Annotated in this window: 99 protein-coding genes and 1 riboswitch (2 of these 100 only partly in view); of the genes, 17 read left to right on the forward strand and 82 right to left on the reverse strand. The window is 40.1% G+C overall.

Annotated features, from left to right (window positions below):
• The 6 genes from infC to ACZ47N_RS02795 all read right to left on the reverse strand — a co-directional run.
• Window positions 1–481: the 5' portion of a translation initiation factor IF-3 gene (infC, locus tag ACZ47N_RS02770; protein ID WP_464888407.1), read on the reverse strand. 50 nt of this gene lie to the left of the window's left edge; the window shows 481 of its 531 coding nt (coding positions 1–481); it begins with the start codon at window positions 479–481; its stop codon lies beyond the left edge, outside the window.
• A 234-nt stretch (window positions 482–715) separates the two neighbouring features.
• Window positions 716–2,644, reverse strand: a complete 1,929-nt coding sequence (gene thrS / locus ACZ47N_RS02775; RefSeq protein WP_464887618.1) for a threonine--tRNA ligase — start codon at window positions 2,642–2,644, stop codon at window positions 716–718.
• A 313-nt stretch (window positions 2,645–2,957) separates the two neighbouring features.
• On the reverse strand, window positions 2,958–3,563 hold the full coding sequence (locus ACZ47N_RS02780; RefSeq protein WP_464887619.1) for a DUF445 domain-containing protein: 606 nt from the start codon (window positions 3,561–3,563) through the stop codon (window positions 2,958–2,960).
• A gap of 80 nt (window positions 3,564–3,643) precedes the next feature.
• Window positions 3,644–4,789 (reverse strand): sensor domain-containing diguanylate cyclase, encoded by a 1,146-nt coding sequence (locus ACZ47N_RS02785; RefSeq protein ID WP_464887620.1) that lies wholly within the window; start codon window positions 4,787–4,789, stop codon window positions 3,644–3,646.
• Between the two features lie 96 nt (window positions 4,790–4,885).
• Window positions 4,886–5,764 carry a glycine betaine ABC transporter substrate-binding protein gene (locus tag ACZ47N_RS02790; protein ID WP_464887621.1) on the reverse strand — a complete coding sequence of 293 codons (879 nt, stop codon included), beginning with the start codon at window positions 5,762–5,764 and terminating at the stop codon, window positions 4,886–4,888.
• 286 nt (window positions 5,765–6,050) lie between these two features.
• Window positions 6,051–7,805, reverse strand: coding sequence for a sensor domain-containing diguanylate cyclase (locus ACZ47N_RS02795; protein WP_464887622.1), 1,755 nt, complete (start codon window positions 7,803–7,805; stop codon window positions 6,051–6,053).
• A 242-nt stretch (window positions 7,806–8,047) separates the two neighbouring features.
• Here ACZ47N_RS02795 and ACZ47N_RS02800 point away from each other — a divergent pair, with 242 nt between their 5' ends.
• Window positions 8,048–9,274 carry a DUF4317 domain-containing protein gene (locus tag ACZ47N_RS02800; protein WP_464887623.1) on the forward strand — a complete coding sequence of 409 codons (1,227 nt, stop codon included), beginning with the start codon at window positions 8,048–8,050 and terminating at the stop codon, window positions 9,272–9,274.
• Between the two features lie 411 nt (window positions 9,275–9,685).
• Here the strand turns inward: ACZ47N_RS02800 and ACZ47N_RS02805 are convergent, their stop codons facing one another.
• Window positions 9,686–11,002 carry an MATE family efflux transporter gene (locus ACZ47N_RS02805; RefSeq protein ID WP_464887624.1) on the reverse strand — a complete coding sequence of 439 codons (1,317 nt, stop codon included), beginning with the start codon at window positions 11,000–11,002 and terminating at the stop codon, window positions 9,686–9,688.
• A gap of 83 nt (window positions 11,003–11,085) precedes the next feature.
• On the opposite strand from ACZ47N_RS02805, the gene ACZ47N_RS02810 reads away from it, so the two are divergent.
• The 4 genes from ACZ47N_RS02810 to cobT all read left to right on the forward strand — a co-directional run bounded on the left by ACZ47N_RS02810 (window position 11,086) and on the right by cobT (window position 16,996).
• Complete coding sequence (locus ACZ47N_RS02810; protein WP_464887625.1) at window positions 11,086–11,898, forward strand: MerR family transcriptional regulator; 813 nt, start codon at window positions 11,086–11,088, stop codon at window positions 11,896–11,898.
• Between the two features lie 230 nt (window positions 11,899–12,128).
• Complete coding sequence (locus tag ACZ47N_RS02815; RefSeq protein WP_464887626.1) at window positions 12,129–13,715, forward strand: DUF342 domain-containing protein; 1,587 nt, start codon at window positions 12,129–12,131, stop codon at window positions 13,713–13,715.
• A gap of 14 nt (window positions 13,716–13,729) precedes the next feature.
• The gene (locus ACZ47N_RS02820; RefSeq protein WP_464887627.1) at window positions 13,730–15,544 is read left to right on the forward strand and encodes a hypothetical protein; all 1,815 of its coding nucleotides are present in this window, start codon (window positions 13,730–13,732) and stop codon (window positions 15,542–15,544) included.
• Between the two features lie 76 nt (window positions 15,545–15,620).
• Window positions 15,621–15,826: riboswitch (cobalamin riboswitch) on the forward strand.
• 117 nt (window positions 15,827–15,943) lie between these two features.
• Window positions 15,944–16,996, forward strand: coding sequence for a nicotinate-nucleotide--dimethylbenzimidazole phosphoribosyltransferase (gene cobT, locus ACZ47N_RS02825; protein ID WP_464887628.1), 1,053 nt, complete (start codon window positions 15,944–15,946; stop codon window positions 16,994–16,996).
• 144 nt (window positions 16,997–17,140) lie between these two features.
• Here cobT and ACZ47N_RS02830 read toward each other — a convergent pair whose 3' ends face one another.
• From ACZ47N_RS02830 to ACZ47N_RS02840, 3 genes are all read right to left on the reverse strand, one after another.
• Complete coding sequence (locus ACZ47N_RS02830; protein WP_464887629.1) at window positions 17,141–18,682, reverse strand: hypothetical protein; 1,542 nt, start codon at window positions 18,680–18,682, stop codon at window positions 17,141–17,143.
• A 138-nt stretch (window positions 18,683–18,820) separates the two neighbouring features.
• The gene (locus ACZ47N_RS02835; RefSeq protein WP_464887630.1) at window positions 18,821–20,638 is read right to left on the reverse strand and encodes a 5'-nucleotidase C-terminal domain-containing protein; all 1,818 of its coding nucleotides are present in this window, start codon (window positions 20,636–20,638) and stop codon (window positions 18,821–18,823) included.
• Between the two features lie 124 nt (window positions 20,639–20,762).
• Entirely contained in the window at window positions 20,763–20,984 is a 222-nt protein-coding gene (locus ACZ47N_RS02840; protein WP_464887631.1) for a YdbC family protein, read from the reverse strand.
• Window positions 20,985–21,157: 173 nt separating this feature from the next.
• Between ACZ47N_RS02840 and ACZ47N_RS02845 the strand changes: the two genes are divergently transcribed.
• Window positions 21,158–22,303 carry a GGDEF domain-containing protein gene (locus ACZ47N_RS02845; RefSeq protein ID WP_464887632.1) on the forward strand — a complete coding sequence of 382 codons (1,146 nt, stop codon included), beginning with the start codon at window positions 21,158–21,160 and terminating at the stop codon, window positions 22,301–22,303.
• Window positions 22,304–22,362: 59 nt separating this feature from the next.
• On the opposite strand, the gene ACZ47N_RS02850 is transcribed toward ACZ47N_RS02845, so the two are convergent.
• On the reverse strand, window positions 22,363–23,076 hold the full coding sequence (locus ACZ47N_RS02850) for a M48 family metallopeptidase (RefSeq protein WP_464887633.1): 714 nt from the start codon (window positions 23,074–23,076) through the stop codon (window positions 22,363–22,365).
• A gap of 222 nt (window positions 23,077–23,298) precedes the next feature.
• On the opposite strand from ACZ47N_RS02850, the gene ACZ47N_RS02855 reads away from it, so the two are divergent.
• Entirely contained in the window at window positions 23,299–23,565 is a 267-nt protein-coding gene (locus ACZ47N_RS02855) for a YciI family protein (protein WP_464887634.1), read from the forward strand.
• Window positions 23,566–23,590: 25 nt separating this feature from the next.
• Here the strand turns inward: ACZ47N_RS02855 and ACZ47N_RS02860 are convergent, their stop codons facing one another.
• The 17 genes from ACZ47N_RS02860 to yfcC all read right to left on the reverse strand — a co-directional run bounded on the left by ACZ47N_RS02860 (window position 23,591) and on the right by yfcC (window position 42,066).
• Complete coding sequence (locus tag ACZ47N_RS02860; protein WP_464887635.1) at window positions 23,591–24,469, reverse strand: pirin family protein; 879 nt, start codon at window positions 24,467–24,469, stop codon at window positions 23,591–23,593.
• A 40-nt stretch (window positions 24,470–24,509) separates the two neighbouring features.
• A complete protein-coding gene (locus ACZ47N_RS02865; protein ID WP_464887636.1) occupies window positions 24,510–25,082 on the reverse strand; it encodes a nitroreductase family protein in 573 nt (190 codons plus the stop codon).
• A 380-nt stretch (window positions 25,083–25,462) separates the two neighbouring features.
• Entirely contained in the window at window positions 25,463–27,388 is a 1,926-nt protein-coding gene (locus tag ACZ47N_RS02870; protein WP_464887637.1) for a flavocytochrome c, read from the reverse strand.
• A 185-nt stretch (window positions 27,389–27,573) separates the two neighbouring features.
• Window positions 27,574–28,398 (reverse strand): MerR family transcriptional regulator, encoded by an 825-nt coding sequence (locus ACZ47N_RS02875; RefSeq protein WP_464887638.1) that lies wholly within the window; start codon window positions 28,396–28,398, stop codon window positions 27,574–27,576.
• 60 nt (window positions 28,399–28,458) lie between these two features.
• A complete protein-coding gene (locus ACZ47N_RS02880; protein ID WP_464887639.1) occupies window positions 28,459–28,974 on the reverse strand; it encodes a Gx transporter family protein in 516 nt (171 codons plus the stop codon).
• A gap of 1 nt (window position 28,975) precedes the next feature.
• Entirely contained in the window at window positions 28,976–29,344 is a 369-nt protein-coding gene (locus ACZ47N_RS02885; protein ID WP_464887640.1) for a NusG domain II-containing protein, read from the reverse strand.
• Between the two features lie 165 nt (window positions 29,345–29,509).
• Window positions 29,510–30,598 (reverse strand): dipeptide epimerase, encoded by a 1,089-nt coding sequence (locus ACZ47N_RS02890; protein WP_464887641.1) that lies wholly within the window; start codon window positions 30,596–30,598, stop codon window positions 29,510–29,512.
• 20 nt (window positions 30,599–30,618) lie between these two features.
• Window positions 30,619–31,401, reverse strand: a complete 783-nt coding sequence (locus ACZ47N_RS02895) for a serine hydrolase (protein WP_464887642.1) — start codon at window positions 31,399–31,401, stop codon at window positions 30,619–30,621.
• Complete coding sequence (locus tag ACZ47N_RS02900) at window positions 31,398–32,594, reverse strand: M20 metallopeptidase family protein (RefSeq protein WP_464887643.1); 1,197 nt, start codon at window positions 32,592–32,594, stop codon at window positions 31,398–31,400. Before ACZ47N_RS02900 ends, ACZ47N_RS02895 begins: the two co-directional genes overlap by 4 nt.
• Window positions 32,587–33,525 (reverse strand): S66 peptidase family protein, encoded by a 939-nt coding sequence (locus ACZ47N_RS02905; RefSeq protein WP_464887644.1) that lies wholly within the window; start codon window positions 33,523–33,525, stop codon window positions 32,587–32,589. Before ACZ47N_RS02905 ends, ACZ47N_RS02900 begins: the two co-directional genes overlap by 8 nt.
• Before the next feature lie 79 nt (window positions 33,526–33,604).
• Entirely contained in the window at window positions 33,605–34,138 is a 534-nt protein-coding gene (locus ACZ47N_RS02910; protein ID WP_464887645.1) for a spore maturation protein, read from the reverse strand.
• A gap of 17 nt (window positions 34,139–34,155) precedes the next feature.
• Complete coding sequence (locus tag ACZ47N_RS02915; RefSeq protein ID WP_464887646.1) at window positions 34,156–34,779, reverse strand: nucleoside recognition domain-containing protein; 624 nt, start codon at window positions 34,777–34,779, stop codon at window positions 34,156–34,158.
• Between the two features lie 150 nt (window positions 34,780–34,929).
• On the reverse strand, window positions 34,930–36,219 hold the full coding sequence (lysA, locus tag ACZ47N_RS02920; protein WP_464887647.1) for a diaminopimelate decarboxylase: 1,290 nt from the start codon (window positions 36,217–36,219) through the stop codon (window positions 34,930–34,932).
• Between the two features lie 349 nt (window positions 36,220–36,568).
• A complete protein-coding gene (locus ACZ47N_RS02925) occupies window positions 36,569–38,413 on the reverse strand; it encodes a sigma-54 interaction domain-containing protein (protein WP_464887648.1) in 1,845 nt (614 codons plus the stop codon).
• 103 nt (window positions 38,414–38,516) lie between these two features.
• A complete protein-coding gene (locus tag ACZ47N_RS02930) occupies window positions 38,517–39,164 on the reverse strand; it encodes an HAD family hydrolase (RefSeq protein WP_464887649.1) in 648 nt (215 codons plus the stop codon).
• 174 nt (window positions 39,165–39,338) lie between these two features.
• The gene (gene iadA / locus ACZ47N_RS02935) at window positions 39,339–40,508 is read right to left on the reverse strand and encodes a beta-aspartyl-peptidase (RefSeq protein ID WP_464887650.1); all 1,170 of its coding nucleotides are present in this window, start codon (window positions 40,506–40,508) and stop codon (window positions 39,339–39,341) included.
• 10 nt (window positions 40,509–40,518) lie between these two features.
• Window positions 40,519–42,066 (reverse strand): putative basic amino acid antiporter YfcC, encoded by a 1,548-nt coding sequence (gene yfcC / locus ACZ47N_RS02940; RefSeq protein ID WP_464887651.1) that lies wholly within the window; start codon window positions 42,064–42,066, stop codon window positions 40,519–40,521.
• A 483-nt stretch (window positions 42,067–42,549) separates the two neighbouring features.
• On the opposite strand from yfcC, the gene ACZ47N_RS02945 reads away from it, so the two are divergent.
• A complete protein-coding gene (locus tag ACZ47N_RS02945) occupies window positions 42,550–43,449 on the forward strand; it encodes a patatin-like phospholipase family protein (RefSeq protein ID WP_464887652.1) in 900 nt (299 codons plus the stop codon).
• A 55-nt stretch (window positions 43,450–43,504) separates the two neighbouring features.
• Here the strand turns inward: ACZ47N_RS02945 and ACZ47N_RS02950 are convergent, their stop codons facing one another.
• The gene (locus tag ACZ47N_RS02950; RefSeq protein WP_464887653.1) at window positions 43,505–44,659 is read right to left on the reverse strand and encodes a leucine-rich repeat domain-containing protein; all 1,155 of its coding nucleotides are present in this window, start codon (window positions 44,657–44,659) and stop codon (window positions 43,505–43,507) included.
• Between the two features lie 124 nt (window positions 44,660–44,783).
• Between ACZ47N_RS02950 and ACZ47N_RS02955 the strand changes: the two genes are divergently transcribed.
• On the forward strand, window positions 44,784–45,698 hold the full coding sequence (locus ACZ47N_RS02955) for an alpha/beta fold hydrolase (RefSeq protein ID WP_464887654.1): 915 nt from the start codon (window positions 44,784–44,786) through the stop codon (window positions 45,696–45,698).
• Here ACZ47N_RS02955 and ACZ47N_RS02960 read toward each other — a convergent pair.
• From ACZ47N_RS02960 to ACZ47N_RS03145, 38 genes are all read right to left on the reverse strand, one after another.
• The gene (locus ACZ47N_RS02960; RefSeq protein WP_464887655.1) at window positions 45,670–47,490 is read right to left on the reverse strand and encodes a glycosyl hydrolase family 18 protein; all 1,821 of its coding nucleotides are present in this window, start codon (window positions 47,488–47,490) and stop codon (window positions 45,670–45,672) included. The two genes, ACZ47N_RS02955 and ACZ47N_RS02960, sit on opposite strands and share 29 nt — an antisense overlap.
• Window positions 47,491–47,508: 18 nt before the next feature.
• Window positions 47,509–47,934 carry a pyridoxamine 5'-phosphate oxidase family protein gene (locus ACZ47N_RS02965; RefSeq protein WP_464887656.1) on the reverse strand — a complete coding sequence of 142 codons (426 nt, stop codon included), beginning with the start codon at window positions 47,932–47,934 and terminating at the stop codon, window positions 47,509–47,511.
• 177 nt (window positions 47,935–48,111) lie between these two features.
• Window positions 48,112–48,822, reverse strand: coding sequence for a DNA alkylation repair protein (locus ACZ47N_RS02970; protein WP_464887657.1), 711 nt, complete (start codon window positions 48,820–48,822; stop codon window positions 48,112–48,114).
• Between the two features lie 158 nt (window positions 48,823–48,980).
• Window positions 48,981–51,218 (reverse strand): DNA topoisomerase III, encoded by a 2,238-nt coding sequence (locus tag ACZ47N_RS02975; protein ID WP_464887658.1) that lies wholly within the window; start codon window positions 51,216–51,218, stop codon window positions 48,981–48,983.
• A gap of 38 nt (window positions 51,219–51,256) precedes the next feature.
• Window positions 51,257–51,784 carry a phosphatase PAP2 family protein gene (locus ACZ47N_RS02980; RefSeq protein ID WP_464887659.1) on the reverse strand — a complete coding sequence of 176 codons (528 nt, stop codon included), beginning with the start codon at window positions 51,782–51,784 and terminating at the stop codon, window positions 51,257–51,259.
• An 80-nt stretch (window positions 51,785–51,864) separates the two neighbouring features.
• Window positions 51,865–53,232, reverse strand: coding sequence for a sigma-54-dependent transcriptional regulator (locus tag ACZ47N_RS02985; protein ID WP_464887660.1), 1,368 nt, complete (start codon window positions 53,230–53,232; stop codon window positions 51,865–51,867).
• Between the two features lies 1 nt (window position 53,233).
• Window positions 53,234–55,234, reverse strand: a complete 2,001-nt coding sequence (locus ACZ47N_RS02990) for a transporter substrate-binding domain-containing protein (protein ID WP_464887661.1) — start codon at window positions 55,232–55,234, stop codon at window positions 53,234–53,236.
• Between the two features lie 155 nt (window positions 55,235–55,389).
• Window positions 55,390–57,351, reverse strand: a complete 1,962-nt coding sequence (locus ACZ47N_RS02995) for a TRAP transporter permease (RefSeq protein ID WP_464887662.1) — start codon at window positions 57,349–57,351, stop codon at window positions 55,390–55,392.
• 73 nt (window positions 57,352–57,424) lie between these two features.
• Window positions 57,425–58,456: a TAXI family TRAP transporter solute-binding subunit gene (locus ACZ47N_RS03000; RefSeq protein ID WP_464887663.1), complete on the reverse strand. Its 1,032-nt coding sequence runs from the start codon at window positions 58,454–58,456 to the stop codon at window positions 57,425–57,427.
• A gap of 177 nt (window positions 58,457–58,633) precedes the next feature.
• A complete protein-coding gene (locus tag ACZ47N_RS03005) occupies window positions 58,634–59,260 on the reverse strand; it encodes a response regulator transcription factor (protein ID WP_464887664.1) in 627 nt (208 codons plus the stop codon).
• Window positions 59,257–60,348: a sensor histidine kinase gene (locus ACZ47N_RS03010; protein WP_464887665.1), complete on the reverse strand. Its 1,092-nt coding sequence runs from the start codon at window positions 60,346–60,348 to the stop codon at window positions 59,257–59,259. The genes ACZ47N_RS03005 and ACZ47N_RS03010 overlap by 4 nt, the downstream gene beginning before the upstream one ends.
• An 81-nt stretch (window positions 60,349–60,429) precedes the next feature.
• The gene (locus ACZ47N_RS03015; RefSeq protein WP_464887666.1) at window positions 60,430–61,542 is read right to left on the reverse strand and encodes an ABC transporter permease; all 1,113 of its coding nucleotides are present in this window, start codon (window positions 61,540–61,542) and stop codon (window positions 60,430–60,432) included.
• Entirely contained in the window at window positions 61,539–62,669 is a 1,131-nt protein-coding gene (locus ACZ47N_RS03020; protein WP_464887667.1) for an ABC transporter permease, read from the reverse strand. The genes ACZ47N_RS03015 and ACZ47N_RS03020 overlap by 4 nt, the downstream gene beginning before the upstream one ends.
• 58 nt (window positions 62,670–62,727) lie before the next feature.
• Window positions 62,728–63,666 (reverse strand): ABC transporter ATP-binding protein, encoded by a 939-nt coding sequence (locus ACZ47N_RS03025; protein WP_464887668.1) that lies wholly within the window; start codon window positions 63,664–63,666, stop codon window positions 62,728–62,730.
• 13 nt (window positions 63,667–63,679) lie between these two features.
• Window positions 63,680–64,888, reverse strand: a complete 1,209-nt coding sequence (locus ACZ47N_RS03030; protein ID WP_464887669.1) for a DUF418 domain-containing protein — start codon at window positions 64,886–64,888, stop codon at window positions 63,680–63,682.
• Window positions 64,889–65,084: 196 nt separating this feature from the next.
• Window positions 65,085–66,086 carry an asparaginase gene (locus tag ACZ47N_RS03035; RefSeq protein ID WP_464887670.1) on the reverse strand — a complete coding sequence of 334 codons (1,002 nt, stop codon included), beginning with the start codon at window positions 66,084–66,086 and terminating at the stop codon, window positions 65,085–65,087.
• Between the two features lie 114 nt (window positions 66,087–66,200).
• Entirely contained in the window at window positions 66,201–67,595 is a 1,395-nt protein-coding gene (gene nhaC, locus ACZ47N_RS03040; RefSeq protein WP_464887671.1) for a Na+/H+ antiporter NhaC, read from the reverse strand.
• A gap of 287 nt (window positions 67,596–67,882) precedes the next feature.
• Complete coding sequence (locus tag ACZ47N_RS03045; RefSeq protein ID WP_464887672.1) at window positions 67,883–69,241, reverse strand: sigma-54-dependent transcriptional regulator; 1,359 nt, start codon at window positions 69,239–69,241, stop codon at window positions 67,883–67,885.
• Window positions 69,242–69,244: 3 nt separating this feature from the next.
• Window positions 69,245–71,260 (reverse strand): ATP-binding protein, encoded by a 2,016-nt coding sequence (locus ACZ47N_RS03050; protein ID WP_464887673.1) that lies wholly within the window; start codon window positions 71,258–71,260, stop codon window positions 69,245–69,247.
• A 329-nt stretch (window positions 71,261–71,589) separates the two neighbouring features.
• Complete coding sequence (locus ACZ47N_RS03055) at window positions 71,590–71,742, reverse strand: hypothetical protein (RefSeq protein ID WP_464887674.1); 153 nt, start codon at window positions 71,740–71,742, stop codon at window positions 71,590–71,592.
• A gap of 131 nt (window positions 71,743–71,873) precedes the next feature.
• Entirely contained in the window at window positions 71,874–72,119 is a 246-nt protein-coding gene (locus ACZ47N_RS03060) for a hypothetical protein (RefSeq protein WP_464887675.1), read from the reverse strand.
• 57 nt (window positions 72,120–72,176) lie between these two features.
• Complete coding sequence (locus ACZ47N_RS03065; RefSeq protein ID WP_464887676.1) at window positions 72,177–72,455, reverse strand: hypothetical protein; 279 nt, start codon at window positions 72,453–72,455, stop codon at window positions 72,177–72,179.
• Between the two features lie 92 nt (window positions 72,456–72,547).
• Window positions 72,548–74,140, reverse strand: coding sequence for a methyl-accepting chemotaxis protein (locus ACZ47N_RS03070; RefSeq protein ID WP_464887677.1), 1,593 nt, complete (start codon window positions 74,138–74,140; stop codon window positions 72,548–72,550).
• 107 nt (window positions 74,141–74,247) lie between these two features.
• Window positions 74,248–75,798 (reverse strand): PAS domain-containing sensor histidine kinase, encoded by a 1,551-nt coding sequence (locus ACZ47N_RS03075; protein ID WP_464887678.1) that lies wholly within the window; start codon window positions 75,796–75,798, stop codon window positions 74,248–74,250.
• A gap of 146 nt (window positions 75,799–75,944) precedes the next feature.
• Window positions 75,945–77,177 (reverse strand): aminotransferase-like domain-containing protein, encoded by a 1,233-nt coding sequence (locus ACZ47N_RS03080; RefSeq protein ID WP_464887679.1) that lies wholly within the window; start codon window positions 77,175–77,177, stop codon window positions 75,945–75,947.
• 138 nt (window positions 77,178–77,315) lie between these two features.
• Window positions 77,316–77,696 (reverse strand): HIT family protein, encoded by a 381-nt coding sequence (locus tag ACZ47N_RS03085; protein WP_464887680.1) that lies wholly within the window; start codon window positions 77,694–77,696, stop codon window positions 77,316–77,318.
• An 84-nt stretch (window positions 77,697–77,780) separates the two neighbouring features.
• Window positions 77,781–78,545 (reverse strand): alpha/beta fold hydrolase, encoded by a 765-nt coding sequence (locus ACZ47N_RS03090; protein ID WP_464887681.1) that lies wholly within the window; start codon window positions 78,543–78,545, stop codon window positions 77,781–77,783.
• Between the two features lie 173 nt (window positions 78,546–78,718).
• A complete protein-coding gene (gene lpdA / locus ACZ47N_RS03095; protein ID WP_464887682.1) occupies window positions 78,719–80,101 on the reverse strand; it encodes a dihydrolipoyl dehydrogenase in 1,383 nt (460 codons plus the stop codon).
• A 15-nt stretch (window positions 80,102–80,116) separates the two neighbouring features.
• Window positions 80,117–81,313: a dihydrolipoamide acetyltransferase family protein gene (locus ACZ47N_RS03100; RefSeq protein ID WP_464887683.1), complete on the reverse strand. Its 1,197-nt coding sequence runs from the start codon at window positions 81,311–81,313 to the stop codon at window positions 80,117–80,119.
• Window positions 81,304–82,314, reverse strand: a complete 1,011-nt coding sequence (locus tag ACZ47N_RS03105) for an ATP-NAD kinase family protein (protein WP_464887684.1) — start codon at window positions 82,312–82,314, stop codon at window positions 81,304–81,306. Before ACZ47N_RS03105 ends, ACZ47N_RS03100 begins: the two co-directional genes overlap by 10 nt.
• Window positions 82,315–82,378: 64 nt before the next feature.
• Complete coding sequence (locus ACZ47N_RS03110; protein ID WP_464887685.1) at window positions 82,379–83,350, reverse strand: alpha-ketoacid dehydrogenase subunit beta; 972 nt, start codon at window positions 83,348–83,350, stop codon at window positions 82,379–82,381.
• A complete protein-coding gene (locus ACZ47N_RS03115) occupies window positions 83,350–84,333 on the reverse strand; it encodes a thiamine pyrophosphate-dependent dehydrogenase E1 component subunit alpha (RefSeq protein WP_464887686.1) in 984 nt (327 codons plus the stop codon). The genes ACZ47N_RS03110 and ACZ47N_RS03115 overlap by 1 nt, the downstream gene beginning before the upstream one ends.
• A 20-nt stretch (window positions 84,334–84,353) precedes the next feature.
• Window positions 84,354–84,716 carry a Lin0512 family protein gene (locus ACZ47N_RS03120; RefSeq protein WP_464887687.1) on the reverse strand — a complete coding sequence of 121 codons (363 nt, stop codon included), beginning with the start codon at window positions 84,714–84,716 and terminating at the stop codon, window positions 84,354–84,356.
• A gap of 328 nt (window positions 84,717–85,044) precedes the next feature.
• Window positions 85,045–87,027, reverse strand: a complete 1,983-nt coding sequence (locus ACZ47N_RS03125) for a sigma-54-dependent Fis family transcriptional regulator (RefSeq protein WP_464887688.1) — start codon at window positions 87,025–87,027, stop codon at window positions 85,045–85,047.
• 44 nt (window positions 87,028–87,071) lie between these two features.
• On the reverse strand, window positions 87,072–87,704 hold the full coding sequence (locus tag ACZ47N_RS03130; protein ID WP_464887689.1) for a PocR ligand-binding domain-containing protein: 633 nt from the start codon (window positions 87,702–87,704) through the stop codon (window positions 87,072–87,074).
• A 96-nt stretch (window positions 87,705–87,800) separates the two neighbouring features.
• A complete protein-coding gene (locus ACZ47N_RS03135) occupies window positions 87,801–88,274 on the reverse strand; it encodes a CBS domain-containing protein (RefSeq protein ID WP_464887690.1) in 474 nt (157 codons plus the stop codon).
• Window positions 88,275–88,353: 79 nt separating this feature from the next.
• The gene (locus ACZ47N_RS03140) at window positions 88,354–88,566 is read right to left on the reverse strand and encodes a MoaD/ThiS family protein (protein WP_464887691.1); all 213 of its coding nucleotides are present in this window, start codon (window positions 88,564–88,566) and stop codon (window positions 88,354–88,356) included.
• Window positions 88,567–88,581: 15 nt separating this feature from the next.
• Window positions 88,582–90,288, reverse strand: coding sequence for an aldehyde ferredoxin oxidoreductase C-terminal domain-containing protein (locus tag ACZ47N_RS03145; RefSeq protein WP_464887692.1), 1,707 nt, complete (start codon window positions 90,286–90,288; stop codon window positions 88,582–88,584).
• A 490-nt stretch (window positions 90,289–90,778) separates the two neighbouring features.
• Here ACZ47N_RS03145 and ACZ47N_RS03150 point away from each other — a divergent pair, with 490 nt between their 5' ends.
• Window positions 90,779–91,120 carry a hypothetical protein gene (locus ACZ47N_RS03150; RefSeq protein WP_464887693.1) on the forward strand — a complete coding sequence of 114 codons (342 nt, stop codon included), beginning with the start codon at window positions 90,779–90,781 and terminating at the stop codon, window positions 91,118–91,120.
• Window positions 91,121–91,231: 111 nt separating this feature from the next.
• A complete protein-coding gene (locus tag ACZ47N_RS03155; protein WP_464887694.1) occupies window positions 91,232–92,467 on the forward strand; it encodes a cation:proton antiporter in 1,236 nt (411 codons plus the stop codon).
• A gap of 147 nt (window positions 92,468–92,614) precedes the next feature.
• Here ACZ47N_RS03155 and ACZ47N_RS03160 read toward each other — a convergent pair whose 3' ends face one another.
• From ACZ47N_RS03160 to ACZ47N_RS03200, 9 genes are read right to left on the reverse strand one after another with little or no spacing between them, the layout of a single operon-like run.
• Window positions 92,615–93,436: an FAD/NAD(P)-binding protein gene (locus ACZ47N_RS03160; protein ID WP_464887695.1), complete on the reverse strand. Its 822-nt coding sequence runs from the start codon at window positions 93,434–93,436 to the stop codon at window positions 92,615–92,617.
• Window positions 93,426–94,472 (reverse strand): 4Fe-4S dicluster domain-containing protein, encoded by a 1,047-nt coding sequence (locus ACZ47N_RS03165; protein WP_464887696.1) that lies wholly within the window; start codon window positions 94,470–94,472, stop codon window positions 93,426–93,428. Before ACZ47N_RS03165 ends, ACZ47N_RS03160 begins: the two co-directional genes overlap by 11 nt.
• Window positions 94,469–95,362: a 4Fe-4S dicluster domain-containing protein gene (locus ACZ47N_RS03170; RefSeq protein ID WP_464887697.1), complete on the reverse strand. Its 894-nt coding sequence runs from the start codon at window positions 95,360–95,362 to the stop codon at window positions 94,469–94,471. Before ACZ47N_RS03170 ends, ACZ47N_RS03165 begins: the two co-directional genes overlap by 4 nt.
• Window positions 95,350–95,784: a hydrogenase iron-sulfur subunit gene (locus ACZ47N_RS03175; RefSeq protein ID WP_464887698.1), complete on the reverse strand. Its 435-nt coding sequence runs from the start codon at window positions 95,782–95,784 to the stop codon at window positions 95,350–95,352. Before ACZ47N_RS03175 ends, ACZ47N_RS03170 begins: the two co-directional genes overlap by 13 nt.
• Complete coding sequence (locus ACZ47N_RS03180) at window positions 95,781–97,757, reverse strand: 4Fe-4S binding protein (RefSeq protein WP_464887699.1); 1,977 nt, start codon at window positions 97,755–97,757, stop codon at window positions 95,781–95,783. Before ACZ47N_RS03180 ends, ACZ47N_RS03175 begins: the two co-directional genes overlap by 4 nt.
• Before the next feature lie 26 nt (window positions 97,758–97,783).
• Window positions 97,784–98,173, reverse strand: coding sequence for a 4Fe-4S dicluster domain-containing protein (locus ACZ47N_RS03185; RefSeq protein ID WP_464887700.1), 390 nt, complete (start codon window positions 98,171–98,173; stop codon window positions 97,784–97,786).
• Entirely contained in the window at window positions 98,133–98,990 is an 858-nt protein-coding gene (locus ACZ47N_RS03190; protein ID WP_464887701.1) for a CoB--CoM heterodisulfide reductase iron-sulfur subunit B family protein, read from the reverse strand. The genes ACZ47N_RS03185 and ACZ47N_RS03190 overlap by 41 nt, the downstream gene beginning before the upstream one ends.
• 34 nt (window positions 98,991–99,024) lie before the next feature.
• Window positions 99,025–100,644 carry an FAD-binding protein gene (locus ACZ47N_RS03195; RefSeq protein WP_464887702.1) on the reverse strand — a complete coding sequence of 540 codons (1,620 nt, stop codon included), beginning with the start codon at window positions 100,642–100,644 and terminating at the stop codon, window positions 99,025–99,027.
• Window positions 100,645–100,658: 14 nt separating this feature from the next.
• Window positions 100,659–101,366 (reverse strand): 4Fe-4S dicluster domain-containing protein, encoded by a 708-nt coding sequence (locus ACZ47N_RS03200; RefSeq protein WP_464887703.1) that lies wholly within the window; start codon window positions 101,364–101,366, stop codon window positions 100,659–100,661.
• 509 nt (window positions 101,367–101,875) lie between these two features.
• Between ACZ47N_RS03200 and ACZ47N_RS03205 the strand changes: the two genes are divergently transcribed.
• Entirely contained in the window at window positions 101,876–102,535 is a 660-nt protein-coding gene (locus ACZ47N_RS03205; protein WP_464887704.1) for a GntR family transcriptional regulator, read from the forward strand.
• 90 nt (window positions 102,536–102,625) lie between these two features.
• On the opposite strand, the gene ACZ47N_RS03210 is transcribed toward ACZ47N_RS03205, so the two are convergent.
• The 5 genes from ACZ47N_RS03210 to ACZ47N_RS03230 all read right to left on the reverse strand — a co-directional run bounded on the left by ACZ47N_RS03210 (window position 102,626) and on the right by ACZ47N_RS03230 (window position 107,940).
• Window positions 102,626–104,116, reverse strand: a complete 1,491-nt coding sequence (locus ACZ47N_RS03210; RefSeq protein ID WP_464887705.1) for an acetyl-CoA hydrolase/transferase family protein — start codon at window positions 104,114–104,116, stop codon at window positions 102,626–102,628.
• Window positions 104,117–104,349: 233 nt separating this feature from the next.
• Window positions 104,350–104,679, reverse strand: a complete 330-nt coding sequence (locus tag ACZ47N_RS03215; RefSeq protein ID WP_464887706.1) for a DUF3870 domain-containing protein — start codon at window positions 104,677–104,679, stop codon at window positions 104,350–104,352.
• A 57-nt stretch (window positions 104,680–104,736) separates the two neighbouring features.
• Window positions 104,737–106,296: a sodium:solute symporter family transporter gene (locus ACZ47N_RS03220; protein WP_464887707.1), complete on the reverse strand. Its 1,560-nt coding sequence runs from the start codon at window positions 106,294–106,296 to the stop codon at window positions 104,737–104,739.
• Window positions 106,297–106,424: 128 nt separating this feature from the next.
• A complete protein-coding gene (locus ACZ47N_RS03225; RefSeq protein WP_464887708.1) occupies window positions 106,425–107,261 on the reverse strand; it encodes a deoxyribonuclease IV in 837 nt (278 codons plus the stop codon).
• Between the two features lie 82 nt (window positions 107,262–107,343).
• Window positions 107,344–107,940 carry a DJ-1/PfpI family protein gene (locus tag ACZ47N_RS03230; protein ID WP_464887709.1) on the reverse strand — a complete coding sequence of 199 codons (597 nt, stop codon included), beginning with the start codon at window positions 107,938–107,940 and terminating at the stop codon, window positions 107,344–107,346.
• A gap of 228 nt (window positions 107,941–108,168) precedes the next feature.
• Between ACZ47N_RS03230 and ACZ47N_RS03235 the strand changes: the two genes are divergently transcribed.
• From ACZ47N_RS03235 to cuyB, 4 genes are all read left to right on the forward strand, one after another.
• Window positions 108,169–109,443 carry an ATP-binding protein gene (locus ACZ47N_RS03235; protein WP_464887710.1) on the forward strand — a complete coding sequence of 425 codons (1,275 nt, stop codon included), beginning with the start codon at window positions 108,169–108,171 and terminating at the stop codon, window positions 109,441–109,443.
• Window positions 109,443–110,336, forward strand: a complete 894-nt coding sequence (locus tag ACZ47N_RS03240; RefSeq protein ID WP_464887711.1) for a DNA-binding domain-containing protein — start codon at window positions 109,443–109,445, stop codon at window positions 110,334–110,336. The genes ACZ47N_RS03235 and ACZ47N_RS03240 overlap by 1 nt, the downstream gene beginning before the upstream one ends.
• A gap of 136 nt (window positions 110,337–110,472) precedes the next feature.
• Window positions 110,473–111,705 carry a dicarboxylate/amino acid:cation symporter gene (locus ACZ47N_RS03245; RefSeq protein ID WP_464887712.1) on the forward strand — a complete coding sequence of 411 codons (1,233 nt, stop codon included), beginning with the start codon at window positions 110,473–110,475 and terminating at the stop codon, window positions 111,703–111,705.
• 117 nt (window positions 111,706–111,822) lie between these two features.
• Complete coding sequence (gene cuyB / locus ACZ47N_RS03250) at window positions 111,823–112,524, forward strand: cysteate racemase (RefSeq protein ID WP_464887713.1); 702 nt, start codon at window positions 111,823–111,825, stop codon at window positions 112,522–112,524.
• Between the two features lie 3 nt (window positions 112,525–112,527).
• Here cuyB and ACZ47N_RS03255 read toward each other — a convergent pair whose 3' ends face one another.
• On the reverse strand, window positions 112,528–114,273 hold the full coding sequence (locus ACZ47N_RS03255) for an ABC transporter ATP-binding protein (RefSeq protein WP_464887714.1): 1,746 nt from the start codon (window positions 114,271–114,273) through the stop codon (window positions 112,528–112,530).
• Between the two features lie 203 nt (window positions 114,274–114,476).
• Here ACZ47N_RS03255 and ACZ47N_RS03260 point away from each other — a divergent pair, with 203 nt between their 5' ends.
• Window positions 114,477–115,343: the 5' portion of a DUF4349 domain-containing protein gene (locus ACZ47N_RS03260; RefSeq protein ID WP_464887715.1), read on the forward strand. Its footprint extends 120 nt past the window's final position; only the first 867 of its 987 coding nucleotides appear in the window; its start codon is at window positions 114,477–114,479; its stop codon lies beyond the right edge, outside the window.

The following is a 115,343-nucleotide window of genomic DNA, read 5'->3' on the forward strand; positions in this document are numbered from 1 at the left end:
TCGCTGACTTTTCTACAATTACGTATTCATCCATCATATCCTTGAACTCATCCATAACTTTGCGGCCTAATCCAATATTGCTTAACTGACGGCCTCTAAAACGAAGTGTCACTTTCACTTTATCTCCGTTTTTAATAAACTTAATGGCTTGATTTGCTTTAACCTGCATATCATGTTCTTCGATGTTCGGACTAAGACGAATTTCTTTTACGTTAATCACTTTTTGATTTTTCTTAGCTTCTTTTTCCTTCTTGGCTTGCTCGTATTTGTACTTACCATAGTCCATAATTCGACATACTGGCGGTTTTGCTTGGGGCGCAACTTTAACAAGATCAAGATTTTTTTCATCCGCCATTATTTGCGCGTCTTTCGTTGAAACAATTCCCATCTGTTCGCCTTCTGAATCAATCAGCCTTACTTCTTTCTCTCTGATTTCTTCATTGATTTGAAGTTCTTTAATCGTAATGGCACCTCCCTGAATACTTTGTGGATAACAGAATTAGAACGATTCATTTATAGCAGATATTTGCCACATATAAAAGCGGATGGGGTATCCCATCCGCTTCATAGACATTCATGCATAATCCATCAAGATACTATCCTCTTGATCATCATGCCATCTATTAACCCTGTCGAGCACTGCTGCAGGGTGAGAAACGGATCGTTCTACTTTGTTTAGAATAACAGTCTACCATCCAAAGGAACAATTGTCAAGCTATTCCATTTCAATAGATAATTCTTTTCTGCTAATCTTATCTTTTAATTGGGATAAAAACACCTCTGGCTTCATGGCTCCTATTTCTCCACCATCTCTAAGCCTTAAGTTCACTGTATGACTCTCTATTTCACGATCACCAATAATCAACATATATGGAATTTTTTGCAATTGTGCTTCCCTGATTTTATAACCGATTTTTTCATTTCGATCATCTAGCTCTACACGGATGCCTTCTTGTGATAATTCATCACGCAGTTTTTCTGCATAGGCCATCTGTTTATCAGAGATTGGCATGATACGAGCTTGCACCGGGGATAACCACAGAGGAAATTTCCCTGCAAAATGTTCAATCAAAATCCCTATAAATCGTTCAATGCTACCAAAAATAACGCGATGAATCATAATAGGTCGATGTTTTTCCCCGTCTGAACCAATATAGTTCAGGTCAAATCGTTGGGGCATTTGAAAGTCAAGTTGGATGGTTCCACATTGCCACGTACGACCAAGACAATCTTCTAAATGAAAATCAATTTTAGGGCCATAAAAAGCGCCGTCTCCTTCATTGATTTTATATGGTATCTCCCGCTCCTCCAAGGCATCTTGAAGGGCTGAAATGGCCATATTCCATTCTTCGTCGGTTCCCATGGATTTCTCTGGTTTTGTGGATAATTCAACATGATATTTAAAGCCAAACATCTTATAAACATGATCTACAAAATCAATAACCCCAATAATTTCGTCTTTTATCTGCTCAGGAAGCATAAAAATATGAGCATCATCCTGGGTGAAGCAACGAACTCTCATTAATCCGTGCAAGGCTCCAGACATTTCATGGCGATGCACCAGGCCTAGTTCCCCCATCCGAATAGGAAAATCTCTATAGCTATACATCTTTCGTCTATATACCAGCACAGCACCTGGACAATTCATGGGTTTTACCGCATAATTCATTTCATCGATTTTTGTAAAATACATGTTTTCCTGATAATGATCCCAGTGACCAGATTGATGCCATAAGTTTTCATTTAAAATAATAGGTGTCTTTATTTCATCGTATCCTCTAGCAACATGAGCTTGTCGCCAAAAATGCTCTAATTCGTTCCGTATTACCATCCCTTTTGGATGAAAAAACGGGAAACCCGGACCTTCATCCAGTAAAGTAAATAAGTCCATTTCTTTTCCTATTTTACGATGGTCTCTTTTTTTTGCTTCTTCAATACGTTCCAAATATTCCGTTAGCTCTTTTTTCTTTTCAAAAGCAGTGCCATAAATGCGCTGAAGCATTTTATTTTCTTCACTGCCTCTCCAATAGGCCCCAGCCACGCTTAACAATTTAATCGCCTTAACTCTTCCAGTAGAAGGTGCATGAGGTCCAGCACAAAGATCTGCAAATTCCCCTTGTTTATAAAATGAAATAATCTCGTCTTCTGGTAATTCTTGAATTAACTCTGCTTTATATGGCTCCCCCGCATTTTTGACATATTCAATAGCCTCATCCCGAGGTAATTCAAAGCGTTCTACTGGTAGATCTTCTTTTACAATTTTTTGCATTTCTTTTTCGATTTTTTCCAGATCTTCTGGCCCAAAGGTATGTGCCGTATCAAAATCATAATAAAAACCATCCTTAATAGCAGGTCCTATGGCCAAGGCTGTACCAGGGTAAAGCCTTTTTACCGCCTGAGCTAAAATATGAGACCCTGTATGCCGCAGAAACACCTTTCCATTTTCATCTTCAAATTTCACCAAATTTAATTCCGTATCTTCTTCCAGGGGATACATATAATCCACTGGTTCTCCGTGAATTTCGCCGCCTATGGCTGCTCTAGCAAGCCCTTTACTGATATTCTCCGCCACTTCCAACACGGTTGTCCCTTTGGGAAACTCTTTAACCGTGCCATCTTTTAAGGTTACTTTAATCGTTTCCATATTTCTCCTCCTGTCTTTCATTCTATTCAACAAAAACACAAAAAAATCCCTTTCTCCCATGATATTCAGGGCGAAAAAGGATTCCGCGGTTCCACCTGATTAAAACAGCTTTGCTGCTCCACTCATTCAGACGATATCGGGGTCACCGGCTTCTTTAGGAAGCTGCTGGCGAATGGTTTTCAGATGAGCTTACACAGAAACACTTCCAGCCATGGTGTTTCTTCTCTGACTTGCAGTTCTCAACCTACTCTTTTCGCTTCAAGGCATTTTCACATTTATCTATTGCCATTATACCGATATTCCTAGGGCTATGTCAAGAAAACAGTGTTAAAAACCAAGCCTGAAAAAAACCTATTATCATTCCTAAAATACCGCCCAACCCTTCTATATGTCGCAATTCTTTTCGAGCCACGTTAACAATCAAGTTTTCCAAATGTTCCATCGGGTATTCGATAATTTTTTCTTCTACTATATGGGCCAACTTCAACTTCTGACCTTGATCGTCTACCAAGTGCTCAATCATATCTGTAATAATTCGATCCCCTTCTTTGTCCAATAAGTCACTGACAAAAGTCCCCACTGGCTTTCGCATAGCTCGACGAATCATTCCCGGCATTCTTTCTAAAATCATATCATTAAGGTAAATCTTCAGAAATATTTTCAAATCTTCACGTTGCTCTGATTTTCCAAAGGTCTGAAGAATATCCGCCATGGACACTAATTCTTTTTCGATTTGTCGCCCCACATTTTTAGCAATTTCTTTTTTGCGACGAGGAATCACCCCCTGGATTTCAAACCCTAAAACAGGAATTCGAATGGGAAGGTAGGGCTTAAACAAGAGTCGTATGGCCAATATATTTGTAGTCCATCCAATCAATCCACCCACTGCAACTACTAAAACCCAGTACATCATACTCATAACTTCACCTCTACTTTCAGCCTTTATGCCAAGGGCTTCCTATATATCCATCCCTAATAACGTCTATTTCTTATGTCTATTCAACTTTTCCTGCTACTTTTACGGTTTTTTTCAATCACCTGTTGCCTCATTTTCTTTTTATCCTGTCTTTTCTTCTTATACATTCGATTTTCTGCACGCGTAAATGCTTGGTCAATAGGCTCTTCTAGATTGGTTTTAATAGCATATCCTAAAGAAATACTTAGATGTATCCCTTCAAAGATAGATTGATTGCATCCAGTTTCGATTCTTTTGATAATCTGTTGAGCATTTTCTTCGTCAGAGTTTGGCAAAATAATTCCAAACTCATCGCCACCCCACCTTGCAACTACATCTTCTTGACGCACGGCATTTTGCATAATCCTTGCCATTTCGATTAAAAGCTGATCGCCAGCGTAATGACCCATGCTGTCATTTATTTTTTTCAGATTATTAGCATCACCCAAAATAATTGTCAGCGGCATTTTTCTTTCTACATTTAATCGATTTACCTCTTCCTCAAAATACCTCCGATTATATAACCCTGTTAGAGCATCGTGATAACTAAGATATAAAATCCGCTCCTCTTTTTCCTGTCGCTTTCGAGTCTCTTCCCACCATATCCGATAATAAGTATACCAAGATGCCACTAAAACCAATAATCCCACCGCAACGACTAGTAAAAGCCATGTGGTTGTCCGATTCATAAAGGCCAATTGCTTATCCACATGGGTATGCATGATCCCTACTAAACGATCTTTAGATTCCTCCAACTCCAACTGGCTTTTGGTGTAATTCCAACCAGATAACAATCGAAAAGCTTCTTCCCTGTAGCCTCTCCCAATCAAGTGAAAACTTCTGTCTTCAATGGCTCCTATAGAACCTAATAATCTTTGCATTAAAAGCAATTCATTGGCCGCTTCTTGGGAATCAATATACGTGGGAATTCGTTCTAAGACTTGACTTAATTCAGCCTGATCTTCTTCATGCTGCTTTCGCCACGTTAAATCCCCAGTTGCTGCCGCCATATTAGCCGCCATTTCCAGACTTTTGGTATATAAGAATACTTCTCCTGCCGCTTTTTCCATGGCGAGGTTTTCGCTTTCAAATACGTTAATCATTCGATAAGAGTAAGTAAGATTCCATACCAAAATAACAATGAGTGTGATGGTCACTGTTACGGAAATTGCAAACCATTTTTTTGCCAATATGCTTTTTGCCCAAGATCCTTCTACGGTATTGCTAGATTGCTCCCTATCAATAATAAATCTTCCTCCTTCCTTATGACCTTAGGATCCAGGAAGTTATAGCCACTCTTTAATCATTTCTGCATTTTCCTTGATCCATCTATCCGCTGCTGCTTCCGGAGACAATCCATCTGCATTTATCCAAAACATTACCTGTTCCATATGCTCCGGTTCCCAATAAAATCGATCTAGAAATCTATATACCTCAGGCATATCTTCCTCTAGCCCTTTTCGCACAATCGTATGAATTCTTTCTCCCTCTCCATATGCATTAAACGGATCTTCCAGATACTTCAGGTTCCATTTTTCAAATTTCCAGTGAGGCGTCCATCCAGTAATCACAATCCATTCTTTATCCTCAATAGCATTTCCAAGTGCTTCTGTCATTGTTCTATCGCTACCAGAAATGAGCTGGAACTCATCGAGGCCATATTGATCCATCATTGCTTCTGATGAAGTCATCAACCCTGCGGCTGGATCAATGCCTATTATTCTATATTCAAATCTGTCTCCGTAATCTACCAGCTCTTCAATGGAATCAATAGTAACGTATTCCGGTACAACCAATCCTGTAATGGCATGATCTAAATTGGGTCCAAGATCTTCGATGCGACTTCGATGTTCCTCTAAATAATGTTGATGAAGTGATGGTAACCATGCAGCCACCATTGCATCCTGGTCACCTACCGCAACAGATTCCCACATGGCCACGGCGGAAACAGCCAATAATTCACATGTATAGCCTAACTTTTCTTCTATGACGGCTTTTACCACATGAGCACTGGCCTCTTCCGAAACCCAATCCACATAAACAATTTTAACCACTTCATTCTTTTTCAACTGGTCTTCTGTATGGTTTTCAGGCTTCTCCGATGCACAACCGACCAAAACTATGATTCCTATCATGGATAGTGCCAATAACTTTTTCAATAACATCTACATTCCTCATTTAATTTAGTTCTTTTTTCCTATATTAACCCAATCAATAAGAAAACTCAAGAAATCAAACGCAAGGTCAGCCTATTGATAGTAGAACATTGTTAATCCTTTTTAAATAGGAATATTGGTTTGAGTGTCAAAAGGTAGCTTCCCGGGCAAGACCCACAGCATGTAGAGACAGGAACCTTCTATTCAACCATATATTGTTTGCCAGCAAAGTTTGCCGGGCTTTTGACACCACAACCAATATTCATTGTATCCAAATTACCCATTCCCCACTTTCCTAATGATTTCTATTGGATACCACAATTCGATTTCTCCCTTGTTCTTTTGCGGTATATAAGGCTTTATCTGCCCGATTTACCCAAGCTTCCACCTTTTCTTCCTCCTCTAATTCTGCTACTCCAATGCTTACAGTAACGCTTGGTATATCTGGAGCGATTTCGCTAAAATCAACGCTTTCAAAAGAAGCCCTAATTCTTTCAGCAATTTGCCATGCCTTCGTTGCATTTGTCTCAAAAAATATCACAGCAAATTCTTCACCGCCAATCCGACATGCATAGTCCCCTTCTCTCACACTTTTCTTCATGACTTTCGCTAGTGTTTGAAGCACTTGATCCCCTTTGGGATGACCGTAGGCATCATTAAACTTTTTAAACTGATCAATATCCAGATACAAAAGAGAAATAGATTTCATTCTTTTACTGGGATTTTCTTTGATTTCTAAAAGAACATCATCAAAGCAACGCCGATTATAAAGACTCGTTAAGCTATCCGTAAGACTAATTTGAGTAAGCTCAGTTGCACGTTGATCCGCCTGTTCACCATGTTTTCTTAGTATTCGAATTCGATCCGCCAAAGCAAAAGATAGCAATAATGCCTCCATTCCTGCAGAAGCAGTGACGGCATGAGAAGTCAATAGGCTATGCTCTAAAACCCCAACTCCCCTCAGCACATAGGCAATGACCGTGCTGAAAAGAACCGCCGTTGCCATTATATAATATTTGGAGATCAGTTGGCCTTTCCGATATGCAATCACTGCCGTCGTCATGACTAAGAAAGGAAGGATTGCTCCTAAGACATAGGCCAACCAGTTAGCATAATACTGATTTCCAGATAAGACTAATACGATTCCCATTCCACAAATGCCAAAACATCCATAGGCCGGATACTTGGCTTTTGGAACAAAACGAGGCACATCAATAAAAGACCACGCAAACATCAATGCAAAAATCACTGCTATAAAAGTAGCTGCAAGGGTATGTATTTCGATAAATTCTCCCCACTCAAAACGTATAATTTTAAGAACTCCGGTTACGCTGACCTGATAAAGGGTCATAAACAAGATATACCCAACATACAGAATATAGACCTTATCCTTTAATGCAAAGAATAGCACCAAATTATAGAGCATCATCGCCAGCATCATACCGTAAATCAAAGAAAGAACCAATATCAATTGAAGCTGAATTCCAGAAAAATAGTTTCGTTCCACAACAATCATGGAAAAATTGTTGGAATACATACTCTCTACCCTGATATAGAAAGGCCTTTCCGAATCAAGGTTTTCCGGAAGTTGAAAAACCGGAAAAACAAACCCTACTTCATCCTGTACACCAGCATGATAAAATCCGCCTAAGTATCTAATGTAGTCCTCTTCTTCATTGATCACCGGTATGTATAACTCGATTCTTTCTATTCCCGAATAATCCAAGTAAAGTAAATGTTCTCTCCAAAGGAGCTCCGCATTGTTGGTTTCTAATTCATTTAATTGAAAACGAATCCAATGTGTCTCTTTTGTTAATCCAAACTGAAACACGTCTTTATCATGGTTTTCGAATGATTCATCATAATCAGATGCTAGCAACTGCTGGAATGTTATGTTTCCATGAGGATCCTTCAACACTTGAGAAATACTTCCTAGTGTCAAAGACTCTTTACTGGAAACAGCATCCTCTATACCCCCCACAAAAATCATCGCCTGTGATGCGACAATCAAAATGAAAACCCATATGATCCATACAACTCTTTTTTTCATAAGCAGTCCCTCATTTTTCTTTTTGATTCCTATGTTCTGGTTAATTGAGTATGCTATAATGTTGTGATGTCCACTAGAAAGGAAGCATCTCCCATATTATCTGTTATCCTGTTCTTCATTGATAGTACCCTTTCTATACAAAAATATCTATACAGAAACCCAAAATACTTACTGATGAGATGCATGCAACCCATCACGCCTCCCACTTCTCGACTGTAAAAAAATAAAAAAGGAGTATTGAAATGCGAAAACAAGATGTTCTAGAACTCAAAAAAAGATTTAAAAAAGATGACTGCACCTTTACAAAAGTTTGTGGTTGCTACGTCAACAGCGAAAAAAATAAAATTCTCCAGTTCAGAGAAAGCTTTCTGAATTTAGAAGAAGATGATGCCTTTAAATACATGGAGATCCTTCGAAAAGTTTTATCCGGAACCATTGATAATCATTTGCTGGAACTTCATTTCCCTTTAGACGAAAATCTAGAAAACACCAAACAAACCTTTTTTTATGAATTGAAACAGAGTCAGCTTAAAGACGATGCGTTATTAGAGACTTTTTACCAATCAATTATCGATCACTTTCCGCACCAAGGAAATTACCTGATTCTAGCTTTTCATGACGCCTATGACGTCATCACCAAAACCACAGATCGATCAAAACTTGATGAATCAGAAGAGGTGTATGAATATATTTTATGTGCCATCTGCCCCGTCTCCTTAAGCAAGCCTGGCCTTCGTTATTTTGAGGAAGAACAAAAAATCAAAGCCCGTGTCAGAGACTGGGTTGTAGAGCCTCCTACCTTAGGCTTTATTTTCCCAGCTTTTATTCATCGAAGCGCTGATATTAACGGAATTATGTATTATACTAAAAACCCTAAAAACCCTCACCCTGCCATAATGGAAGACGTTTTAGGATGCATTCCAAAGCAAACAGCAGCCCTTCAGAAAGAATCCTTTCAAATGATCGTCAAGGATTCCATGGGTCCAGATGAAGAAGCTGGTGAACAAGCTCTTTTAGAAATTCATAGCACTTTGGAAACTATGGTAGAAGAGCATATCGCATTGTTTGACAACGGCGAAGAAGAACCCTTACGTGTGTCGGAAACCGAAGTAAAACAGCTGCTAGCTGATAGCCAGCTACCAGAACAAGCAATTTCTAAAATCGAAGCTTCCTACCAACAGTGTTTTGACGAAGACTTTCCTATAGCTCATAATCTTATTGATTCTAAGATTACTAAAGCCACCGAACAACGAAAAAAAGAATTGCGACTTCAAAAGCAAGTGGATGCCTTACAGGATAAATTGGAAAAAACAGCACAGCCACCTTCTGAAAAAGAAGTGATTTTACAGGTGAATCCTGAAAAAGAATCTCATATCACTACTCAAGAAATAAACGGCCATCGTTGTCTGGTAATTCCATTGGAAGACAACGAACATGCCACTGTCAATGGTCAGCAATACCCTTTATAAAAACAAATTCCTTTGACGTCTCTTTAGGGTTAGGGGAAGCAACGTCAAAACCTTCAAAAACGTGTCTACAGAATGTTTGCCCACAACCATAAGAGCTCCTACTATTACTTATGTCAAAATAAAAAGAGGAGTACATCCTATCCCTGTACTCCCCTTTTTTATTTACTTATGTTTGCAGCATAGGTGTCTTGATCATTCTACACCATATTCTCCATCCCTGATTTTTCATCAAAAACGGATCTCATATCCTTCATATATAGCCGAAAACCATAGATGACAAAGAGCTATGCCCAGAAGAGAACCTCAAGTTCCTTTGCTGTACCGTAAAACCTTCATTTTCTAGATAACGGTCTTTTTCTTCTGAAAAACAAGATATAAAAAGGACTCAGAGTCTCCACACTCTCCTTTTAATTATTGATATTGAAGAATTCCTACACGCTTAACTCTGAGAACCATTACGAGGGCTACAACAAGGGTTATGGCTTCATAGACTACAGGAGCCATCCATATGGCATTACTCCCCCATCCCATGGTCATAACTGTAAGCGTCACTCCCACTAATACATACCCTCTTAAAAAAGATATGACAGACGCTTTTTTAGAGAATCTTAAAGCTGTAAACAATCCTGAAATAAACACGTTAAATCCAGAAAGTAAAAAACCAAACCCAAACCATTTTAAGGCCGAAATAGATAATTGAAAGGATTGTTCGTGTTCTGGACTAATAAACAGCCTTACAACATATTCATTCATCCGTTGAGAAATAAAAAAGAATAGCAAGGAAAACCCAAGAACAGTCTTCAAGGATAAACCAATGATACTTCGAATACTGTCCTGATCATTTTTCCCATTAAAATAACTAACTAAAGGCTGCATTCCTTGATTGATACCGATCATAGTCATCATGACTAAATTATTAAGGTACATTAAAACTCCAAAAGCCGCAATGCCGTGAGGTCCAATCCAACGAATAATAAAAAAGTTAAAAATAAAAGTAGTAAACCCTATGGACAGTTCTGTCAAGGACTCTGGAAACCCTACGCGCAAAATAGCTTGAATATCTGACCACTGCAATACCGGCTTAACAAAACGCAACTGTCCTTTTTTTCTTAGAAAATGAATCAAAAATGCCATGCAAGATAAAAACTGTGCAAGCCCTGTTGCATAAGCAGCCCCTTTTATTCCCATGCCAAAGCGAATAACCAATAAATAATCAAATACAATATTGATAACTGCCGCTAAAGTAACATAGGTAATGGATAAAGAAGGAAATCCATCGGCTTTCACCAATACTTCTAATGTATAGGCTACCATAAAAAAAGTACTGAAGGAAATTACAATTCCAAGATAATCTTTTACATATCCATAAGTCTCTTCTGTTGCTCCAAGAAAAGTTACCAAAGGATCTAAGAAAAACAGAGACAAACTGGTGATGAGAACTCCTATGCTTGCTACCATAAAAATGGTCATGCTAAACAAATGATTTCCTTTTTCTGTATTTCCTTGCCCCATATAATAGGTAATCCACGTTGATGCTCCTACGGCAATCAGTAAAGCCACTGCAAATACAGTGTTCACAAAAGGCATCGCTAGGTTAACCGCTGCTAATGCTTTGTCTCCTACACCTCTTCCAACAAACATCCCATCTACCATAGTGTAGATTGAAAAAAACCACATCGCACTCACAGATGGTACCAAATACTTAAAAAACTGTTTTTTTACTGACATTTTTCGCTTCCTCTCAAAATATGATAAACTATTGTATAGACTCATCATAAACCTTAGTACTATACTAAGGTCAAGGAGGAATTATGAAAAAAGAATATTCAATCGGAGAAATATGCTCCTTATACCAACTGGGAGCAGACTCACTGAGGTACTATGAAAAAAAAGGACTGTTACACCCAGCCCGGAAATCCAATGGTTATCGACTTTATACCCTAAAGGATATTTGGAAGCTTAATATCATTAAAGACTTAAGAAAACTGGATTTTTCAATTCCACAAATTAAAGAATATCTTGAAAACAGAACATTGCACCACACTATTTCAATGTTGGAAAAAGAAATTAATATTATCGAAGAAAAAATTAAACCTCTAGAATTATTGCAACAAAAGCTTAACCAAAAACTAAGCGACCTCAAAGCACTGCAGCATTATGAAGATGAAAGGAATGTATCCTATCGAAAAATAGGTGACCGAAAGATCATCCTAATAGACGGTGTCCTCCCACAGGACGAAGCCGTAGATTTAGCCTTTCGAGAATTAGAAAAAACAGATGAAGAAGCACTCTCCTTAGTTGGAAATCTAGATATGGGTGTTTTTATCGACGAAAAAGGATTTCAGGCCCAAGATTATACCAGTTACCACACCGCTTTCTTTTTTGTTCAAGATCAAACAAAACCTTGGCATCGTATCATTAAAGGCGGAACCTTCGCTTGTCTTACTTATCGAGGCAGCTATTCTAAAAGTCAGCAAATGTTTGAAAAAGTAGTCACAGATCTCCATTCGAAAAATTATCATATTATAGGAAAAGCCATGGAGATTTATCGCCTTGATATTCACACCACTGCTAAGGAAGAAGAGTTTCTAACAGAAATACAAATCCCCGTCTCCTGTAATTAATAAAGGATCCCTCTATTCTTGTCTCCCTAAGGATCCTTCCGTTTTTTTCATCTCCTTCAAGGTATCACTAGGACTCTGTATGTATTTTTGAGTTTAAACCTGCAAAATTGTCGAAATCTTCTTGGCATTCCTTTGGAAGTCCGATACAATAAACAAGGATTCTTCGGTTCGTCTTTCTCAGTCCTTCCTACAATGATCCGAAATTTTTTAAAAAAAGAGGTGCTTTCCACGTGAAAAAAGTGTATGAAGACCAGATTCTACAGCTTGCCGTAGACGAAACCAGTCAACAATTATACTTAACCGTCTTAGACAAAGAAGCGAAAATGGCTTACTTCGAAACCGTTACAAAGGCTAATCCGCGGGTAAAAGTAAGTAACTTCAGAGGATTAAAGGAAGCCTTTGATGCTCCAGGGCATCCATTATTAATAGGCGATTTTAAGCCATTAATTGAATTGACAGTCTCCAAGGATGAAATGAAAGCACATATGACGCTCAATCTAACCTCTGAGCAGCATCAAACAGCCAACCAAGAAGAAATCACAACAGAAGCTTTTCGGATTTTAACAGAGAAAGACATTCAAACAAACATTCAAAAAGAAGCAATTGAATCACTCCCACCGATGGAGAGTATCCCCATTGCATATGGTATCGATCCAACTCCAGGAGAGGACGCAAAAGTTCGTTATTATGAACTAGGGGAAAAAAAACCGCAAGTGAAAAAAGACGGCAATGTAGATCATTACGAAATCCACCTTTTAGATTGCGTCCAAAAAGGCGAATGGATTGGAGAAAAAATCCATGCAACAGAAGGAACTCCTGGAAAAACTATTTTTGGTAAAACAATCCCAGCAAAAAAAGGAAGGGATTTCCCCTTAAAATACGAGAAAAAAACAATTGAATCCATTGAACAAGAAGGCGTAACAGAACTTAGATCAAAAATCGAAGGAGCAGTTCGATTTCGCCATGGCAAAATCACCGTCGAAGATCACTTGTATATTTCAGGAGATGTGAATTACAAAACAGGCAATATTCGTTTTAATGGCCATGTCACTATTGATGGAACCATTGAAGACAAGTTTCAAGTTATCGCTCAAAAAGATATTTTAGTAAAAGGTGACCTAGGCGTTGGAGCTGTTGAACTCATTCATTCAGAAACCGGTGATATCGCTATATTGGGTGGTATTAACGGCAAGGGAGTTGCGACTATTAAAGCTGGCCGTAATGTCTATGCAAAATTCGTTCGCGAAGCTTCTGTTTATGCAGGCGATGATATTCATGTAGGCTTATATGCCATCGACAGTCACTTAAAAGCTAATTTTATTACTTCTCTAGATAACGGACGTATTATTGGTGGAACCATCGATGCCAAACACCGGGTAATGGCTGGTTCTATCGGAAATCGCTACGAAAAAGAAACTCAAATCAAAGTATCTGGCTTTAGTAGAAAAAAAGTAACCGAAGAACTAACAGCCATAAAATCTAAGTTTAGTGATACCCTGGTCAAAGGAAACCGCTTAAAAAGACAGTTGGAAGTTTTCGAAATCAATCAAGAAACCTTGGACAAAAAAGCCTTGGATACTTATGATGCATTGATGTTTCGCTACGATCAGTTGATTGATGAAATCAATGAAATAAATGCAGAGCTAAAGCGTCTAGAAAACATGCTTCGTACCCGAGGTGAAGGCGAGGTGATGATTCTTGATAACGCACACCCGAACACCATGTTAGAGATCAAGAATCTTCAAAAGAAAGTCAAATCCTTAATAAATGGCTCGATTTTTGTTAAAGATAACGAAATACACTTTAAATCTGAGTAAATGGGAGGGATTTTTTGATTCGGAACGAGGCTAATAAAGAAATAGAGACACAGCAATTTGGAAAGAAATGGATTGATTGCGTTGCTTTTTTCACACAAGTACTAACTGAAGAACAAATCTACACCTACGGGTATCAGTTTCTTCATGATATATCTGAATGGACCACCTCCGCTATTTTTGTTAAGCAGGATCATGAATACATCTGCAAAAGTCAAATAGGTGCATTCCCTGAGATCCCAAACCATGTTGCTACGGAAAAGTTAAAACAATGGCCTGTTTTACAGGGCAGGGTCCTTTATCATCCTTACATTAATTTTTTAAGTCCAGAATTTTGCCAAAAGAACCATGTACAATTAACAATTCCAATGATTGTTAAAGATGAATTAAAAGCCTTTGTGATTGTTACCTCCTCTCATGAAGCCTCATGCAATTTTTGGTCTGAGGTGGAAATAGAGTCCTTAAAGGATTTAGTAAATATGTCTCTAACTATGGCCACAGAACGGTCTAAGTTAAATCAAAGCCAAGAGGAACTAAATCAGCAAATTTTCAGCATGACTATGGCTGCCCAGTGCAGTCGTATGATTATGGCAGAAACCAACTTAGAACACTTGTATCGCCTGTGTATCGATGTTGTCCGGGAAATCACCACGAGCCGAGCCACTGGTTTTGGGCTCTACGATTCTACTGAAAAATCCATGAAAATAAAGAGTTTTCTTTCTTTAGATCACCAAGCATGCCATGCCTGCTCTTTTTCCGTGCATTCTGAATCAATACCTGGAGATCAGCGAATTTTTCATATAGATAAAGATCGAAAACTGCTAGAAAAAATATTTGTAAACCCTGAAGACCTCAAAGCATTAAATGTTGTCTATTTGTTTTTATTAGCTGATGAAACACTCTTAGGCTTTTTGAGTATTGGCGAGGCTGCTTCTGACAAAGAGTATGACGCCAGAACTTTAGAACAAATCGAAAGCGTTACAAAAGGAATCTATATCGCTATCCAAAACGCACTTCACATTCAAACCATCCACCTCCAAAAAGAGGAAATTGCCTCTCAATTAGATGCCATTAAACGTTTCAACCGCATGATGAAAAATGTTAACTCTTGCAATAGTCTAGATGAGTTGATAGAAATCACTTTACAAACCTTAGAATTTGGGTTCGGAATCAGCAAAGCCCTCTTTGTCCTAGGAAATCAACACCACCATAGCATTTGCAACGCTGGATATTCCCAGGAATCTACCCTTCAGTTATCAAGGCTATTTTGGGAGCGAAATCACAATGAATTTTTCTTTCAACAAGGAGAAGATGCTGCCAACCCTTATGTGCTTGTCTCTGACCAAACCCAACATAATGGTTTGATTATCGCCCCTATTGAAGTCGATTTAATATCTTCTGATGCTTCGCCACTGGGTTTTTTAGTCATCACTGGATTACCAGGAGCTGTCGATGAACAAACACTCCTAATTATTCAAACCTTCGCTAATACTATAGCCCCTATTTGCAAACACTTAAAGGAAAAATCAGATGACCAAACCCGCAAAACCGAAGATCAAGCAGTTGTTTTTTGGGAAATAATGGAAAATCATTTTTCAAACCAAGCAAATGATTTAACAACCCTTCAAATTTTCTATAAAAAATGGTTCAAAAAACCTTTTGATTCTATTGATCACCCTTTGTTACATGAATATCCTGAAGCCTTTTTCTTCGATAACTTAATCGTAGTAATAGAACGTGCTCCCGACACAGTATCTAGGCAAGATTTTGATGGCCACTTTTATCCCCGTTCCGCAGAAGAAGCAACTCAAATACTTCGTGGTGTTTTTTAGAAATATGATCGGTTTTCTAAATAATGGTAGTCAGGGTTGACATCCAGGCGTAGGTGAGGTACATTATTTCTATGTAATTTCATTCATCTTACCTGGTGCCTCTGTATCATTGGAGGATAATAGGGAATGGAGTGAAAAACTCCAACGGTCCCGCCACTGTAACCGAGGAATTAATCCGTATTAGCCCACTGCTTTCATAGGCCTGTGCCTTCAGAAAAGCGGGAAGGGACGGAAGCGTAAAGATCCGGAAGTCAGGAGACCTGCCAGATAAGCCATTTACCCACCATAGGGATTTTTATGTGGATCATGGTAACATCCTCAGCATTTTTGTGCTGAGGTTTTTTTATATTTAAATAGAATCACCCCTACCAAAACCAATTAATCAGGAGGAATGAATTAATGGAGACCTTACAAAACACAATTGCACACATTACAGATCTCGATTCAACATCTATGAAAGAATGCCAAGAAAAACTGGATAATTTAACCAAGCCACCAGGGAGTCTTGGCGTACTTGAAAAATTAGCTGTTCAATTAGCCGGCATCAGCGGAAATTCAGAACCTACCCTTGGCCCTAAAACCATTGTAGTGATGGCTGGAGATCATGGCGTTGTAGCCGAAGGAATAAGCGCCTTTCCACAAGAAGTAACTCCTCAAATGGTCGTAAATTTTTTGAACCAAGGAGCCGCTATTAACGTATTATGCAACCATGCTGGTGCAAATGTCTTGGTAGTAGATGTTGGGATCAATGCCCACCTTGAACATCCTGGGCTAATCTCTAAAAAAGTAATGATGGGCACCGAAAACATTGCCAAAGGACCAGCTATGAGCCGTGATCAAGCTATAAAAGCACTAGAAGTAGGCATCCACATCGCTGGTGAAGAAGTTGCAAAAGGCACCACCATCTTAGGAACCGGTGAGATGGGCATCGGAAATACAACTCCTAGCAGTGCTATTTTAGCAGCCTGCAGCAACATGCCTCTTAATACCCTAGTAGGACGTGGCAGTGGTATCCATGACGATGCACTGGTCAACAAAATCCGTGTTATTGCTCAAGCCTTGGAAATAAATAAACCAAATGTTAACGATGGTATTGATTTAGTAGCAAAAGTTGGCGGACTTGATATTGCAGCTATGGCTGGATTAATCCTAGGCGCCGCTGCCCATAATGTTCCCGTAGTCATAGATGGCTTCATCTCCAGTGCAGCTGCCCTTGTGGCAAGTCGCATTAGCCCAATGTGTGTTCCCTACATGATTGCTTCTCATTCTTCTGTGGAACCTGGTCATCAGCACGCTTTAAAACTACTGGGTCTCAAACCCATGCTAAATATGGATATGCGATTAGGAGAAGGTACCGGTGCCGCTTTAGCTCTTCCTCTTGTTGAAGCTTCTACAAAGATTCTTCATGAAATGGCTACCTTTGCAGACGCAGGTGTTTCGACATGTTCTTAACTGAACGACTAGAAGCATCTAACCTCAGTATTATTTAGCATAAATATTTCTTTATAAGGCCGTTGGAACCCACGACTCCATCGGCTTTATAAGTATTCTCTCCACCTCTACCAGAAGACACTGCGCCATTTTTCTCGCCCTATCTTACTCTATCTTTTGAACATAAAATCTTGCATCTTTTTCAAAACTATATCGTTCCCCATCAATGACTAGCAAATAAAGCGTATCACCCTGTATGCTGTAATGCATCACATTTGAATAAATTTCCTGTGTTTGTCTTTTGGGGTGATGTAACACCACTTGCTCTTTGGATCGAAACAGTACATAATCCTTATAAGAACTAGCATGCTTAACAATATCAAAATTCATTATCCATTCAAATAGCATTTCTTCATCATTAAAAACATACAGATTATAATCATAATCATAAAAAAAATTATATCCCCTTATAGATGTACCCAAATTTATCATGCTGCTATTCGGATTATTTAATATGGATCCTCTCGGAAAATCAGATCCTTCTACTTTGTTTACCAGTTGATAGTCCTCTAAACCAAACTGTATAATAGAATCTTCTGAAATAATATACAGAAAATTATTTTGCTTGAAAACCGAGTAAATCTCATTTTCTGTCTTAAAAAGAATCTCGTCATTTCCGTATACATGATATTCATGTTCATCTTCAACAATATAATAGACTGTATCGTTGATCTTTGCATAGTGATATGCATAATTACTTAATCCTAGTTTCTTCTCATTCTCCATGTTTCCAGACTCCAGATTCAGCCAACCAATATAGGCATGCGGCCTATCATGATCCATGCCATATCTATATCCTGCTAATACCCGATTATCTTCTAATGTGTCTGGCAACATTCCCAAGATTCCTTGATATACTTCATCAATCTCCCCTTGAACCAAGTCCACTTTATTAATTTTATTTCGATACTCTGTATAATAATAAGCATGGTTGTCCTTCACCAAGAAAAACTTAGCAAACCTCATATCATCAGATGTAGAAAGAATCTCTTTATCATTCCCTTCTATGCTTATATGGTAAAAAACATCTCCTCCACCATTACGACCATATGCATAAACCCTGTCGCCCCACATAAAATACCAGTTAGTTGTTTGATAATAACTCGAACTCGGTCTTGCAATTGACTCCAGTGGACTACCTCCTTCTTGAATACTAACCCACCATATCACCAGACTTATGATCCCTATAAAACACATATACCGAGGATGCCTTGTGCTTATTCTAATCATCAAAAATGTAATTGCCACAAAAACAAGACCAGAAATCCCTATGGCTATTGGTAAAAGCAAGTACATGATCCAAACAATCATATCTAGGGGAGGTAAAGAGAAATCCGTTCCTGAAGGTTTCAAAACTCGATATAAACTAATTACAATGAAGGATACAGCTATCAAACATACCACTAAATACATCACACTACTTTTACTTGTAATAGCCTCAAGATCCTCCTTGAAAACCTTTTCAACGATGTACTTAAAAACAATGGTCATGATACACATAAAGGGAATAGCCATAGCAATTAAAGAGATCAAGTTCCCACTATGACCAAAGATATCATTTATCTTCCCACTCAAAACCAAGGAGGCATAGGCGCTGCATAAATTTGCTATTAAAATTAGTAGGGATTTCCATATATTTTTTTTCATATCTCAACCCTTTCTTTAACTACTTTATCAACGAAGCACACTAACTAAAAGTCTCCCAGCCTACAGCTATTCACAGCCTAAAACCCCTGCCCATTCCCAAGCAGGGGTTTTTTAAAACGATTCGTATACTGGAATACTTCAATGAGCTGGATACAAGATTTCTTGTCCAGGAAAAATCAAGTTCGGATTGTTAAGTTCATTAATTTCTGCTAATTTTTCCCAAGTAGTCCTATGCTCTTCCGCAATTCTCCATAAAACTTCTCCTTCTTGAACCACATGGATATCACGTTCCATCATTGGCATTTCTGGCATAGGCTCTTCTGTGATAGGTTCTTCTTCAATGAGCTCTTCCATTTCAGGTTCTTCTACTTCAATAACATCTGCTTCGGATTCTTCTATTTCAAACGATTCTTCCAATGCTACAGTTGTAATCCTACCTTCAACTTCCGGCGCTACTTCTCCTCTCTCGCTTAAATAGTCCATAAAAGCTTCATCCATGGAAACAAAATCAGTAATGGTAAATGCTTCCACAAACATAGTCATTTCATCTCCACCGGCAGCTAAAAAATCATTGGTAGCCATCACATATTCTACATCCATCCCAAGAGGTTCTCCCCCAATAGTCACGTCGCTGATTCGTTGACCCTCTGGTTGATTTGGATCTATTGTATAGGTCATTCCCGACACATGGGCAAATTTACCAGCTGGTTCTGGATAGGCTGAAGCAGCTATTTCCAATGCTTCCAGTACCGAGTCTCCCGTCATTTTCTTTGTGACAACTCGATTTCCAAAAGGAAGTACGGTGATGATATCTTCTTTCGTAATATCACCTTCTGCAATGGAAGCACGAATTCCACCTCCGTTCGTAAAGGCAAAATCAGCATCCGTAGCCCAAACCATGGAATCTGTAATCAAATTCCCTAAATTTGTTTCTCCTGCACGAACCTGCTCCCGCTCTCCATCTAAATGAACCGTAGTCTTGCCCACCACTTCCGCCATGATTTCCTGCTGATTCTCAATTATTTTGTTCACTACGGCTACAACATCAGGATCTGGCTCTATCTCCATAGCCTCTTCTTTTTCGTATAACATGGCGGTAATTGAAGATACCTGACCATCCGTTAATGCAATTTCAACAACCCCTAAATTTTTAGTATATTCTTCAGCCATCACAATAAGGGTTTCCTCCACCATTAATCCTTCATCTAACTTATGATGGCTATGGCCATCTACGATTAAATGAATGCCTTCCACCTGCTCAGCAACCCCTATACTAGTCTCGTTTCGAAGGCTGCTTTCATCGATACCCAGATGTGCAAGAGCAATCATTACATCTACCTGATCTTCCAGCTCTGCTACCATTTCTGTCGCTGCCTCCACTGGATCTGTGAACAAAAGTCCTTGGGTTCCTGCCGGATGGCTTTTATATAAGGTTTCTGGCGTCGCTAAACCAAAAACGCCAACACTAAATCCATCAAATTCATAAATCATATAAGGCGGTAAAAAATAATCCCCCGTTTCCTCAACCATAATATTGGCGGCAATCACTGGAAAATCTGCCATTTCATCCAGTTCTAGTAACCTTTCCTTTCCATAGTTAAACTCATGGTTTCCTGCCACTAAAAGATCATAGCCGATCTCATTCATAATACGTATGATGCTGGCGCCTCTTTCAATGGTAGCCACTGGCATTCCGTGTACCGCATCGCCAGCATCCAACAACAGTACATTCTCATTTTCTGCCCGGTACTGATTAACCAAAGCACCTACCCGATCCAGCCCCATTCCATCAAATCGACCTTCCAGCACCCGACCATGAATATCATTGGTGTGCAATACCACTAAGGTATGTTCTTGCTCGTCAGCAAAAACCACCAAGGTGCTGAAACTGCTGAAAACCATTAGACATGCCAGGAACAAAACCAGATACTTTCGTCTCATAAAAGCGTGCTTCATACTTTTTTCCTCCTTTTATTGTTTGATATATGACAATCACAGGCCTTTATGCCTTTTGTCACTATTCATGTACTTTTCTTACTTTTCTGATGATGCTCGTCTATTGTATCATTTTCCTATGGTTTTAGATATCCATTTCATTCAGTAAATCCCTCAATCGAAGCAATTCTTCTTCTGTTAAGGTTAGGCCTTTTCCCATTTTTTCATTGTCTGGCGCCCAATCTCTTAAATCATATTTCGCTTCACGACTATTCCAACTTACTAAATTCAGTTCTTTTTTCCATCCTCTACTGGATTCAGAAATCACTCCGTACTTCTTTTCAATCTCATAGTTTATAGATGCCATCCTACTCATTCCTTTCATCACTAATAAGTTTGTATCACCATTTTAATAGAACCTCTCCTCATTACTCTACCATAAAATCCTTGCTTTACGAGAAACTTTCAGCGCATACTTGTCTAAGAATGGGTATCATAAGAAAGAAAAATATTTCAACCTAAATCTGAGGAAGTGTTGATATGAAAAAATCACAGGAACTTAATGTCATAAAAGTTGGATACCTTACCCTTATGAGCCTGTTATTCCTAACGTTCCTTGTCATTCTATACTCCAGTAAGCAAGTACAAGATAACTACAAAGTCATGCAAGAAGAGCATATGGAAATTATCATGAAAGGGAGTGAATTAAAAAGTTTACTCTCTGAGCAACAGATTCAATTGGTCCGATATATGGATGAAAGAAGCTCTTCTAGCTATTATTATATAGCAAATATTCAGCATGATATTCATCAAAAACTCGCTGATTTAGGAAAGCTTCAACCAGATTCACACAACAAGAGTTACTACGAAAGGCTGGTGAGAACCCTTGAAGCTACAGACCATCCGTTAGAGATAGTATTGAGCCGAACCACAACGGATGAGTCCCAACGATACAATGCTTTTGTATCTTTTGTTAGCTCCATCAATCTCGCTACTAATTTCACAGATCGAATTATTTTGCATCAATACGAGCTTTACACTGAACAAAGAATTTCAAATGAAAAAAACATCGATTTTGCCAGAGAAATCACCTTATTAGGAGTTCTTACGGTTTTTTTTGGCGCTTTCTATTTTTATCGATTTTTAACAACAAATGTTACTATCATGGATGATCAAGGAAAAAAAGATAGCCTTACAGGTTTGTATAACAAGCGATACTTAGAGAAATTAATGACCTACTATCGTGAAAACAAGTATGATCTTTCCATTCATATGGTTATTATGGATCTTGATTATTTTAAAAAAATAAACGATCAACATGGCCATGTTGTGGGAGATCAGGTGATTAAAAGTGTAGCCAATATTATTCTTAGCTCTTTTCGGAAAGACGATTATGTTTTTCGATTTGGCGGCGAAGAATTTCTTGTCCTTCTATCCAACATGAAAGACCAAGAAGTTTATCAAATATGTGAAAGAATGCGTAAAACCCTTGAAAGCAAAATAATTGAAGTAAATGACCTTACCTTGAACCTTACGATCACCATCGGTTTTTCTAAAGGAAGTGTTCAAGAGGACTATTTAATGGTTTTAGAAAAAGCAGATCATCATTTATACCTCGGAAAAAACAACGGCCGTAATCAAACTGTTTGGGAAGGATCCAAAAACCTATCAAATGAGAATTTATAGCACACTCTTCACACTACATGCATCCTTTCCCCATAGATACCAAAGCTTCAAAAGCACTTTTAGGACTTGTTCAATTCATCTTTTAATCTTCTCCAATGAGGAATAAATGAATCCATATGTGCTTTAAAATCGTCATTGTGATATTTTTCCAACAAATGAGTCATCTCATGAACAATAATATATTCTAGGTAGTCTGTCTTTTTCTTGGCCAGTTCTAAATTAATCCATATTCGCTTGTCTCGGATATTGCAGGTACCCCATTTGGTCTTCATACGTTTCACACGCCATTCCTTAACATTTACACCCATTATAGGTACCCACTTTGCTATATACGCTGGAATTTTTCCCTGAAGAAATCCCCTATAAAACTCGTGCATCAATCGCTGACGGCTTTCCATCCTTGTATTTGGCCGAATATGCATTTCTATGGTATCTGCACCAGTTACTTTTACCTGTTGTTTTCCCCTTTTTATAAAAACAATGTTTAATCTATAGACCTGTCCCCCTAAAGTATGCATTTCTCCAGAAACATAACACTTTTCAGGCTCTATCTTAAAAGCCTTGGACTGGACTTCTATTTGCTTTTCTTTAATCCATGCCATTTTCGATCGAATAAACGAATCTAATACATGGATTTTCAAGGTTTCAGGAATCGATGCCCTCACTTTCCCTGCTGGTGGACAAATTCTAAGATTTATGTTTTTAATGTTTTTTCGAACTACTTCCACTTCAATGTCCGCATCAGGAAACTGAAGGATTTCTTCTTCTACCATGGTTTTATCCCTTCCTATAAAATCATATTTACACTCTTCTTATTGTATTCCATTGGCATTTCCATTCCCACGACCCAAGGGTTTTGATTAATTCAACACAATTTTCTCAATAATCCTCTCTTCACCCTAACATAAACGGAACAACTCTGATACAATATAATTGAAGGATTCGCTATTTTTATAGATCTTAACAAAATCACTTTAAACTAAAGGAGAGATACCATGCCCTATTATGTAGCGTATTTAGAAACGATCAACAAAGAAAAAGACAAAGAACTCCTTGCTGAGCACAAAGCCTACCTTCAACATTATTTGGATACGGGTGAAATCTATGCAAAAGGTCCTTTTTTAGATCATAGCGGCGGCTTGATTATCTATCAAACAAAAACCCGTGAAGAGGCTTATGCCATCGCAACAAAGGATCCTGTCATTAAGAATCAATCTCGAAAAATGATCTTTAAAGAATGGAAAAGCACCTTACCAGAATAAGGTGCTTTCGTCATGGCCTTTCTCTCTAAAAATCTTCTGTCCCAAACTTCCCATCACGATAATCACGGAATGCCTGATCCAACTCTTCTTTTGTATTCATGACGAATGGTCCGCCTGCAACAGCCGGCTCTTCTAAAGGCTCTCCACTAAGGACAATGAGTCTTGCTCCCTCTGCACCAGCCGTTAGGTGTATTTGTCCACTTTGGTTTTCAAAAAGAACAAAGTCCTTATGCCTACAATTCGTCTCATTTATTTCAGCATGACCTCCGGTTAAAAGCATTCCTGTGTTGTATCCTTCTGGCTCCTGAAATACAATGCTCTTTCCACTTTTAACATCCATCCAATAGATATTCATGGGCGAATAGGTCATGGCAGGGCCCTTCACACCTTGAAATTCTCCTGCCACTACCGTGGCATCTCCTGCACCGTCTGGAAATTCCAATTTTCCTAGCTTATTATTAGGAAGGTCTTGATAACGCCCTGGAACAAACTTATCTTTTTTAGGCAAATTCACCCATAACTGAATCATGTGAAACATTCCACCTTGATTCAAAAACTCTTTTTCATGGTATTCCTTATGCATAATTCCGCCACCAGCCGTCATCCACTGAACATCGCCAGGATAAATAACGCCGTGATTCCCAGCATTGTCATGATGTTCCACAGCACCTTCAAAAGCAAAGGTAACTGTTTCTATTCCCCTATGAGGATGGGGTCCAATTCCCCTAGATGTGGTAGAGGGAGAAAATTCCCTTGGAACATTATAGTCCATCAACGCAAAAGGAGAGAAACGATCTATCAAGTTTTTACCTCCAGGAAAATAGTTCCTAACTCGGAATCCATTCCCTACCCAATGTTCCTTTTCCACCACAAATTTGTCTTCGATTGGTCTCACCTTCAACATCCCAACACCCCTTTAATTTATTTTGCATCGGTTCCTCTTATCACGGTTTTGTCTGAATCAAAATTTCTTGAATGGGTTTACGCAACCCAGGATTTTCATTCTTTTGAAGTGCCGGACTTAATTCCTCTTTGTTGCCATAATAGCCCATGGCCACTGCTGCAACAATGGAAATGTTTTCTCCGAGGCCAAAAGTCTGCCGAGTGGCCTCAGCGTTGAATCCAGCCATAGCATGCGTATGCAATCCTCTTCGCTGAGCTTCCAGACTCAAATATCCCCAAGAGGTGCCCGCATCAAAAAGATGCCAGTGATTCTCTTTGTCATTCTTAGCAAATCGTTGATTAGAGGTAATCATCATCAGTACAGGTGCCTTAGCTGCCCACTCTCGATTGGCTTCTACTAGGACGTCCAGAATTTTCTGGTAGTCATCTTGTCCCTTTGCTGCAACAATATAGCGCCAAGGCTGTTCGTTAAAGCAAGATGGTGCGTAACGAGCTGCTTCTAGCACACCCATTATATCTTCTTCCGATACAGGACGATGAGGATCAAAAGCTCGGGGTGACCACCGCGTTTTCATTTCTTGAAGAATTTCGTAATCAAACCTTCGTGTTGACATTTTTCCTCCTCCATTCATTCAATTCATTTTTCTATCGATATCAGATGCTTTAGAACTACTTATACTGGTACACTTCTTCTTCGCGAAAATGTTTTTCAATCACATTTTCGCCATTATCCACAACATTATTCTATATACCCTTATTTTTATTTTTTATAGGCTTCCCCCCTGATATATAAGATCTCCTACTAAATCTTTTCTGTATACAACAAACATACCAACCAAATAAACACCGTATCCATCATTTAAAAATCTTCCTTCGAATTTATACATACCATGGGCTCAATCTATTTCCTTATCCTAATAACTCAAAGAACCTGTCAAATAATTGACAGGTTCTTAAAGCCTTATTTTTTCCCTATGTTCATCAAAATATGGTGCTACTGTTTTGGAACAAAATCTGGTACGGTTCCTGTTACCGCCACTTGGCCTGCTATATAGCCATGAACTGCGGCATCAGGAATGGCATTGGAGCCTAATCGATTTGTACCATGAACGCCTCCGGTTACTTCTCCTGCTGCGTAGAAACCTGGAATCACATTGCCCCAGATATCCTGTACTTCTGTTCGTTCTGTAATGGTCAATCCTCCCATAGTATGATGCACCGACGGCCACTGCGGAATGGCATAGTAAGGTCCTTTTTCGATTTTAAGCATCACACCTTTATCAATTACTTTTCCGAATTCAGGGTCATGACCATCTTCGATAAATCCATTATGTTGCTGGATTGTTTCTTTCAATACATCAGCCGACATTGCAATTCCATGATCCGCATACTGGTGGCTATTGATGATTTGTGTTAGTTCTTCCAGACTATCTGCTTTAAAGATACGATCAGCTTCAATACCGTTGCTTAATTGTGTTTCAGAAATAAATCCTCCATCTTCTACGATTTCCTGTCCAAAAATAGAGAAGGTTGGAAATCCGCCACTTTGCTGGGCCGCTCTGGAGCATACATCTCGCCGTTCCCCTTCATTAACATAGCGCTTTCCATATTCATCCACATATACAATTCCTGCACTAGGACCACTAAATGGAATAACCGCATAAGCGTCTAAAACGCCATTATTAGGATTAGCAAAAGGATACAACTGAATGTATGGCATATGGGTTGTGTTAGCCCCAATCGCTTGGGCCATTGTAATTCCTTCACCTGTTGCCCCTACGTGATTGGTTGTAGGAATATCCGCAGTCAGCGATGGCACATGCTTGGATCGCATATCTACGTTTCCACTAAATCCACCTGTGGCAAGAATAACTGCTTTTTCTGCCTTAACATTTTTAATGCCGTCTTTAGTCTCTACTTCAATGCCGACAACACGACCATTTTCTCCACCTTCACGGAAAATTTGGGTCATTTCTGTATTCAGCATAATAGTTGCCTCTGTGTCTTCTAACATCTGTTTTTGTATCTGTACAATATCAGCGCCTACGCCATTGATAGTGGTATAGGTACGATACCCATAATGGCCACCTGGACGTGTAATGGATTCTCGCACTTCAAGGCCATTTTCCAGCATCATGTCAAGAAAGAAAGGTGCTCCATACACAAAATTTCGAACAAGTTTTTCATCGCTTAGATAGTCTCCACCCACAATCGTATCTTCGATATGCTTTTCTGCTGTATCTGGCTCAAGATCAAGTTTATCATAGAGTTCATCCGCTATGCTGCTCGTATAGGAAGCATAAACCCCTCCGTTAATCTGTGAGTTTCCTCCTAACACTGGCATTTTATCGATAAGTAATGTTTCCGCTCCATGTTCTACAGCACTATAGGCAGCCGCAAGACCAGCAAAGCCACCACCTATCACCACCGTATCATAGGTCATATCCCAGGTTTCTGGCAATTGACCACTTGCCATCTCTGTGCGTCTCCCTGTGGTAGCTTCACCTGCGTCTCCCTTAGCAAGATCAAACTCGTCTGCCAAACCACCAGCTTCTTCAATAGCCTGTCGTACCGCATCCAAAATAGCTTGACTGGTCATCGTAGCCCCTGTGATCGTATCTACACCAAGATTCTGCTCTGCTACAATAAGTGCTGGTAATTCCTCCAAAGCCGCATCCGATACGCCTGGAGTTTCTTCATGTTCGATAATTTCCACTGTCTGAATCTCTGTTTCTCCTAAAACAACCTTGACTTTCATGGGGTTGTACCCATTTACTTCCATTGTATATTCGCCTGGGGTCATTGCCGTTATAACCTTGCCCTCATCGGCATCATTCACCTCTGACGTTCCACAGCCTACCATAGATCCTAAGAGACATAAAACCATTAATAGAGAAAATATTTTTTTAGTACGTTTCATTTTGCTCCTCCTTCATGTATTGGTTCACAAACAAATGGATCAACAAATGCTACTACTTGTACCAGGTGCTGGCCACTTCACCTCATACCAGTTAGTAAAGCCTATTGTTAATCCTATAACAGTGTACTCTATCAAGCTACTTGATATTCAACCCCATCTATACACATAAGGAAAAGTCTGGCTTTTCACTGTTTTCTGATGGGTATCCACAGGTCAATATATTGTCTATGGACTGCTACCTCCTGTTCAGTATTCTGCTGGCTTTCAGAAAATATAATTTGTCCCCAGGGATCTCCTTCTATCTCCATTTCTTCTTTTTCTAAGAAAGGCAAGTCTTTGTTGGTAATATTTAAAGATGCTATTTCATTGCTTTTAGCCGCAATCACTGTGTGTATGCAAAGTTTACTAGGCATCAGACATGTTGTTTTTAAATCCAAAAGACCATATTTTTCGGCAAGAAGCTGATCGATAGAGAATCCTTTGTGCTTCCGCTTTAAGATTTTTTCTTTGTGTAGCTGAGGCCCATCATAAAAGGCTGTAATTTTAGAAAGTGGAAGTGCATTCACCCATGTCATGGTATCTGAGACAAGCTCTTGTTTAAGATCATTATTGGGCTGGCTGTAAAAAATAGCCATGGGAGGAGAATGACAAACCACATACTGATTCATAAGGTCGTCTAAAGTCCTTATCTTTCTTCGGTAATCATCTATAGTGGCTGCCACCATTTGTAAATGATTGATTTTATCCTTTGTTTCTTCATATTTTCTATCCAGAGTCTCTGCAATTTTTTTCGTAGTCGAATTGGAAAATTGGGCTACCACTTCATTAATTCGATAGCCCATTGCCATGTATTTACGTGCACTTATAAGCCTAGAGATAGCTTCTTCATCATAATGACGCCACCCATTATCATCTTTCCTAGGGTTGATAATCCCTTTTTCTTCATAAAATCGTACTGCCTGACGGGTAAATCCAAGAATACGGGAAACATGTCCGATCGAAAACACCATTCACAGCCTCCTTTTTCGTCAATAAAATGTCCTTAAAAAACAAGAAAAAGCTATACAAAACTAAGCTGTCTTTTTTCCAAAATCCAGATGATAATTGGATAAACCCTTGAACACACTCTGGGCAACGAGTCCTGTCAGTGTTCCTGTTACAACACCAGCAATAATCAATACAGGCAGATACAAAAGCAACCCACGGGTCTGTACCACTAGCATGGCCATAAGAATCTGGCCAATATTATGAAATACAGCACCTAACACACTGACACCTACTATACTAAAGCCACTGTGCTGCTGCATCCAATACATAGCCATAAGACTAAGCACCCCACCTGAAAAGCTGTAAAGTGCTCCCGAGAAACCAGCAAATAGTATCCCACTTAGTAGCACTTTTAGCAACATTAAGTTCATTGTATTTTTCCAGTTCATCATATACAAACCATACAACAATACAGTGTTAGCCAGTCCCATTTTTATCCCTGGTATCGTTGAAGAAATGGGAATTAATCGTTCTATATAACCAAGGATCAGAGCTAGGCTTGTTAAAATACCCATAGTTGTAATGATACGTGTATTCATGCTATTCACCCCCAACAAGTTCAATGGACACCTCATTGGGCAGACAGTAAACCCACGCTCCAAATAGACGTTGGCTTATGTTTTCAAAGGTAACTTCCCCCTGGTACATACAGTACTGATTATCACAGCTCGAATGAAGCATTGCAAACCCTTCTTTGGTGATTTCTATTTTGTTGCTTCGTCCATCTTGTTCAACCAAAACCACCTGTGGATCCTCTGTATCTATCCGTAAGTATTCTTCATCTTTCAGATAAATCACCACCTGAGGAGTCGCTGTTTCTAGTTCAAAAGCAGCACCACGAATAGCGATTAGGGCACCTATGGAACTAAGTAATAAAGCAAGAATCAATAGAACCTCTTTTCTTTTCATTGGATCACTCGTTTCATTAAATTTTATTCAACTCTTAAACCTTAATAGGAATTGCGTAAGCTAGTGTATCAAATTATAATTCATTAATCAAGAACTGCCTAGGAGCGGATCCTAGGCAGTTCTTGATTAATGGAAAAAAACCTATGGGACAACCATTATACTTCCTTACTTAAATGTTACGCCTTCGATTTCTTTGATGCCGAACCCTGGTTCATCTGGAATAGTGATTCGATAATGATCAAAGCCAACTCCCCCTTGAATTGGATCTTGAGCACATAACACTGGGCCATCTAAATCAATATGGGTAATAATTGATTTAGCGGCAGCAAGATGAGCCGCCGCCCCCACGCTTAACTTGCTTTCCAGCATACACCCAATCATGCATTCTATGTTGTAGATTTCTGCGATAGAAACAAGCCTCAAGGCATTTTTTATGCCACCAGTTTTCATCAGTTTAATGTTGACCATATCCGCACATCGATTCGTAATGATTTCCACCGCATCTTTGGGAGAAAAAACGCTTTCATCCGCTAGAATTTTTGACTGGACATGTTCCGTAACGTATTTTAACCCCACATGATCTTCGGCCTTTACAGGCTGTTCAATAAAGTCAATATTAAATCCTCTGGATTCCATACTTTTTATTGCCTGAACGGCTTCTTTTGGCGACCATCCCTGATTGGCATCCAGTCTCAAAGAAATGTCATCCCCAAGCGCTTCCCGGATTGCATCCATCCGCTTTATATCCAAACTTATATCTTTTCCTACCTTGATCTTCAATATAGAATATCCTTGTTCAACGGCTTTTAAGCTATCTTTCACCATTTCGTCTGGATCATTGACACTAATCGTAATATCCGTTTCTAAAACCTTTTTATGACCACCAAGGAGTTTATATACTGGTACTTTATAATATTGTCCGTAAAGATCATACAAAGCCATATCAACAGCAGCTTTTGCACTCTTGTTTCCTACTACGGATTTTTCCAATAAAAGCATCAGCTCTTCAAACTGTTCAATCGTCTTTCCTAAGATGCTGGGTTTAATATGTTCCTGAATTGCCCCTATAATGCCTCCAAACGTATCTCCTGTCACAGCACCGGTAGGAGGGGCTTCTCCGTAGCCCACAGCACCCTCGTCCGTTATGATTTTGATCACAACGTTTTCCAGGGCATCAACTCTCCTTAATGCTGTTTTAAAAGGGGTTACCAAAGGAACTTTTAATGTACCAATTTGTATATCTGCTATTTTCATAAGCCCACACCCTTTCTAGTCTATCGAAACTCTTCTTCAAACAAATGCTGCACTAGTCCCTTTAAAAAATCCATCCCCTTTTCAACATGGCTTGTTTTATGGGTTAGCCCGACCATTACCACTTTTTTCTTGTTTCCTTGCAGGATACCAACATCATGAAAAACCCCATCAATGCTTCCTGTTTTGTGAGGAAAATCGCTTTTCTCTACTCCATAAACCTTTAGTCCTTGATAAAACCCTTTTTCATCCTGTTGTCTTTGGAGCATATCCATCCCTAAATCTCTCATTTCCTCCTGAAGACCCAGACCTGTGTAAAGAATTTCCATGATTTTCCCCATATCTTCAGGAGTTGTATAGCTAAATTTTCGATAATCTCCCTGCATCAGTTTTCTTGCTAAATAGGTGTTGTGTAGCCCTAGGCTTTTCATTCCATCATTAATGGAATCGATGCCTAGATCCTCTATTAGTATATTAGTTGCTGTATTATCACTGATCACAATCATCAACCTTAAAAGATCTTCACGAGATAGTTTGTTAAGTCTCTTAAGATCCTTAAGAATTCCACATCCTTCAACTTTATCTTCTTGGTTTACGGGAATTTCCTCTAAAATATCCAATTTCTTTTCTCCATGTCTCTTTAGTACCTCATAAAGAATTGGTAACTTAATAGTGCTTGCTGCATGCACTTGTTCCTTCTGATTAATTGCAATCGTCTCTCCAGTTATCAAGTCTTTCATGTATAAACCCACAGTACCAGTAAATTTTTCTATTTCCTTATGCAATAGCTCTTCACGTCGGTTCATGATTCCATCTCCTCCATGGAGAATAGAGTGTTCATTATTTGCAAGTACACTCCAATACCTAAACTATCTTCATCGATATCAAACTCTTTGGAATGACCAGGAGCCGTTATGCCTTTTTTCTTGTTCCCTACCCCTAACCGAAAAAAAGTTCCCTTTTTATGCTGTAGAAAAAAGCTAAAATCTTCTACGCCTAAACTTGGACTTTCTATGAATTTAACGTTTTCTTCTCCTAAAACTTTGATCGCCTGCTCTTCAACAATTTTGGTTGTTTCTCTATGATTAATTAGAGCCGAATACCCTGGTTTAATAGAAATATCACCTTCTCCTCCAAATGCCCTAGGCAACGCCTTAACCATTTGGATGATTTTTTCTTTTACCATGCTTCTGACTTCTGGATCAAAGGTTCTTAAGGTCCCAGTCAGAATCACTTCATCTGCAACAATATTTCCTTGACTTCCACCCAGTATTTTTCCAAAACTAAGTACCGCAGCATCCCTCGGATCCACATTTCGACTTATAATGCTTTGTAGCCCTGTAATCAACTCTCCTGCAATCAAAATGGCATCTACTCCTCTATGAGGATAGGCCCCATGAGTATTTTTTCCCTTCACCTTCACCTCTAGGGTATCAGAAGATGCATTCATCTGCCCGTATCGAATCCCTACAGTCCCTACTTCCAATTCCGGAGCAACATGCAACCCGTAAACCAAATCCACTTCTGGGTTTTGCAACACTCCTTCCGCAATCATTCTCTCAGCACCTCCAACCGTCTCCTCCGCTGGCTGAAATACAAGCTTTACATTGCCTTTTAAATCTTTTCGATATTTATGAAGGGCTTTTGCAACGCCTAAAAGAATTGTCATATGAGCATCATGACCACAGGCATGCATGATCCCTAGGTTTTTTGAAGCGTAAGACATTTCAGCTTTTTCCTTGATGGGCAAGGCATCCATATCCGCTCTTAAGGCAATGGTTTTTCCTGGTCTTCCCCCAGATATCAAGGCAACCACACCAGTTTGAGCAATGGTTTTAGACTCTTCTATCCCCATTTCTTTAAGGAGGCTCACAATTCTTTCATTCGTCTTAAACTCCTCTGTCCCTAGTTCTGGCCATTGATGAAATTCACGTCGTACTTTTCTTAGCCAGGGATCCATGGCTTCAATTTCCTCTCGCCATTTAATAGAATCAAGCATTTTTTTCCACTCCCGATTCCTCTATGCTTAGAGTTTTCTTCTTTGCATCCAATGACATTAGAACTCCAAAGGGCAAGGTAATCATAGGATTACAGTGCCCAGTTTGAAGGTTGTAGATCGTTGGTTTGTTTGCATCTTTTACTACGTCCCTCAACACGGTTAAAAGACTTTGAGCCTCTCCATGTTTGGATTGATCACATCGGTTAAAATCTCCAAAAATAACCCCATTAGCCTCTTTAAATTTTCCTGCTAATTTCAGTTGAGTCAACATGCGATCAATTTTATACGTATCTTCCCCAACATCTTCTAAAAACAAAATTTTTCCCTTGGCATCTATTTCATAAGGCGTTCCCATAGTAGAAGCCACTAAGGCTAGATTCCCGCCCACAATATGGCCCTGGGCTTTTCCCGACACCAGACATTCAATTTCTTCCCCTTTAGGATTTTCAATTCTTCCTATTTTTTCTGTCCCCATACAAGTCCTTTCAAAAGATTCCATGGTAAAGGGGTCTGATCCCTGAGAAAAGTCTGAGGCAAGCATAGGGCCATGAAAAGTCACCATCCCTAATTGTTGATTAAGAAATAGATGAATAGCCGTAATATCACTATAGCCCATGAATACCTTAGGGTTTTTTTGAATTATATCTTGATCCAAACTTTCCAGAATACGCGAAGAACCATAGCCTCCTCGCAGGCAGATAATACCATCAATGTCAGGATTTTCAAACATCCTATTCAAGTCCTTTGCTCTTACTTTATCTTCCGCTGCCAAAAACCCATGACTTGTACCACAACTCTCCCCCATAAGGATAGTAAAACCCATGGCTTCTAAGACTTTCTTCCCTCTTTCCCCTTGCTCCGGCTTTGCAGCACTGGCAGGAGCAATAATTCCTATGGTATCTCCTCTTTTAAGCGCTTTTGGTTTGATCATACACTGGACTCCTCCTTTCCTTGACAACTTTACAGCGTAAAGACACTTTAGGTCTGTTAATGAAATCTAAATCATTCCGTTAAAACATGAGATGGGCAACAAACACAGCCGTAACAATTCCTACAAAGTCTGCAATTAAACCAGCGGGAAGTGCATGTCTGGAATTTTTAATGGATACAGAGCCAAAATAAACAGCCAGTACATAAAAGGTTGTTTCCGTTGATCCTTGCATGATGGATGCTAATCGACCAATAAAGGAATCTGGACCATGGGTTGTAATAAGTTCACTCATAATTCCTGAAGCACCACCACCAGATAAAGGGCGCATAATAGCATGAGCCAGGTTTTCTCCAGGCATCCCGATTAATCCGGTCAAAGGACTTACCAGGTCTACTAAAAGATCCATAGCGCCAGAAGCCCTAAATATTCCAATAGACATCAGCATGGCTACCAGAAAAGGAATAATTCGAACAGCAGTATTAAACCCCTCTTTTGCTCCTTCCGTAAACACTTCATAAACCTTTACCTTTCTGATGAATCCTACCGTAGGGATCACCAATAAAATAAATGGTATTGCATACTTTGAAACATTATCTATTATATTCATCAGCATCCTAATCCACCCTCCCTTTATAGGTTCTTCTGTACGTCATCATATTCATTCGGATCAATCTTAAATCTGGGTAACTTTTGCAATAATTTCACCGCAATAATAGCCGCTGTCGTAGATGCCGCTGTGGCTAGGATAACAGGTCCTATTATCTCTGTTGGATTGGCAGAATCCGCTGCCGATCGAATAGCAATGACAGAAGCGGGAATTAATGTAATAGATGAGGTATTAATTGCAAGGAAAGTACACATAGCATTAGTAGCAGTATCTTTTTTGGGATTTAAAGTCTGTAATTCTTGCATTGCTTTTAACCCTAACGGGGTCGCTGCATTTCCTAAACCCAGCATATTTGCCGCCATGTTCATAATAATGGCTCCCATTGCAGGATGATCCGATGGAACTTCCGGAAATAATGGTTTTGTAATAAATTTGAGTCCTCTGGCTAACATATTCACTAACCCAGCTTTTTCTGCAATCTTCATAATCCCTAACCATAAAGCCATGGTACCAATTAATCCAATTGCTAAATCTACCGCCACATTGGCATTATCTATAGCCGCATCCGTAACAGCTTCAATATTCCCCGTTGCTGCAGCATAGACAACACCCACTACTATAAAACCAAACCAAACGATATTAATCATAACCCATTTCCCTCCTTATAAATAGTGGTCTTCTACTAACAAAATCTTAAGATCATCTCTATACGGATCCCTCCCTTAAGCTGATTTTCCCTTGTCTACTAATCTATTTCAAGAAATTTCATAAAATCCTACCAAGAATACGCTTCTCTATTATTTATCCAAATAAGAAGGAATACGCTCCTTTCGGATTAAGTCTTGATAGTTTTCCCTCTCTACAATAACATGGCTGGCCTCATCCTTCAAAAGAACAACCGCTGCTTTAGGGGTTTTATTGTAATGGCTGGCCATGGAATAATTATAAGCCCCTGTATTCTTTACCACAAGAATATCTCCACTTTCTAATTCCGGCGTAGCCAGATCCCATATCAATACATCCCCACTTTCACAGCATTTTCCTGCAATCGTAGTCAATCGATCCGCTTTCTCCTGCCACTTATTGGCCACAATCCCATGGTATTTAGCCTGATAAAGTGCTGGTCTTGGATTATCAGGCATTCCACCATCCACACTGGCATAATTTCGAATGCCTTCAATGCTTTTTAAAGATCCAATGGTATATAGAGTAATCCCAGCTTCTCCAATAATCCATCTTCCTGGTTCAATAATGATCCTAGGGTGACTCCACGACTCTTTTTCAAACTGCTTACTTACTTCCTTCATGATTTCATCCGTATAAAAACTAATTCCACGGGTCTGCTCTTCCTCTGTAGTATATTGAATCCCAAAGCCTCCACCAACATTTAACTCCTCCGCAATATACCCTAATTCACTTTTTAGTGTTTTCATCAAACCCACCACTATTTGAACTCCCACAAGATAAATATTATTTTCAAAAAGTTGAGAACCTAAATGAAAATGAAAGCCGAGTAATGTCAACCGACTATTCTTCATGGTTCCTCGCACAATACGATATAGCTCTTTTTTATTTAGGGGCAAACCAAATTTCGAGTCCTTTTGTCCAGTTTGAATATACTTATGCGTATGTCCCTGGATCCCAGGAGATAAACGAAATAAAATATTTACATGGCGATCCAACTCCTCAGCAATTGCGGAAAGCATTGCCAGCTCATATTCATTATCTACAATAATTCGCCCCACATTATATCTTACAGCCATCTCTAACTCTTCTCTGGATTTGTTGCTCCCGTGAAAAATCACTTTTTCCATGGGGAATTTTGCAGAAATTGCCGTATAAAGCTCCCCACCAGAAACGACATCCAGCCCTAGCCCCTCTTCTTCAATAATTTTACATATAGCTTGGGTGAGAAAGGCTTTGCTGGCATAAGCTGCAAAGGATTTATCATATTTCATCAAAAAATCCTCTTTAATATTTCGACATCTTTCCCGAATTAGCTTTTCTGAAAGTACGTAAAGTGGCGTCCCGTAGGTTTTCGCTAATTGAACAGTATCATGACCTGAAAAACAGTAATTATTTTCCATCTTTATTTGCTCCTCCTTCATCCTTTAATGAGTACCTCTTTAAAAAAGCAATAATTATGCCAAGAAATATGGCTTTCTTTTTATTTTTTTGAATCAGCTTATTCCAAAGACTTCAATAATTTCTATTGTTTGTATTATGGAAATTTTTCGATTCAACAAAGCTAAATAGTCTAAATTTAGTTCTTTTTTCCGAACTACACCAAGGCAATTCTATTTGTTTTTTTCTCCTATCTATTCTAAATCCTATTATTTCCCTTGTTTCTTTACACACTAAAAAAGTTCGCTTATTCGGATATTATTCCGAAAAAACGAACTCCCCCTCCGTCCATTTTATCCTTTTGACTTTTGGTTATAGATTATATTTCTTCAACTTGTCATAAAAAGCTGTTTTTTTGATTCCTAATAATTCCCAAGATGCTTTATGTTTTTTATCTGTTATTCTCAGAGCTTGTTGAATCGTAGCTATTTCCGCTTCTTTTACTGCTTTTTTCAAATCCAAATCTACTGATTCCAGCTCCTTAGCTTTTAATGTCTTTCGGCTATCCATCTTTAAATGCTTTGAAAATACCGTTTTTCCATCCACAAAATGCAAGGAGTGCTCCAACATATTTTCTAATTCCCTTACGTTTCCTGGCCAATCATAAGCCATCAATTTTCTCATGGCCTCTGAAGATATGTTCTCAGCCTCACATCCAACTCTTTCCCCTAATTTAGGCAGCATATGAGTTACCATGGCATAAAGGTCCTCTTTCCTTGCTCTTAGGGGTGGAATGTCTATAGGAAATACATTGATCCGGTAGAATAAATCTTCTCTGAAGTGCCCCTTGTTAATTTCCTCTTCCAAATTTCGATTCGTCGCTACGATTACCCTACCCATAAATTTAATTTTCTTATGTCCACCAACAGAATAAAAACTTTTACTTTGCAATACTTCCAGCAACTTTGATTGCAGAATCAACGGAAGCTCACCAATTTCATCTAAAAAAACAGTTCCTCCTTTGGCCAACGAAAACATTCCCTGTTTCCCTTCTTTTTTGGCACCAGTAAAAGCGCCTTCTTCATATCCAAACAATTCGCTTTCTATTAAGGCTTCAGGAATACCTGCACAATTTACATGCACAAAAGGTTCCGCAGAACCGATGCCAGCTTCATGGATTTCCTTAGCCAAAATAGTTTTTCCTGTACCACTCTCCCCTGTAATCAATACCGTTGAAACAGACTGAGAGGCCTTGTAAGCCAATTTTTTAACGTGGATTATTTCTTTGCTACTGCCATGTATTTTTTTGAAACCTTCAATCCCCTGTTCTTCCTTTAATTGTTTTTGTGCTCGGGATAACTTTGATAAGGCTTCATCTCGTTCCAACATGATTTGTTTTACTTCCGAAACATCCTCCACTTTCAGTACTGCCCCTACTCTTTTGTGGTTATGATTTAAGGGGTTTACTGTACACATAGTGGTATATCCGTTAATTTCCGTCAATTGATCAGTATAGCTGTCACTGCCACCTCTTGCCACTTGCACAAAGCTTTTTATCACCTGATTTTCTTGGTGTATATCAAAAATACTCTTACCCTCTACATCAAACCCTCCTCCAACCTTCTTTGGGCTGTAAGGTTTTTTCATCAATAATTCTTTAAGACTCTCTCCCTTTGCCGTGTAGCCTCTTGTTTGATAAAATTTTATATTTCCTGTAGATTTACAAAGACATACAAGATGTGCAATATCTTTTATAAAGGGTAATGGAAAGCTTTTTTCATCCACTCGGATCCAAATAATTTTGTTTACTTGATCAATTTCGATTTCAATAGCATACCCACTGAAATCTTTTTTCAGTTCTAAGTGATGATATTCTCCTTTCTGTACTTTATACACCCCTTCGGAGGCATCATCAAACCTTCCAATTCCTACAATCGCATCTCGTTCCTGGATTTTCTCATCCCTTATTCCTATTTTTTCAAAATCCGTCAGATCCATGCCTCCGTCATCTTTTTGAACCCCCGTAATGCCCATTATCACAATATCCCCAGTTTCAAGCTGACCTGCAGGATGACCAATGCCATCGTCTTCCATTAATCCAAAAATCTCTTTCGCTTTTTTATTGTAAAATTGAATCATTCCATATGCATCAATAAAAATAAATCCTTCGGACATCATATCTACAAATTGTTTCATGAATCCATAGTTTTCAAACATATCCACACCCTCTTTGCACTTCCCATTTTCTTTCATAGCATCACACTAACGATTCGTCTTCACTTAGATATAGGAAAAGAGACGCACCAAACGCTCCCTATTCTTACAGCAGTATCTTCCCTATGTCTTTAACGGTTTCAGCAATATAATCTGCTCCTGCTTGTTCCAGTTCCAGTCTGTCACCGTATCCATACAATACACCAATCGAATCCAATCCTGTCTTTTTTGCTCCAAGAATATCATGTTCCCGATCACCGATCATGACTGCTTTGGAAAGATCCGTAACGGAAGCAATTTCAAGAGCACGTTGAATGACTTCATTTTTATTAACCCTGCTCCCATCAAGAGTGCTTCCAGCAATACAAGAACAATAAGGTGCCAGCTCAAAATGTTCTAGTATTTGTTTAGCAAACACCTCTGGCTTAGAAGTTGCCACCAGAATCTTTTTTCTATTTTTTTGAAGCTGCTGAAGCAAGGCTTCTATGCCATCATATAGGACATTTTCAAACATCCCTCTCTCTATATAATACTCCCTGTAATCTTCCACCGCTTTTCTAGCTTCTTCTTTAGAAAATCCATAGTATTTTTCAAAAGACTCCCACAGAGGCGGTCCAACAAATTTATCCAGCTTCGATCTATTCTTTACTTTAATTCCATGTTTTTCAAGGGCATATACCACTGAATTAATAATCCCTGTCCCAGATTCAGTTAAGGTTCCGTCCATATCAAATATGATGTATTCATATGTCATGGTTTCTCCCTCCATTTTTGTTAAACCCCCTTTTGTAGATGGCTTTACGCAACACATCTAATGTCAACCTTAAGTGTAGTTTGTTTGATTTTCATTGTCAACTATCTTAAGCCGTTACAAAAGCAAAAGCGAGGGACCCTTGAAGAGTCCCTCGCTTTTGCTGCCTCTATCTACCTACTCAAAAGTTCCTTTTACAACAACCTTCTGATCACGCAGCATTTTTTGCCCTTTGGCAATCACCGTTTGTATCTCTTGGGTTTCCTCATGGATCAGTACTACATCTGCCTTGGACCCTACTTCCACTACCCCTTTATCCTGCCAATTCATTATACTAGCAGGTGAAGATGTAATGGGCCGCACTGCTTGTTCCAATGGAATACCTTCTAGCTTTACAGCCTTTAAAACAGCTTGAAACAAAGAATTAGAAGAACCTACTTCTAACCCCGTACATTTTCCTTCTTTATTAAATTCCGGCAGGCTCCCCTGGGCATCGGAGCTAAAACTGATTCTTTCAATTGGAATCCCTGCTCCTAGGGCCCTTGCAAGAGCTTGATGGCATGGCACTTCTCCTGCTTCAATAAACGCTGGTACGGTGCTGGTAGTAAAATCCATATAGCCCCCTGCTTTTCCGTATTCCAATGCTTCCTGAAACACCTTCTCATTTCTATTTTGATGAGTTGGCAAAAATTGAGATAATGGAATCCCCGTCTCTTGGGACACTTGCATTAACATGGATAGACCACCTGGTTGATCTCCTAAGTGAACGTTAATGAGACCTGGTTTTCCACTCAACATTCCACCTACCCGAGCAGATGCCGCCAGTTTTTTTACTTCTTCTAATGTCGGTTGAGAGGAACGATGATCCGATAACGCCACCTCTCCTACACCTATAACTGCTGGCAAATGAAGAAGGTCTTCTTCCACATTATTAAATAGAGAACGCACTGGCATTTGATAAGAACCTGTCCAAGCATAGACGCTAAGCCCCTCAGCCTGCAACCCTGCAACTTTTGCCAACAAATCTCTCATAGAACGTGTAAACCCATCTGTACCCAAGCACCCTATCACCGTTGTTACTCCTGCTTTTGTCAGCTCTGTTAGCTGAATGGGTGGCGTGCGGGTATGTGGGCCACCCTCCCCACCTCCACCAGTAATATGAACATGAGTGTCAATAAATCCAGGTAACAGCATTTGACCGTTGCCCTCTATCTCTTCCATTTCCACAGACAAGCTACCTGGATCTATTGCTTCCTGAATAGCGACAATCCTATCTCCAGCTATCAACACGTCTCTCACGCCAAGATACCTTGGTTGATATACCTTGACTTTCCGGATTAATATCATGTAATCCCTCCTAGTTAAATCCAATCATAACCGCTAAAACCATTACTAAAGACGCAAGGACAAATAATAGTACTTGAAATTTAATTTGAAACCGAAACCATTGATACCAATCTAACTTAGCTACTCCTAAAACACCCATTAAGCATCCAGAAGTAGGCACAATTAAATTGGTAAATCCATCCCCAAGCTGAAAAGCTAGAACCGCCACTTGTCGACTTACGCCTACAATGTCAGCCAATGGTGCCATAAGAGGCATCACCAAAGCTGCCTGTCCAGACCCAGAAACTACAAAGAAATTAAACACGGACTGAAATACAAACATAATCCAGGCTGAAACGGCTGGCGGCAAAGAACCAACTGCATTTCCTGCATAGTGTAAAATCGTATTCAACACAGTACCTGCTGTGGGATCCGTTCCACCCAAGACAAGAATAATCCCTTGGGCCATTCCCACAACCATGGCGGCGCCCACTAATTCTTTGGCTCCATTACGAAATGAAATGGCAATATCATTTACCCGCATATCCTTAAGTCGAAAAATTACCCCGATCATACCAGCAACCAATCCCATTACAAAGAACTGTGTTGCTATTTCTGGTATGTAGTAGGCATGTTGCATCACTCCCCATACCACCCAAATGACACCAACCACTATAGTTAATAGTACCAAGGCGTCACCGGTGCCAAATTTCGTCTCGATATGTTGACGACCTTCAAAATCATTTCGATAATATGCGTCGGATTCGTATGAAAGAGATTTGGTGGGATCTTTTCTAATACGCTGTGCATATCGATAGGTATAACCAATGCCTAAAGCTGTAAAAAACGCCCATAGAGCAATTCGAAACCCAGCACCAGAAAGCACCGGAATCCCAGAAACTCCCTGTGCCACCGCTAAACTAAAAGGATTCATCCAAGAAGTGGCAAATCCAATTTGAGTCGCTACGTAGGTGATACATATTCCGGTGATGGCATCATACCCCATAGCAATCATCAAGGGTACTAAAATCATGGCAAAGGGAATTGCTTCTTCTCCCATGCCAAAAACCGCACCACCCAAGGAAAAGAAAAAGAATATAATAGGGATCGACAAAGATTCCATTCCTTTTGTCCTTTTAATCATTGCTAAAATTGCATTTTCTACGGCACCAGTCCGTAAGATAATCCCAAAAGCGCCACCAATTACTAAAATAAATGCGATTATTCCCACAGCCGTTCCCCATTTACTACCACTTACCAATCCTTCAAAAACATAGTTGAGGAACCCTACCCCACCAAATGGTTCAAATAAACGGATGCCTTCTCGCAAGGCTTCTCCATCTTCTGTTGTCACCAATTGAAAAGTATCAGGATCCAGCACTTCTCTAGATTGCTCGGAACCATCTTGCATATATGTAACTTCCCTTACATCAAACTGCCCAACTGGCACCAAATAGGTAAGCAGTGCCGCTATTGCTACAACAAAGAAAATAATGACATAGGTGTCTGGCATTTGCCAATCTCGGAAGTTTCCCGGAGCCTTCCCTTTCTTCTGTTGGTGATTTTCTTCATTTTTCATCGCATTACCCTCCATTATTTTTATAGATAAAGCCATGGCAGCTTATCCTTTACCTACTTGGCTATCCAGCCAATAGATTTGCATAAATCATGCCAACTACTGTTTAACATCACCCGCTTTTAAAGACAGAAAAAACCGACAAATGCTCCCCCCCTTTTTGAATCAAGGCTTTTTCCGTCAAAGATTTTAACATAATACGAACTTTAAGAAAAGTCGCTGGTGAAGTTTTGATGCCGAACCACTATTTTAACACAGAATAACCTCAGGATAGAAATAGATTCTCATAAAAAATCCTCTTCTTCTTGTGAAAAAACAGGAATCTCATCCACATTATATTCTAGGAGCTTTTCGTAGCCTTCCTTGCCATCCTTATATTTTATCGTTAAAATGGTATTATAAGTTTCTGCTCGTTTAGCTAGCGATATGTCTTGACTATCCATGATTTTAAAAAACAGAATCTAACCCATAATAAGGAGTTCTTCCATGTCTATTCAACAAAATCTCATGACAAACAACATCAAAAATACCGCCCTTATTTTTGAAGGCGGTGGGATGCGTGCCAGTTATTCTTCTGGCCTTTTATGCCATTTACTTGAAAACAAGCTATATTTCGATTATGTAGCCGGCATTTCTGCCGGCGCCAGTTGCAGCGTTAATTACCTATCAAGAGATATTAGCCGAGCCAAGCAATCCTTTGTAGATATTGTTAAAGATCCTCATTTCGGTGGATGGAAATCTTTCTTATCTGGCGAAGGCTATTTTCGAGCAAAGTACATTTACGAAGAAACGACTCATTCTACAGGCACCCTTCCCTTTGACTTTCCAGCATTTTTCCACAATCCCGCCTATTTGCGCATAGGTGCTTTTCATATGGAAACTGGTAAAATGAACTATTTTTCAAGGACGGATATCCAAACTCCTTTGGATCTAATGCGAGTGGTACGAGCTTCTTCCTCCATGCCCATCGTAATGCCACCTGCAGAAGTAAATGGCTCTGTCTATGTAGATGGTGGTATCAGCGGTGGCATCGCCTTAGATATTGCTAAACAAGATGGCTTTCAACGTTTTTTTGTCATCCTAACTCGGCCAAAAGGCTATAAAAAATCACCAGTAAAACACAAAAGACTCGTCAAAACCTTTTACCGCAAATACCCACAAGTAGCTGATGCCATGCTCCAAAGGCATATCCGGTACAACCAAACCTTGGAAGAACTACAGGAGCTAGAACTGGAAGGCAAAGCCTTTTTGGTTTATCCAGATGAAATGCCGGTGTCCAATATGGAAACCCATTATCATAAGCTCCAAAAGAGCTATGAATTGGGTTATGCCCAAGGCTTGCGAGATCTTCCTGCTTGGAAATCCTTTCTACTCAGCAGCCATTAACTGGATATGAACCTTCATTATCACCAAAAAAACGCCCGCGAAACCCGGGTTTTTGTTACAAATGCGGCGAAAAATGAAACGGATCCAGCTCATGTCCTAGATCTCGATCTATTAATTCGATGTCAAGCTCCTTGATCAATTTATAAAGGAGTTTTTCATCCTCTTCTGTCCCAAAGCCAACGGACTCTACGTAAATTTTTTCTAATTCTTTCAACTCCTGTAAGTACTCCACGTCTTTAAGATGCACTCGAAAAAAACGCAGCACCTTTAAAGATTCAAACTGAACCAACTCTTCAACACTAATATTCCCCATGGATGCCAGTCCTAATTCTTCTAAAGAAGGAGCAATGTCTAGTTCCTTTAAATGACCAATATGTTTCGGCGAAGGAATGCCATGCAGATGAAGGTTTTCAATCTTCGAAAATGCCGCAAGGCTTTCTAAGCGACCTCTATCAGGATATGTGATTTCTAATTTTTTCACGGTCTTCATTTCTGAAAGTTGGTTTAATTCATCAAGATTGCCTCCCGTCAAAACCAATCTTTCCAATTTGGGGAGATCGGCCAACGGAGATAAGCTCTGAATCGATGCTGCATCGTAAAACCCAATATCTGTTAATTCAGTAAAATATTCCAATCCATCCAATCGGGAGACGCGATGACGATAGGAAAGATAGAACCCCTCTATTTCTTCTAACTCCTTAGCAGTCACCGGATGCGAAAATCCATACTCATCTCGGATAAACCGATCCAATTGATGATCCTTTATCAACCTTTCTTGGTATTGAGCATAATCCAAGCTTAAAAAACTGGCAAGCATCAACAGCACCAGGGCTGCCTGAAACAATCCTGTTTGATTTTTTTTTCTCAAACGATCAAAACAAAGCAACATGCCTAGAGTGATAAAGAGCAACAGATAGTTAAAAATTGAAATCCCTAACCGAAACAACACATAATTCGTGGACATTACAATGCCCACGATCATAGGGTACCAAGTGCCTGCTTTAATTTTTTTCTTCTGATATTGTTGGACAAATAACCCAATGATGGAAGAAACCGCCAAGACCATAAAATCCATAGGAAACCTGCCTTCTGGAGCTATCAAGTAAATCCCTTTCAAGTGCATGATCATTAAAGCAACCCACATGATTAAACCCATATAAAACTGTTTTTTTCGATACATATATTTCATCATAATCCGTATTTTTTTCATGATGATCAACTCCCTTATGACTAGAACTTCTTGTGTTTGCCACTCCCAGCCCTGCTCTCTTATCCCTTTTAAAACTAAAAGGAGAAGGGTACAATAGAACAGAAAGACTTGGGAGGTCAGATCCATGCGAAAACCCTATGAATTTAATTCTTTTGGTGAAGTTACGATAAAAGGCTACCAGTGGATAGCCCAAGGTCCCAAGAAAGGAATTATTCTTCTGGCTCACGGTATGGCCGAAACCATAGAACGATATGATGAATTGGCCTCTCATCTAAGCCAATACGGATTTATGGTTTATGGGCATAATCATCGAGGGCATGGCCAAACTGCCGGAAGCCTTGCTGGCCTAGGAATCCTTGGCAAAGATGGTTGGGTCAAGATGAAAGATGATCTTAGGCAGGCGGTTCAATTAGCAAAGGCCAATGATCCAGATCTGCCAGTATTTATAGTGGGCCATAGCATGGGCTCTTTTCTCCTACGGGATTTTTTATTAAGGGACAGTCAACAGTTACAGGGAGCGATCCTTTGCGGCACTGGCTTTATCCCCTTGAAAAAACTGCAACAAGCCAAAAGGTTGGCCTCTATCGTCTGTAGACTAAAAGGAGCCTCCTATCCTTCCAAGCTATTGCATACCCTTACCTTCGGAAAAAACAACCTAGGTGTTTCCAGACCTAAGACTTCCATGGACTGGTTAACACGTGATCAAGAAAGGGTAAGCGCCTACTTGAAGGATCCTTATTGCGGACAAATCCACAGTGCTGGGTTTTACCGTGATTTCACACAAAATCTTATTCGTATTTTATATCAAGGATACTTTGTCCATACACACCGCCGTATGCCCATCCTACTTCTTTCTGGCAAAATGGATCCTGTAGGAGATTATGGCCTTGGGCCTATCCGTACCAAAGACTACTATGATGCCAGAGAGTTCAATACCCGTCTTATTTTGTATCCTGAGGCCCGCCACGAGCTCTTTCATGAATTAAACCGAGAAAAAGTAATACAAGACCTTATTGACTGGGTGAGTCCATTGACCTAAACACCACATCCTCCAAAGCTGGCCATACATCCTCTGTAGCCAAGCTTCTTTGCCATCCAGCAATCCCAGCCAATCCTAGTTCATGAACCAGACCAGCTCTTATGGAAAGAGTCTTTGCATTTTCGATCCAGATTTTCACCAAATCTTCCTCTTCCATAAAAGCAGCATAGTAAAGCTGTGATGCCTCATCCCAAATGGGGGTCAGCTCGTTGTTCTCAATAAAGTTAGCCTGGGCCTGCATTCCAATAGCCGTAGATCGGTTAACCATTCGATTAGGATGTTCTGTAGAGGGTCGTTCCCGCCATACTCGGGTGTAAAAAGGAAGTCCCATAACCAATCGATTAGGATCCACTACCTGGGTCAATTCTTCCATGCCCCGTTCTACCCATCCATAGGAAGCTACTGGTCCACTAACTGGACTGGCCGCCCAATGTTCATCGTACGTCATGATCACTAAATAATCCACTATTTTACCCAAATATGCATGGTCATAACATTTTGACCAATTATCACTGCCGCCCATGATGGTTACGTCCATGGACAAGATTAAATCATGCTGTCTCATGGCCCAAGCCAATTCATTGATAAAGTGGGTCAGTCGATCTCGATCTTCCTTATAAATGTGCTCAAAATCCACATTAATGCCTTCATATCCATAGGTCAGCGCCTCATCTATCATCTGATCAATAAAATGTTTCCGAGCATCTGCACTTTTGAGAAATTCATGGGTTCGATCTATGTCAAATTCATTGGTTACCAGTGCCCATATCTGAAACTCCTTGTCTCTCGCCCAATGAATATACGCTTCGGATACCTTGGAGGAAATATTGCCTTTCTCGTCTCTCAGGTCATACCAGGTAGGCGACACCACATTCACCCCTGGCATTTCTGGCAAGGTGTCCACATCCGGATTACGACCATATACAGCCTCCCAGACAAGCATCACTGGTTCGTCTAAAGGAGCTTTCCAATCAGGAAGACTTGATTTTTCAACCGTTTCCATAGATTCCAAGCGGCTGTCTGTTTCTCGAATCACTCCAAGGGTCCCTTTTTCTGTCACCAGGGTGATGGTTCCTTCTCCAGACTCATAAGCCCAGGCATCCCCACCTGAAGACTCTTCCAAAATCTTGATGGGCTCCAGAATAGACCTCCACTGAAGGTATGGTTCCAGAGACTGGCGTTTTTTTCTATAAGCATCCATTTTATCTGCATCTTCAAAAATAAGCTGACCTCTTTCCAATTCTAGGCTTTGATACGCCAAGTAGTCATTAGAAAAAAGTACATGGCCGCTTCCTAGTTCTCCATGAAGTTGGATTCCAAAAGAACCAAAAATCTCTAATTTAGCCAGATCTTCATAAGGCAGAAAAGTACTGTCCCCAAGATGAACTGGAATTATCTGTGAGCCTTGTGGCTCTCCGTCAATTGTAACCTCTCCTTCATCGGAAATGGTTAAAAAATGGGCTGGTCCCACTAAATTGGTTTGTCCTGCGTCAGCATCGTAATGATGGGTATAAAGAGAGTCTCTTAGCCAATACACGTTGAAATGTGTTTTTCCGGTTTCTTTGTTTATGCGTAATAATGCTTCGGTATCTCCTTCAACTTCAACGCCCTTTTCTCCCAGGTAGGCTACTTTAGGCGATATTTCATAGGTTTCATAAGCGCCTATTACCGGTAATTGCTGAACCCATCTGCGCGCCCTAAGGTTCAGTTCTAAGTTCATACTCAATCCCGCCGTAACCACTAGGGCTAAGGCTAGTAAAATGGTTAAACTATTTCTTGTTGTTTTTTGCATATGGAATTCCTTTCTGTTTTAGGTAGACCAACGAGTCACTTGATCCTGAATATCTGCAATAGAGGCCCTCTGAAGTTTAACCGTTATCACCGCAATGTTTTCTCCTGTGATAAAAGCTTCCATGCCTGGATGTCGTTGCAAATGTGCTTGTCGGTAGACACTATCTTTGTGTCCGTCCTCAATATGAGCTTCTCCATACACAGTACAACTTGCTGGCGGATATTCCTCTCCTGAAAAACGTGTAAATAGCAAAGCCACATATGGGTTCTGCCTCATATATGTCACTTTCGTCGTATCCGAACGACTCGTTAAAATGATTTGTTCTTCTTCCTGAAGATAGGTGAAATTCATAAGACTAACATGAGGTCGATCTTGATAACTGGTAGAAAGAAAACATAGTTTTTCGTTTTCCAGCAGTGTAAACATGGTTTTAGGAATTTTCATCCTACATCCCTCCTTATATCCTGACTGATTGTTACTCCAAAGGAATCTTCTGAAAACTGGAAGGCAGACTGAAGTGCCAAGATTAGTCGTTGACGACTTTCTTAGCACAGGTGTTGTCTTTTTTTGCTTCCATCTTGTACCCTAAAGAATCCCCTTATATTTTGAATGATTATTTCATCACTTCCCTTCCATATACTGCTTTCGCACCTCTGGTTCCAGTTTTTCAATGGCATATCGAAGCATGGTTCGAGGCATGATTTCCCAGTATCGATCAAGGAAATCCAGCAGTACCTTCACTTCTTTTTTCCCCACTTCTCGAAGCATCCATCCCACGGCTTTATGTATTAAATCATGGGGATGTTCTAATAGGATTTCGGCCAGTTTCAAGGTGTCTTCAAATTCATTATTTCGGATAAAGTGAAGGGTAGTGATGATGGCAATACGGTTTTCCCAAAGAGAGTCTGAAACTGCTAGGTGGTATAGCAAATCCCGATCTTTATTTTCCAGATAGGGTCCCAAAAGTTTATAGGCTGAAGAATCCACCAAATCCCAATTATTTACATAATTAGTATTTTTTATGTAGCAGGCAATGATTTTTTCTTTTTCCTCTGGTTCTTTTGCTATTTCATACTGGTGAATAAGCATAAACAGTGCTGTCAGACGACATTCGTGTATTGGATCCCGAAGCAATTTTTCTATCTCTTCTAAGGCAGCGTCTTTATAAAACTTCTTCGCTACTTTTCGCTGGTTGGGTACGATGATGCCGAGGAACTGATCCCCTTCCCCATAACCGCCAGGCTTAACCTGAAAAAAACGAGGCAAGCTGGTTGCTTTTTCTTCGTTGATATAGTGGTTTAATTCTGCTTTTACACAATCTATCCATTTCATTTTTTCAACCTCCGGATTGGTATCTTATGGAAACCATGTTTCTTCTATGGCTATATGCCCTATTCTACCATAGGCTGAAAAGAAATCGAACCTAAAACAGAGAGACATGTCTTTTGTCTCTCTGTGCATGATAGGATAACGTTTTATTGGAAAGGGCTCTACTCGTCCAACTTTAGTTTTGCCAAGGCATCTGCTAAAGCCGTATTGATAGGTTGGTCTTTGGCTTGTTCTTGTTTTTTCAGATACTGAGCTACTTCTTTTTTAGAAACTTTCTGTCCGCCTTCTTTCTTTTTTCGTTCTTCAAATACCTTAAGCTTTTCTCTGTAGCCACATGAACAGACAAAAATACGTCCTTCTCCTTCGCCACGAAGCTCTAATTTTTTCTTGCATTCTGGGCAGCGGGCATTGGTGACAACGGCTATGGATTTTCGGTGCCCACACTCTCTATCTTGACATACCAACATTTTTCCTTTTTTCCCTTGCACTTCCAGTAAATATTTGCCGCATTCTGGACATTTTTCCCGAGAGAGATTGTCGTGTTTAAACACAGCTTTGCTCTGGCGAATTTCACCAACTATTTCTTTGGCATAGGAACGCATATCATTCACAAAGGTTTCTTTTTTCAGTTTTCCTGCAGCGATAGCGCTGAGGCGTTGTTCCCATTTAGCTGTCAACACCGGGGATTTTAATTGTTCTGGCACCAGTTCCAATAACTGTTTTCCTTTGGAGGTAATATGCAAAGCGTTTCCTCTTTTTTCTACCAGAAAGCTTTTCTGTAGTTTTTCTATAATATCAGCCCGAGTAGCCACAGTGCCAAGACCACCGGTTTCCGAAATGGTTTTCACTAGTTCTTTATTAGCGGAATCCATATATTTCATTGGATTTTCCATGGCCGCTAGCAGTGTTCCTTCTGTAAAGAAGGGGGGTGGCTTGGTTTTTCCAGTGGTGAGGTTCACTTTTCGAACCGCCAGTTCCTGTCCTTTTTCCAAAACCGGCAGAGTTTGATGGGCGTAACCAGGATCCTGATTCTGGCCATCATGATCTTCTTCCAGATTTTCACTGTCATCTCTGCCAGATTGTCCTGACCGATCCGTCACAGCTTTCCATCCCTGATCTTTAATGACTTTTCCACGAGCCATAAATTTTTCTTGGCCTAAGGCTGCTTCTATGACCGTTTCGTCATAGGCAAAGGGTGGATAAAATACAGATAAAAACCGGCGGACCACCAAGTCATATATTTTTCGCTCTCCATCGCTAAGGTCTGTTAGTAATGGTGTTTCCTCCGTAGGAATAATGGCGTGATGATCACTCACTTTAGCATCGTCTACAAAAGACTTGTTTGTTTTAATACCATTTCTCAGAATCTTAGCTGCAAAAGTAGCATAGGGGCCTATGCTACAGGCTTTGACTCTTTCTTTCAGAATGCCTACCATATCCGATGAAAGATATTTTGAATCTGTTCGTGGATAGGTTAACACTTTATGCTGTTCATAAAGTCGCTGCATCATAGAAAGCGTTTCCTTGGCGGAAAACCCAAAACGACTATTGGCTTCCCGCTGAAGCAAAGTCAAATCGTAAAGTCCTGGTGGGTTTTTCGTTTTTGCTGTCTTTTTCACGGATGTGATATGGGCTTTTTCTCCAGCAATAGCCTGTTGAACTTGCTTCATACGACTCTCATCAAAACTACGGGTAGCTTGACTTTTTCTGTCTTGCCACGTTAGTTTTAGTTCTTTGGTTTCCGCCCTTAAGCCAAAAAAAGTTTGGGGCTGAAACTGTTGTATTTCTACCTGTCGCTGTGCCACCATGGCTAAGGTGGGGGTTTGCACCCTTCCACAGGAAAGTTGGGCATTATGCCGACAGGTTAAGGCTCGAGTAGCATTCATGCCCACCAGCCAGTCAGACTCTGATCGTGCCACGGCTGAAGCGTATAGGTTTTCGTAGGCCTTTCCATCCTTCAGGCTTTCAAAACCCTGTCGAATAGCCTGATCTGTCACAGAGGAAATCCACAGCCGTTTGACCGGCTTCTGAACCCTGCTTTTTTCCAAGATCCAACGAGCCACCAACTCTCCTTCACGTCCAGCATCCGTGGCGATAATAATGCTCTCTACGTCTTTTCGTTTCATTTGGGTTGTAACCGCATGATACTGCTTTTGACTTTGACGGATGACCTCCAGCCTTAGTTCTTTAGGGAGCATGGGAAGGTCTTCCAGCCGCCATTGTTTGTATTTTTTATCGTATCCTTCTGGATCCATTAAGGTGACTAGGTGTCCCAGAGCCCAGGTAACGATATACCGATCTCCTTCCAGATATCCATTGCCTTTTTTAGTGCTTTTTAGGACTCGAGCTATGTCTTTGGCTACAGAAGGTTTTTCCGCCAAAACCAGTGATTTTTTCATAAACACATTCCTTTCAGTAACCCGTATAATGGGTTCTATTAAAAAAGATCCTTGCCTTCTCCAAGAGGATATCCACGAAAGACCAGTATGCTAACAACCATTGCAATTAAGGCTCCTGCCAGTATATCCAGCGGATAATGGACGCCTACCATAATCCTAGATAGTCCCGTAAGGACAGCCAAGAATAGCATGACTCTGCCTGCTTTTTTATGAATATGCCAAACCGCCATTCCTATTACAAAGGCACTGGTTGCATGCATGCTAGGCAAAGATCCATTGGCACTGTGGACAATCAAGCTTTCTATATCAAAGTCCACAAAAGGTCGTGGTCTTTCATAGAAAAAGCGTATCAAGCGGGTAATTGCATAAGCAGATGCAGGGGCCAAAAGAAATGGAATCACCTGAGGACTTCGTTTGTAGAAAAGGATCAAGATGCCAATCCCATACATAAAAGCAAAAATCATAGAGGACCAATTGGTTGCCTGTACCATTATGCTTTCAATCAATAGATTATTGTCGGCTAGGTTAAAGACTCTAAAAAACAACCAATGATCTATGGCGATCATAGGACCACTCCTTTCAACGTTTCATTGGTTAATCCTCCAGGCATCTATGCTACAGGATTATGAGGTAAAGATCAATTCCTTTAGCCTTTTTCCTCATATTCTTTTATTTTGTATCGTAGGTTCCTTTCACTGATTCCAAGAACTGAAGCCGTTTTCACTTTATTATTGTTCTGATTGCGAAGGGTTTCTAAAATCAATTTTTTTTCTGCCTCTTTCAAGGTGGTTCCAATGGCAATGGGAATAATTCGTTTATCCGAAACGTCCAGGGGCTTTCCTGGATGTTTTTCAATAACATCTGCTGGCAAATCCTCTACTTGAATAGAAGGATTATCTGTCAACACCACCGCCCGCTCCAAGATATTTTGCAGTTCACGAACATTTCCTTTGTAGTGATGGGACTCTAAAAGCATCAAAGCTTCTCCTGTGATTCCCTGTATATTTTTGCCAGTGTTTCGGCTTATTTCCCTTAAAAAGTGTTCTACCAACAATGGAATATCTTCTTTTCTTTCTTTCAAACTGGGGATTCCTATGGTAACAACATTCAATCGAAAGTATAAATCTTCCCGAAAGTTACCTTTCTTTACTTCTTTTTCCAACTCTTTATTGGTAGCTGCAATAATACGAACATCCACTTTTTTTCCTTTTTCAGCTCCCAGGGGAAATACTTCTTTTTGTTCAATGACTCGCAGTAACTTAACTTGCGTATTCAGGTTCATCTCTCCAATTTCATCCAAGAAAAAGGTGCCGTTATCTGCCAACTCAAATCGGCCTTTTTTGCGGGAATCTGCCCCAGTAAAGGCTCCTTTTTCATGGCCAAAGAGCTCGCTTTCAATAAGATTTTCCGGAATGGCTCCACAGTTTACCACTTCAAAATTACTGTTTTTTCGTTTCCCTTGAAAATGAATGGCTTTGGCTACCATTTCTTTTCCTGTACCACTTTCGCTTTGGATTAATACATTAATATTACTGTCTTTTACTTTGTCAATCAGATGAAAAACATCTTTCATTTTTTTGGACTGTCCTACGATTCCACCAACTCCGTATCGCTGATGAACTTGACTTTCCAAAAAGCTCACTTTTTCGTTTAATCGTTTGTAATTCAAGGCTTTTTTAAGAGCAAAACGAATATTTTCCATATCCAAAGGTTTCATTAGATAATCATAGGCTCCTGCCTTCATGGCTTCGATGGAGGACTGAATGGAGCCATAGGCGGTCATCATGATCATTAGCGCCTGGGTTTGTTTGCTTTTGATTTGTTTTAGCAAGTTAATGCCATCTATTTCTCCAAATCTTAAATCCAATAGGATGACATCAAAAACAACCTCCTGGATACGGGATTCCACCTCATAAATCGTTGTAGCCGTATGAACCTCATACTCATCTTCAAAGGCAAACTTCAGGGAATTGCAAATGGTTTCTTCGTCATCAATTATAAGAATTCTCTCCATTTTACCTCACCTCTCGAATTCCATTACCAGGCTGATTTGCTTCTGGAAAAACCATGGTAAACGTAGTTCCTTTTTCTTGTCGACTCTTTACATAAATATCTCCATTGTTTTCTTTTACAAATTGATAACAAATGGAGAGGCCTAACCCACTTCCTTCTTTTTTGGTTGTAAAGAAAGGATCAAAAATTTTATCTTGATTTTCTGCCTCAATTCCTTTTCCATTATCCTGTACTTCTACGACCACTTTATGGCCTGCTTTTCGTGTTGTTATCCATACGGTTGGAGCTTCTGCCTGTTGATTTGCCTGTAGTGCGTTGAGCAATAAGTTAATGATGATTTGTCGAAACTGCTGCACATCGGCTAGGATATAGGCGTGATGATCCAACCGCTTTATAATCTGCACATGATTTTTTTTTGCTTCTCCAGAAAAAAATTCTATTGTTTCCTCTATCACATCTCTGACTGGGCACAGTTCTTTATGGGGTTTTTGAGGTTTGGAATATTTCAGGAGATTGGTAATAATCTCATTAAGGCGTTTTATTTCTTTTGGAACGTCTACTGAGATTTTTTTTCTAAAATCTTCTTTGTGGTATTTTTCTGGAATCAGCTCTACGTACGCCTTGATCGTTGTAAGTGGATTGCGAATTTCGTGGGCAATTCCTGCCGTTAGACGTCCTAATGACTCTAATTTGTCTTTTACTAAAATCTTTTCCTGAAGCATTTTCATTTCTGTAATGTCTTTAAATGTAATGGTCACGCCAAAAATTTCTTCTTCCGACACTTTTAATGGACAGATATTATACTCAAAGGTCCTAATGTCATCCCCTTGCTCAACTTCACATTGAATTCCGATCTTCGATTTCATATACTGAAGCACTTCTTGATAAGCTTTTTCATCCACATAGCCTACCACCGAAGTATCCCATAGGTTTTTGCCAAGGAGCTGTTCTTTAGATGTTTTTAGATATTCTTCGCCTTTTGAATTGACATAGAGAATTTCCCCGCTTTTATCCAAAGTCATTAAACCGCTAAAGATACTATTTAGTGTCTGTTCTTTAAAAGTAGATTCTCTTTTTAATTCTTGTGTTCTTTTTTCCACTTCTTTTTTTAACATATCATTCCATTTATAAAAAATGAGCATCATGAACACCGAAATAAGAAAAAAAGCGATGGATAAAGCTAGGATTTTTCCGACATAAACCGGCGGAGAGTGGATAGGTTGACCAAACCATTTGGTATAAATGGTGTCGTAGGTCCCTTTGTCCTTGATTCTTTCCAACCCTTCATTGAAAAGAGGGATTAGATGCTGATTGTTGTGGGTAGTTGCCATGGCGTATTTTTCTGGATTGATTTCTTTCCCAACGATTTTGATACGCTCTTGATAATTGTTTTTTTGAACAAAATACAATCCTACCAACCGATTCCCTACATAAGCTTCCACCTCTGATTGATATAATTTTTGAAGCGCTACTTCTTGGTTTTCTGTTTCGATAAGTTCTATCTCTGGAATATTGGCTAATAAATCCATGGAAATATCATTTTTTTGAATGGCCACTTGCTTTCCAGCAAGATCCGACAGGTTCACCACATGTAAGTTATCTGTGTCCACAAAAATTGAAAGAGAGGAGGTCAGATAGGCATCTGAAAATGCATATCTTTCTTCTCTTGCTTCTGAATACTTCATTCCTTGGATTGCATCAATGTCTCCCGATTCCAGAGATTGAAACACCATATACCAAGGCATAGGTCTCAGCTCGATATTGAGTCCCATTTCTAAGGCAATGGCATTCATTAAATCGACATTAAATCCACGGTAAACTTGGTTTTCATCTACATATTCGAAAGGAGGAAAAAAATTATCTCCCCCAATAACAATCACTTCTTCTATGGCATACACTTCTTCATGAAAATCTGGTCGAGCTTCAGAAAAAATCCGCCAGTTAAAGGCCATTAGAAAAACAACTAACACAAAGACTTGACACACTTTTTTATTTTTACCCATCTGTATTCACCAAACATTTCTCCTGAATGGATTTCTTTAATCAAGTTTCCCATGGTTACTTTTTCTGCCTCTTTATCCTATCATATTCACTAACAGATTGCATGGAAAAGCAATGCAGCCAAAACTGACATGCATTGCTTTTGTGAGTTTGTATCTTATGTGGGAATGCTTTGTTCGCTGGTATTATTATCTAATTTTTTTGCCTGTCGGTGGCGCATCACATTGCTTGATACAAAAGCCAGCATTAAAGCAATACCAATGGTGTCTGTAAGGATTTTGGGCTGAACTAACAACAGGGCAGCTGCACCCGCAAAAAGACGTTCATACACGGTCATTTTCATCATCAAGTAATTCTCTGATGTAGCTGCAAGGCATGCAATTCCCACAAGTCCAGTAACGATCACAATAGCCAATCGCCAAGCTACTACATCTTGCATTAACAAAATCGGAGAATATACAAACATAAAGGGAATCATGATGCCAGCAAATGCCAACCTAAATCCCGTAAAGGCAACTTCCATAGGGTTGGCTCCTGCTATACCTCCAGCCGTATAGGAAGTCAGGGCAACCGGTGGAATCACAGCTGATAGGGTGCCGTAGTAAAAGGCAAAGAAGTGAGCTGCTAAAGGATTTACCCCCATGCGAACCAAGGCCGGAGCAGCAATGCTAGCCGTAATGATATAACAAGCCGTAGCGGGAAGTCCCATGCCCAGAATAATGGAGGCTACCATTACTAGTATCAATGCCAACCAGAGATGCCCCATGGAAAAGGCAATAATATTATAGGCGATCACCTGTCCAATTCCTGTCATGGCCACTACTCCAACAATGAAACCCACAACTGCACAGGCAATTCCAATGGAAACAGCGGTTTTTGCACCATCTTCCATGGCTTCTAAGAATCGCTTTATATTCAGTCGTGAAGATTTCCGAAAACTACTAACGACAATAACAGATATCATGCCAAAGAATGCCGCATATAAAGGGGTGAGTCCTCGAAGCAGCAGGACAATAATCAGAAAAATGGGTAGAATTAGATGGCCCTGATATTTCATTACTTCTTTGAGATTAGGAAGTTTTGAATCATCTAATCCCTGTAATCCCAGTTTTTTTGCTCTTAAATCGATCATCGCAAAAATAGCAATATAGTAAAAAAGTGCTGGAATTAGTCCAGCCTTCATTACTTCCAGATATGGAATCCCAAGAAAGGAAGCCATAATAAAGGAAGCGGCCCCCATAATAGGTGGCATCAAAATACCGCCGGTAGACGCCGTTGCTTCTACGGCTGCAGCAAAACGTGGGGTATAACCCACTTCTTTCATCAAAGGAATGGTAAACGTTCCAGTGGTGGCCACATTGGCCTGGGCACTTCCGCTAATGGTTCCCATAAGGGCACTGGCCATGACAGATACGTGGGCAGGCCCACCTCGAAGCCTACCAGCCAAAGCCAAGGCAAAATCGTTAAAAAACTTAGCTGTGTTGGTTTTAGCCAGAAAAGAACCAAAGAGAATAAACATAAATACATAGGATGACGAAACCATCAAGGTGGTTCCAAAAATGCCTTCGCTAGTCATATACATCCGAGTTAGGATTCGTTGCCATGTAAAACCCTGATGGCCCAACATCCCAGAGAATACGTAACCAAACTTGGCATACAGCAAGAAACATACAGAAATAATTGGGAGTAGAATGCCTACGGCACGCCGAGCTGCTTCTAAAATCAACAAAATCGCAAGAATTGCAAAAAAGTAGTCGTAATTATTAGCGATCAGCGACCGATCCACCAATCCATCATAAAAAAAGTAAATATACAAACCAACGGACAAGCCAAGGCCACTTAAAACCCAATCTAAAACAGATGGCCGATCCTTAGGAGAATGTTTTGCAGAAGCGGGATACATAACAAACGTTAAGGCTAGCATCATTCCCAGATGTAGTGCATTTCGCTTAATAGCAATCATCATGCTAAAGCTATTCATCCAAACATGAATAAAAGATGTCAAAACGGCAAAAATCATGATAATGAGCGCTGTTTTTCCAAAAAACTTTCTACTAGTAATACTTGCCGCTACTTCCTCTGGTTTTTCTATTTTCTTTTTTTTCAGTAGGTTTATCATATACATGCTCCTTACACACCATATTAAAGCAGTTGTTCAGCCTCTTCAGGACTGAACAACTACAAAAGACTCTTTAAGGCATCATGTTTTCAGGAATTTCTATGCCTCGTTCTTCATAAAAACGAATGGCGCCATCATGCATGGGAACTGGTGCCAAGCCTTTTACGGCTTCTTCTAAGCTAACCATTTTCAGAGCATCGTGGGATTCATGCAGTTCCTCTATATTGTCATACATGGCTACCAACAATTCATATACTAAGTCTGCATCTAGATCTTCGCTGGCGATCAAAGCTGATTTAACGCCAACGGTTTTAACGTCTTCATCAAGACCGCTGTACATACCTGCCGGTACTGTAAATTGTCCATAATAAGGGGCCACTTCTACTAGCTGTTGATATTGTTCATCGCTAAATCCAAGCATTCTTACGGCGGTTCTACTGGCAAAGATTTCGGAAACCGCTGAAGTTGGAAGCCCACCCTCTGCATTCATTCCGTCTAACTGTCCATCCTGCATAGCTGCTGTTGCTTCTGTATACCCAAGAAATTCCAAATTAACATCTTCTAAGCCTAGGCCTGCAACGTGTTCCAAGATAATGTTAGAGCTGTATTCAGTGCCGGATCCTGCACTTCCAACGCTAAAGCTATTACCTGCAATCTCTTCTACACTTTGGATCCCTGAAGCTTCGGTCACTACAAACTGAGTAACATCTGGCCACAGAGCCGTTACAAATCGTACGCCTTCAAATTGATTGTCTGCAAATCGCTGTTCTCCAGAATACGCGAAAAGGGTGAGATTTGCCATGGCAATGCCTAATTGAGCTTCCCCATCTTTCAACATATTCAAGTTTTCTACAGAACCACCTGAAGACTGGGCCGAAGCATTTACTCCCAAATCTCCCAGTTCTTCATTCCACAGGGTGGAAAGAATAGTACCTACGGGATAATAGGTTCCTCCGGTTCCTCCAGTAACTATGGTTACAAATTGACGTTCTGGTCCTGCGGCTTCTCCATTTTCTTCGCTGCCTGCATCGCCGCCTCCACAAGCTGCAAGAAATAGTACCATCATCACTGCCAACAGGATGGAAATTCCTTTTTTCATTTTCATTGTTCATCCTCCTTCTTTTTTATGAAACTAGTTGCTCTTATATAATAAGCAATTTTCGTGCCATTCTCTAAATCTTCAGAACCCTTCAATTCAGCCTCTCTTCTTTCAAGTAAGAAAAAAGAACCCCTGCAAATTTTGCAGGCGGCAAAATTTGCAGGGGTTCTTCTCCTAAACTACTTAAAAATGCGTCAGGTAAAAAATAGCCAATTGTGTTCGATCTCGTAAAGAAAGTTTTTCCAGTAGTACTGAAATATAGTTCCGTACGGTGCCTTGGCTTAGGTAGATTTTATCTGCTATTTCTCGATTAGATAGCCCTTCCCCAACCATGGTCAGAATCGTCATTTCTCGTTCTGTCAGTTGAAACGCTTGAGGACTGGTTTTTTTCCCATGGCCAATGAGTTTCCTAAGGCTATTGGCGACGTCCGCTTGTAAAACCATATTACCTTTAGACACCGCCCGCAGGGTCTCCACAATGCTTTCTGCTGGCTGACTTTTTAAAATATACCCTGATGCCCCATGTTTAAGGGCTTCTTTTATGTATTCCTCTTCTTGAAAAGTAGTTAAGATAACAATCTTGGTGTTGGGAAATTTCTCGCGGATCCTCTGAGTTCCCAAGACGCCATCCATGACAGGCATCCGTACATCCATGAGCACCATATCTGGTTGGGACCTTCCGCAAAGTTCTAAGGCTTCCTGTCCATTGGTTGCCGTAGCCATTACTTGAAAATCCTCCTCCATTTCCAGAATCAGCGTGAGGCTATCCCGAATGAGTGCATCGTCATCGACCAAAATGATTTTAATCATAGGGATCCCCTTCCTTCTTCTCGCGGTATTGTGCAAACAATCATAAAGCCTCTCTGCGGCGTAACAGAAAAACTCCCACCAACATTTTGAATCCGCTCCCGCATCCCACTAATCCCCATGCCTTCTCGCAGCTGATGGCAACCTGATCCGTTGTCCTTCATAAAGAATCGGATCATCCGCTCCCTAATTTCGATGTCTAATTCTACGGCTGTAGCATCCGAATGCCGGGCGATATTGGTCAGGGCTTCTTTTAGGGTCGATGCTAAAATTTCCGCTTGTCTAGGTGTCAACAAACTTGCATCGCCTTGATGGCGAAATTTAACAGGACAGTACGGAAAATTCTCAATGATCTTCTCAAAATAAACCCATCCCAAGGACTGTCGAGGTCGAATATTATGGACTGTACTTCTCAGCAACTCCACAGAACCCGCAAGACCCTTAATGGTTTTTCTCATTAACTCTCGCGTTTTTTCCAAATCCTTATCCATCACTTTTTCAGCTGCCTGCAATTGCATCAACTGTCCCGCCAAGTCATGGCCAATGCTGTCGTGAATTTCTCTGGCGATGCGATTTCGTTCCCTAATTTCTGTTAAATGAACCGTTTCGTCAGCGGCTTTCAATAATTTATTTTTTGTCTCTTCTAATATATACCGATTTCTACGCTCTTGGTCATATGCATGGCGGTAAATGTGGTTAGCTCGTTCCAACTGCCGCTTTAAATAGCCTACATAGCTGCAAATCAATACAAACAATACATAACCTAACAACCATTCTCCAGATAAATAATAAACGCCTGCTGTCAGTAATAAAAGATTCACAGGCATTAGCTGACGTTCTGCTAAGTCATGGGCAGAAATGCCCAGTAAGGAAAGATAAAGTGGATTGATCTCTGCCATAAAGCTAATGAGTATTGTCTCTGCCAATAGCAATCCTATGGTATCTCGATACCGTGACCGCCCAACATAGGAGGCAATCAAAAGTAATAATCCTGCCAATTCCAACAAAGATAGGTTTTGACCAAATAGTAGGCCAACAACAAGCCAAAGCATTAGTCCCATTTTAAAGACATCTCTGCTATGATTCTTCATAAATGGTCTCCTTCAAGTTTCAGGTCAGCGTTTGTGCTTATTATCCACCATCCTAGTGTTGTTGTCAATGTGTCCAAACAGTTATGCCATCATATCTGTACGCCTCCAACTCCCCAGTAGAAAAAACACCAGTGCAAAAAGAAGAAGTATGGCCACTTCCCATGCTGCATCCAACAATGCACCGTTATCCACTACTTTGCCAACAGCCTCCATCATCCATGTAGTAGGCAAAAACCAACCAACCCGTTGGAGTATTTCAGGCATGATTTCTCTGGGCCATAGCATTCCTCCTAGCATTGCCATTGGGGTCAGTAATAGAGAAGCTGTGGTAGCTGCCTGTTTTGTTGTTTTCGTCAAGGCGACAACGGCTATACCAAAGGCCACGCAGACCATTGCAAATACAGTCATAACAGCAAAAACTGCCTTTGTATTGGCTCCTAAGTACATCTCCAACCCATAGTGAGAAATTAGAAACACCCCTGTTATTTGCACTAATAATATCAGAAAAAAACACAGAATGCTTTGCAGCATATAACTCCACTGAGGCATCGGGGATATCATGACTCGATAGAAAGTTTTGTTTTCTCGATCTTTCAAGATATGCATGGCTGTGTGGATCCCTAGAAAAAGCATATTGAGGCCTAGAATGCCCATACTTCCAACAGCAAAATTGCTTCGCATTGGATCTGCACCTGAGGCATGGATTACTTCCAACCTTAAGGGCCCTTGCCTATATTTTCCTAAACTACGGTAAAATAGTGTTTCATCTCCTTCAGATTTTTGAGCTAAATGCTCTGCAGCCCGTATAAGGTTTTCCGCCGTCATACCAAGCGGGATAGACCGATGTGAATTCTGTATGCTTATGCTATAAATAGGTAGATTCCTCCTTTTAAGAAGATCTTCTGTAAAACCGTTTTCTACCACTAACGCCACATCTATGCGATTATCGGCTAAGGCGGCTGTCATTTCTTTTTCTTCCAAATGGATTACCAAGGCCTGTCCTTTCATCACTTCTTCTAACTGATAAGTAAGCTCTGTTCGATCTTGGTCTACTAGACCCAGGGTAATTGGCTCTGCGCTTGATGAACCTAACCCAAAAAGAAAACTAATCATGAGAGGTGGAAAGCCTAAAACCAACAGTAAGGTTAATCTGCTTCGAAAAAGTCTTTTCCATCGGTTTCCAAAAATAATCATGTCCGAAACCTCCTTTCAGACCATAGAGCTATGAAAAAACTAATAGCTATGAAGAGGATCATCAACATCATCATGAAAAGACTACGATGAGAATTACCGGAATAAATTGTATTAAAAAGTGCTGTTTGTGCCAGGTAATTAGGGGACAGGTGCTGAGCATAATGTAGGAAGGAACCTACTGGAATGTCCATCCGAAAAAAACCACCGGACATAAAGGTCATGAAAGGGACTAAAATCATTACGATATTCCCAGAAATACTTTCATTCCTGGTTCCCATAAGGATAGCTGTGCCAAGGCCAACGGCCATCATTGCTGTTAAAAGAAGTATGATAAAGATCAGTGGCAGGTTATTTCCCCAATATACTCCAAAAACAAAATGTGTAAAGACAACTAAAAGAATCCCTTGAGTCAACACGGTTGCGACATTCGCCAGTCCCAACCCCAAATAGTGCTCTACTGGATGAATGGGAGTAGTTTTAATCCGCAAACCCGTGGCATTAAGATATCCATGTTTCATCCCAAAAACCGCATAAGTTGTTCCATACATCATAAACATCACCAGCATGGTGACGGCATAATAATCCATAGCACCCGGCCTAAGGCCAGCATCCTGCAGAGAACGAAATTCTATGGCATTTTCCCTACTTCTAAACAGGCTGTCTGGATGTATTTCCTCCATGGCTAAAACCGTATTAGCCCCACTGATAAAGCTTTCCATTATATTTTCCACCATGGAAACACGAAAATGATGAGAAAGACTCCCCACCAGCTGAATCCTTCCCCTTTCTTCCTTAAGTGCATCTGCCGGTAGATGCACAAAGGCATGGACCTGTTCCTCTTCCACCATTCTAAATCCTTCTTCTGAAGAAAGGACTGGCGTGAGCTGTAATAGGTTTCCTATTTCCTCATTCATGATAAAGATCTCAAAACTCTCTCCCAAGAGGCCTTTGTCTTCATTAAGATAGGCTACTTCTGTGTCGTTAATCAACGGAGGCTGAAATGCATTGCCCAGGGAGATTCCCAAAATATATATCAAGACCATGGGAAGCAGCAACATTTCCATATAAGTGGATCCTTCCCGCCAGTTTTGAATGAAGGTATAGTAAAACATAGTTCCAATACGCATTGGAACTCCCCCTTTTCGCTCTTTTTCTATCCATTGAACTATATTCCTTGAACAAAATTCACACTGTATCTCTCAGGCTTTTTCCTGTCAATGTTAGAAAAACACTCTCCAGCGTCACTTTGTCCACCTGTACAGAATGAATTTGTGATCCGGAACCTCCGATAATCAAGCTAATCTGTCCAAGAAGGCTACTGTCTTTACGAGTCAACACCGTTAGTTTTCCATCTTGGATTTGACATTCCAGTACGCCTGCTAAGTTTTTAATTTCATCCACCAAGGTATAGTTGATCTCCGAAAGGGTCATTTCAATTTTTTCCTCGGAGGAAATCATGGTTTTTAGCTCTTCTGAGGTTCCCTGTGCTATCACACGACCTTGGTCCATAATGGCAATCCGGGTGCATAGCTCCTCTACTTCCTCCATGTAATGAGATGTGTAAAGAATCGTAGAACCCTCTCTTTGAAGGGTGCGAACAGATTCTAGAATATGATTTCGAGACTGGGGATCGATACCCACCGTTGGTTCATCCATTATCATAAGCCGTGGTTTATGAACCATGGCACAGGCAATGTTTAACCGGCGTTTCATCCCTCCAGAAAACTTTTTGGGAAACTGGCTGGCCTGCGCACTAAGCCCCACAAACCCTAGGGCTTCAGATGTCCTTTCTTTCAACAAATTACCCCGTAGGCCATAAAGTTTACCGAAAAAAGTCACGTTTTCCTTTGCCGTAAGATCATCGAAAACAGCTATTTCTTGAGGCACTAGCCCTATCTCCTGCTTGATAGCGGATCCATTTTTTTGGATGTCGATTCCAAACACTTGGATAGAGCCATGATCCATGCTGGTGAGACCAGTGATCAGATTCAGCGTAGTGGTTTTGCCAGCGCCATTGGGCCCCAACAATCCCATAATTTCTCCTTCTCGAAGCTTCAGCGATAAATGATCTACCGCCAGATGATGGTCGTAACGTTTCACTACGCCTTCCAATTGCATCAACATCCGTTTCCCTCCTCTATGCTTGCTTTATATTTTGATGAGAATTTTCTAATCGAAAAGGCTGACGCTGTTTATAGGTCAGGGAACGCCACAGCCATTCTATAGGACCGAAACCATAGCGAGAAAGCCACCAGGTGCTGATAGGAATCTGCACCAAATATATCGCCAGTGTGATGCCCCATAACCCTGCTCTTCCTATCTGTTCATAAAGACCAAAACCATATCCATTAAAAAGAATGGCTCCTATGACTGAGTGCATCAAATAGTTAGTAAGGGCCATTCGCCCCACATTGGCAATAGGTGCCAATAGCGTTGCCCCTGTGTTTCCAAGACGTAGCAAGCACAACCCGCTCACATAGGCTGCTCCCAAAATCGGTGCACCGATAATCCAAAAAAAACTAGATAACCAAGGGGCTTGTGCAAAAAGAATAAATCCACCATTAAAAGAGAGTCCTAAAACCAGACCCCATACCCATATATGTTTCAAGGTTTTTCGCTTTTCTTCCATATGATAGAAAATCTGCTTTCGTCCTGCCAGTAAGCCCATTAGGAAAAGTGCCATCACGGTACCTCCCTGGGCAAGCAAACTAGTAAAAAAGGCAACTATAGAACCTACCGCCTGAAACATGATTACTTGAACAAAAGAACCTTCTAAATGAATTTCTTGTGCCATTGCAGCAAAATTCATTTCATCCGGAACATCTCCGGCACTGGCCAACGGTCCTCCTACCAAGGCTATCACAATAAAATTTAATATCAAAAAGACAGCGGCCCAAAGGATCAGCGTAGAGTTGGACCTCTTTCGAAATGCTAACAGCAATAATCCTAACACTGCATAAAGTTTTAATATATCGCCAATAAAAAATAAAACAGAATGAAGAGCCCCCATAATAAATAAAATGATCAGACGTCGAGGATAAAAGGATCGCAAGGCTTGTCCTTTTTCTTCGGCTCGTTTCATCTGAATTGAAAATCCTAAGCCGAACAAGAAGGAAAAAATTACATAGAATTTACCAGTGGCTAAGAAATCCACCATGATTTTTGCTATTTCATCATACCAAGGTTGGGTTGGTGTTACATATCCTGGTAGCCATGAGGCTCCAGCCATGCCGTCGATATTAACTACTAAAATACCAAAAATAGCAAATCCTCGTAGAATATCCAAGATATCTAAGCGTTCTTTCTGATTAATTGGACTGATTTGTTGATGTTGATGATCTTCCATATCAAAGACTCCTTTCAAATCTATCGTTTCATTCCCCATACATTTTCTTTGCTTCTCTATAGTATATCTTATCTCCCTCTTTACAACAGTGACTTTCTGTGAAACAAAGATGACAATTGTCATGACTTGTTGTTGACAAAAAATAAGTCCTGGAGCCTTCTCCTTAGAAAAGGTTCCAGGACTTATCTTCTATTGCTTACTGATTCAAATCTCCAAAAAATGGAGTTTCCATAAACTGTTTCGTATCTTTCAAATTACTGAAATTCCCAAGTGTCCACATGAGTTTTGCAACAATAGCTTCCAAATTCATATCCCCAGCATAAATCACAGGATGTTTGGCTAGTTCCTTTCCAACCTCATATATTCCTAGGTCGATTCCCTCTTCAACACATTGGGTTGTAATGACCACAGCAACCCCCTCATCCATTAACTCTTTCAGTTTCCCTAAAATATTAATGTTCTTGTTGGGTACTCCGCCAATTCCAAAGCTTTCTATAATCACGCCTCTGTAATTCTGTTTTAAAAAATCGAATATATCCGTTTTCATCCCTGTAAAGAGTTTGATCACCATTACATCCTTACACAGGGAGGTGTTAATCTGATAAGGTTTGCTGTTTTGAGACTGAAGCTTCTGACACGCATCCTGATTAAAGGTTATTTTTCCTAACTTTACCTGTGCCACAAAGGGGAAATTAAAACTCTCAAAAGCATCCATGCTTTTGGTGCGTACTTTTTTTGCTCGAGTTCCATTAATGATTTTCCCATCAAAGGCCACAAAAACTCCTGGCATTCCTTCTGTGGCAAATCTCACTGCATCCGTGATGTTTTGTTTTGCGTCGGTATACATAGCCCCAATAGACAATTGAGAACCCGTTAAGACAACCGGTTTTTTTATGTTTTGCAAACTATAGGTTAACACCGCCGATGTATATCCCATGGTATCGGTCCCATGGGTCACAACAAATCCATCAAAATCATCATAGTGTTCTTCAATGGTTTCTGCAATGGTCACCATCATGTCTGGATCCATATTGGTGCTGTCCACATTCATAATAATCTTTCCTTGTATTTCACATATTTCTTTTAGTTCTGGGATCATTCCTATCATCTGATCTGCATCAAATGCGGGTGTTAACCCACCACCACCTTCGGCAGAGGCAATGGTTCCTCCTGTTGCAATTAATAGAATTTTATTCAAAGCAACCCACTCCCTATCTCTCATATTCCTTTGATCGCTGCTCTTGAAGAGCGGTTATGATAACGACTCTTTAAGTATACAATAGTTCACAATAAGATGCGAGGGTTTTGCTCCCTAAGCCTTATGAATAGTGGAGTCATAAAGAAATTTATTGGTAAACCCGTAGATAATGCTAATAATAATACATGAAAAGGCTAGCCACATAAAAGGTAAATACTCTAAGGTTGATACACCCAATATACCCGCCATATATACACCATTATCGCTCCAGGGAACCATTCCAGAGGTTAGAGTTGAACCAAATTCAGCATTCCGAGAAAGCACGCGTCTATCCAATCCTAATTCATCTGTTTTTTCACTCATAATCTTTGGCGTCAGAATTAACGCAACATACATGCCACTCCCAAAGAAATTACCAAAAAAACCAGTAATAATAGTGGCCACCGAAGCAGTTCCTGCATTTTTTACCCATTTATCCAATAATACTCTTGTTAATTTCTTAAGTATTCCTATCTCTCCCAGTAAGCCACCAAATCCCAATCCAAATATTATAATAGCCAAAGAACCAAGCATGGAGGACATTCCACCACGACTTAAAATGTTATCAATAAATTCTAATCCTGTATCCTGTGGAATTTGTGCCCAAGCTGTTGTCAACGCGTGGGTTGCTGGTAATCCTTGGAAAATTACCCCCCACACAATTCCTAAAAACGCGCCAAATGCAATCACAGGAATGGCTGGCTTTTTCATAACCAACAAGGTAATAATCAGCATCATTGGGATCAGTGATAATAAGCTCACATTAAAAATGCTCTCGATGGATTCCATCACAACATTAACCTGTGTTAAATCTGCTGCACCATCACTATAACGAAATCCAACGATGGTAAAAGCTACGGATGTAATGAGATACGCTGGTACGGTGACAGGAATCATGGCTTTTACATGATCTATCACATCTACATCCGACATCGATGCTGTCAGTATCGTACTGTCTGACACTGGTGAAAGCTTATCTCCAAAATAGGCACCTGAAATCACAGCACCCGCCGTTAAGGCCGGTGGCATCCCAAGTCCAGCTCCAATACCCATCATTGCAATTCCAGCAGTTCCAGCTGACCCCCATGATGTTCCAGTTGTCAAAGAGGTAATGGATGTAATCAATAAAGTTGCCAACAAAAATATGGATGGATGAATGGTTTGAAGCCCATAGTAAATAAAACTCGGTACAATACCACCTGAAATCCAAGTTCCAATAAGCGCTCCCACTGTCAACAAGATCAAGATAGCATTCATTCCATTAGCAATTCCATCGATGGCGGCTTTCTCCATGTCTTCATATGCCATTCCCATGGATTTTCCAACTGCAAAGGCTAGAAACCATCCACCGAATAGAGCCAATTGCACCCCAATTCCTGATGAAATAAAAATAAAGGCCAATACTAAAAAACCACCTAACACAAATAACACTTGCCACATTTTGGGTAGTATTTCGTTTCTATTCGTCATTTTATTCCTCCTCACCTAATTCAGTAGCATAGACTAGCATCTAGTTTCTTTGTGGATCTAAGCCTCCTTTCTTGACTTTTCATCCGCCAAACGTCTTTCCCTTTTAATACGTAGCAAGTAGTGTGCCATTTCTGACTATTGGTCACTAACGGCTTTTATCAAGCTCTTTCACCGCAAAAAGGATATGCTCATTGCATATCCTTTTGAAATCGGAAACTTTTTTCCATTTCTTATGAAAAATACTTCCATCCAATGAAACTTTTTTCCAACTCTTGGCAAATTTACATTTATTTTAAGCCATATTCTGTCATTTTATTAAAAAGCTGTCTACGACTAATGTTAAGTTTTGTTGCAGCTTCAGAAGTGTTTTGCTGGCATCGGTTCAAGACTTCTTCAATATACTGGGTTTCAAATTCTTTTCTCATCTCTTTTAATGGCTTGATGACCCCATATCCCTTATGGCAACCACTACTTTTTGGTGCTTCTGGTAAATCAGACTCTTTAATAATGCCCTCCGATGACAATACCACCAATCGTTCGATGATGTTCTTTAATTCTCGAATATTGCCTGGATAATCGTAAGTAATCAAAAAATCCATTACCCCTGATTCTATATGAATAATGCTTTTTTTAAGATCTTTTTCAGATTTTTTAACAAAATAGCTAACTAAGTCAACAATATCTTCTTTTCGTTCTCTCAAAGGCGGAATATCAATGATAATGGCGCTGATCCGAAAAAATAGATCTTCACGAAAAGTTCCTTTCGATACAGCTTGACGTAAGTCTTGGTTGGTTGCACAAATCAAACGAAAATCTACGTCTATTGACTTGTTACTGCCAATTCTTTCTATTTTTTTTGTTTCGATGGCCCGCAGTAGTTTTGCTTGTGTATTTAAAGAAAGTTCTCCTATTTCATCCAAAAAAAGCGTACCGCCATGGGCTGCTTCGAATCTCCCTTTTCTTCTTTCAATAGCGCCGGTAAACGACCCTTTTTCATGGCCAAAAAGCTCTGACTCAAGCATGTTTTCTGATAAAGCGTGGCAACTCACTGCAATAATACAGCGGTTTTTTCGATCACTGGATTGATGGATGTAATCCGCCATTACTTCTTTCCCTACTCCAGATTCACCAATAATTAGCATGTTTATATTGCATTCTGAAGTCTTTTCAGCTATATCCAAGACCTTTTGAAACTTTTTATTTTTCGTATTTACCATGCACTCAATATTAGGACGCATACTCTTTAATACTTCGCATTCATTCTCCAGAAAAGTTAATTTTTCTATTCTGTGAATTTCCATTAACAAAGTCTCTGGATCATGGCTTTTTATAAAATATGTAAAGGCTCCTTTTTTCATAGCTTCCACTGCATTTTGAATAGTTCCATAACCAGTCACAATAATTACTTCTATCTCGCTAAAGTCTTTGCTAATTTGTTCTAATAATTCAATCCCATTCATGTTTTCCATTATTAGATCTGTCAATACCAAATGGTAAGATTTATTTCTCAATTTTTCCAAGGCTTCTTTTCCGCTAGCAGCCGTATCGGCTCGATACCCCTTTTTCTCTATAATGGTCTTTAAAACTTCTCTATAGTCTTTTTCATCATCTACAATCAAAATCGAAAGGCTCTTTTGATGACTCATTCTCTATTCGCCTCCTTCCAGCGGCAGATCAATAAAAAAAGTGGTTCCCTCACCCAAACGGCTATGCACCCATATACTGCCTCCCAGTTTCTTAACTTCATTGTATGCAACGTATAGCCCAAGACCAGTTCCTTTTCCTATAGCTTTTGTTGTAAAAAATGGATTGAATATTTTTTCCTGTTCTGTCGGCTTAATTCCAATCCCCGTATCTGTACAGGAGAGCCGTAAGATATCCTGCATTTTTTCACAACGGATGGTTATGTCCCCGCCTTCTGGCATGGCATCAATGGCGTTGGATATTAAATTAATAAGGATATGTTTTAATGCTTCTTGATTTACGTAGCACTCGTTATCTTCACTGCATATCACTGTCTCTTGTATGTTCTGGTTTTGCATTTCTTTATACTCCAGTTTCATAACACTCTCTATAACGTCTTTGATGTGAACATATTCCACATGATCCCCAGTAATTCTAGAAAAATTAAGTAGATTTTCAATTACATCACTGGCTTTTTTCACAGAACTCTCAATAACATGAACGGCTTTTACATTTAACCTATCTTTCATATCTATATTGTCTTTTAAGAGATAACAGTAATTTCGAATTAAACCCATGGGGTTCCTGATTTCATGAGCCACTCCTGCAGCCAATTGACCCACAGCTGCCATTTTATTTGAGTGCAGAAGCTGTTGTTCGCTGATGCGAAGATTTGTAATATCTTTGATCATAATTAACACTCGGTGAGATTTTCTTTCTTTGTCTTTTAATGGAAATGTGCTTTTTTCGTAAATCCGATTTTCATACTCAAATTCTTTTTGGTAATCTTTTTCTTTTCTTAAGGTTTTTTTTATTAGGCATTCCTCACAATTCCTATGCAACAGTCCAGGATAGTCGCTACAGTTTTTATCGATTATGATATCTGAATGCTCCTGTACTAATTTACAAAATGCTTTGTTCACGTTCAAAATCCGACAATTTTTATTCACTACAATCATCAAGTGAGTTAATCCGTTAAAGGTTGTTTCCAAGTCCTGCCTGCTCACATATAGCTCTTCTGTCCTTTTAGCAACTTCTTTTTTGAGCTGATGATTCCAAGCGTAAATCAAAACAAAAGCCATCACAGTAACCGATAGAATCCCACCAACTTGTAAAATCATTCTTTCAGAAACCCTTTCTTTAATAAATGGTGCGGATATTCCAAACCATTTTCGCTGAATATCGGTCATGGTTTCTTTTTGATTAAGATTTGTAATCCCTTTGTTTAGAATACTCAGAAGTTTCGTCTCAGATTTTGGCACTGCTAAAACACTCTCGATTTCATACAGTGGGTACTCTGCTATTTTATATTGATCACTGATGCCCATCTTATCCACCATAAAGCTTATAACGGGTTCATCTCCAACCACAGCATCCACTTTTCCTTGCTTCAGCAACTTTATTCCCTCATTATAATTGGGAACGTGATGAAACTCAATGTGATCGACCTTATCAAGCAAGAAACCGTTAACATAGTCCCCTTTTTGTGCTGCAACGGTTTTATGGGCTAGATGATGATAGTGTTTAATCTTATTATTTTCTACGGGTATAAGAATAATTCCTCTTTGGTTATAAATTGGTTTGGTGAACAAATAATGTTCCCCTCGTTCTTCTGAGGGATACATATCCGCAATATGCGTTTCTCCTTTCGCTAATTTTTCCAAGGCTTCTTCCCATACCAGGGGTTTCACCTGTATTTCTTTTCCCAACTCTATGGAAAGTGCATTAATATAATCCACCATAATGCCTTTATATTGTAAGGTTTCCTTGTCCTGATAACGTAACGGCGGTGCATATTGATCGGATCCGTAAATAATATCTCCATAGGACTGTAGCCATTGCCGTTCTTCTTCTGTGAGACGAGCCGTTGTACCCAAAAATTCAGAAATACTAGTGTTATATCCAGTTTTCAATACTGTATTCACCGATGCTATGATTAACAGGATCAGGAGGATACTCGTTAAAACATATTTTTTTCGCATACACTTATTCTACCTCCACTTAACATGATGATCTAATGCATTTTTATTCCTTCTTTACTATTATTCGACATAACATTTGAATCTCCTTTTATAAAGATAAAAGATAGCTTTAAGTCTCCATTAGAACCTTCGTCTCACCACTCTAACAGATACCTACGTGAATCTCTCGACTCTTACATCAATATTATCTGCTGATTTTTTGATAACAAAAGCGCATTTCCAATTGGCAATGCGCCTACTGTTCTTTTTAGCTTTTTATCTTCATTTCAATCACTAATAGGCGATGGCAATAAAATAATCAACAATGGTTTCAAATACTTCGCTGTAGTTTATTGTTCGTCTTCCAGCAGATAAAGGACCTTCCCTTCATCACTATAATCATAAAAAATAACTTTTTGGTCAGTATTTAGGAATATATTATGCTCAGTACATTGTTTTTCATCTTCAAAATACTTTTGTTGATCTTCCTCATAAGCTTCCATTCATATACCAAATCCTACGACTGAATTCTTCAGTGTGTTGCTACGAGCTTGAATAAAAGCATCCTTTTCAACCTTCACCAAGCCATCTAATTTTTCCTCTGCATTGTCCTCATCATGATCAGAGTTACCATCTAAAACCATATTGAAACGCTTTTATCACTCATTGAAACAGCTTCCATTTCAATTTCGCCAGGGTCTGCATCATACGTAACACAAAGTTCACCAACTTTATTTTCATTATTATCAAAGTAAATGCCTTTCAGTTCCTTAGGGTTTATTAATTTCAATGGACCTTCTTCATCCATAGTACGCCTGTACTGATCCTTTACCACAGGGCTATACTTGACTACTAAACCATCTTTTTCTTTTGAAATCACTACATAATCAGGTCCTTCTACCTGAATGGATTCTACTTCTGATCCTCATAAATCTTCCTATTTCAGTACATCTTTAAATCGCATCTGAATACCTGTTGGTAAATCATTTATTTTTTCTATTAATCCTGGTGGTAAACCGTCTTTCTTTTCCAGTCCTGGAGGTATGCCTTTACCACGAAGTCCAGGCGGCAGCTCTTTCTCTGATCCGCATCTTTCCTTTTGTTCTTCACTTTCTGTTTGCCGCAGCATTCTTGGTGATGGAACTGCCTGAACACTTGATGTCACCAATGCCAGTATTAACACGAGCATAATGCTTATCCGAAATATTCGTTTCATTTTTACTCACCCTCCCTTTCTTCCGTATAGTTTCTAATCAGAAATAGTTAGTTCTTTGATGCAAAGGTCGATGGTAATCCACAAGATCCTTTTCATAGGTTAAATCGGGCTACTATTTGTTCAAGGGATTTTGTTACATCTCCAATTTGAGCAGCAGTATGACTGGTTTCTTCTGCTTTTATTGCATTATCTTCAGAACTTTGATTCACATCCTTTACACTTGTTCCAATATTTTGGGCTCCAGAAGCTGTTTTAGTTGAAGTATCCGCTACACTTCTTATTTTTTCAGAAACTGCTTCAACATTATCTGTCACATTTTCAGTGGAATCAGAAATACTAGAAGCAGATCGTGCTAGATCATTTATCCCGTCAGCAATTTCTTTCACTCTTTGAGTCGCCATCTTCACGTCCATGGTTATCCCTACCACTTCTTGTGTAACCTTATCAACTTCTTCTGAAGCACTCACCACAGAATCTGAAATACTCCCCGCAGTTGCTGATTGTTCTGTCACTGATGTTGCAATTACTCCAGTTATTTCTCCAATGTCATCAATCACTTTTGTAATAGACCCGATGGCCTCTACAGCCACCTCAGATCTGGACTTCATCCGCTCAACCTGAGCACGAATGTCCTCCGTTGCATCCACAGTTTGCTTTGCCAGTTCTTTTACCTCATTAGCAACTACAGCAAAACCTTTACCAGCTTCTCCTGCACCTGCAGCTTCAATAGCAGCGTTTAAGGCTAGCATATTTGTCTGGTCAGAAATATCTTTAATTACTTTTAGAATTTTTCCTATTTCAGTGGATCCACGGTCCATATCCTCAATCACTTTATTTGCTTCTTTCACTTCTTTCTGTGCCTTTTCAGAGATGTGGGTAGACTTTTCACAGTTCCTACTGACTTCATTAAGAGAAGTGTCTATTTCCTTCACCGCCGTCATAACGTTGTTCATAGACTTGGCCACTTGTTCTGTGGAATGATTGCTATTTTGAAGTTTGTGGGATATGTTAGAAATCAAATCTTCAACCAATGCGGCACCTGCTGATGTTTGTTCTGTAGCCGAAACCATATTACCAACAGTTTCATTGACATTTTCAATAGCAATTACAATTTCCTGTATGCTTTTTTCTACTTCTTCTGTGTCCTTTGCTACTCCAGAAGTCCCGTCAACAATCTTTTCGATGGAACAAGTCACATTATCCATAGAAGCTTTTAACTCCTGACTTCCAGCTGCCAAAGTAGTAGCCACATCTCCTAGGTTTTGAGAAGTTTTTTTCAACGTACCAGTAGTTTCATCGATTTCATCAACACTATGGTGAATACTTTCTACAAACTGATTAATTGTGCTCGCCAAAACCCTCATTTCATCTTGGCTCTTAATTTCTATCCGTCTGTTTAGTGAAAGATTACCAGCAATATCATCCGTTACCGAAATAATCCTCTTTAATGGTTTCAAAACAATATAATCGGTTAACAACATAATCACTGTGGTGACGGTTCCAATGTTAATGACAGTTGCAATCTGAACAGCATAATTGCTTCCAGCAAAAATATCAATTCGCTGAAGTAAAGTGTTCATATAGACAGCAATGGTTGGACTAATAAGCAAGGCTACAATAGTACTTATTAGGAGTTTTGCACGAATTCCAAACCTCCCCAAGATAGGCACTTTACTCTCTTTCATATTCATCATCTCCTTTTTCAATCAACTATCTTTGTTTTTCTTTGTATTAGTGGCTTTATATCTGTTGTATACCCTCCCTTTTTGCTGACTGCACGTTATAATACTTCTCATCGCTCTTCTACTTTCATTTCACATTCCAGTATGAAGATACTCCCTTCCTCTGGAACACTTTCTGCGAATACCCTTCCACCCATGAGTTCAGCAAGTTCTTGGGCCGTCGAAAGACCAAGTCCTACGCCACCATAAGGACGAGTGTGGGAGTTGTCTCCCTGCTTAAAACCATCAAAAATAACCTCTATTCTTTCTTTCGGGATTCCAATTCCAGTGTCACTAATTCTCCATATGGTCTTTATCTGTGACTCCTGAAAAGATTCTTCTGCCAACACCGAAAGCTGTATCTTTCCTCTTTCTGTAAATTTAACAGCATTTCCCAATAAATTATTTAAGATCCTTTTTAGTTTATACCCATCTCCCTTTAACTTTTGCGGAACACTTTCGTCTATCTCCATTTCCATGAATAAACCCTTATGGTTGGCTGAAATAAGATACAATTCCATGACTTCACCAAGCACTGTCTTTGGTGAAAAAACTTCTTCAATCAAATCCTCTTTCTTTTGCTTTAGCTTGGCATAGTTGAGAATATCCTGTATCACCTTCGTCAGTGATTGGCACGCATTCATGGATAATTCTAAGTACTCCGCCTGCTCTTCAGAAATTTCAGTCATTTTTAACAACTGTAGCATCCCCATCAATCCGTTAATAGGGGTACGTAGCTCATGATTCATATTCGCTAAAAATTGAGACTTAGCTTCATTTACTGCTTCTGCCGCTTCTTTAGCTAGTTGAAGCTGTTCGTTGGTTTTTTTCAGCATTGCTTCCGATTCTTTTTGTCTAGTAATATCCCTTATATATTGAACCACTGCAATGACCTGGCCTTTGTCATCTATCATTGGGTATGCATATTGTTCCATGACTTTTATTTCTCCGGTACGAAGAGTCCGACTAACTTCCGTCATTTCTAACTTCCTTGATTTCATGGCTTGCTTCACCGAACAACCATCGCATATGTCATTGCTCCCTCGATACACGTCATGACATCGTTTGCCTTCTAGGGGCAAATCGTCTTTATACCAACGCTTTATCGTTTCATTTACCCGAATCAATTTTTGATCCGAATCCATTACGCAAATGCCATCCTGAATGGTATCTAGGATAGATTGTAAAAACAATTCTCTTTCCCGTATTTTTTCTCGTGCTACCACCCACTCTGTTACTACCTCTGTATACAGGACAATACCACCAATTTCACCGTCTATTCGGTGCCAAGGTCTGCATTCCCAACTTGTATACTGTACCGATCCATTTTCTCGTATGTACTTATTTTCTTTGCTTTGAACGACCTCACCTTTTAGGGCTTTCTGATGTGCTTTTTTCCATTTTTCCGGAATATCTGGAAACACTTCATAATGATGACGATGAATAATATCCTGACTTTCCATTTGGTAATCTTTTAAAAACCGATCACTCACAAAGAGATGATAAAGATTTTTATCAAGCACTGTTATGGCATTGGGATCATGCTTTATAATTTCTTGCATCATATGATTCCATTCCAAATCTTTTCTCTCTGCACGTTCTAGTCCTTTAGTCTTTTTCACAACAGAGCCCTCCTTGCCAAAATCGTCTCAGAAGTACCACCCGTTTGCAATTCTTTTATTAGTATCTTCCTTACCCTATTATGACTTTTAAGCATCAAATTTAAAAGCGTTGCAGACATTTTTCTGCAACGCTTTGCTCAAATTTTTTAGCTCCCAACAGACATGGGTACCTTTCTATCATATCTTTTCAACAAGGTCCCAAGTTTTTCTATTCCTAGCTGAATTTTTTTCGGGGGTACTGCTCCAAAACTGAGCCGCATACAATTGTTTCCTTTTCCATTTCCTTCTGTAAAAAACCCTTCTCCCGCTACATAGGCTACCTTTACCCCTGGGTTTTGTGTAGATTCAATCAGAAGTTCTGTTGTGTTTAGGCCTGCAGGTAACTCTGCCCAAGTAAAGAGTCCTCCATCTGGATTTATTCGTTTTGTTCCTTCTGGAAAAAATTCATCAATGGATTGTAGCATACAGTCACGGCGTTCTTTATGAACTTCACAAAGTTTCTGATGATGAGCAGGATAATGGCCCCGACGAAAAAATTCAGAACATATGATCTGCGGTAGAATCGCAGTATGAGAATTGGTAGCGCTTTTGGCATCTGCTAGTTTACAGATGATTTCTTCATCTGCTACCAGGTATCCTAACCGACTCCCTGGGGAAAATATTTTTGAAAAGCTATTGGCCATCACCACATTCCCTGTCGTATCAAAAGCTTTCACTGGCGGCAATTCAACACCACTGTAGCGAATATCTCGATATGGATCATCTTCCAGCATCACCACCTCATACTGACTGGCCAAAAGAGCTGCTTTTTTCCTTCGTTCCAAAGATAAGGTTCTTCCTGTTGGATTTTGAAAAGTAGGAATCAAGTAAATCATTTTGGGATGATATTTCTTTATTTTTTCTTCCAAATCTTCCATATTCATTCCATTTTCATCGGTTTCAACAGCTATACAACGTGCCTGAAACATATCAAAAATCTCAACAGAATGAACAAACGTAGGAGATTCTACTAAAATAACATCTCCTGGATCAATAAATACCTGACACATGAGGTTTATGGCTTCAAGTCCTCCTGCCACTATCATGGTATTGTCCACTTTTGCTGGAAGCCCTTTGGGTTCGATTAAATCACTAATGGCCACTTCTCTTAAATCTTGGATTCCCATCACAGGTCCATAAGATAGGGCTTCGATTCCTCGTGTCTCTCTTTGTAATACATCCTGGGTTATTTCCCTAATCCTTTCAACAGGCAAGCACTCTTGTGCTATTGCTCCACCGCCAAAAGAAATAACGTCTGGATCGTTCATGGCACCAAACAGATTCCGAATCACAGCAGCAGATTTCTCCATTGATTTCATGCGACTTGCAAATTTAGGCATATGACAAACTCCTTTTCCTTGCAAAGCACGTTATTTTTCAGCATGACATGTACTTTGCTGGATTTTTATAATCTCTGATTCTACATGATACAAGGAGAATTGTCAACGCTGAAAAAACATTTGTCTTCCCCAGATGTATTAGAACTCTGGATATTCCACCAATGGATCTTTGAAATTTCTGATACCGCCTCTTGGTTTAACCACATCATCTTTATACCTAGGAATCATATGAAAATGCAGGTGAAAAACCGACTGTCCTGCCACCTTTCCTACGTTAGCACCTATATTATAACCTTCTGGCTGAAATTCCTTATCTAAAACTGTTTTACATTCCTTCATCAGTTGGTAAATGGCAAGAATTTCTTCTGAATCCAGATCGAAAGGGCCTTCTGTGTGCCTCTTGGGAATAATGAGGGTATGTCCATGATTTACCGGAAAAAGATCGTACACTGCATAGGCATATTCATTTTCTAAGTACTTGGTTTTTTCAACCTCTTCACAGAATGTGCAGTATTTCATTCTCCTTACCTCCTATCCTTATGTTCTTTTGTGATACCCTTAATTTTCACTTCTTACCAAACAGTTCGATAAAATTCTGAATTCTCATGCTTCCACTTTCTTTTCTACAATTTTACGAAGGGTTTCAGCAAAAGCTTCTGGCTTTTCCATCATTGTAAAATGACCGGCCTTAATACTTCGATGGATGTTTTCTTTAGGCAAATGTTCATATCCATATTTTTGAATCACTTTGTCTTTCAATGCTTCTGTTGGAGCCAAACTTCGACTCAAAATCAAATGGATAGGCACGCTTATTTTTTTTACCTTTTCATGCAGTTCTGTATATAGAAGACTCTTCATAAAACGAAGATAGGCCTCTCTATTTGTTTCTTTACACGTTTCCACCAGTTGATGATATAAGTCCATATCTCCAGTCATATGTGCATATTGTTTGGCGATTGCTTTATCAAAGTTTTTATCAAGGGTATTCATTACCATACGCTTAAGAATCCAAAAACGAATTTGTCGGGTAGGGGTATCTAAGACAATCAGTTTATTGGTGAGCTGTGGGTTTTTTAGCTCTAGCATCAGACCAATCATGCCACCTAAACTGTGTCCTATCACCGCACTTGGCATCCATTTTTCTTTTTTTATCATCTGGGCTATTTCATCTGCAGCGCTTTCTACTGTTAACAGATCTGGTACCTTTTGGTTGTCTCCATGTCCATGAAGATCCAAGGTCACGCAATGATAGTCTGACTTTAGCTTTTCCACTGTATCCACCCAACAATGTCTATTAGAGCCGAGTCCGTGAAGAAAGAGTAGTGTGGGGCCTTCTCCATTTCGATGGAATTCAAGATTTTCGCTCATAATTGTCACTCCATTTCTGAACTGCTGCTTTTTTTGGAATTCACTGACTTTTATTTTATCATAGATTCGTCTTTCTCAACATGGCATCTTCTCTATTTTTTAGCCAAAGAAAAACCCTCTGCCTATGCTACATGACAGAGAGCTGATTCATACCATTTCTATGAAATTGGACTTCATTCAGGAAATAAGTGTATCGGAAACCCCAAGGCTGCCATTGCAGCTTCTCCCATCCCTTCATTAAAAGTAGGATGCCCATGTACTTGATGAGCCACTTCTTCCAAACACGCCTCCATCCCTATGGCTAAGGCGCCTTCTGCGATCAAATCCGTTGCTCTATCCCCTAGAATGTGAACCCCAAGTATTTCGTTTGTATGAGCTGTAGCAATAATCTTAATGAATCCTTCCATTTCGTAATCCGCAAGGGCTTTTCCTAGGGCTTCATATGGGAATAATCCTACTTTCACATCGCCTCTACTGTCTTGAGCTTCTTGTTCTGTCATGCCTACACTGGCGGCTTCAGGAAAGGTATATAAACCACCAGGAATACATCGATAATCCATTTTTTTGCCATGTCCCATGGCATTTTCTGCAGCTAACAATCCTTGATGCGCCGCCGCATGTGCTAACATTATTTTAGCCGTACAGTCTCCAATGGCATAAACTCCTTGAATATTTGTTTCTAAATATTCATTGATGTCCACTGCATTTTTTTTCAAGGCTACTCCTAATGCTTCCAATCCAATATTTTCTACATTGGGTTGACGCCCCGTCGCTACCAGCAATTTTTGAGTTTTCTTTGTTTCTGGAACTCCTTCGCCTCTAACTGTCAGTTTCAGACCATCTTCATCTTTTTCTACTTTACTCAAGGTAGCACCCGTAAATACGTTAATTCCACGTTGTTTTAGGATTTCTGTCATGGCTTGCTGCACCAGCTCATCTTCTCTTGGTAGGATGGTAGGAAGCATTTCCAATATGGTCACCTTACTACCCAAGGCTTGAAATAGGATGGCAAACTCAATGGCAATTACGCCGCCACCTAAAATCGTTATCTCTTCTGGAGTTTCTTGAAAAGAAAGAGCTCCAGTACTATCCACTACTTGTGGCAAATCCAGCCCCAAAATTGGTGGCATAATAGGACGAGAACCGGTAGCCAAAATCAACTTTTCGTAAGGAATTTCTTGTTGACCTGTTTCCGTGGTGACGATCACTGCTTTTTCTTTCTGAACAAAGGCTCTTCCATGCACTATGTTGATTTTATGTGCTGCCAGCAATCTTTCTATGTTGGTAGTAAGTTGTTTCACCACTTCCTCTTTTCGTTGCATCAATGCTTTAAAATCCAAAGACATCTGGACCGAAAGCCCATAGGCTTCCATTTTCTCCTGCTCATGAATCCAACGAGCTGCTCTCAGCAATGTTTTTGTAGGGATGCAGCCAGTGTTCAGGCAAACACCTCCTACTTTATGTTCTTCGATAAGGGTGACCTCGGCCCCCAATTGTGCTCCTCGGATGGCGGCTGCATACCCGCCAGGACCACCACCTACAATAACTAGTTTCATGATTTGCCTCCTTTGCTAAACCAAGGTCATTCCTGGTTCTTCGATGGACTGATTCAGCGTGTTAATAAACCGAGCGGCTACCTGTCCATCTACGATACGATGATCAAAGGAGAGGGATAGCCACATCATAGGCCTCCGCAGCAACTCATCTTCAACAAATACAGGTTTATCTACAATGCGTCCTATGCCAAGAATGGCACATTCTGGAGGATTAATAATGGGGGTAAATGCGTCCACCCCTTCCATTCCTAGATTGGTAATGGTAAAGGTAGCTCCAGACAATGCTTCTGCTTCTAAGCGGTTGAATTTTGCTTGTTGTACTAAAGTTCCTATTTCTTCGTGGATTTCTATCATACTTTTTTGATGTGCATTTTTCACGACCGGTACCATGAGCCCATCTTCCAGTGCAACTGCTATTCCAAGATGTACCCCTTGATGCCGATACAATAATCCATCGGCAAACTGAGCGTTCAAATCCGGATGTTTTTGTAATGCTTTGGCCGTTAGGATCGCTATTATATCTGTGAAAGATACTTTTTGATTTCTTTCTGATTTAATTCGATCTTTCAGTAGCTTTAATGCGCTAACATCTACTTCACGGGTGATGGTAACATGAGGGGCCTGCTGCCAGCTTGTCTGCAAACGTTCGGCAATAATTTCTCGGAGCCCCTCCATTGGAATTCCTTTCACTTCTTGCTCTGCTGGCTGTGCTCCTGTAGCAGAAATCATTACTGGTTGATAATTTTCAACATCTTCTTTGGTAATTCTGGCTTTAGGCCCTGATCCTTTAATGTTTTCTAATGGAATCCCTTTCTCTTCCGCCAGCTTTTTAGCTACTGGTGACACGCGAATTTTTTCATCTGAACTGGGAGAGACTGCTTTGGGTACTGCTGTTTTAAGGGCTGCTGCAGATTGTTTTTCTGGTTTTTGCGATGCTTCAGGTGCTTCTGATTCAAAGCCAGAAATATCTTCATTCGCCTCTCCAATGATCCCTAACAATGTGGATACGCCTACTTTTGTCTCAGCGGGTACGATGATTTTTCGTAAAATGCCGTCTCCAGGAGATTCGATTTCATTATTTATTTTATCCGTAGAGACTTCAAATAAGGCTTCGCCTTTTTTTACGGATTCACCTTCTTTTTTCAACCATTTGTTTACGGTTCCTTCTTTCATGGTTAACCCTAGTTTTGGCATGACTATTTTTACAGCCATTGAATCATCTCCTTATCATAGATCATCAAATTGTTTTTCGTTGCCAATTTCATTACTTTTTTCAAATTGACTACTTTAGGCCCTTCTAAGTTCAGCATGATGGAAGCCGTATCCTTTTTATGGATTTCGACTTCCCTCTCTCCATCTAAGGCAATAATGCCAGGTGTTTTGCAAATAGTTATCCTGACATTTGGCTCTATTCGACTGCTTTGTGCAATGGGTACTTCTCGTATCAATCCAGGTGCAATGGGAGCTAATACCACCCCTCCACCTTTGCCAATAATTAACCTGAGGCCTTTGGGTTCCATAGAGTCCAAGGGATCCAAGTAACCCCCCAAAGCTGATAACCCAATATTATGGGGTTGGGCACGGGTTAAAAAAACTTCTGATACATTTTCCATCTCCCAAATCGCCCGACTGCCAATAAACATTTCCTTTGAGGTTACTGCATCTACTAATGCATGTTCCACGATTTCATCGTTTTTCACTATATCTAGCTTTTTATGCTGTTCCACACCTTGATGTAATGCTGGATGCTTCGCCATTAACCCAGCCATTAGACCAGCTACCGTACCTTCGATAAACTGCGGAAACACGTTATTGGTTCCTGTTGAGATGGGAATCAGCGGAATCTTCATGCTCCCCTTGGTGACGGCTCGATTGGTGCCGTCTCCACCCATGGTGATAAGTACCTTTATGCCTATGGATTCCATAATGGCGGCGGCTCTACTAGAGTCATTTTGTGTTCCTTCCATAGGCATATCCAAGATGGACACTCGCTGGGTATCAATTTTGTGACGAAGTTTGCAAATTGCTTGTTCCCCAAGTCCGTAACTATCTGGCATTATATAAATTTGGTCAACCTTCACTGCTAAGGCTCCCAAAATCAAACGTTCGACCATATTGATTTTTTCTTGATTATCAATTACAGTTCCATAGGCCACCAGTCGTCGTATATCCCTTCCAGAAGCTGGGTTCGCAATAATGCCTATGCTTGCCATGGGTTCATCTCCTTTGATGAAGAATGACAAAGCCGCCGTCGGCGGCTTTGTTAAATTGCATGGATTACATCATATCTTTGATCACTTTTATAATCCGATCCGCATTTGGCACAACATATTGTTCTAATATAGGATTGAATGGAATCGGTACATTCAGTGCTCCCACCCGTTTTATGGGAGCATCTAAGTCATCAAAGCATTCATCTGCTACAATAGCCGCAATTTCAGCTCCAAATCCACTTCTCTTTATGGCCTCATGGACAACCACTAGTCGATTGGTTTTGGCAATGGACAATTTAATGGACTCAACATCTAAGGGAACCAAGGTTCTTGGATCCAAGACTTCTACAGAAATCCCTTCACCAGCCAATGATTCCGCTGCGGCTAATGCCTGAGGTACCATGCCACCAAGGGCTACTATGGTCACATCCTCCCCTTGTCTATGAATTCTGGCTTTTCCAAAGGGAATCGGATCAATGATTTCTGGTACTTCTCCTTCCATGCCATAGAGGACTTTGTTTTCAAAAAACATGACTGGGTTATCATCTCGAATGGATGTAATCAACAGTCCAGCATAGTCTTCTGGTGTTGACGGCATTACAACTTTCAAACCCGGAACATGAGTGACCCATGCTTCCAAAGACTGGGAGTGCTGTGCTGCCGCCGATATGCCTCCCCCATATGGCATACGGAGGGTCATTGGAACCATAGCCTTTCCACCAAACATATAACGCATTTTCGCTGCCTGATTTACTACTTGATCCATCGAAACCGTTAGAAAATCATTAAACATTAATTCTGCCACTGGTCTCATTCCAACGGCTGCTGCACCAACGGCTGCTCCCACAATAGCTGTTTCAGAAATCGGGGTGTCTCGAACCCTTTCTTCTCCATACTTAGTAAACAAATCTCCTGTTACACCAAAGCATCCTCCAAACTGTCCAACATCTTCTCCCAAAATAAAAACTCTGTCGTCTCGATCCATTTCTTGCCGCAAAGCTTCACGAATTGCTTCTGCGCTTGTCATTTTTGCCATCAGGACCACACCTCCTCTACCATATCTGTGTATACATCCTGAACCGCCTCTTCTTCTGCTGGATCTGGACTCTCTTTTGCAAATTTTACGGCTTTTTCCACTTGGTCTGCCACTTCTTCCTCTATGGCTTTTAACTCATGCTCTTCACAGATTTCTAGTTCTATCAGTTTCTTTCGAAATCTTCCCACAGGCTCTTTGGCTTTCCACTGTTCTACTTCTTCATCTGGGCGATAATTCGTAGGATCTCCTTCAAAATGACCTCTATGACGATAGGTTTTGCACTCAATTAAGCTTGGTCCTTCTCCGTTTCTCGCTCGTTTAACAGCTTCTTTTATAGCCTCATACACTGCTACTACATCGTTTCCATCTACTGTAACACCTGGAATCCCATAAGAAACCGCTCGATCAGAAACATCTTTAACTTTCTGATGCTTTTCTTGACTTAAGGAAATTCCATACATATTGTTTTCACATACAAATACAACTGGCAAATCCCAAACCGACGCCAGATTTATTCCTTCGTGAAAAGTGGATATATTAGAGGCTCCGTCTCCAAAGAAACATACGGTTACATCGTCTTTCTTTTGGATTTTAGCCGCAAGGCCAGCACCTGCCGCAATAGTAAAGCCGCCTCCAACAATTCCATTGGCCCCTAGAATACCCAGATCTACATCTGCTATATGCATGGATCCGCCTTTTCCTTTGCAGTATCCAGTAGCCTTCCCGTACAGTTCCGCCATCATTTCATTTAGTTGACCACCTTTTGCAATTAAATGACCATGACCACGGTGCGTACTGGTAATATAATCCGTATCCTTTAAGTTGCTACATGTACCTACTGCAACGGCTTCTTCCCCTAAATAGGAATGAACAAAACCAGGTATTTCTCCTGCTGCAAACAATTCTGTCACTCGAGTTTCAAAAATACGGATTTCCTGCATTTTACGATACATATTCAGTAACATGCCTTTTTCCATTTCCATTCACATGACACCTCCTCATTTCAATCCATTGCAACGGACACTTCGACGCATGCATTGGCCACGACCACACTATCATCAATGTCGCCAAATCCCTGAACATACAAGCCAGGAACAGCCATCCCTCCCTTCATGACCTTGATAGATTTTTGACCAACAGGTAGTACAGATAGTACTTCCGACTCCTGTATGGTTTCTGGACTAGGACAGGCGATGGTGACATGAACTCGGATTTCTTCGAAATCTTGAATCCCAAGCACTTCATCCAAACCGCAAAGACAACTGCGCCGAATAGCATCCTCTACAGCTCGTTTAGCTGCTTTCGTCATGTCTTGACCATGAAGATCTGTCCCAAAACCCAGTTCAATAATATACCGCCTCCACATCCTTCCTCACCTCCTGTTTTATCTTCCACTCCTATATATCTGCATATTTCATGCCAATTTCTAATATTCGCATAAACAAATACGTTATAGGCTCTCTTCATTGGTTTTACAAGGAAGTCTGTTTCTGTTTTCCTATAACTTCTCCCTTCAGCTACTTTCTTTCTCTTGACCAATCGTCCTATTTTCTAACGCTGTCCCTCCTGATAGCCTCCTCTACAGTGTCAGTATCCCCTTAAAACACTCTTCCTTTTTCTTTCACTACAAAAAAATGTTAGAAAACAGGTCATGTCCTGTTTTCTAACATTTTAATTTCACTCTTTTCTTTTCTCTACTTTTTTATATGATATTTTTTCATTTTCTCATAAAGAGTATTCCTTGCAATACCAAGCTGTGCGGCTGTTGCTGATACTTTACCTTTATTTCGTCCAATGGCTTCACGAATTGCTTGTGCTTCTATTTGTTCCAAGGACTGAATCTCATTTTTTTCGCTTTTTTCTTGATGGGAATAATGAGAAGCAACTCCCAGGTATGGGGGAAGCAGGTCTAGGGTTAGGGTGGATCCCTGCACCATATTAATAGCATATTCTACAACATTTTCCAGTTCACGGACGTTGCCTGGCCAATCATAGGATTCTAGCCTTTGGTATACCTCGTCTTCTATCGTATAGATTGGTTTCCCAAGTTTAAGAGCAATTTTATCGCAAAAATATGACACGAGAAGATGAATATCTTCTCTTCTTTCTCGTAGTGGGGGAACCGTAATAGACACCACATTTAAACGATAGAAAAGATCTTGACGAAATTCACCTCTGGCTACTTGTTCTTGAAGATTTTTATTCGTTGCAGCCACCAGTCGCACGTCTATAGCAATAGCGTAATCTCCTCCCACTCGTAACACACTGTTTTCTTGAAGGACACGAAGTAGGTTTGCTTGCATATCTAAAGGCATATCCCCTATTTCATCTAAAAAGACTGTACCTCCATCTGCCAACTCAAATTTTCCAGGTCTTCCGCCTTTCGAAGCCCCGGTAAAAGCTCCTTCCCGATAACCAAACAGTTCACTCTGAATCAACTCCCGAGGCATCGCGGCACAGTTTAATGCCACAAAAGGAGCATCTCTTCGATCACTAGCGTTATGTATAGCCTGAGCAATCATTTCTTTTCCAGTTCCACTTTCTCCCAGCACCAAAACCGTTGAGGGGCCTTGTGCCACATGCTTCCCTTTTTGCATCACTTTTTTTATTTGGCTACTGGTGCCAATGATATCCTTAAACCGATATCGAGCTTGAGAACCAGCTATCTTATGAATCATTTGATGAACTTGTTTCATCTCTCTAAACACCAAAACCGCACCTTTTACTTGGCCGAAACGTGTCAGAATTGGTGTTGCACTAAAGGTGCAATGAATTTGTTTTTGATCTGTTTCGATTCGTAGTTCTTCTTCCAAGCAAGGCTGTCCTGTTTTCAACACGTGTGAAATTCGCTTGTTTTCCTGAAGAATTGCTGCTGCATCCACGCCTATCAAATGACTGACATGAGCTCCAAACATTCGACCAAAAGCTGCATTGACATGGGTTATTCTCCTTTTTTCATCTAAAGACATAATCCCTTCAGAAATACTGCTCATCACAGTTGTTAAATGTTTATGGGCTTCCAATAGCTTTTCTTGGGTTTCACCCCTGTGAAGCTGATTTTCAATAGCTCTTACCGCAGCTACTACAATTCCCTGATCTTTTTTATAATTTCGTTTTACAGAACAGGACAGGTTTAAGCATCCAATGATACTTCCAGAGTACTCATGAATAGGGGCTGAGGAGCAAAACCAAGGATGATGCTTTTTGCAAAAATGTTCTGCTCCAGCTATGGCCAATGGTTTGTCCAGCATAAGACAGGTTCCTATGGCATTGGTACCAACAGAAGCTTCGCTCCAATTGGCTCCTACTGTAAAACGTATTGATTTAGATGCTTGTAGCACTTCTTCGTCTCCAATCATTTCCAAAACCTGTCCCTTTTCATCGGTAAGAACTACTACAAAGCTATTTCCTTGAACACTTTTGTAAAGAGTTTTCATAATAGGCCTTGCTATATCAAGGATATTTTTGTTTTTTTGCAATAATTTTGGAACGTCTTGTCTTTCCATAACTTTTTTGCATACCCCATCGTAAGGATCAATAGATAAGTCCAAACTTCGTTTCCAAGAAGCAGCAACTTCGCTTCGTAGAAGGTCCACAGGTGGTATCTTTGTTTTTACACATATTTCCCAAGCTTCTCGAAGAGAATCGTTCTCCAATACCATTGGCCGATTGCGCATAGTAGGTCCTCCCCAATCTTCATTCCACCATCTATAAGGTATTTTTATTCCAAAAGCTCCTCATATTGATCTCTTAACTCTTCCAAGGTTGCTGTTAATACTTCTTTTGTGTTTTCCAAGTCTTCGCAGGTCTGCTGCAATGCTGTAGCTGAACGACGCGCTTCTATTTCTTTATATCCCATTTCTCCCAACATTTCTGCTTGGCTACAAAGATATTCCATAATACTCTGAATTTTTTTCTCGCTGTAAACTGCCACCCTTTCCAAAGCTTCCAAGTATTCTTCCTCATCAAATCCAAAGGTTACTGCCTGTTGACGAAAAACCTTGACATCTGGTTCCTGTAGTAAAAATTGTCCCGTATACACGTTGGCCACATGGTATCCCCGAACCATCACTCGTGTCGCTGCATCCATCAACCCGTTTTCGCAGGGATAAATTACGTATCTCTCTCCTTCTTTAAGCATTTTATTGATTTGTTGATCGCTTATGCCACAACGATTATTGGTTGTTGGATGCTTACGATGAAATTTTACACAAATTCCACACCACCCAGATGCGGTTAGTACGTTGCCTTCTAAATCCAACACAGCTGTCAGAATTCCTGTAGCATCGTAAAGTAAATCCATCATTTTCTGAACTTTTTTCATCTCTACTAATTCAAAAAAATGATATTCCACTGTTCCCCCCCGCTTTCCACTGGTTTTTCAAGTCAGTATTACCACCACTAGCTATCAAGAGATGAGACCCCAGCTCTTTTTACTGGGGTCTTTTTTTTATTCTCCTAAGGATGCTAAATAATTAATCATATCTGCTCTGGCAATAATCCCACAGAGCTTTCCTTTTTCATTCACTACTGGCACATGATTTATTTTTTTCTTTTTCATCTTTTGGGCGATTTCAGATCCCAATGTCTCTGGTTGAACGGTCACTACTTTTTTCGTCATTATTTTTTCCACAACTGTCTTCTCCATCAGTTCAAAACCTTGCTTATAATCCATGGTTGCTCCTGGATTTTCATATGGAGAAATCCATCCTGATGAATCGAGCATAGGAACTACATGTACTTTGTTGGAATATTCAACTACGTCGCTTTCTGTTAAAATACCTACTAAATTCTCCTCCATATCTACTACTGGCAAAGCACTGATTTTTTGATCTGCAAAAATTCTTATGGCTTCCTTTAATGTGGTTCCAACGGTTACGCTAATAACTTTGGGATTCATGACATTTTTTGCCTGAACTTTCATTTGATCGCCTCCTTTTTACCGATCCTTCGCTCCTCTTTGCTTATTAAGTACCCGTTTCCAATGTCATCACAACAAATAATTATCCTCCTGCCATGGCGTATAGAATCGTAATTTGGTCTCCATCAGATAATGGATAGTCCAAAAGTCTATTGCTTCCATTGACCACAATTAGATAGTCTTCGCCATTCATTTCAAGGGTTTGCAATAAGTCTTGTACCTTTGCAGTGTCCGGTAGACATATGAACTCTTCTTTTTTTTGGTTAGTCATCCATTGAACTTTTATTTTTTTCAATATTTCCACCTGCCTTTAGTCAAACTCAAATAGGCGTCGTATTTCTTCTTCTGGCACATCAAATACAGTTTTAGAATCAGGGTTTTCTTCCACATAGAAAAATTCTGGAAGGCGATCATCATTATCACTAAAGCCAGCTCGTCGATTGAACTCTCTTTCCAGTAACAGGGTTTCTTTTGCTATGGTTTGTAATTCTTCGTAAGTACAGGAAACTCCATGTATCGCTGTTGCCATTTCTCCTAGCCACTGGGGATTCTCTCCCAATGCTCCATTAAGAAATAGACAGGTTCCAATGCAATCATGCATCGTATTAGTAATTTGGGCTTTTCTTGAAGCTTCTACTTGTCCTTTGGGGCTATGGTGTTCAATAGGCATTCGAACCGTCTGACCAGCGGTATGATCCGCACCCATGGTAGAAGTAGCATAGGTGACACCCAGCCCTTTGATAGCCCTCGGATCATAGGCTGCCATAACCTGTCCTTTCACCGCTGGAATACGCTTAACTCCAAGGACTTGGCCTGTCCGCACACCACCAGATGCAAGGATTCGACCTAACCAGGAGTTGTTTTCTATTTCATCCATCAGTTTTAATGCGCCCTGACCATCACCAAATTGAATGACTCCAGCTTCCATTGCCATAGCCATGGCTCCACCCATATCAATGGTATCCAAACCTAAATTATTGCATCGATAATTCAATTCTGCAATCACATCCAAATCTCCGATTCCACAATTGGATCCTACTAAACTAATGGTTTCATATTCTAAAGGCGCTACGGTTTCTTTCCCTTTATGATCAGGATAGACATTGGAACATCGAATAACACATCCTGGCATGCAGGAATGTGAGGTGTTTCCTTCTCCACCACGTTCTGTAATGACTTTATGCATCTTTATTCCGTTTATTTCGTCGGCCAAGGCAAAAGATCCTCTTGAAAAATTGTTGGTAGGCAGTGCCCCTAAGGTGTTGGTTACGTCTACCATGCCAGCTGTCCCATACTTGGTAAAACGGCCTAAGGCCTCATTGCCCAGAATCGCCTTGTTTAACTGAGAACGGGTCTTTTTAAGGGATGCTTCATCCTTTATATTGGGAGCCTTGGCATTAGATTCATCTAGCACAAGGGCTTTAATGCCTTTGCTTCCCATTAAAGCCCCTAAACCACCACGGCCACAGTAACGAGAAGGCCTTCCTTCGTTATCGGTATTGGCAATGCCAGCCGCTAAGGATCTACGTTCTCCGGTTGGGCCAATAAGAGAAATACCTACTTTTTCTCCAAATTGTTCTCGAAGTTTTTCTGCTGATAAATAAACTGGCATTTCCCGATAGGATTCTGCTGGTATCAATTTTATTTCATCCTTTGAAATGTAGAGTATCTGAAGGGATTCTTCTTTAGGCAGTCCTTCAAGCACAATGGCTCGAATGCCAAGTTTTCCCATTTTATATGCCATGTTTCCTCCTGCATTACTTTCTTTAATGGTGCCAGTTAAAGGGCTTTTTCCACCAATAGAAATACGATTTCCGCAAGAAATGGTTGTGCCAGCAAATAATCCTGATGCCCATATTAGTTTGTTATTTTTACCAAATACGTCGCAGTGGGGATTTACTTCCTCCGCTACTAGTTTGCTTGTCAATGCACGACCAGCTAGAAGCGTTTCCTCCTTGGATACTGTTTCTTCTTTTATAACTCCGGTTTCCAGTTGAATCCGTATGATTTTGCTCATCAGTAACCCTCCCTTAATTGATTTGTTCTATTACTTCGATAAACAAAGAAGAAATTCCTTTTTTTTCCAAAAACTACTTCCTCTGCAACGTTACATAGTAAGATGATCTTCACTCTCCTATCTAATCAAATTAGATACCTTTTTAATTCTAGTGTATCATTTTTTCACCTCACTCAGATGCTTTAGAACAAATTAAAATATATTTCCCAAAACATCGAAAGATCCCTTCATTCTGAATGCATTTGATTTTAACAACACCTTGACACTTTTTAAGGATAGGCGTACACTAATAATTGTTAGCATTTCAACCACAGGGTTCGTCTCAGGGCCACTGCAAGCGTCGTAGATTACTAAATTTATTTATCATGATTTCTTGCTTGCAGTAAACTATTTCCGTTACCAGCAAACTGCTGATACCCAAATACCTGTTTGACGATACCGCCTATACTGGCGGTTTTTTACATTGTTTTTTTAAAGGAGGTGAATAGCAATGGAAGTTCTTTTTCTTGTCATAAATCAATCAGAACGTCTTAATGAGTTACTGGAAGGGTTTTTAGAGGATGGTATTGGCGGTGCAACCGTTCTAGAATCAACAGGAATGGGACGTACACTATGTGATACTGCACCGATTTTTGGTGGTTTGAGAAAAATCCTTCAGGAATGCCGTCCTCATAATAAGACCATTTTTATGGTATTAAACACGACGGAGGAAAAAAACAAGGTTATACAACGTATCCATCAGGTCCTTGGTGACTTAACGCAACCAAACACCGGAATGTATTTTATCATGCCTGTAACAACAGCTAGTGGATTAGCAACCCCTCCTGATTAAGAAAGTGTTTTAAAATCCATTTAAAGACTGATTTAGTGATTTCTGGACGATCCAAGAATCATCGCCTGGACACACGACTATAAACTAATGTTCAGATATCGGAGGTATACAATGACTATTTATGATCAAACCTTGGGACTGGGTACATTGCTTCTCTTAGGATACTTAGGAGGCCGATTAGCCAAGTTAATTAAAATGCCCATGGTTGCTGGTTACGTCCTAATGGGACTTGCCATAGGCCCATCTTTTTTAAATATTATTCCTGGCGAATTAAACACTGATTTCGACCTGATAAAAATATTGGGCCTTGGGCTCATTGCATTGATGATTGGCGGAGAATTAGAAATTAAAAAAATAAAACATCTTGGAAAGTCAATTGCTGGGACTGCCATTATTCAAGTTATAGGGTCGTTTGTAGTTGTTTTCTCGACTATGTACTTCTTGCTTAATTTATCTTTGCCTATCTCACTTTTATTAGGTGCTATGTCCACAGCAACTGCTCCCGCTTCACCCGTGGCAGTTATTAGAGAATATAAGGCTAAAGGTCCTTTTACCACCACCTTGCTTGGTGTTGTTGCTGTCGACGATGCCATTTGTATCATTGTTTTTGGCGTTACTGCCGCCATTGCTCGAATGCTCTTAGATGGCACTTTCACATTGGGCTTGCATATGTTTGCAGAGCCAGCCATTGAACTTATTGGATCCATTGGTCTAGGAGCCATGGCCGGAATCGCTTTAACACTTACCATCAAAAAGTTATATGATAAACAGCATCAAATTGTTGTATTTGTTGGATTGGCTTTATTAGTAAGTGGCATTGCAAATAGTCTCCATCTGTCACCATTATTAGCCAATATGACCATGGGATTTTTCTTTAGCAATCTTTCCAGTAGACCTCAAACAATATCAGTCATAAGTGAGATTGACTTACCCATATTTGTTGTTTTCTTTACCCTCGCTGGCGCAAGTCTTCATATTGATGTTTTAGCGGCTAACTGGCAGATTGCTTTGGTATATATTGTAGCCCGTGGTATAGGAAAAGTGGGCGGTGCTTTTCTAGGTGCTCGAGTTTCTGGAGCTCCAGAAGTTGTACAGAAGTATTTAGGATTTGCAATGTTTTCAAAAGCTGGCGTTACGATTGGCTTGGTCATGTTGGTACAGGGACGATTCCCTGAAATCGCCGCAATTATCACAGCAATTGAACTGGCAGCCGTTACCTTCTGTGAGTTGACAGGTCCTATCGGAACACGTTTTGCTATATTTTCCTCAGGAGAAAATAATGGCGCTTTGAATGATGAACAGATTCCTATGCATGACCACACTTCTTCTGTGACGTCACCATCCTAAGCACTTGATTTTTCCTAATTTATCACCTTTTACTGTGTTTTAGAATTACCAACTCATAAAAATACCTCCAGTCTAGAACCGTCTAACTTTTATTGCTTTAGACTGTTCATTTTGGAGGTATTTTTCTGTTCTAGCTTTCTTAGAACTCTAAATAAAGTCGTTCTGCATTTTGTTTAAATCAGATAGATAAAAAACTGGACCATCTTTACATACATAGAATTCATCCAAATTGCAACGACCACATTTTCCAACGCCGCATTTCATCTTGTATTCCAGTGTGGTGATGATCTGCTCTGGTGCAAATCCTATTTTTTCTAGGGTTTGCAGTACAAATTTGATCATAATAGGTGGTCCACAGGTTACTGCAACGGTGTTTTCCGGATCTGGCGAAAGTTCTTCTAAATATTGAGGAACAAAACCAACGAATCCATTCCAATTGGGTGCCTCTACATCTACGGATAGCTTAATATCAAAATCCTTTTCTTTAGGCCAAGCGTCAAAAATATCTCTTTCAAAGATAAGGTCATCCGTGGATCTAGCCCCATAGATCAATTGTTTGGGTACTGGATACTGTTCTGGACGGTCCAGGGTATACTGAACCAGTGATCTTAACGGTGCCAAACCAATCCCACCACCAATAAAGAGCAACTTCTTGCCTTTAATCCGTTCAACAGGAAACCCAGTGCCGTAAGGCCCTCGAATGCCTACAGTCTGGCCTGGTTCTGCCTGATGCAGGGCTTCAGTCAGCTTTCCAACACGCTTGATACTACACTCCACATAATCTCGACCTGGTGGAGACGTAATGGAAAATAAGGCTTCTCCTATGCCTAGCATAGAAATCATGATGCATTGGCCAGGCATATGAGTAAAAGGTTCTACTGGCTTTAATTGAAAGGTTTTCACGTCGCTACTTTCGGGGATCACTTTAATAATATGTGCGTCCATAGGCATCAATGGATTATTTTCCATGTTCTTCCCCTCCTATTCTTGTCAGCACTGTATCCATAGAGATGCCCACAGGGCATTTATCGCCGCATCTACCGCAGCCTACACAACCCAATGCTCCTTCATTTTTTACAAAATAACTCAATTTATGATAAAATCGGTTTTGCACACGGTCTTTTCGAGTGGGCCGAGGGTTATGGCCTCCTGCCATATTGGTGTAGTCTGGGAACATACAGGAATCCCATGTTCGATACCGGACACCCTTTTCTTTACGCTGAAAGTCACGAATATCGTAACAGTGGCAAGTAGGACAATAGAAAGTACACGTCGCACACCCAATGCATCTCATGGCTAACTCATTCCAAAATGAAGATTCAAAGAAATCATCCATTTTCTGCTGTATTTCTGTTTCATCCATTGATTTAGAAAGAGGCGCCTTAGGCTCTGGAAAAACATCGCCTTCCACTATCCCCTCTTTTTGTAAAAGCTTTTGGGCCAGTGCTTGTCCTTTTTCACTCTGTGGTTTCAAATAAATTCGCTGGCTTTCTGCATCCTGGCTCAATAAGAGATCAGCAGCTTCTGTATTGCGTTTTACTCCAAAATCATCACAGCGACATTTGGGGCCCATTTCCTGACATTGATTCGCAATTAAAATCGTATTCTCCCTTTTTTCTTGATAAAGTCCGTCCACTGGTTCTTCTAGAAACACTTTATCAATTAAAAGTAGACTTTCAACATCACAGGGCTTTGCTCCTAGTATAATCTGTGGAACTGAAGCTTCTGGCGTTTCAACTTTTAATTCTCCTCCGTTTTGTCTGGCAAACTCAATATAAATTTCTGAATCCGGAAATAAATAAGACTTAATAGACCCCAAAGGAGGTTGATTCATCAAGGATAGGGGTTCTATCTCTTTTTTCTGCTCAACTGTCATTTGATTGACCGGGCGATAATGGGCCACTCCATCCTCGTAAGTGGGGGCTATAATAAGATACTCAGACATCAATGCTTGAAGGGCTCCCATCAGCTGATCAAAATTCTCTGCTGAAATTACTTGCATCATGATTTGCCCTCCTTTCCAAAAAAGTCTGGTTCCTCTGCATTGGCATGCGATAAAGGCGTCGGTACTTCATCCACTCCGGCCTGGAACTCCCCATAAAATTCATTTAATTCACGTAACAATTTTTGATTTAGCAAATGAACAGGAATGCCTTCTGGGCATACACGAGCACATTCTCCACAGCTAACGCACCGGTCAGAAACATGAAAAGCTCGTATTACATGATAAAATTGATGTTGGGCCATTTGGTCTTTGGCTCGGTCTAGGATATCTGGATTTTCTCTATCAAACACACACACTCTACAGCTGCACACTGGACAAGCATTCCGACAGGTGTAGCATCGCTTACAGCGGTTCAAGTGGCGTTTCCAAAACTCAAAGCGTTCTTCTTTGCTCATTTTTTCTAATCTGTTAATCTCAGTAAAGCTTTCTTCATGGCTTAGTGGGGATTTTTGCAAGGATTCTTGGTTTTTATCCCCCATGATTGCACAGTCAACTTCTGCTTCGATTGGAGTACGGTGGTTGCAATGCAAACAGAAAGGGGACCATTGATCTTCCCACTTCATTCCACCACATTCCACTCCAATAAGATAAAGATCTTCTTTTTGAACTCGACTTTCTGCTATCATGAGCTTGACAGCCCGATGGTCACATCCCTTCACCACCAAGGCTATTTTTTTCCCCTGAAAGCTTTCTTCTAAAAGATATTTCGATAATGCTTTCTCACAGTATTCGTCAAAAAGCAACTTATGAGTGTCTTCAGGTCGTGTTATAATGCACGGAACAGACTGTTTTGCTTGTTCTCCCGCTGTGTAGCCAAGCACCAAATCTACGGTTTCTTTCTCTAAAAGTTCTGCAGCAATCTGCTGTATTTCTTTTGTTATTTTACGCATCGGAGATCCCTCACTTTCTCGGAAGGGCCCATTTTTTTAAGTTGATTGGTGAAATCTTCTACAGTGCTTTTAAACCGATCTGCTTCGTTCCCGGAGATCCACTTAACCAGAAATCGTTCTTCATCCAAGCCCATAAACGACATCAGGCTCTTCAATAGTCTCATACGCTTACGCGTATGGTAGTTTCCTGTGTCATAGTGACAATCCCCTGGATGACATCCAGCAATCATAACGCCATCAGCTCCATTTTGAAAGGCTCGAAGTACTAAAGAAGCATCTACTCTGCTGGAACAGGGTACACGAATAATTCGAATGTTTTCTGGATACTTTAGTCTTCCTGTACCAGCCAGATCTGCTCCAGCGTAACTGCACCAGTTACAGCAAAAGGCGATGAGTTTTGGTTCAAAGGATTCTTGCATCATAACATATCCACCTCCGCCAGTAATTGTCTTGCGCTGAATCCACCTATATCCATGGCTCCGCTGCGGCATAGTCCAGCACAAGCACCACAACCCTGGCATAAGGCTCGGTTAATAGTAGCCACTGGACGCTGAATCATTTTTCCATGGGCTCTTTCTGAAATCATTTCCTGACTAATGGCTTCGTATGGACATACAGGTTTACATTGCATACAGCCACTACATAATTCTTTATCTACCATAGCCGTAGTCGGAACGCCTTTCACTTGACCTTTGTTAAATAGAACAATGGCTTTTGCAGATGCTCCACTGGCCTGTGCCACAGCCTCCGGTATATCTTTGGGTCCTTGGCATACGCCTGCCAAATACACACCTTGAGTTTGAGTTTCCACTGGTTTCAGCTTCGCGTGGGCTTCTGAATAAAAACCATCACGATCTGATGAAATCCCAAGCATGCCAGCCAATTTTTTCGCATCTTTCTGGGGTTCAATGCTGGTAGCCAGCACCACTAAATCTGCTTCTACCTCCACCTGTTCTCCCATAGATCCATCAAAACCACGCACCAACAAACGATTTTCTGCATCTGCTAGAGGCTCTACTTTAGATACGTGTCCCCGTAGGTAGTTTGCTCCCTGCTGTCGTGCTCGTTCATAAAACTCTTCATAATTTTTTCCAGCTGTTCGTACATCAATATAAAACACATAACTCTCTGTATCTGGAAATTTTTCATTTAGCAATAAGGTATGTTTTGCTGTGTACAAGCAACATACTTTTGAGCAGTATGCATTCCCATCGTGTCGATCTCTAGATCCAGCACATTGGATAAACACAATTTTTTGGGGTTCTTTACCATTAGAAGGGCGATACAATTTTCCTTGGGTTGGTCCCGAAGCATTTAACATCCGCTCCAACTCTAAGCTAGTAATTACATCTGGATGGTGTCCATAATGATATTCCCCTAAATGTGTTGGCTCCTTTAATTCAAATCCTGTTGCTACTACAATAGCGCCATAGTCTTGTTCAATAAGTTCATCCTGCATTTCATAGTTAACAGCATCTGTTGGGCATATTTTTTTGCATAGGCCACATTTTCCAGTTTTAAAGTAAATACAGTTGTCTCGGTCTAGTACTGGCTTGTTGGGAACGGCTTGAGCAAACAAAGTATACATGGCCTTTCGTTTGCTATGACCTTGGTCAAATTCGTTATCGACTTTGGCTGGGCATTTGGTCACACACTCTCCACATCCTGTGCATCGCTCTTCGTCTACACTAGTGGCTCGTCTGCGTAAAGTAGCATGAAAGTTCCCGACGTAACCAGAAAGATCTTCTAATTCTGAATAGGTATATAGGTTTATATTATCATGAGTTGCTGCTTCCACCATTTTAGGGGTCAGAATACAAGCAGAACAATCCAATGTGGGAAATGTCTTGTCAAACTGGGCCATTTTTCCACCTATAGAAGGCTGTTTTTCCAATAAATCCACTGGATAACCAGCATCCGCAATATCTAAGGCGGCCTGAATCCCAGCTATTCCTCCACCAATCACCAAGGCTCTTTTGTTTACTTGTAACTCTTCGGCCTGCAATGGAGTTGCATAATAGCTTTTAGCAACCGCTTTTTTCACCAAATCAATGGCTTTTACCGTAGCTTTTGCTTTGTCTGTATGCACCCAGGAGCAATGCTCCCTTATATTGGCTATTTCAACGTAATACGGGTTTAATCCTTTACGACTCATTAGTTGCTGAAATGTGGCTTCATGCATACGTGGTGAACAGGCGCCTATGACAACCCGATCCAATTGATGTTCCTCAATGGCATTGCCAATGTCTGTTTGACCCACTTCTGAGCATAGGTACTGAACATCTTTTGTATATACAACGTGTGGCATTTGACCCACTGATTTGGCCACTTGCTCTACGTCCACCATGTTTTTTATATTACTTCCACACCAGCAGATGAAAACTCCAATTTTCAATGGTTTCCCTCCCTACCTGGCTTATTTTAACGTCTGTATTTTCGCATGTTTGCAATCACTGCCTGTCTTGGGATTCCTTTTGGAATCTCTTGAAGGACATTGGTTCGACCTCTTTCTCTTAGGATCATGGCCCGAAATCCTTCCATTACTTTTGCTGGTTCTATATCTCGAGGGCATCGGCTGGAACAGGCTAGACAGGAAGCACAAATCCACAGAGATTTGCTGCTAAGAATTTTTTCGTAAAGACCAAGGTTGGTCATTCGCATCATCTGATGAGGCATATAATCCATTTCATCTGCAAAAGGACATCCTGCACTGCATTTCATGCATTGATAACAATCCTTAACATCTTTTTTTATGATGTCTGCCAGTTCTTCACGCTGATGACTGGCTGCTGTTTTCTGTGGAATTCGCATAGGTCTCCCCCTTTCTTTCAAGGGCTTCCATCCCGCCCATTGCTTCTACAATAGGTACCGTCATATAATTGATTGGTAGCTTTTCTTCTTGTTCTAGCGTTTCCTGGCACTTTTCCAAATTATATTTACATAAAGGACAAGCTGTAATCATTTGAGTAGCCCCTGCTCTTTTGGCTGATTCCACAAGCTTTAGACTCATTTGACGACTAACGCCTTCTTCTTGACAGGTATGATAAGATCCACAGCAATCTGTGCTATACGGGTAGGTTACAGGTTCTGCCCCTAAGCTTTGAACGATTTCTTCCATCAGCTTCGGATTTTCTCCATCCACTAAGTTTATTTCTTTTTGTGGCCGAAGAAATAAGCATCCATAGTAGCTAGCAATCTTTTCATCTTTTAAAGGATTCGAAATCGATTCTTTAAGGGTTTTCATTCCTACTAAATCTCTTAAGACTTCCATTAAGTGATACACTTTTGTCTGTCCACTGTATTCTATTTCCAGATAATTCTCTACTCTGGTTTTTGCTTCTTTATCTTCTTTCATCCTTGCATTGACACGTTTTAACACATGATAACAGGCACTACACAGTGTAAGTAATCCTTCTCGTTCTTCTTTCTCTGTTTGCTTTAAGGCTCTCACCGAAGCGAGCAATCCCACATACTCATCTTGAGCTAGCGGGTAAACTGCACCACAACACTCCCATTCTTCTAACTCCTGAACCTGAACGTCAAGAGCCGATAGGATTGCCAGTGATTCTTGTTCAAAACCATCTTTTTTTTGTGCTCTTACGGTACAGCCGGGATAGTATCCTAGCATATCATTCGCTCCCCTTTTCCGTTTGGATTAGCGTTTATCCCTTCATTTTTGGATTCAATTTTTCCGGTAATGGAATTAAAATTGGTGATAATAATGTTTTGTCAATGCCAGCTTCTTTTAATTCTTTTTCAAAAGCATCCACATGACTTACACTTAGTTCTACGCTTTGACCATTCTTTTCTAGTGCACTGGCAGCAGCATAACGGCCGGCTCTTCGTCCCATAACCAGAATGTCTAGCAGTGAATTACCCATTAAACGATTTCGACCATGAATGCCACCAGAAGCTTCTCCAGCGATATAAAGGTTTTCTACGGTGCTTTCTGCCTGATCATTAATGAGAACGCCACCATTTTGATAATGCAAGGTTGGATATACCAGAATTGGCTCTTTTCGTATATCTACATCAAATCGATAAAACTGACGGAACATGGCTGGGATTTCTTTTTCTATGGTTCCTTCTCCGTGTAACGCTTCAATCATTGGAGAATCTAACCATACTCCCATCATACCAGAAGGTGCTTGAATCCCATTGCCACGGTGGCATTCACGGATAATGGCAGAAGCTTCCACGTCTCTCGTCTCCAAATGATACACAAATTGTTCTCCATGGATATTAATGGGTGTTCCACCTAATCCACGAACTTTTTCTGTAATAAGAAATCCTTCAACTTGTTCTGGAAAGGAAGCCCCTGTTGGATGATATTGAACCGTGTCCATAAAAGCTAATTTAGCTCCCGCTCGATATGCCAGTACTAGCCCATCGGCTGTAGCCCCATAATGATTGGATGTTGGGAAATTCTGAGTATGAAGCCTTCCCATTCCTCCAGTTGCTAAAATCACAGATTTTGCTTTTACTACCATGTATTCTTGGGTTTCCATATTATATAATACAGCTCCAGCTGCTTTTCCGTTATGATCCAACAATAATTCTACGGCTGCACAAAATTCTACTACATTAATATCTCTGCAAATCACTTCATCCCGAAGGGTCCTCATAATTTCAGCACCGGTATAGTCTCTGGCAGAGTGCATTCGCATCCTGGACGTACCACCGCCATGCTTTGTCTTCATGGTGCCATCTGTCTCTTTATCGAACATACATCCCATTTCTTCTAACCAATGGATAACATCCGGCGCATCCGTAACCAATGCTTTTACCAATTCAGGAATGTTTGAATAGTGTCCTCCACCCATTACATCTAGATAGTGGGTCGCTGGAGAGTCAGAAGGTTTGTCTGCTGCCTGAATTCCACCTTGTGCCATTACGGTATTGGCATCTCCAAAACGTAGTTTTGTTGCCATCATCACATCTGCTCCAGCTTCATGTGCGATAAGGGATGCAGCTGCTCCACCGCCACCGCCACCAATAACCAGCACGTCTACTTCCTTGTCTGGCTGTTTAAGATCAAATCGACTCCGATCCATTCGAGCATATGCTTCCAAAACATCTGCTACTTCATGAGGAAAACGATCTCCTTTGTTGGGGCCTACAGTTGCTTTTCGAAATTGTTCTTCTATATAATCTGGATGATGATTCTTTAAAACATCTTGTTTTTCTTCTGGTGTCATCCTAGGATAATCATGGCCTAAACGCTCTGATCTAGTGGCTTCCACCTTTTTAATTAACTGACGCATTTCAGGTGTATAACTCATGCTTTCCGCCCTCCTTATTCAATGTCTCGGTTATTGTATTGTTCTGCCAATTCTTCTTTGCTAGCAGTGGCTAGCCTATCGATCTCTGCATCGTATTTTCCTTCTTGAATTTCTTGCAACCGGATCTTCAGATCTTCGGCTCTAGGAACCATATACCGACTATGCAATCTTCTGCTCAATAAAGCTACTTTATACTGAAGAATATTGGCAGGGCATTTGGTGGCACATAGGCCGCACATAAGACAATCAAAAGATTCGTCTGCAGCTTTTGTAATTTCACCTCGAATGCAATGAGCAATATACTTCATTACTTTTATATCCTGAGGACAAACATTGCTACAGGCATTGCAGCCTACGCATTTTGTAATTTCTGGATATATTTCTGTTATCTGGTCTGCGTCTCCCTGTAGTTCTTCCAGTTGATATTGCACTTTATGGGCTGGATAAAAAGGAATCTGTGTCAGATACATATCTTGTTCCACTTTAGTTTGACAAGCCAACCCAACTTTTAACTCGTGATCTCCTGCTACTCTGTAAACAGTGGAGCAGGCACCACAAAACCCAGCACGACATCCACAGCCTCGGATCAAGGTGTACCCAGCATACTCAAATCCTTTCATAATGGTCAAGGACTCAGGTACTGTATATTTCTTTCCCATAATGTAGATGTCCACCATTTTCTGACTTTGAGTCTTTTCTTGATTTTGTACTTCTTTCGTCACCGATAACCCTCCTTTGTTATAAAAAGCGCATCTGGTTTTTTTAGGACTTCCAGTGCTTTTGCTTTATACTTATGTTTACACTACTTGTTTTCTAGTTGCTTTATCGTCTTTTAAGTTCCTAAGATAAACTGTCTTGAACCCATTTTAATGAATATGCCTATTTATTGGAGTTCCCCTTATATTGCAAGTGATCTGAATCCAATACGAATAGTGGCTTTTTCTGATCCACCATACAAATCCCCTCCTTTACTTCTCTAAAATCAGCAAATCAAAATTGGATCCAATATCCACCATCAACATCATACTTCCAATTTTATATTTTGTCAAGAAATTATCAATCTATTTCAGTCTTTTTTTATTCCTTTTATCCATTGCAAATCCATTGTTTTCTGATGGACTATTTTACTCCTTTGATGGAAAGAAGCTTTCTGGAATCTTGATATATGGATTCCCACTGTGGTAGTATGAGTCAAGCGAAATGATTCTGTAAACTGAAAGAAGGTTTTACTATGGTGAACCCCATTAAAATTATGCCCGTACGGGAACGTGTTGCATCAGAGCTCCGAAAAGGGATTTTAACGGAATTTTTTGCACCAGGTACCGAGTTAACCCAAAGCAAAGTCGCCAAAATGTTAGGTGTTTCTAGAATGCCAGTCCGTGAAGCCATTCAAATACTGGCTTCCGAAGGTCTTATTGAAATGCGGCCCAACAGAAGTGCCCTTGTTTTACAGGTACCAGATGCTTTTATTCGAGATCATTTTGATGTACGCATGATTCTGGAATGCGAAACGATTGCAAGGGCCTGTTTGCGTTTTACGGATTATGAAGCATTAAAAGAAGTCCATACTCAACATAAAAATGCAGTTGAATCCAATGAGATGGAAGCAATTCAACATACCAACCAAGCTTTTCATATGCTTATTTGGGATGCAGCTGGCAATAAACGGCTTAAAATGCTTTTAATGCAACTTTGGAGTGGTGTCGCTATCAGTCGGCCCAGTGACAGTATTCTGCATTTGCACAATGAGCATGACCAAATCCTAGAGGCTTTGCTTCGTCGTGATCCTCAGTCAGCTCGAGAAGCCATGAAAAAGCACTTGGAACGTAGCATGCAAGACATATTAAATCGCCAGATTTACCACAAAAGCAGCCCTGGCAAGATTGACTAATAATTCCGCCTATTCCCTATTACATACAAAACCCGCCAATGGCGGGTTTTGTATGTAATAGGGAATAGGACATGTCTTGATTGTTTTTTCCTATAATTTCATCGTTTTTGTATTGATAAACCTCTCGTGCCAACTTAAACAGGTACTCATTTTGTGAGGCGTATGACCAACTGCTTCTTTAGCCTCTTTTAAGTATTCTTCTAACATTTCCCGATAGTCAGGATGTGCACAATTTTGAATGATTGCTTGTGCTCGTTGAGATGGACTTAATCCTCGAAGGTCTGCTAGTCCTTGTTCCGTTACAATAACATCCACATCGTGTTCCGTATGGTCTACATGAGATACCATGGGTACAATGGATGAAATGTCCCCATCTTTTGCCACAGAAGGTGTGGTGAAGATACTGAGATAACTAGCTCTTGCAAAATCACCAGATCCACCAATTCCATTCATCATTTTGGTTCCCATAATGTGGGTAGAGTTCACATTGCCAAAAATATCGGCTTCAATAGCCGTATTCATGGCAATGGACCCAATTCTACGGATTACTTCTGGATTATTACTGATTTCCATAGGCCTAAGCATCACTTTTTCTCTATATTCCTCTAATTTTTGATAAAAACGATCAAAACCTTCTGTCGATAAGGTTAGTGAAGTACCCGAGGCAAAACGAAAAGTACCTTCATCCAGCAAATCCAGAACATTATCTTGAATGACTTCGGAATAAAAGATTAAATCTTTGAATCTTGAATCCGATATCCCTTTAAGAACTGCATTTGCAACACTTCCAACACCTGACTGCAACGGAAGTAAATCCTCAGGAAGACGACCTTCTTTCACTTCTTTTTCAAAAAAACAAATGAGGTTTTTTGCAATTTGCTTGCTGTTTTCATCGACTGGAGCAAATCCAATAGGGTCATCTTTTGCATCGGTTACGACAATGGCTTTGATCTTGCTGGGATCTACTACCATGTATGGTACTCCTATGCGGTCTTCAGGGTTCACCAGGGGAATTGGCTTTCTATTGGGTGGATTCTCTGGCTGATAAATATCGTGAATTCCACACAATTCCAATGGCTTTTGTGTATTGATTTCCACAATGATGGTTTCTGCTTCACTGCAAAACACAGGACTTGCTCCAATGGATGTTGTCGGAATAATATACCCTTCTTCTGTAATTTGTGCTGCTTCCACGAGGGCCACATCAATTTTTCCATAAAATCCATATCTTACTTGTTGAGAAAAATGACTGAGATGAACATCTGAATAATCTACCTGGTTTTTATTTAAAGCTTTTCTCATGGAATTGTTGGTCTGATAAGGCATACGCTTATTGATAAGCCCAGCTTCTACCAAAACGCCATCCAAACTCTGCCCTACAGAAGCTCCCGTGTAAAGATTAATCCAAAAATCCTCATGGCCTCTGTTGATCTCTGCCAAAGCTTCAGGAACTGCCTTAGGATACCCTGTTGGTGTAAATCCACTGGCACCAACGGTCATTCCGCTTTTTATCATTGCTGCTGCTTCTTTGGCTGTCATAACTTTGTTTCTCAGATTTTCGCATAAAACCCTTTCATTCACGATGGCAACCTCCTTTTGTGTTTCTCTCTCATTTCTTTTCCATAAAAAAAGATATGCTCGAAAAGACTTCTTTCCATGAGTGAAAAAAAGCAATCAGCATATCTAACCTTCTCCTGCTTCGACTAAACAAAGGGTCTTTTGTTTAAGAAGCCGTATGGTTAAATGTGAAAGATATCCCTATCTTTGTTATCAATATAACAAGTGAAACAAGAATAGTCAATCCTCTTTATTTTTTATTCGCATTCCACATGATTCTCTAATACCCCACAATACCTGAGGTGACAATTTTTTAACGAAGTAATTAAGGCTTTTTTAGCTGAACCAAAATAATTGTCCCGAAAGACTTCTTCGATTTTTTCTATTTCCATCAGATTTTTCCCCACAAGTACTTTTTGGATAAAAGATTTGGATACATCGGTGATCATAGAACAATCGGCTTCCAAAATAATACCTGTTTCTCTTTCAACTCGAAGCCCCACTGCAATAATCTTATATAGCTGAGCTGCAGTTGTGTTCTCTGGTGGTTTTGCATAGCCACTAACAAAAATTTCTTTCTCTTTCAATGGAAACACCTGCTTTACCTATTTTTAATGTTATCGTAACAAGATCAACTCTTCCTGTCAATCTTCAGATTGATGGGTGGCTTTGGAAACAATCACCATCACTGCAATAGAAACCATAGCCGCCGGCACCATAGAAATATACAATCCATCCCAAATAGCCCAATCCAAGGCCAATCCTGCTTCAATAATTTCTTCTTCGTAATTTGCTTCTCTTGTATAGGGGAATACCAGTATAAAGAAAATCACCCAGGACACAAGGCCAGAGAAAAAGGAAGCAATAGCACCTTTTGCATTGGCTTTTTTCCAGAAAAACCCAAAAACAAAGGGGGCAAACACCGTGCATAATTGAAGTGATCCCGAAAAAACAATTAACCGATATACAGTCTCAAAGTATAGAGCAATGGCCAAAGCTATCATCATGGTTGCTGGAATTGCAATTCGAACTGCCTTTAGCTCTTGTTCCTTGGTTGCTTCTGGTTTAAAGTGTTTGTATAGATTATGTCCAGCCATTGTAGCTGATATGAGCGTTGTATTTCCTACTGTACTGATAATCGCACCAGCTAGAGAAACAACAAAAATCGTAGCTGCCCAAGGGGGAAGAAAATTGTCAGCTACCCAAGGCAGTACCATTTCTACGGTGTTAAGCGGCAACTCCAGTCCCCATGTAAACATAGCAATTCCAATGGTTACTGGTATAATTCCCATTACAAGGTAAACAAATCCGCTGATAATAAATCCTTTAGATGCTACTTCTTCATCTCTTGCTGCCAACACTCTTTGAAGAATCACTTGGCTTGGTACATCTCCAAGTCCCAAGGCCGCCCAAGCAGATAGATAAAAAGCAATACCTAAAATTCCAGTGTACCACAAATAGCCTCCATCTTCTGCCGCGACGGGAGTAAAGGCAAAGGTCGGAAGTTCCAACCAATTATCTGCTTCTGCAAAAAAGAATTCCCAGCCACCTACTTCACCAATCGTAACTGGCAACATGATAAATAAACCGACAATAATAAGTAACATCGCAAGGAAATCTACCCTTGATAATGCCCAAAGCCCTCCGAAGTAAGTAACAAAAATCATCACAATAGAAACCAGTATAATGGCTCCCGCCATGCTAAAGCCAGTAGTCAGAAACACAATGACTCCCAAGGCCACTAGCTGACCTCCCAGCCAGCCAATAGCGGCTAGCATTTGTATAATAAGATAGAGCATCCCCATTTTTGTTCCATATCGCTCATTCATAAAATCCACCACAGTGGTGTACCCAGACTTTCTTAAACGTTTGGCGAAGAAAAAGCCTATAATGAACATCATCAACACAGGAGCGAAAGGATCAAAAATAACAGCCTGAAGTCCACCTACATAGGCTTCTCCAGCGGCTCCCATCATTGCACCGGCACAGATCCAAGTAGCACAAATAGATGGCACCAGAAAAGGCAAACTAAGCCCTCTTCCAGCTAAAGCCAAGTCATCTGACTCACCGATACGACCTGCGTATCGAAACCCCATATACAAAACAAACAAAATAAACAGGCCCAGAATCGTCAAAATCCAATTAGCTGATTGGAATACTTCTATGTAATCACTCTCAACAACCTGCAATGTTCCTATGTTCATATTCTAACCTCCTCCTTCATTGACACGGAATATTCCCATTCTACACTTTTTGAACCTATTTACACAAGATCTTTTTTGAGAAAAATAAAAGACACTTCTTTCTTACTCAAGAAGTGTCTTGCTAGTCGTTATTTTGCTTTATAATTTGTTCTCAAAAAATCGATTTCTTTTTTATACCCATCCAGCTCGTTAGGCGTTTCAAGATTAAAGGGGATTTCCTTTAATCTCGGATGATTGATCATTCGTATAATAGCTTGATCTCCTAGTGTTCCTTCACCGATCACTTCGTGACGATCTTTGTGAGATGCAAACTCCATTTTACTATCGTTTAAATGAAATGCCTTTAAGCGATCCAAGCCTACGGTCCGATCTACATCTTCCAGCACTTCATCCAAATTATTTACCACATCGTATCCAGCAGAATATAGATGACAGCTATCCAAACAAATGCCTACTTTTTCATTATGATGAACGCCCTTAATAATCGTATCTAATTCTTCCAAAGAACTGCCAACTTCTGTTCCTTTCCCAGACATTCCTTCCAGCAAAACTGTGGCCTGTGTATCTTCTGAAATAGACTCATTCATAGCCTGGATAATGAGTTGGATCCCTTTTTCTTTTCCTTGGCCTACATGAGAACCAGGATGAAATATATACACACTTTCTGGCAACTGATTCAATCGTTTCAGATCATCTTGAAAAATCATTTTAGCGAACTCTCGAGTCGCTTTTTTATCCGAGCAAAGATTCATAGTGTAGGAAGCGTGTGCAAACAAAGGACCAAACTCATGCTCTATCATAAGTTGTTTTAATTTGCTAATATCCTCGGAATCGATTTCTTTGGCTTTTCCACCTCTTGGATTTCGAGTGAAAAACTGAAATGTATTGGCTCCTATTTCTACTGCCGCCTGTCCTGCTTTATAAAATCCCTTTGTAATGGATATATGGCATCCAATGGTTAACATGGTTTTCCTCCTAGCTTCTGTTCCTTTAAAGATTGGCGCTACTTTGGATCAATGGTCGCCGTTTCCTATCTTCACTCTCTGCTTATTCAGAAAGCGTTCTCCAGTCTCCGTATTCCATATAGGCTTGTGTCTGTTTTCGGATCTTCGATCCATGAAGTCTTTCCACCATGTGAAGGCTTAAATCTATGCCTGCTGAAATTCCACCGCAAGTGGCGATAGGCCCATGATCAATCATTCGTTTATTTGGATTAAGGATGGTATTAGGTGCATTTTTCTTAAGGACATCCAGTACCAAGTGATGGGTGGTAGATTCCAAGCCATCCAAAAGTCCAATTTTCCCCAATAATACGGAACCAGTGCATACGGACATGATTATCTCTGTCTCTAATTGTGTTTTTCGAATCCACTCCAGCACTTTAGATTTTTTTACTTGGCTATGGGTTCCTTCTCCACCAGGAATAATCAATATATCTACCTTGGGATGATCTTCTATGGCGTAATCCGCAATAACTTTTAACCCATTCACCGTGTTGATGATGCCTTGGGTTTCCCCTATAGTAAATACATCAAAAAGAGTATGATCATTCAATTCTGAAGTAACAGAGTAAACTTCATAGGGGCCTGCAAAGTCCAATACTTCCATTTTATCAAAAATATAAATGCCTACGTTGCGCATCATAAAGCTCTTTCTCCTCTCTGTGTTGGTTTAAGACCACGTTTCCACGTGGCTATATTTTTGGCCATTGATTTCCCATTTTTATCCTTTCCCACATCGTATTTTTTTCCTCCCTTCAAATGGGCCTTCTATCTTTTACCTAGCATCAATCTATCTTTAACCTCTATTCACTCTACCCTCGTTTTCCACCTTGAAACAAGGTATAATAGAACTATCTGAAGGAGGGTGCTTATGGAATGGAACCGTAAAAATATTGAAAATTGGTTGCTCGTCACTATGATCATCACCTTTTCCGGCCAAGTATATTTGAGTCCTTTACCTGGCATATTTCGCCTTTCTATGGCAGTAGCGGCCTTAACGGTGACTTTAATTCACTTTCAAAAACTACCAGTCATGTTGGTTTGCTGCACCGTTGCTTTTACAATTCCACTTTTTCGAGCTCTGGTGGATTACATAAGCCTACCTTCTTCTAACTTCAATAGTTTATTCCTAGGCTATCTACCTGTTTTTATTTACTATTTGTCCTACGGCACTTTATTTGAATTTTTACAGATTCGAAAAAAACTACACAGTCCTATGCTCTTTATGTTTTCTTTATGGTTTGTGGATAGCTTCTCTAATATCATTGAACTATCTTTTCGTCAACTCCTACAACGATCAGAAATTGGAGATGCGATTTTACAGATCATCTTAATGGGCATGGCAAGAACCGTTCTAACTTATTTCCTTTACAACACTACCTTATATTATATTGAACGATACGATCGAAGTATCAAAGAAAAGAAGTATCGTGAAACCATTCTTTTTCTTTCCAGCCTTCGTTCTGAACTTTTTTTTATCCGAAAGTCTATTGTAGATATTGAAGAAGCCATGCGAGAAAGCTATGGCCTTTATAACCAATTGCAACCGGGCCCCCTTAAAGAACAAGCCCTTAGTGTGGCTAAAAATATCCATGAAATAAAAAAGGATTATGTTCGCGTAGCAGAAGGAATGGAGAAAGCCTTAGCAGGTGAACAGGATTATTCTCTGATTAGCATCCGAGAACTTTTTGATTTATTAAAGGAAAACTATTCCAGTTTCGCTAGAAGCAAACAATTGGATGTTCGTTTTTCTTTTCAATGTCGCCATAATATCATGATCTCTGAATACTATCCATTACTATCTATTTTAAACAATTTATTGATTAATGCCTTAGAAGCGATCCCATCAGAAGGCTCTATTGTAGTGAAATCTTTTGTGGACAACGATCATTACCATTTTCAGGTCATGGACAATGGAGAAGGCTTTGACCTAGAGGATAGGGATCTTCTGTTTTTACCAGGCTATTCCACTAAATATGATCTCGTTACTGGTAAAATGTCTACAGGCATTGGTCTTTCTCATGCCAAAGAAATTGTTGAAAAGCATTTTTCTGGACGTATACAGGTTGACACATTGCAAAACTCAAAATGGACAAGATTCTGGTTTCAAATACCCGTAAGTAAACTATTGGAGGAGGCATCCTAATGATACCAAGTTTTTATATCACAGATGATGATCTTAGTGTTCAACGTATTTTAAAAAGCATTATTGAGAAGCATGATCTTGGAACTGTTATGGGGTGTTCTGATAACGGCAAAACAGCCATCCAAGAAATTCAAAGGCTCCAACCAGATATTGTACTCGTAGATCTGTTGATGCCACAAGTTGATGGTATTGGGGTTGTTTCTTGTCTTCATCAATCAGGCTGTAGCAGTTCTTTTATTATGATCTCTCAAGTGAATTCCTGTGACATGATTTCAAATGCCTATGATGAGGGAATTGAGTTTTTTATTAGTAAGCCCATCAATGTGGTAGAGGTAGTCGCTGTCATCAAAAATGTAATTGAAAAGCATAGCCTCACCCAAATGCTCCATTCTTTTGAAAGTGCAATGAAAACAGTTCGTGGCCCTAGGGATTTTCCTCATAGTCCCCTTCCTTCTAAAGATACAAAATCTTATATTCGGATGATCTTAGCAAACCTAGGAATTTCTGGTGAAGCTGGTTGTCAGGATTTAATCCAGCTTATTTACTTATTAACTACCAACCAATTAACAAACTTAAAATCCGGAAATGTCAAAATGGCAGATGCCTACCAATTAGTAAAGGATCATTATCAAGAAAGAGGTTCCATTATTAACCCAGGTACCATTGAACAACGTATCCGCAGGTCTATTAAAAGTGCCCTAAATAATTTAGCCCATCGGGGCTTGGAAGATTATCATGACGATATTTTCATCCAATACTCCACACTTCTCTTTGAGTTTGCTGAAGTTCGCAAAGAAATGGATTATTTAAAAAGGAAAAGCCCTTACGGCGGTAAAATAAGCGTGCGAAAATTTGTGGAAGGAATTCAAATACTCCTATCTGATCTCCAATAAGCCACCTGGTGAAATTTCAATCAATTCCAGCTATTCTGTGTTTTTTTCTGTCCTATTTTGTCTTTTTCTGTCATGTAACCTGTATGCTTGAGATGTCGTTATATTCGTAACAAAGTGTGCAAAAGGAGGAATTATTTTGAAAGGCAAAATGACGCTCACCACTAAAATTCTGTTGGGTCTAGTAGCTGGTCTGGTGGCTGGTCTGATTCTGCAGGGAGCCCCGGACTTTGTCAACACATTTATCGCTCCGCTTGGGCAACTCTTCTTGAACATGATCATGATGATTATCGTTCCCCTAGTCTTTTCCTCGCTCATTGTTGGAGCCGCCAGTGTTGGAGATCCTAAAACCCTGGGTCGCATGGGTGGCAAAACCCTCGCCTACTATTTGGTTACAACTGCCTTTGCCATTACTATTGGTTTGGCCTTAGGAGCCCTTTTCAAACCAGGCGTTGGGCTATCGATGCCAGTAGATGCCAATGTTGCTGCTTCCGAGGCACCAGCCCTTACAGAAACACTGTTGAATATTATTCCTCGAAATGCCATTAGTGCTATGGCCGATGGCAATATGCTTCAAATCATTGTATTTGCCTTGTTCTTAGGCGTTGCATTTAATTCCTTACCTGAAAACAAAGGAAAAGTGTTTATTGATTTCTTTGACGGATTAGCGGAAATTATGTATAAAGTAACCTCTTATGTAATGGCTTTTGCTCCTATTGGTGTGTTTGGACTTATTACCCCAGTGGTAGTCAATCATGGATTATCCGTTCTACTTCCCTTAGCTACTGTCATTGGAGCTGTCTATCTGGGATGTATCTTGCACGCCGCCATTGTTTACAGCACCGCAGTATCTGTTATAGGTAAAATGAGTCCTGTAAAATTTTTCAAAGGCATCGCACCAGCGGCTATCACAGCTTTTAGTACCACCAGTAGTGCTGGCACATTGCCTGTTACCATTAAATGTGCCCGTGAAAATCTAGGTGTCTCCCAGAAGGTTTCCAGTTTTGTTTTGCCTCTTGGAGCGACCATCAATATGGATGGAACTGCACTTTACCAAGGGGTTAGCGTTTTATTCGTTGCCCAAGTATATGGCATTGAACTGACCATGGCACAAATGGGAACGATTATTCTCACCGCTACTCTGGCCTCTATCGGAACTGCCGGAGTACCAGGAGCTGGTATGATTATGCTTTCTTTAGTATTAACGTCTATCGGTCTCCCTCTGGATGGCGTTGCCTTAGTAGCAGGCATTGATCGAATTTTGGATATGGCAAGAACTTCTGTGAATGTGATTGGTGATGGATCAGCAGCTGTTGTTGTAGCCGCCACCGAAGGCGAATTAGATGTGCCGGAAGAAGCTCAACTAGGCTAACAGCTTTGATGCATCTCTATCTTCCATAAAAGCCTGGTGAAATGCCAGGCTTTTTCAGTGTCATATCCCTGAATAAACCTGGCATTTATGTTTTCTACACGAAAGGAGCCTACTATTATGAAGGAAAAAACCGTTGGTATTTTAGGTGGCATGGGGCCTGAAGCTACTTGGGATCTTTTTGGCCGAATCATCAAAGAAAGTCCAGCTGAAAAAGATTCTGATCATCTGAGAGTGATCATTGATTCTAATCCCAAAATTCCTGACCGAACAAAAGCCATTCTTCACCAAGGGACTAGCCCTATTGAATCCCTCATCCAAACGGCTGAAAATCTGGAAAAAGCGGGAGCTAATTTTCTATTGATGCCCTGCATGACCGCTCATTATTTCTATCAAAAAGTACAAGATGCCCTAAATATTCCTTTGGTAAATGCTTTTCAACTGATGCGACAAACCATTGAATCTAATTTTTCAGATCAGGCTCAGATTCTTGTATTGGCCACTAGTGGAAGTATCCAATCTGGGTTATATGAAACTTATCTGAATTCTGATATGCTTGTTTTCCCAGGAGAAACGATTCAGGAAGAAGAAGTGATGGATATTATTTATGGATCTCGAGGGGTAAAAGCTGGTTATGTGGATGAACATAATATAGAACGAACATATCGATTAATGCAGCGTTACCAACAATCTGGCATCTCTGCTTGCATTGCTGGCTGTACTGAAATTGGTTTGTTACTAAAAAACCAACCTTCTCCTCTACCTGTCATTGATCCTTTAGATCTATTAGCAAAAGAAGCTGTCCTCATGGCAAAGCAGTAAGGATTATCCAACCATCATGGGTGTTTTTTGGAATTGGGAGTTATAAAGTCCAGCATAAATGCCATTCTTTTCCATTAAGGTCTTATGATCTCCCTCTTCTACAATACCTTCATCCGTTAGTACCATAATTCTGTCTGCGTTTTGAATAGTAGCCAACCGATGGGCGATGACCAAGGTAGTTCTCTGATGAGATAAGGCAGTTAAGGATTTTTGAATCAATTTTTCTGTTTCGTTATCCAAAGCTGAAGTCGCTTCGTCTAGTATAAGAATGGGAGGGTTTTTCAGGAAAATACGAGCAATTGACAGGCGCTGTTTTTGACCTCCAGACAGTTTAATGCCTCTTTCTCCAATATACGTATCATATCCATGCTCTAACTTAAGGATAAAGTCGTGGGCATTTGCCAACTTTGCTGCTTGAACTACCTCTTCCTCTGTAGCCTCTACGCTGGCATAGGCAATATTTTCTCGCACACTTCCAGAAAAAAGAAAAACATCTTGTTGAACTGTACCAATGTGGCTTCTTAAGGACTGTTGTGTAAACCGTTTGATGTCCCGACCATCAATGGTGATGGAACCTTTATCCAATTCATAAAAACGAGGAATCAAATTGCAGAGTGTTGTTTTTCCTGCACCAGAAGGGCCTACTAAGGCAACGGTTTCGCCAGGCTTCATGGTAAAACTTAAGCCATTTAGCACATTTATCTTTTCATCCTCTCTAGGATTGTAACTAAAAGCCACGTTTTCAAAGGAAACCTCTCCGTGTACTTCTTCGACATCAATAGCACCTGGCTGATCTTTTATCTCTGGTTCCAACTCTAAGGTTTCAATAAATCGATGGAATCCTGCCATTCCCTTTTGATAATTTTCCACCAATACCGTTAATTTTCGCATGGGCTGAAGAAACATCGACACATACAGTAAAAAGCCCATTAGCTCACCGGTTTTCATGGACCCTTGATAAACGAAAATACCACCAAAAGTAATGACCGCTAAATTGATGATATTTGTAAAGAAGTTGGCGCCAGCAAAAAATTCTGCCATTACTTTCAGTGTTTTTTCTTTTGAATTCCGAAATTCTTCATTTCCTTTTTTAAACTTTTCTTCTTCTACACTTTCATTGGTAAAGGATTTCACCACACGAGCTCCCGAAATACTATCTTCCACCTGTGCATTTATATCTGCTAGTTTCCGTCTCATATTTCGAAAGGCCAATTGCATTCGTTTATTCTTCAGAATGGTAAAAGCCATGACAATCGGAATCAAGGAAAAGGTAATCAATGTTAATTGCCAATTCATATTTAGCATAATAAAAAAGGATCCGGTTAAAGTCACCATGGCTATGAATAAATCTTCTGGCCCATGATGTGCCAGCTCGGATATTTCGTTGAGATCATTTACCAATCTGGACATTACATGTCCTGTTTTTGTATTGTCGTAATAGGTAAAGGATTGTTTCTGTATGTGCTGAAATAAGTCTTTTCTCATATGGTATTCCATTCGAATTCCCAGCACATGCCCCCAATAATCTACAATATATTGCAAAAGGGCTCTAATCATAAAGAAAAGAAACATGCCGCTTGCAATCATGATGAAAAGCTTAAGATTTCCTGCAGGAATGATATCATCAATCATCACGGACACCATAAAGGGAAAAACCAAGTCCATGAGAGCCGTCACAAATGCACATCCAAAATCTAGGCAAAACAAAGGCAAATGCGGCTTATAATATCCAATAAATTTTTTGAGCATAAAATAACCTTCTTTCTCTTTGTCCATACGCATCTTTTGACAGATAAAGATGCAGTTTCATATGGTGTTTCTAGGGTAATATATACCTGATGTTATAAATTTTATCATAGGTCTGCTAGAATCACAACGGTAGAAGTATGGTGAAACTTTTTTGATCCTATGGCGTCTATATCTTTAGTAAAGCCAACAAAGGAGGCATTAAAATGTTTATACTATCTGTCCATCAAAAGCGTCGTCCTCTCTCTGTATTCCTTTTCATGGTGTTCCTCTTCTTTGTACTTGCTGGGTCAGGATGTAGTGCTCCCAGTAATGATTCTGCTATGGTTTCAGATTATGATACAGGCCATCTAGCTGCTGAAAGTGCACCTGAAATGGATATGCCTCAGGATGAAGCCTCTCAGGAACGTGGCCATGGATCGGGAGTAGACCTGGGAAACGTACATGAAAGTCAGCACAAAATCATTTATACTGGCAACATTACTATGGAAACCTTAACTTTTGAAGAAACCATCGAACAGGTCACAATCTACGTCCAAGAAATAGGAGGTTATACAGAAAGTTCTTCTATTGAAGGGCGTCGAATCAGTGATTCTCCTCGACAATCTAGACGATATGCCCATTATACCTTTCGTATCCCTGAAGCTCGTTTTACTCGTTTTGCCGATGACATGAAAGAACTGGGAAATGTCACTTCTGAAAGCACCCAAGGCGAGAATATCACAGAACGGTATTTCGACACCGAAGCTCGACTCAACAGCTTACAAGTGCAAGAAGAACGACTGCTAAGTCTACTGGAAAAGGCCGATAGTATTGATGATATCATGCGCATTGAGAGCGAATTATCCCATATCCGCTACCAGGTCGAAAGCCTAACTGGCAGTTTACAGAAATGGGATAATCTAGTTCAGTATTCCACCCTTCACCTAAGTATCCGTGAAGTGGATGAGATAACTGCCGATCCAGATAGTTCACCAGGTTTTCTAAGGGATTTGCAGGATGCACTGGAAGATTCCATCCTTGCTGTTATCGAATCTTTAAAGTTTGTTGTCACCTTCCTCATTATGGCGACC

It is taken from the genome of Tindallia texcoconensis, from assembly GCF_055383815.1.

What these genes read in the sequence shown, in the direction of transcription:
- ACZ47N_RS02985 (WP_464887660.1), bottom strand. Translation starts at nt 53,232, where the DNA reads ATGGAGAGAATTCTTATAATTGATGACGAAGAAACCATTTGCAATTCC.
- thrS (WP_464887618.1), bottom strand. Translation starts at nt 2,644, where the DNA reads ATGGAAACGATTAAAGTAACCTTAAAAGATGGCACGGTTAAAGAGTTT.
- ACZ47N_RS02830 (WP_464887629.1), bottom strand. Translation starts at nt 18,682, where the DNA reads ATGAAAAAAAATATATGGAAATCCCTACTAATTTTAATAGCAAATTTA.
- ACZ47N_RS03230 (WP_464887709.1), bottom strand. Translation starts at nt 107,940, where the DNA reads ATGATGCGCAACGTAGGCATTTATATTTTTGATAAAATGGAAGTATTG.
- ACZ47N_RS02980 (WP_464887659.1), bottom strand. Translation starts at nt 51,784, where the DNA reads ATGATCGCCATAGATCATTGGTTGTTTTTTAGAGTCTTTAACCTAGCC.
- ACZ47N_RS03195 (WP_464887702.1), bottom strand. Translation starts at nt 100,644, where the DNA reads ATGAGTTATACACCTGAAATGCGTCAGTTAATTAAAAAGGTGGAAGCC.
- ACZ47N_RS03160 (WP_464887695.1), bottom strand. Translation starts at nt 93,436, where the DNA reads ATGGAAAATAATCCATTGATGCCTATGGACGCACATATTATTAAAGTG.
- ACZ47N_RS03165 (WP_464887696.1), bottom strand. Translation starts at nt 94,472, where the DNA reads ATGATGCAAGTAATTTCAGCAGAGAATTTTGATCAGCTGATGGGAGCC.
- ACZ47N_RS03255 (WP_464887714.1), bottom strand. Translation starts at nt 114,273, where the DNA reads ATGCTCAAAAAATTTATTGGATATTATAAGCCGCATTTGCCTTTGTTT.
- ACZ47N_RS02855 (WP_464887634.1), top strand. Translation starts at nt 23,299, where the DNA reads ATGCCCTATTATGTAGCGTATTTAGAAACGATCAACAAAGAAAAAGAC.
- ACZ47N_RS02790 (WP_464887621.1), bottom strand. Translation starts at nt 5,764, where the DNA reads ATGTTATTGAAAAAGTTATTGGCACTATCCATGATAGGAATCATAGTT.
- ACZ47N_RS02845 (WP_464887632.1), top strand. Translation starts at nt 21,158, where the DNA reads ATGAAAAAATCACAGGAACTTAATGTCATAAAAGTTGGATACCTTACC.
- ACZ47N_RS02950 (WP_464887653.1), bottom strand. Translation starts at nt 44,659, where the DNA reads ATGAAAAAAATACGGATTATGATGAAATATATGTATCGAAAAAAACAG.
- yfcC (WP_464887651.1), bottom strand. Translation starts at nt 42,066, where the DNA reads ATGAAAAATGAAGAAAATCACCAACAGAAGAAAGGGAAGGCTCCGGGA.
- ACZ47N_RS03100 (WP_464887683.1), bottom strand. Translation starts at nt 81,313, where the DNA reads ATGGCTGTAAAAATAGTCATGCCAAAACTAGGGTTAACCATGAAAGAA.
- ACZ47N_RS02900 (WP_464887643.1), bottom strand. Translation starts at nt 32,594, where the DNA reads ATGCTTGATTCTATTAAATGGCGAGAGGAAATTGAAGCCATGGATCCC.
- ACZ47N_RS03105 (WP_464887684.1), bottom strand. Translation starts at nt 82,314, where the DNA reads ATGGCAAGCATAGGCATTATTGCGAACCCAGCTTCTGGAAGGGATATA.
- cobT (WP_464887628.1), top strand. Translation starts at nt 15,944, where the DNA reads ATGGAGACCTTACAAAACACAATTGCACACATTACAGATCTCGATTCA.
- ACZ47N_RS02780 (WP_464887619.1), bottom strand. Translation starts at nt 3,563, where the DNA reads ATGAGTATGATGTACTGGGTTTTAGTAGTTGCAGTGGGTGGATTGATT.
- ACZ47N_RS02965 (WP_464887656.1), bottom strand. Translation starts at nt 47,934, where the DNA reads ATGAAAATTCCTAAAACCATGTTTACACTGCTGGAAAACGAAAAACTA.
- ACZ47N_RS03220 (WP_464887707.1), bottom strand. Translation starts at nt 106,296, where the DNA reads ATGAACATAGGAACATTGCAGGTTGTTGAGAGTGATTACATAGAAGTA.
- ACZ47N_RS02875 (WP_464887638.1), bottom strand. Translation starts at nt 28,398, where the DNA reads ATGGTGTTTTCGATCGGACATGTTTCCCGTATTCTTGGATTTACCCGT.
- ACZ47N_RS03145 (WP_464887692.1), bottom strand. Translation starts at nt 90,288, where the DNA reads ATGAGCAAAATCATACGGATTCAACTGGAAACCGGAGTTATAAAAGAA.
- ACZ47N_RS03085 (WP_464887680.1), bottom strand. Translation starts at nt 77,696, where the DNA reads ATGAAATACTGCACATTCTGTGAAGAGGTTGAAAAAACCAAGTACTTA.
- ACZ47N_RS02840 (WP_464887631.1), bottom strand. Translation starts at nt 20,984, where the DNA reads ATGGCATCTATAAACTATGAGATTGAAAAGAAGTACGGAGTGATTTCT.
- ACZ47N_RS03170 (WP_464887697.1), bottom strand. Translation starts at nt 95,362, where the DNA reads ATGCGTAAAATAACAAAAGAAATACAGCAGATTGCTGCAGAACTTTTA.
- ACZ47N_RS02895 (WP_464887642.1), bottom strand. Translation starts at nt 31,401, where the DNA reads ATGAACCGACGTGAAGAGCTATTGCATAAGGAAATAGAAAAATTTACT.
- ACZ47N_RS03190 (WP_464887701.1), bottom strand. Translation starts at nt 98,990, where the DNA reads ATGCTAGGATACTATCCCGGCTGTACCGTAAGAGCACAAAAAAAAGAT.
- ACZ47N_RS03150 (WP_464887693.1), top strand. Translation starts at nt 90,779, where the DNA reads ATGGAAGTTCTTTTTCTTGTCATAAATCAATCAGAACGTCTTAATGAG.
- ACZ47N_RS03070 (WP_464887677.1), bottom strand. Translation starts at nt 74,140, where the DNA reads ATGAAAGAGAGTAAAGTGCCTATCTTGGGGAGGTTTGGAATTCGTGCA.
- ACZ47N_RS03065 (WP_464887676.1), bottom strand. Translation starts at nt 72,455, where the DNA reads ATGAAACGAATATTTCGGATAAGCATTATGCTCGTGTTAATACTGGCA.
- ACZ47N_RS03115 (WP_464887686.1), bottom strand. Translation starts at nt 84,333, where the DNA reads ATGGAAATGGAAAAAGGCATGTTACTGAATATGTATCGTAAAATGCAG.
- ACZ47N_RS02865 (WP_464887636.1), bottom strand. Translation starts at nt 25,082, where the DNA reads ATGTCAACACGAAGGTTTGATTACGAAATTCTTCAAGAAATGAAAACG.
- ACZ47N_RS02910 (WP_464887645.1), bottom strand. Translation starts at nt 34,138, where the DNA reads ATGCTGATGAATATAATAGATAATGTTTCAAAGTATGCAATACCATTT.
- ACZ47N_RS02880 (WP_464887639.1), bottom strand. Translation starts at nt 28,974, where the DNA reads ATGAATACACGTATCATTACAACTATGGGTATTTTAACAAGCCTAGCT.
- ACZ47N_RS02945 (WP_464887652.1), top strand. Translation starts at nt 42,550, where the DNA reads ATGTCTATTCAACAAAATCTCATGACAAACAACATCAAAAATACCGCC.
- ACZ47N_RS02995 (WP_464887662.1), bottom strand. Translation starts at nt 57,351, where the DNA reads ATGATAAACCTACTGAAAAAAAAGAAAATAGAAAAACCAGAGGAAGTA.
- ACZ47N_RS02870 (WP_464887637.1), bottom strand. Translation starts at nt 27,388, where the DNA reads ATGAAACGTACTAAAAAAATATTTTCTCTATTAATGGTTTTATGTCTC.
- lysA (WP_464887647.1), bottom strand. Translation starts at nt 36,219, where the DNA reads ATGGAAAATAATTACTGTTTTTCAGGTCATGATACTGTTCAATTAGCG.
- ACZ47N_RS03055 (WP_464887674.1), bottom strand. Translation starts at nt 71,742, where the DNA reads ATGGAAGCTTATGAGGAAGATCAACAAAAGTATTTTGAAGATGAAAAA.
- ACZ47N_RS03020 (WP_464887667.1), bottom strand. Translation starts at nt 62,669, where the DNA reads ATGCGTATTGGAACTATGTTTTACTATACCTTCATTCAAAACTGGCGG.
- cuyB (WP_464887713.1), top strand. Translation starts at nt 111,823, where the DNA reads ATGAAGGAAAAAACCGTTGGTATTTTAGGTGGCATGGGGCCTGAAGCT.
- ACZ47N_RS03175 (WP_464887698.1), bottom strand. Translation starts at nt 95,784, where the DNA reads ATGATGCAAGAATCCTTTGAACCAAAACTCATCGCCTTTTGCTGTAAC.
- ACZ47N_RS02975 (WP_464887658.1), bottom strand. Translation starts at nt 51,218, where the DNA reads ATGAAAAAATCACTGGTTTTGGCGGAAAAACCTTCTGTAGCCAAAGAC.
- ACZ47N_RS02835 (WP_464887630.1), bottom strand. Translation starts at nt 20,638, where the DNA reads ATGAAGCACGCTTTTATGAGACGAAAGTATCTGGTTTTGTTCCTGGCA.
- iadA (WP_464887650.1), bottom strand. Translation starts at nt 40,508, where the DNA reads ATGATATTAATCCGGAAAGTCAAGGTATATCAACCAAGGTATCTTGGC.
- ACZ47N_RS02970 (WP_464887657.1), bottom strand. Translation starts at nt 48,822, where the DNA reads ATGAAATGGATAGATTGTGTAAAAGCAGAATTAAACCACTATATCAAC.
- ACZ47N_RS03120 (WP_464887687.1), bottom strand. Translation starts at nt 84,716, where the DNA reads ATGTGGAGGCGGTATATTATTGAACTGGGTTTTGGGACAGATCTTCAT.
- ACZ47N_RS03045 (WP_464887672.1), bottom strand. Translation starts at nt 69,241, where the DNA reads ATGAGTCATCAAAAGAGCCTTTCGATTTTGATTGTAGATGATGAAAAA.
- ACZ47N_RS03025 (WP_464887668.1), bottom strand. Translation starts at nt 63,666, where the DNA reads ATGTTGATGCAATTGGAAGGCGTAGTGAAACGTTACGACCATCATCTG.
- ACZ47N_RS02905 (WP_464887644.1), bottom strand. Translation starts at nt 33,525, where the DNA reads ATGATCAAACCAAAAGCGCTTAAAAGAGGAGATACCATAGGAATTATT.
- ACZ47N_RS02860 (WP_464887635.1), bottom strand. Translation starts at nt 24,469, where the DNA reads ATGTTGAAGGTGAGACCAATCGAAGACAAATTTGTGGTGGAAAAGGAA.
- ACZ47N_RS03240 (WP_464887711.1), top strand. Translation starts at nt 109,443, where the DNA reads ATGATACCAAGTTTTTATATCACAGATGATGATCTTAGTGTTCAACGT.
- ACZ47N_RS03000 (WP_464887663.1), bottom strand. Translation starts at nt 58,456, where the DNA reads ATGAAAATGAAAAAAGGAATTTCCATCCTGTTGGCAGTGATGATGGTA.
- ACZ47N_RS02955 (WP_464887654.1), top strand. Translation starts at nt 44,784, where the DNA reads ATGCGAAAACCCTATGAATTTAATTCTTTTGGTGAAGTTACGATAAAA.
- ACZ47N_RS03005 (WP_464887664.1), bottom strand. Translation starts at nt 59,260, where the DNA reads ATGATTAAAATCATTTTGGTCGATGACGATGCACTCATTCGGGATAGC.
- ACZ47N_RS02800 (WP_464887623.1), top strand. Translation starts at nt 8,048, where the DNA reads ATGCGAAAACAAGATGTTCTAGAACTCAAAAAAAGATTTAAAAAAGAT.
- ACZ47N_RS03110 (WP_464887685.1), bottom strand. Translation starts at nt 83,350, where the DNA reads ATGGCAAAAATGACAAGCGCAGAAGCAATTCGTGAAGCTTTGCGGCAA.
- ACZ47N_RS03080 (WP_464887679.1), bottom strand. Translation starts at nt 77,177, where the DNA reads ATGCCTAAATTTGCAAGTCGCATGAAATCAATGGAGAAATCTGCTGCT.
- ACZ47N_RS02890 (WP_464887641.1), bottom strand. Translation starts at nt 30,598, where the DNA reads ATGAAAATAGCAGATATACAAATTGGTACATTAAAAGTTCCTTTGGTA.
- ACZ47N_RS03185 (WP_464887700.1), bottom strand. Translation starts at nt 98,173, where the DNA reads ATGCGAATTCCACAGAAAACAGCAGCCAGTCATCAGCGTGAAGAACTG.
- ACZ47N_RS02805 (WP_464887624.1), bottom strand. Translation starts at nt 11,002, where the DNA reads ATGTCAGTAAAAAAACAGTTTTTTAAGTATTTGGTACCATCTGTGAGT.
- ACZ47N_RS03090 (WP_464887681.1), bottom strand. Translation starts at nt 78,545, where the DNA reads ATGAGCGAAAATCTTGAATTCCATCGAAATGGAGAAGGCCCCACACTA.
- ACZ47N_RS02930 (WP_464887649.1), bottom strand. Translation starts at nt 39,164, where the DNA reads ATGACATATGAATACATCATATTTGATATGGACGGAACCTTAACTGAA.
- ACZ47N_RS03205 (WP_464887704.1), top strand. Translation starts at nt 101,876, where the DNA reads ATGGTGAACCCCATTAAAATTATGCCCGTACGGGAACGTGTTGCATCA.
- ACZ47N_RS02810 (WP_464887625.1), top strand. Translation starts at nt 11,086, where the DNA reads ATGAAAAAAGAATATTCAATCGGAGAAATATGCTCCTTATACCAACTG.
- ACZ47N_RS02850 (WP_464887633.1), bottom strand. Translation starts at nt 23,076, where the DNA reads ATGGTAGAAGAAGAAATCCTTCAGTTTCCTGATGCGGACATTGAAGTG.
- ACZ47N_RS03235 (WP_464887710.1), top strand. Translation starts at nt 108,169, where the DNA reads ATGGAATGGAACCGTAAAAATATTGAAAATTGGTTGCTCGTCACTATG.
- ACZ47N_RS03155 (WP_464887694.1), top strand. Translation starts at nt 91,232, where the DNA reads ATGACTATTTATGATCAAACCTTGGGACTGGGTACATTGCTTCTCTTA.
- ACZ47N_RS02915 (WP_464887646.1), bottom strand. Translation starts at nt 34,779, where the DNA reads ATGATTAATATCGTTTGGTTTGGTTTTATAGTAGTGGGTGTTGTCTAT.
- nhaC (WP_464887671.1), bottom strand. Translation starts at nt 67,595, where the DNA reads ATGACGAATAGAAACGAAATACTACCCAAAATGTGGCAAGTGTTATTT.
- lpdA (WP_464887682.1), bottom strand. Translation starts at nt 80,101, where the DNA reads ATGAAACTAGTTATTGTAGGTGGTGGTCCTGGCGGGTATGCAGCCGCC.
- ACZ47N_RS03050 (WP_464887673.1), bottom strand. Translation starts at nt 71,260, where the DNA reads ATGCGAAAAAAATATGTTTTAACGAGTATCCTCCTGATCCTGTTAATC.
- ACZ47N_RS03010 (WP_464887665.1), bottom strand. Translation starts at nt 60,348, where the DNA reads ATGAAGAATCATAGCAGAGATGTCTTTAAAATGGGACTAATGCTTTGG.
- ACZ47N_RS02925 (WP_464887648.1), bottom strand. Translation starts at nt 38,413, where the DNA reads ATGTTTGAAAACTATGGATTCATGAAACAATTTGTAGATATGATGTCC.
- ACZ47N_RS03015 (WP_464887666.1), bottom strand. Translation starts at nt 61,542, where the DNA reads ATGATTATTTTTGGAAACCGATGGAAAAGACTTTTTCGAAGCAGATTA.
- ACZ47N_RS03030 (WP_464887669.1), bottom strand. Translation starts at nt 64,888, where the DNA reads ATGGAAGATCATCAACATCAACAAATCAGTCCAATTAATCAGAAAGAA.
- ACZ47N_RS02795 (WP_464887622.1), bottom strand. Translation starts at nt 7,805, where the DNA reads ATGAAAAAAAGAGTTGTATGGATCATATGGGTTTTCATTTTGATTGTC.
- ACZ47N_RS02960 (WP_464887655.1), bottom strand. Translation starts at nt 47,490, where the DNA reads ATGCAAAAAACAACAAGAAATAGTTTAACCATTTTACTAGCCTTAGCC.
- ACZ47N_RS02885 (WP_464887640.1), bottom strand. Translation starts at nt 29,344, where the DNA reads ATGAAAAGAAAAGAGGTTCTATTGATTCTTGCTTTATTACTTAGTTCC.
- ACZ47N_RS02990 (WP_464887661.1), bottom strand. Translation starts at nt 55,234, where the DNA reads ATGGGTAAAAATAAAAAAGTGTGTCAAGTCTTTGTGTTAGTTGTTTTT.
- ACZ47N_RS03125 (WP_464887688.1), bottom strand. Translation starts at nt 87,027, where the DNA reads ATGCGCAATCGGCCAATGGTATTGGAGAACGATTCTCTTCGAGAAGCT.
- ACZ47N_RS03225 (WP_464887708.1), bottom strand. Translation starts at nt 107,261, where the DNA reads ATGTTAACCATTGGATGCCATATATCCATTACAAAGGGATTTTATAAA.
- ACZ47N_RS03135 (WP_464887690.1), bottom strand. Translation starts at nt 88,274, where the DNA reads ATGAAAGTTCAGGCAAAAAATGTCATGAATCCCAAAGTTATTAGCGTA.